This window comes from Pontibacillus sp. HN14 (assembly GCF_021129245.1).
Taxonomy (GTDB): domain Bacteria; phylum Bacillota; class Bacilli; order Bacillales; family BH030062; genus Pontibacillus.
This window is the reverse complement of sequence record NZ_JAJOLR010000009.1, coordinates 1-87,657: the sequence shown is the minus strand read 5'-3', so window position 1 is coordinate 87,657 and position 87,657 is coordinate 1. Positions and strand designations below refer to the sequence as shown.

Sequence of the window (87,657 nt, the reverse complement as noted above, 5' to 3'; positions counted from 1 at the left end):
TTAATTTTGTTCATATAAAGTCACTCACTTTTTGTTTGTTTTCTGTGGTAAGAAACATTTTAAAGTGAGTGACTTTTTTTGTCTAATTTTATTTACATAATTTGGTTAATCAACACCCGTGTGTCTGACACGCGTTCTCCCTTTACTGTGTGAAAGCAAGAGTGCGCGAATATTAAAAAGCCCGCCGTCATAGTAGACGGTGGGCTTTAGGGTTTTGCTTATTTTCCTGGGATTTCTTCTTTTTCTGTAATCAAGTAGTTCAGTTCTTTTCGTGGAATAGCGTTGTATTCTTTTTGTTTTACAAGATAGAAGAGAAGCCCAAGTCCTGCCCAAACCGCTAGCGCAATGTAAGATGGCTGGGATAGGGAAGAGTCTAGGAACCATAGTGTCAGTAGGAAGAAGAAGATAGCTGCACTAATTACTCCTAATCCTGCGAAAATCTTCTGCGCTTTAGATTTCGACATTTTGAACGCTGTTGCACAGCAATAGAAATAAGCAATCGTTACACCAATAGATGACATGTCTACGATCCATAACAGCACTTCGCGTCCGAACCATGGAGCGATTAAGCATAGAGCAGATGTAAACATAATTCCTACATATGGTGTATTGTATTTCGGGTGTAGTTTATGGAATACCTGTGGAAGCACGCGAGCGCGTCCCATCGCAAACATTAAGCGACTTGATGACAGGTAGAACCCGTTTAGTCCTGTGAAAATACCCATCACTAAAGCGACGGCAATAATGAATATTCCAAGACGGCCAAATAAGCTGTCGATGGCGTCTCCTGTAGCCCAAGCTGAAGCAGATCCTGCTAACTCCTGCCAAGGGGCTAGACTTGAAACAGTAAGTACCATAACAGAATACGCAAGTCCAGCAGCAAGTAAAGCATAAACGATTAATTTAAATGCTTTATTCGGAGGGAAATCAAATTCCTCTGCCGCTTGCGGTATATTGTCAAATCCGAGATAGGCCCATGGAGTAATCGCTAAGATGGCCAATATCGATGCAATCGCTGGTTTGCCTGGGGCAAATAGTGGTTGCATATTTGAAGTAGTAGCCTGGTCGCTGACAATCGCTCCAATGGCTAATAAAACAACTCCTGTTAATAAGATGATAGTAAAGATAAATTGAGAACGTCCAGAAAAACTGGCTCCTCGGATATTTAAGAATGCAAATACAATAAGCGTAACGGTAGATATGATAACTTCACCGAGGTAAACGTCCCAGCCTGCAATCGTATAAAGGGGAACGACCTTTACAACACTCGGGAATAAGAACTTACCTAGTAAGGCAAGAGCGGAGGAGTTTAAAGCAACAGTACATATGTAACCAAGCGTTAAAAACCAACCGGCGACGAAAGCGTGTGTTCTGCCAAAACCAATGTAAGCATAAGCAAATTCTCCCCCTGATACAGGGAATTGTTTAATGAGGAATCCGTAACTTACACCGATGACTGTCATCAATACGGCCCCTAATAAGAAACCGATGACTACAGCTAACGGTCCATTTCCTTGCAGCCAATCTGTTGGTAGTACAAAGGCACCCCACCCAACGGCGGAACCAAATGCAATTGCCCAGACCCAGTGGGGCTTTAAGGTTTTCTCTAATTTCTTCCTCTGTGGTTGTCCCATTTTTAAATAAAAGCCTCCTAATAAAATAGCGTGCTTAATATTATACTCGAATTATTCCGAAGTGTGTCAATCGTTGTATAGGCTCTTCTGCACGAAATACATTCAGTATAAGTCCCTCCCCTACCTTTAACCTAGTTTTTTCTTAAATAAACTAAAATATTTACAATTAACGTCCCTTTTTCAATTCAAAAATAGCGGGAAAGTTATTTTATAACAAAAGAAAAACCGGGGGAGCCCCGGCACAATCGTTTAATAGTAATCTTGTTTATAACGCTCAAGCGTTTGATCTATAAAAGATAAAAGTTCATCACGAAGTTCTTCTCTTTCTAGAGCAAGCTCGATCGTAGTCTCAATAAATCCAAGCTTCTCCCCAACGTCATACCGCCGACCATTAAATTCATACGCAAAGACCCGTTGAATTTCGTTTAACTTTTGGATGGCATCGGTAAGCTGAATTTCACCGCCAGCCCCAATTTCCTGCTGATCTAAAAACATCATAATCTCAGGAGTGAGAATGTACCGACCGATAATCGCTAAATTCGAAGGAGCCTGTCCTTGTTCAGGCTTCTCAATAAATGAACGAACGTGATACCGATCTCCGCCGTGGTGATCTGGATCAATAATCCCGTATCGGTGCGTTTCTTCATCAGGAACCCGTTGCACGCCCACGACCGATGTTCTCGTTTCTTCATATTGTTGAATGAGCTGTTTTAAGCAAGGAGTATCAGCGCGGACAATATCATCACCTAATAGGACGGCAAAAGGCTCGTCCCCAATAAATTTACGGGCACACCAAATCGCATGGCCCAGTCCCATCGGTTCCTTCTGGCGAATATAATGAATTTCAACTTTCGATGATTGCTTGACCTTTTCTAAAAGATCAAATTTCTCTTTCTTCATGAGGTTATCCTCAAGTTCCGGAGCGTGATCAAAGTGATCTTCAATTGCTCGTTTCCCTTTACCGGTAACGATGATGATATCCTCAATACCAGAATCAATGGCTTCCTCAACAATGTACTGAATCGTTGGTTTATCAACAATCGGAAGCATCTCTTTAGGCATCGCCTTTGTAGCCGGCAAAAACCTTGTCCCTAACCCAGCTGCTGGAATAATCGCCTTCTTAATCGCCAAACCACATCACAACCCTTCACCATTTTCATACCTACTCCCATTATAATCCCAGCCACCCCCAAAAATCCACTCCACCCACGTGCCAGACACCCTTTAGTGCTTTAAAGAGCAACCATGTGTCAGACACCCTTCACTGCTTTAGAGCGTAGCAGGGTGTCTGACACGCTTTATTGCGGTGGTGTGGTAAGATGGGCGGTGAGGGAGGTGTTGGTTGTGAGGTTTTGGTTATTGCCGATTTTGTGGATGGGGGTTATTTTTTATTCGTCTTCGACTCCATATGAGGAGCAGGATATAAAGCCGTTTATGAGTGATGTGTTGGATTTATCTTTTTTAGCACCGGTGCTTGATTGGATTCAATTTGCGTATCACCATTCAGAGGTTAGTGTGGAGGCGCTTGGTGTGAATGGCTTGATTGAATTCTTTATTCGTAAGGGCGCGCACGTGACCGTGTTTCTCCTATTATGTATGTTCTTTTATGTGGCTCTTCTGAGGTCGACTTCCCTTAAATGGGGAAGAAGCATGCTCTTAAGCATCCTCTTCACCTTTTTGTATGCGGTCATAGACGAGGTCCATCAGGGTTTCACCCCAAACCGAACACCATACGTTGGAGATGTCATGCTCGACACAGCAGGTGCTCTGATTGCCTGTGTCATTCTGTGGTTGCGGATCAGGATGAAGAGGCAAGCCTAATTTTCAAAAGGCGAAGGGCTTCTGTGTCAATCAAAGGGACCATGCGTATGATGTAAAAAGAGGTGGTTAGGTATGGATTCACTAAATCAGGACCATTTACGAAATATATTGCAAAATATTATAGATGATACAGAGAGAGCATCCATTTCAAATACAGATCAATTAATAAAGAAACTCATCAAGGAAATTACAACCTTACAAGATAAGCGGTAAAATGTCATATTGCTTCACATTTTTTGGTCGGACAAGCTCATGATTTGGAGAAATTACACGTCTTCTGTAACAGATCGCTTCCTTTATTCGTCAAAATCTATGAAAATCCTACATTAGTCTATTGAGAAAAGGTATGACTAAACTGTATAATTTTAGTAGTTTGTTTTTAGGCATATACATAAGGGGGAGACGAATGTTACATAAAGGTACAGTACAGCAGTGGTCTGTTCGCGTTCTTTCTTTAATGATGATCTTTACGATCGTTGGAACAGCGTACAATCTACCATTGCTAGACGGGACTTCGGAGCGAAGTGTGTCTGCTGCAAGTTATGAAGTGAAAGAAGACAACACAGTAGCTCCGGGCGTGACGCATAGAAAAGAACAAATGGATTCTGGTTATTTAGAAGAAACAGCGAATATTTTAGAAGTGGACGTATCAAGATCCTATAATACGGTTCAGATGAATTATCCAGTTCCGTTCCCATCACTCAGTCCTGTGACTACACAGGCGAAGAGTATTAGTAAGGAAGGGAATCGTGTGCTTGGTTCGATCAACGGATCTTTCTTCCACACAAATAATGCCTTACCAGCTTATTTAGTTTCAGAAAATCAGTCCATCTTTAACTTGGGTGCGATTTCTGAAGATGCAAATGGATATATGAGCATTCCAACAGCGTTCGGTATGGATGACAACGGGAACGCTCAAGTTGGGGAGTTTTATTTTAAAACGGAATTTGAACATGACGGAGATACTGTAAAGGTTGATTCTGTTAACAAAGATCGTGAAGAAGGCGAGATTATTGTCTACACCCCATCTTACCGCTTCGATTGGACCAAATCGAATAAATACGGCATTGAAGTTACGGTAGCTGGGTTAGACAAGCCGTTAGATAGTAAGGAAGTCGATTTCGGCGAGCAAGTAACAGGTAAAGTAACAGATATCCGTCCTTATGGTGAAGAAGGGCGTACAAGAGTTCCGGATGATGGTTTTGTCTTATCGATTCAGGGGGGCACATTATCTAAGCGCTATAGCGATATTAAAGTAGGGGACAAGCTTTCCTTAAGCATTGATATACCATCTGCTTGGAAGGATACTCAGTATATGCTTGGAAGCGGCCCGATGCTTGTACAAAATGGCCGGGTAGATATTTCGATGAACGAAGATAGCTATCGTGCCAATCAGCGCCATCCACGGACAGCTGTTGGAACAAATAAAGACGGCTCGAAAGTTTATTTTGTAACCGTTGATGGCCGTCAAAATGGGTACAGTGACGGGATGACTCTTACAGAATTTGCGAACTACCTTGATGACAAAGGAATCTATCAAGCTATGAATCTAGATGGCGGCGGTTCCACCACGATGGCTGTTCGTCAATTTGGAAACACATTACCGAGCGTAATAAACTCACCATCAGACGGTTGGCAACGTTCTGTATCAACGACTCTTCATGCCGTAAATACGGCAACTGACGGAGAGCCGACGCACCTTCGTGCCCATAAAGTGCAGGAAGGTAAAATCCTGGCTGGCTCATCCATTCAGGTTAAGGCGGATTCCCTGTTAGACCAGTATTACTATCCGATCTCGATTGATCAGGATAAGGTTACCTACTCAGTAGAAGGCAATATTGGTCAAATGAAAGGGAATACCTTTATCGCTGAGCAGGCAGGTAAAGGGGCTGTTGTGGTTGAATACGGCACAGCTACGAAAACACTGCCAGTTGAAGTGGTAGAAGAAGCGGATCGTTTCGATATCTCACCACAAGGTATTAAGCTTGGAACCGATAGAAAACAATCGTTTACAGCTGATGCTTATCTAGACAATGAAAAACTAATCTTTGACCCGACTACAGTAGAGTGGGCAACAGAAGGATCCATTGGCAAGATTAATCAAGATGGCGTACTTTCAACGAACGACGAGCCGGCTACAGGTTCTGTTGTTGCAAAACTGAACGGACGCAGTTACAAGTCCTCTGTAACAATAGGAGGAAATGAACAGATTTTAGATGGATTTACGAGCAACTCTGCGTGGTACTTTGACTCGATCCGAGCAAGAGGAACAAATCGTTTGAGTGAAGGTTTTGAGCCTGTTGCAGCAGGCGACCATTCCATGCGCTTTGAATACAATTTCGCAACAGGTGATGAAGGCATAGCGGCTTCTTATATCATCCGAAAAGATCCAATCGCCATTGATGGCCGTCCAAATCATATTGGAATGTGGGTTTATGGAGACGGAAAAGATCACTGGCTACGTGGTAAGCTCCAAGATGGGAATGGGGAAACGGTGACGATTAGCTTTACAGAAGAAGGAGAATTGGACTGGAACGGATGGAAATACGTCCAGGCTGAAGTTCCAGACTCTGCACCGCTGCCATTATCTCTGACCCGCATCTATGTTGCAGAGACCGATGAGAACAATAAAGACTGGGGAATGATCTTCTTAGACAGACTTCGTGCTGCTTATGACGACTCTGAGGATACAAGCGTTGAGGATCCAGTCGATTATGAATTTGTTCGAGATAGCAAAGAGTGGAAAGTAACATTTAATACAACCCTACTTTCTTCCTCTGTTTCTGAAGACACCGTATACGTTGTCGATCACAACGGAAACAAAGTAGAAGGCATAGAGGTTCGCCTGAGCAACGATCGTACGAAAGTGTACGTAGATGCTCCAGAAAGTGATTATAAAGGTAACCAGTTCTATAAATTGAAAGTAACCGATGGAGTGAAATCTTCCACAGGAACGAAGATGAAAGATCCGGTTGAAAAGATCTTTCAGGTAGATTAATGAAGTTGGTTTAGGGATGGCCCAGCGCTTATAGGCGCTGGGCTTTTTTGTTGTGGAGGGGGATGCTTCTTCCTGTAGGAGGCGGGGGAGGACGTCGAGAAAACTGTCTCTGATGTCTAGAAAATGAGAGAGCACGTCGAGAAAGCTGCCTCTGAAGTCTAGAAAACGAGAGAGCACGTCGAGAAAGCTGTCTCTGAAGTCTAGAAAACGAGAGAGCACGTCGAGAAAACTGTCTCTGATGTCTAGAAAACAAAAGACCATGACGAGAATGCAATCCAGAACGTCTAGAAAAAGAACCCAATAGCCAGAAAAAAAGCACCCCGGCAAGGGTGCTTTACGTCTATCGAGTTCATCTTATTCATTTTCCACTGTAATTGGCTGGATGACACCTTTTTCAGAAGTTTCACCTGAAGTACTTGTCCATCCTGGGTGGATCATGAGTGTGTATTCGCTGTCTACTTCAAGGTCTTCTTTAGGATCTAACATGAACGTATCTTCGTCTTCCGCCGTGATGGTAAACGGAAGATCACTGCCACCAAGTTTAAAGAAGTGAATCGATTCTTTGAACTCTTTTGGAGTTGCAGGGGCGTTTGTATGGATCACAAACGTCTTGTCTGAGGCTACGGTATCTTCATCAAATGTTTGGTACTTAAATTGTTCTAAAGCGTCTGTGTGGGCATCTTCTAGTGGAGTGGATGTTTCTACGTCTGGTGAGATGCCTTTACTGTTGATCACATTGTAATCAGGTGTGAAAAAGCGTGCTGTTGATAGTTTTACACCACTGCCATCAGCGAACTGCTTCACTTGTTGCATTAAGCCTTTTCCGTATGTGGTCGTACCATATAACGTGGCTGCGTTATAGTCTTGTAAGGAGCCGGCTACAATTTCAGATGCACTTGCGCTATTTTCATTGATTAAGAGTGAGGCAGGTTCCTCTAGCTTATAGAAAAGGTTCTGAGCTTTATACGTGAAATCCATGTCCCTAAATTCAGCATGCATGGCTGTTTTCACATCTGGAAAAACACCGAGCACCTGTTGAGCCGCGCTTAAGTAACCACCAGGGTTATTGCGAACGTCAAGGATCCAATGATTGACGTCATCCATTTCTTTGGAAACGGATCTGAGCTGTAAGAATGTTTGAGGACTGAAGGTGTTTAAACGGATATAACCAATATCGCCGCCGAGTTTCTCACCTGTAACAGCAGGAAGTTGGATCTTTTCTCGGGTAAGAGAAATGGTTTTTGTCTGCTCTTGTTGCTTGACCTCTAAGGAAACAGAGGTGCCGGCTGCTCCAGTAATATACGTTATAGCAGATTGAGAGTCTTTACCTTTTAGGGAGATGCCATCAGCTGATAGGATGATATCACCAGCTTCTATTCCTGCTTCTTCAGCTGGGCTCCCTGGGAAGACCAGAGTAATGAGAATTCCTTCATCATGTACTTCAACAGAGACCCCAATCCCTACGAACTTTTGATTGATACTATCGTTGAATCGTTCTAATTCTTCTTTCGTAAAATAAGTAGAATAAGGATCCAGACTTTCAAAAATAGTAGTAAGATCTTTTTCTAGTAATTCAGGTTCAATTTCATCGACGTATTCATTTTTTATGTAATCTTTAATTTCTTTCTCATTCTCAACAGCGTCGATGGTAGTTGGAAGCAGTGTGAAACTTGTGAACGATATAAGTAGCGCGATGATCATCCTGAAACTGTATTTCAAAACAAAAACTCCCTTTTCTATTTTTTTCTAGTATATCATGATTAGGAGGCTCAAGTAAGGAGAAATCAAGGGTTACGGGTCGGAATACACTTTACAACAGATACCCAGAAACTTATGATAATAGAAGGAGGTTGGTGTTATGAAGAAGAAAAAGATAAGTGTTTCTGTTGAAGAAGACTTGTTTCACAAAATAGATGAAAAAACACAAGAGCTTGGAATTAGTAAGAGTGCGTTTCTTTCTTTTTCTGCTAGCTTCTTTCTTCATCAGCTAGAAAGTACAGAACAGTCCGTTGGAAATCCAAACATAAGTGTTTACCAGTTAATCAAGAGCAACATTGAAGCTCTTGAAGAGGCGAAACAAATGAGTAAGGACCAACAAAAGTAAAGCTTCACCCTATACTTAGCACCACTAGTGAACCTGCGTTAGTAGGTTTGACGGCAAAAAAAGCTGCTTCTCTTATTTAGAGAAGCAGCTTTTTGACGTTACTGAACCGGATAAGCTTTCCACTTGCTTAAATCTAACTCTGAGGTTTGAATCATAGTTTTCGGGAAGATAAAGGTCCAAGGTTTACTAGTGTTCGCTGACACTTCAAAGTTTTCTAGCTTAAAGCCACCCTTGGCTACAACTTCGCCACTTGCATCCTCAAATTGAAGAGGTAGCTGTTGAAGGTGAATGCCTTTTTTACTTCCGTTTCGGATTAACATCGTGACGTGAAGATCTCCGCTATCGGTTTGGTGAGCTTTTAACCCCATAAAGTTCACTTCACCTGGCTTAGGCGGTTTGAGGGACTCTGTATAGTCTTTTAATTTCTCGAAATCTTCACTAGCCATGGATTTCTGCCAGCTTTCTTCTAGTTCAAGAGTATGCTTTTGAGAGCTTTTCTTCAATTCGAATGCTAACTTCCAGTCCTCTGTCGGTACTTCCTCAATCGGAACGAATAATTCCTTCTTGTCAAAGATAAATAAGTGAGGACGGCTAGAGCGAGCAGGAAGTTCGCCTACTTTAGATAAATCGAATTCTTTTCGTCCGAGTTTAGTTCCATCTGTCTTCATTAAAAGAATAGTCGTTTCATTAAATGTAATCTTCTTATTCAAAGAGTTACGAACAAAGGCACCGGCAGCAATCTCGTCGTCCATTTTCGTTAACTCAAATGCGCCTAATGAAAGTTGATTAGGCTTTAATGGCGGGTGTTCATTGTTCATAAAACGGTAGACATATACATCTTCTTCAGCAAGCTTCCAATCTGGATTGATAGATAGTTCCGTCTCTACTTCTTCCGATGAAGAGTCTGATTCTACCCCTTCAATTAAATCCTCCGCATCAACAGTCGAATCGTTGGAAGGCTTATGCTGATTGTCTGAATCTTTCTTGTTGCGCTTTAAAAAGTTTAGCATGACGGGTTCCTCCTTTATGATTTCGTTTGCTTTTTATTGCGAATTCCCTGGACAAAGCGGGAGAGTTGAAGAACCATTTCTCGTTTAACTTCAAACATTGTGTGATGGAACACATCAAGACCTTCATTCTGGTAAAGGCGAAGAGGGTCTTCTTGTTGATATTGGCGCATGCCAATTCCTTCACGCAGACGGTTCATCATCTCAAGGTGACGAATCCACTGTCGGTCAATAACCGCGATAGAAACTTGTTTTAAGCGATTTTGTAACATGATGTTTTTACTAAGGACTTCAATTTTTGTCGTATATTCGTCTGCGATTTTCTGAACGTAATCCTTCACATCATCGATGCTTTCGAAGGATTGTTCCGTTAAATTGGTCTCGATTAATGGTGCAGCACGATTAATTTCTGTTTCCAAATGACCAAGGTTCCATTTCTCAGGGACAATGGTTTCCGGACATTCTTTCTCGACGACATCAAGAAGGTAGTCCGTGATATAAGGAAGAACAAGTTCTAAAGAAGATTTAGATTCTAAGAACTGATTACGTAATGTATAAATGACTCCGCGCTGGTCGTTAATTACGTCGTCTAGTTTTAGGTTGAATTCGCGAATGTTAAAGTTGCTTCCTTCAGAAATGCGCTGTACTGTATCGATAAACTTATAGATATCTTTATTTAACACAAGACCCGTATCATCAGTTTTCAATGATTTCATCTTACGTTCGGTTTCTTCCTGTGCGAAACGATGCATCATATCATCTTCCATAGAAATGATAAACTGCGTAGAACCAGGATCACCCTGGCGACCGGAGCGCCCCTTTAGCTGATTATCAATACGACGAGATTCATGACGCTCAGTACCTAGGACGTGAAGACCGCCTGCCTCTGCAGCGCCCTCTCCAAGCATAATGTCTGTACCACGACCGGCCATGTTGGTGGCGATTGTGACTTGTCCTTTTTGACCTGCAAGAGAAATTAGGCGTACTTCTTGTTCCACACTCTTGGCATTCAATAGTTCATAAGGAATGTTCTCTTCATCAAGATAGTTTGCTACTGTCTCAGACTGAAGAATGGAGGTGGTACCAATTAAGATGGGTTGCCCATTGCTGTGACGTTCTTTCACATCATCAAGCATGGCTTTATATTTCTGCTCTTTGGTAGCATAAATATAATCTTCAAGATCCTGACGAATGATAGGCTTATTCGTAGGAATTTGAATAACATCCATGTTGTACGTATGCTGGAATTCCTTCTCTTCCGTTTTGGCTGTACCTGTCATACCTGAGAGGATCGGGTACATGCGGAAGTAGTTTTGGATTGTAATGTTGGCTTGTGTCTTGTTCTCTTCTGTAATTTCAAGGCCTTCCTTGGCTTCGATGGCCTGGTGTAATCCGTCTGAAAGGGTGCGCCCTTCCATCATACGTCCTGTGAACATATCGATCAGTTTAACCTGACCTTCATCAACAATGTAATCCACGTCGCGCTCGAACATGACGTGTGCACGAACGCCTTGGATCATATAGTGATAAAGCGTTTGGTGCTCTAATTCAAATAGATTATCTACACCAAAGGCACGTTCCACCTTCGTAATTCCATCTTCAGTCAGACTAGTAGCCTTTGTAGTAACGTCGAAGTTGTAATCTCGTTCTGCTTTAAATGATTTGGCGAGCTTTGCACAAACGCGGTGCAGTTGAGGGCTTGCCATTGTTTTACCGGCAATAATAAGCGGGGTTTTGGCTTCATCAACTAGCACACTATCAATTTCATCGACAATGGCATAATGATAGGGGCGCTGAACGCGTTGTGCCGGTTGTTGAGCCATGTTATCCCGAAGGTAATCAAAGCCAAACTCTGTTCCGATGCCGTAGGTGATGTCTGCCTGATAAGCTTGCTTTTTCTCTTCAGGTGACATCTGGGTAATATTTAAGCCAACCGTAAGGCCTAAAAATTCGTGGATCGGACCAATTAACTCCCGGTCACGTTGGGCTAAGTATTCGTTCACTGTAATAACGTGGACACCTTTGCCTTCTAGTGCTCGTAAATAACTTGGAAGGGAAGCAACGAGTGTTTTTCCTTCTCCCGTCATCATTTCAGCGATATTTCCTTCAAGCAAAACAAGTCCGCCGATTAACTGCACATCATAATGGCGCATGCCTAATTTACGTTTGGCAGCCTCACGTACTACAGCAAACGCTTCTTCTTTTATGGTATCAACGGTAGCTCCTTCTGCTATTCGTTCTTTAAATTCAACAGTTTTATGTTGAAGTTCTTCATCTGTTAAGGTTTCAATTTTATGTTCCCATTCATTAATGGTGTCGACATTCTTCTTATAGATTTTTAACTGACGCTCTGACTTCTTATCTCCGTAATATTGCTTTATCGTCTCAAGCATACTATACGCTCCTCAATGTCTGTAATTACCGATTATTAGTATATCACGAAATTTCAGGATATTCACCATGGTCTTACTAGATTTGGCAGGGATGGAAGAGGTTTTTCAGGGAAAAATGGTAGATTCCTAGGAGAATAAATGGATGGGGAGGGAGTGCTTTGTAGCTTTATAGAAACGTTAGGTTAAAAAAGCTTCAAGTTAAGTGAAAGACAATATGAAATTCAACAGGATTCGATAAAAGATTTGTAAAAAACGACACAAACGTGTAAAGAAGTCCATAAATTTTCCTAAATTTATCAATAAGGCTAGAATTTTCCCTCTTATTCGTGCTATCATCTATGCTAGATTAACCATGAATTGGAGGAACTTAGATGACAGCTAGACATTTCGTAGGGACCCTTCTAAGTTTATTTGTTTTGTTTTTAGCACCGGTAATAGCCCAAGCAGAGACAGAATGGGTAGAATTACCTGACGCATCAGACGTAGAACCAGATAAGACATGGACAATTGAATTCAACACATCAATTAATGAAGCAACGGTCAAAGATAACATTTCAGTTCGAACATTAAACAATGGACAGTACACTCCTTCATTTGACGTGAGTGCTGATGGGAAGAAGATTACCATTCACCCTCCTAAAGACGGATACAATAGTGAGGAGTACTATCAGCTTTCAGTGAAGAAGGAAATTTCATCTGCGCAAGGTAAAGAGATGGAAAAAGGGTACAAGAAGAAGTTCCGCATTAAACAGTACGAGGAAAAGCCACAAACAAAGCCAGATCCTGAACAACCAGAAGAACCAGAAGAAAAACCAATTGAAGAGAAAGAGATCTTATCAACTGGAACGGTCACAGCGGATATATTAAATGTACGTAGTGGACCGAGTGCAAATTATGAAAGAATGGGTTCGATTTCACGAGGCGAAAAAGTAAAAGTTTATGATTTTGACGGTTTCTGGGCAGAAATTGAGTATGGTGGAAAGACAGGTTATGTGCATAAGACCTATATGAAACTGCGTAAAGAAGGCGGTACAGCTATCGAAGGACAACGTGTTGTTATCGATGCTGGACATGGGGACCATGATCCAGGTGCACAAGACCGAGGCACACAAGAAAAGGAAATTAATTTAGATGTATCCCAGCGTGTAGCTGAGCGTTTGAAAGAGCTAGGTGCAACACCGATTATGACGCGTGACTCAGACAAGTTCGTGACGCTTCAAGGACGTGTGGACTATGCGCAAGAAGTAAATGGAGATCTCTTTGTAAGTATTCACACGAATGCAGCTTACCGCAGTGCGAAAGGTTCTGAAGTATTTTACGATACAAGGAAGTTAAGTAATGTGGAAGAAGGGCGTATTCTAGCTGATAAAATCCAAAGGCAACTGGTCGATGTTGTAGATATGTATGACCGTGGTGTGAAGGATAACAACTGGCACGTCATTCATTACAATACATTGCCAAGTGTTCTAGTTGAGCTTGGATTCGTTACAAACAGTGAAGATTACGAAAAGCTTACGTCAGATCATTACCGTGATCTTTACGCACAAGCGATTACTCAAGGGATTGTCGACTACTACGAAGAAGAAGTAAACTAAACTGACAAGGCATCCTTATACGTTAAGGGTGTCTTCTTTTTTTATGTTTAATTAGCTCTTAGTTAATTTAATACCCGCGACAGTCATAAATGAAACGATTCTAAACGAATTTTATACATAATTAAAAATGGTGAAACTTATAATGGTGAAGGATCGTCTAATAAAAAGATGGAATGTTTGCTACCGTTCGACAAAGGCTTTTACATACTTCTTTCGAGAAACGTCGTTTAGAGTCGACAAAAAAAGGTAAATAAAAGTGTAAATCCGATATTCTAGCCGCAGCCCCGTTATGTTATAATCCTATTGTTAGTTTGCACAGAAATGAAGAACCATATACATGAATTTGGAAAGTAATAACTGCTTCGTGATCACCAAAATTGGACATACTAGAACCGAGGAGGGTCTTTAAAATGGAGTTTAAGGCCTTATTATTATGTTTCATTGCTTCAATCCTCATCACACCTGTTGTGAAGAAGTTAGCTGTTAAAATTGGAGCGACGGATAAACCGAATGAACGAAAAGTACACCAAAAATTAATGCCACGTTTAGGTGGCTTAGCGATATTTCTTAGTTTTATCGCAGGCGTCCTTCTATTCTACCCTGATTCACCTTATACCTGGCCGCTAATCATCGGAAGCACGATCATTATCATAACGGGCGTGCTTGATGATATGAAGGAGCTATCGCCAAAGTGGAAGATGGCAGGTCAGCTTGCGGCTGCTCTTATTGTCGTTATAGCTGGAAATGTGAAAGTTGAGTACATCAACATTCCATTTGGAGATACTCTCCAGTTTGGTTGGTTTAGTATCCCCATTACGATTCTTTGGATTGTAGGGATTACAAACGCGATCAATTTAATTGATGGTCTTGATGGGTTAGCAGCTGGCGTATCGTCAATTGCTTTGTTAACCATCTCAGGTATGGCGATTTCAATGGGCGATATCTTTGTTTCCATGGTCGGTCTGATTACACTAGGAAGTACGTTAGGCTTTCTTGTTTACAACTTCTATCCGGCTAAGATCTTTATGGGAGACACAGGAGCTTTATTCTTAGGCTTCATTATTAGTGTTCTATCTCTCCTTGGCTTTAAGAACATTACGTTATTCTCGTTCATTATCCCGGTTATTATTCTAGGCGTTCCAATTTCTGATACGATTTTCGCGATTGTGAGAAGGTTTGTTCAACGCAAACCGCTATCGTCGCCAGATAAATCTCACTTGCACCATTGCTTGCTACGATTAGGATATACTCATCCTGAGACGGTTCTTATGATTTATGCAATGGCTGCGCTGTTTAGCTTAGCGGCGGTTATTTTCTCCCAGGCTACTATGTTTGGATCCGTATTTGTCCTGTTTACGCTGCTCATTTTAATCGAGCTTGTGGTTGAAGTGACAGGGTTAATTAGTCAAAATTACCGTCCAATCTTGAATTTAATACGTGATTATCGTACGAAGCGATAAATATTAGCACCAGCGCACTTTTGCGCTGGTGCTTTTTTGTGGGCTCGTTTTTGTTTGCTTTAGTGAGAGGAAGGTATGTTGGGGAAAACACTCGCTTTCCTGCGGACGTTCTCCCGAGCTTCCTCGTTCGCTACGCTCTCTGTGGGATCACGGAATCCCGTCTTTCCGCGGGAGTCTCGCCGTTACCTCGTCCACCCTTTGCGGTAAGATGGCTAAACAAAAAGCAATGCTAGAAAATCCCTCCTCAACAAGATCCAAGAAACATCCCGTAATTGAAGATAACTCCATGAAACTTATCCATGTGCCCATACACGTTTATATCCCTCTAATGGTGGTATGGTTATAGATCTTATTAAAGAAGAGCGAGGGGTGAGTGGATGGAGAATGTGGATGTGGTTGTGATTGGTAGTGGGCATAATGGGTTGGTTTCTGCCTTTATGTTGGCTGAGAAGGGCTTTCGGGTGTTGGTGCTTGAGAAGGCGGATTTGCCTGGGGGTGCTTCGAAGTCGGTGGAGGCTAATGGGTTTGTTCATGATTTGTATGCGATGAATATTGGGTTGTTTTTAGGATCTCAGTTTTATGAGGAGTATAAGGAGGAGCTTTTAGAGCATGGGTTTGAGCCGGTTGTGAGTGATCATCCTTATGCGAGTGTGTTTCCGGATGGGACGGGGCTTGGGATTTATCAGGATCGTGAGAAGACGTATCAAACCCTTTCTGCTTTTTCTCAAGGGGATGCTGACTCATGGGTTCGGTTAAACGATTACTTTGATCAGACCGCTCCTTATTTTATGCCGCTCATGCAAATGGAACTTCCTTCATTTGAGGCGGGGAAACAGTTTTGGAAGATGTACCGTCATTTTAAGATTAGCGGGCTGCTTCAGCTTGGAAGCCAGTTGCTTCAATCACCTCGAGAGTTTGTAGATCGTTGGTTTACGGAGAAGAAGATGAAATCTCTCATAGTTCCGTGGGGCTTTCATTTGGACTTTGCACCGGATGTGTCAAACGGTGCTGTCTTTCCGTTTCTTGAGTCGGTTTTAAATCAGCGCAATGGGATGGCTTTCTCCAGAGGTGGAATAGGACAGTTGATGAATAGCTTAATTAAAGGGATTGAAAAGAGGGGAGGAGTGGTTCGCACAGGGGCTGATGTGGATGAGATCCTTGTTGAGGACGGAAAAGCGGTTGGCGTTAAGCTTACTTCAGGTGAAATAGCTTATGCGAAGAAAGCGGTTATTGGGAATGTAACGCCGACCCAGCTTATTACCCGGTTGCTTGATCAGAAGAAAATCGATTCCTCTTATGTGGAGAAGGCAAAGAACTATCAGTATGGCCCAGGTACCATGATGGTTCACCTCGAATTAGACTCGCCTCTTGAGTGGAAAGCAGGTGAAGAATATGGAGATTTTGCTTACATTCATATTGGCCCTTATGTGGAAGATTTGTCTCGTACGTATACGCAAAGCCTGAACGGGGTGTTGCCAAATAGTCCGTTGCTCGTGGTTGGTCAACCTACAACCATTGATGCTTCAAGGGCGCCGGAGGGGAAGCATACCCTCTGGATTCAGGTTCGAGCGCTACCTGCGAGCGTTAAGGAAGATAGTCTGGGGGAAATTGCACCTGGGGGCTGGGAGGATATCAAGGAAGCTTACGCGGAACGGGTCCTGGATAAACTTGCACACTATGCTCCGAATGTCAGAGAAGTGTTATCTCATAAAATCGTTCTATCTCCTGGAGATTTAGAGGCGGATAACCCGAATTTAGTTGGGGGAGATAGTGTGAGCGGGAGTCATCATCTTCATCAGAATTATGCGTTCCGCCCTGTACCCGGGTATTCAAGATATCATACTCCGATTAAGAATTTATATATGGTAGGCGCAGCTACGTGGCCTGGTGGAGGATTGAATGCGACATCAGGGTACTTGTTGGCGCATAAATTGACTTAGATTTCCCTTTACCGTCGAAAAAACGCACAAAAGGTTTTCCCGGGAAATACTGTGTCAAAAAAGCAGTAATATTCCCTGGAATTTAGATGATTCTTTTCAAGTATTCTACAAAAAGCTCTCAAATTTTGCCTTAAATTCCAAAGCCCTCTATGAATCTACCTCTATTCTATTTATAATAGATGGTAGATTCTATGAAACGGGGAGGACATACGAGATGAGAAAGGCAATGGTTTGGGTGTTTAGTGTCGTTTTACTTGTTACGTTCTTTGGGATGACGGAAGTTGCGCAGGCGGCTAGTCAATCCTGGCAAGATTGGGGTAAAAGGATGAACGTACAGACGGATAAGGTGTGGACGATTCAATTGAATACACCAGTAAAACCTGAAAGTGTAAATAAGGATCAGGTTTATGTGGAGAATAGCTCAAGCGGGGAGCGCCACGCCGTAACGTTGCAACAAACAGAAGATAAGAAGGCGATCCGTGTCGTACCGAGTCAAGACTACACGGTGGGCCAAACTTATACGTTATACGTGAAACAAGGATTACGTTCTGAACAAGGAAATAAACCTATGGAATTCTCAGTAAAAAAATCGTTCAATGTATCGAGAGATTATCAAATTGCTAAGATGAGTGGGAAAGATTCTTATACATATGGAAGGTCGTTTGACACATTTGCTGAAGCAAAAGCTGATGCGTTGCAAGACGGAAGTGAAGTGATCTTCTATCGCAATGAGGTCGTATGGATTCCTGAGGGACTCGCGCGTACGAAGAAGTTTACGATTTTGTATGCCGATAAGAATTTAAATTCATCGGTTACGTATGTGAATAGCGATGCTGAACTAGAGTATATCGGATCTGAGGGAGGAAATTCACTGAAAGTACGGTTGGCAGGTGAGGTATTGTATGTAAAGCCAACTGATGTTTATTTGCTTCCTCCTCAGTTTATTGATGGACAGTCGTATTATACGAATCAAAACGGAGAACTTGTTCACCACCTATTTTATAACGGATATTATGTGAGCTATACCTACGGAGATGCACCGGAGTCCATGGCAGAAGGGGAAAAGGTATATACTCCAGATGGGATTGTTCACCTGAATGATACAGATACACCAATGTTTAACCAGTTATCATTAAAAACAAAAACGGATTATACTGCAGAAGATATCGATCAGTATATTAAAGAGAACGCCCCAAATAGCCCTCTTGTTGGGCAGGGAGAAGCGTTCATGAAAGCACAAGAGAAATACGGTGTGAACGCCCTTTATTTAATGGCACACGCGATCCACGAAAGTGCGTGGGGATTAAGTCGTATTGCGCAGGATAAGAACAACTTCTTTGGCTTGAATGCAAGTGACGATAACCCTTATGTGAATGCGGACAAATTCATTTCCGTTGAAGCGAATATCCTATATGCAGCTCAGTTTGTGTCTCAGAATTATCTGGGGGAAATTGGTACAGACTATAGATCCAATGGGGACTATCTTGGGAATAAAGCTGAAGGTATGAACGTAAAATATGCATCTGATCCGTATTGGGGTCAAAAGATCGCCGGTCATATGTACCGTGCTGATAATTGGTTAGGAAATAAAGACCGTAACTTGTTAACAGGGGAACCGGATCCGGTGGCAGATGCTGGAGAAAAGGAAGAGCCTCAAGCAGGTGAGAAGGACTTTAGTGATAAAGAGGAAGGCACAACAGATGTAGAAACTTCTTCAGAATCTAACTAATTCTACAGAAGAATAAGATATAAAAAATGGTAGCAAGGTTTTCCTTGCTACCATTCCTATTTTAAGACAGCTTTTGCTATTAATAATCTTTGTCTTCTTCTTTTTCTGAAGATGATTTTTTAGCATAGGAGCTATCCTTTTTATTTTTCTCATCTATGGTGTCATTGGGTTGGGTTAGATCAAGGTGTGTTTGTAACTCATTTTGAATGGAAGCGAGGCTGTCATCGTATACTTTGAAATAATAGAGATCGTTTATATAGGTACCTTCCCCGTCTAGCTGCATCGTTTCAAACGAGATATTACGGTTTAGTACGTAATTGTGAAGTGCGCTCATTTCATCAAAGCTCATGTTTGTCTTCATATTGTTACCGATCGAATCAATCAGAGAGCCGTATTTGGTAACGGATTTCATGTCTGACGCTTCGTCAAAGATCGATTGAAGAATCTCCATTTGTCGTTTACCGCGAGCCTGGTCACTGTCATACTGCCGGGAACGAGCAAGGGCTAGAGCTTCTTCCCCGGTAATATCTTGCTGCCCTTCTTCAAGCTGAATGGCGCCATGCTGGTCATCACTATTTTTCTCCGTCATATCAAACGGTACGTCAAACTCGATACCACCAAGGGTGTCCACTGTTTCAACGAATGCATTGAAGTTCAGGCGTACATAGTAATCGACAGGGACATCAAATAAGTTCTCAACAGTTGATACCGCGTAATCGACTCCTCCGTAGGCATGGGCGTGAGTGATTTTATCCATCTTGTCCATTTGTGGAATGTAGGCATAAGAGTCACGGGGTATGCTTACGAGTTTAATAGATTTCTCTTCCTCGTTTAATGTGGCGAGCACCATTGCATCTGAGCGAGCATTACTGTCATAGTCTCGCTTTTCACTATCGTCAACGCCGAGGAATAGAATCGAGATGTTGTCCTGGTATGGATCGACGATTTCATCACGTTTTTTCGACATATCGCCACGCTTTAGCTCAAGCTGAGAGCTTGTTGTCGCTTGTTTCGCTTTGTCGGTTAAGTAGGCTCCATATCCTGATACGATGCCTGCTCCTAATAAGAAAAGAACAATAAAGGACCAAAGAAAAACTTTTTTCTTCGATGTTCTTTTGCGTTTCATGAGTTTAGTCTCCTTTTTCAGCCGTGACATCCGTTTCCATGTAGGAAACTTCTTCTTGCGTAATCTTCGCCTGGTCACTGGTGAGATCGACCATCCAAGACGTAAACGAATCTTCTTCGCCTTCGACTACATATACTTCTATTTCCACATGTTCGAGGTATTCAATCCCTTTTATGGCATATTGGCTGTTCCTGAGCTCGTTCTCAAGCTTGCCAAGAAGTGTGTAGTCAGCTGTCACTTTCATCGTTCGCATTAATTGACGTCTTACAATACCAGTCGTTTCAAGACCTGCAGAGGTTGCACTTGAGTAGGCACGAATTAAACCTCCGGCACCAAGTTTAATCCCCCCAAAGTAACGGGTAACGACTACGGCGGTGTCTTTTAACCCTTTTTTCTTTAAGACATTTAAAATCGGCACACCGGCGGTTCCGCTTGGTTCCCCGTCATCGTGTGCTTTTTGTATTTGATCATGTTCTCCTACCATATAAGCGGAGCAGTTATGAGTGGCGTTATTGTGCTTCTTCTTAATCTCTTGTACAAATGCTTTTGCTTCTTCTTCTGTTTCTACACGTTTTACATATCCAATGAAACGAGACTTCTGAATAACAATTTCTTCAAAACCTTCACCATTTACTGTCAGATAATTGTTTAGCATCTTGCATTTAACCTCCTAAAACTTCATTATAAAGATGTAGATGTCGAACGGCAAATCATTTTGACTGTTCTTACCAAAATATAGATAAATTTCAACTTTTTTAAGAATTACCCCCAGAAATAGACATGGGTCGAACGAATGAGTATGTGAAATAGATGGAGGAGACGTTTTATGCCGGAGAGTAAAATTGGTGAAAAAGCACTTGATTCCATCATCCAAGAGATGATCGATACTGTGACAAATAGTAAAGACGAAATATTTCAAATCGGCGAGCAGTCCCGAAATGAGTTCGAACAACTTGATCGTGAATTGAAAGACACGAAAATGCAAGTTGTTGAAATTATAGATGCGGGAGATACGCTAGAACGACAAGTGCGTTTCTCCAGGATGCGATTATCTGAAGTTAGTAAGCATTTCGACCGTTACTCCGAGCAGGAGATTCGCGAAGTGTATGAGCAGACGCATCAACTCCAAATGCAACTTTCCGTCAAGCGTGAGCAGGAAAAACAACTCCGGGAACGAAGAGATGAATTAGAACGTCGCTTAAGAAAACTTGAAGATACGGTCGAACGTGCCGATGCATTAGGTGGGAAGATATCAGTTGTTCTTAACTACTTAAATGATGACTTCAGACAAGTGACAGAGGCACTGGAGGATGCGAAGGAAAAGCAGGCGTTTGGGCTTCAGATTATTGAGGCACAAGAGGAGGAACGTCGTCGTTTATCACGAGAGATCCACGATGGACCGGCGCAAATGCTCGCAAACGTGATGCTTCGTTCTGACTTAATCGACCGGACATTCAGGCAGCGGGGCGTTAATGAAGCGTTGAAAGAAATTAAGGAAGTGCGTGGCATGGTCCGATCGGCACTCTATGAAGTGCGTCGTATTATTTACGATTTAAGACCAATGGCCTTGGATGACCTTGGGCTTGTGCCAACGCTTAAGAAATACTTAGCGACTGTTGAAGAGTACAACAGTATTGAAATTCCGTTCACGCCGTATGGAGTAGAAAAACGTCTCGATCCAAAATACGAAGTAGCTTTATTCAGACTCGTTCAAGAAGCTGTGCAGAATGCTGTGAAGCACGCGGAAGCATCGCGAATTGAGGTAAAATTCGAACTGAAACGCTCGCTAGTGAACATTATTGTAAAAGATGATGGAAAAGGATTCGACACAAGCCAAAAGAAAGAAAAATCATTCGGACTTGTCGGTATGAGAGAGCGGGTAGAAATGCTTGATGGGGAGATCACCATTGATTCTCAGGTTGGTTCAGGTACGATCATCATGATTCAAGTGCCCCTGAACTAATCAGGCAAGACTATATTCTACCAATCTTTTATATTATAATAAAAATGTAATGGTTACGAATAAGTGATAAGTATTCCCACCCGAGACGATTGTGTAACAACATAATAGGTAATGTTTAGGGATCATTGTTTTATAGAATTGAAATTAGGATTGTAAAAATAAACGGAAAATGGACACGGGAGGCTCGAGCCATGAATACGAACATAGTATTAATTGACGACCATAAATTATTTCGTGAAGGCGTAAAGCGAATCTTAGAATTTGAACCATCCTTCAATGTAGTAGCAGAAGGGGACGACGGTGAATCAGCTTCGGCTTTAGTAGATGAACATCGCCCAGACGTCGTGCTTATGGATATCAACATGCCACAAATGAACGGGGTACAAGCAACAGCTGAGCTGATTGCAAAATATCCGGACATGAAGGTTATCATTCTATCGATTCACGATGATGAGAACTACGTGACACACGCTCTTAAGACAGGTGCTCAAGGATATCTATTAAAAGAAATGGATTCAGACGCCTTAATTGAAGCAATCAAAGTCGTAAGCGAAGGCGGCTCTTACTTGCATCCACGTGTCACCCATAATCTTGTAAAAGAATACCGTCGTCTATCAGAAGATGGTAGCCGAAGCGGCTCAAGCAGCCAGCAAGGCCGTACAATTGAGTACCGTAAACCACTTCACCTGCTAACACGCCGTGAGTGTGAAGTTCTTCAGTTACTTGCAGACGGGAAAAGCAACCGCGGGGTAGCGGAGTCCCTTTATATTAGTGAGAAGACGGTAAAGAACCATGTGAGTAATATCTTACAAAAAATGAACGTAAACGACCGTACGCAGGCTGTTGTGACAGCGATTAAGAACGGTTGGGTTGAAGTATTATAATGTGAGGAAGGCTCTGGAACCTGAATGGTTTCGGGGCTTTTTTTGTGGGTGTTTCCGTTTATTTAGGGGGAGTGTAAGGCGGGCTGGGAAACTACTCGCTTTCCGTGGGCGAGCTGTCGAGCCTCCTCGGGAAAACCACCCTGCGGGGTCTCGTCTAACTCTTCTTCCCACAGGAGTCTCGCAGTTTCCCAGCCCGCCTTTGCGGTGTTTGGATAACGGAAACTCTGGGGTTTGGTTAGGGAGGGAGACCATTCAAGTTACAAAGTACTTCCTAAAGGTCAAAAGACAATGAAATGATGTAGGATCTTTTAATTCTTTAGTGGGGTGCAGGGTGTCTGGCACGCTGTGGTTTGTTACTGTGATAAAGGGGTTTGAGGGATTGAATTTAGTGGGTGCAATGGGGTGGGAGTTGCGGTAAAATGAGAGTAGCTTTACCGATTTTTTCATAACGACTAGACAACCTTCATAGGTTATACATAATGGAAATTATTTTAATGAAAAGGGAGTACGATAAGATGAAAACAGCGATCTTAACGGATAGTACGGCTTACATCCCTCAGGAGCTTCGGGACCGCTGGAACATTCATATGGTTCCCCTGAGCGTGACGATTGGGGAAGAAACGTATCGTGAGGAAATGGATTTGTCCGCTTCGGATTTCTACGATATGGTGCGCGGTGCTCAGGAACTGCCGAAGACGTCTCAGCCTTCGATTGGCGTTGTAACGAATAAATTAGAAGAGCTTTCGGTTGAGTATGATGCCGTTGTGGCGATCACGCTTTCAAGTGGCATTAGCGGAACGTATCAGGCAATTGCGAGTGCGGATGATATGGTGGATTCGATTGACCTTCATGTGTTCGATTCTGAAATTAGCTGTATGGTTCAGGGCTTTTATGTGTTAGAAGCGGCTGAGATGGCTGATAATGGAGCGATGCCTGAACAGATTATGGCGCGCGTGAATGAGATGCAGTCTTCGATACGGGCTTACTTTATGGTAGATGATCTTTCTCATCTCCATCGTGGTGGACGTTTGAATGGTGCCCAGGCGCTTGTGGGGAGTTTGCTTCAGGTGAAGCCGGTTCTTCATTTTGTGGACAAGGTAATTGTTCCGTTTGAAAAGATTCGTACGCGCAAAAAGGCGCTTAAGCGTGTGAAAGGGTTGTTTGAAGAGGTTGCTGAAAAGGGGCAGCCGATGAAGGCGACGATTATTCATGCGAATCGTGAAGAGGATGCGCAGGAGATTTTGGATGAGCTTCAGGAGAAGTATCCGAATGTTGAGTTTGTGCTTAGTTATTTTGGGCCTGTTATTGGGACGCATTTAGGTGAGGGTGCGCTTGGTATTGGGTGGTTTGAGCGGTAGCTGGTAGGCCTTTGCTTTTGTGGAGTGCTTGGGGTGGCTGCGGGACTACTCGCTTTCCTGCGGGGAGCTGGCAAGCCTCCTCGTTCGCTTGCGCTCTCTGTGGGGTCTTGCCTAGGCTCCTTGCCCCGCGGGAGTCTCGCAGTCCCGCTGCCACCCCTGGCTTAATTTTGGTTAACGGCCGCTTTAAGATACTCCTTAAAACCTCCCATTTCCAACCTCTTAATGGTTTTGATACCTTTGTGAGAATCTACTTATTTATAATCATTCCCCCTCGTTTTCGTTTACATTTATTCCAACCTTAAAAACAAATTCTATTACTTCATTCTAGATTATTTTATTACCTCTATTTTCTATCCTGAATTTCTTTTTCTAAGAGCTTTATTAATTAAATAATAAAGGAGGAATCTTCTTGATCAAACGTTTGATCAATTGGTGGGATGGCCGATATGATAGGCAGTTTTTGGTTGTTTCGCCGTTATCCCCGAATGATTCTACTGATGAACAATCCCCTTATTCTCTTACCCTCTCTGGTAAACTTCTGCTTGAGCATCAGCTTCCTGTTGATAAGGATGAACTTATTCAGAAGAAGTATCTTACGAAAATTCCTGCTATTACGAAGAAACATTTTGACTATACGTGTCATCGTTGTGGGAACCGGGTGCAGCGTTTTTTTGGTTCTTGGCCTTGTCGGTGTGGTGATTGTGTGTATTGTCGGAAGTGTGTGGTGATGGGGCGGGTGAGTTTTTGTTCTTCTCTTTATATTTGGACGGGGCCGCGGGCTTCTTTTCCATGTTTGAGTAATGCTTGTGCTTGGGAGGGGGAGCTTTCGCGATATCAGCGTACTGCTTCGGGTCGGATTCGGGAGGCGGTTGATGAGCGGTCTCGTCTTTTGGTCTGGGCGGTTTGTGGTGCTGGGAAGACGGAGATGTTGTTTGCTGGGCTTGAGAAGGCTTTTGCGGAGGGGAAGCGGGTTTGTTTGGCTACGCCTCGGGCTGATGTGGTTCGGGAGTTGAGGCCTCGGTTTGCTCGTGCTTTCCCTGATATTAAGATTGTGGCTCGTTATGGGGGGAGTGAGGAGGTGGATGAGGGGGCTCAGTTCCTTTTGGCGACGACTCATCAGCTACTTTATTACGCAAGGGCTTTTGATGTGATGATTATTGATGAGGTGGATGCTTTTCCTTATCACTCTGATCCTATGCTTCCGTACTCTTCTGCCAGAGCGTTGAAAACAGATGGCTCTCTTATTTACCTCACGGCTACTCCTCGGTTAGACCTCAAAATTCGCTCTCACCTTAATATTCTTCCTACTGTTTTTGTACCTCAACGATTTCATGGTCATCCACTGCCTGTTCCGGTTTTTCGTTCTAGTTTTGATTTGAAGAGGCGTGTTGTGCCAAAAGGTTTGAAAGTGTGGCTGCAAGAAAAGAAGAAGGCAGGGCGTCGGGTTCTTTTGTTTGCTTCTACTATTGAAAAAGCTGAGAAGTTAACGATTGAGTTGCCTGGTAGTATAGCTGCTCACAGTGAAGATCCGGAACGGGAGACGAAGATTCAGCGCTTCCGTGAAAAAGAGGTGGACCTTTTGATTACGACGACGATTCTGGAGCGAGGGGTTACGTTTCCGTCTATTGATGTAGCGGTGCTTGATGCTGGGCATGATGTGTTTGATGAAGCGGCACTTGTTCAGATAGCGGGTCGTGCGGGGCGGAGCCCGGATGATCCTTCAGGGGATGTTGTGTTCTTTCATAATGGTGCTTCTGATGGAATGGTTAATGCACGAGATTCGATTCGCCGTATGAATAAGTTGGCTGAGAAGGGGGCGGAGTAGATGCATTGTTTATGGTGTGATGCTGAGATTATAAAAGAGGTGAATTGGAATAATCTGTTTAAGCTCCCGGAGGATGAGGTGATCTGTCAGGGCTGTAAGGAGCAGATGGTGCTCATTCAGGGGCCTACCTGTCCTCAGTGTTCTCGGGAGATGGATAGTGAAGATATATGTGAAGACTGTGTTCGATGGGGAGGGGCTGGTCTTGATTGGAATGTCTCTCTTTACAAGTATAACGATTTTCTGAAAGAGGTTGTGGCTAAGTGGAAGTACCGAGGGGATTATGTGTTAGTTGATTTGTTTATGGAAGATTTCAAGAAGCGGTTCGAGACTCTGAGAGTATCTGAAGAAACAATTCTTGTACCAGTTCCTCTTTCGGATGAGCGTATGGTAGAACGAGGGTTCAATCAATCTGAGGCTCTGGCGAACGCTTTGCCACTTCAAAGGGGAAATCTTTTAAGTAGAATCCATTCTGAGAAACAATCGAAAAAATCTCGTCGGGATCGGATGACCACAGAGAATCCATTTTCGCTTAACGCATCTATCTCAAAACCAGTTCTTCTTATCGATGACATCTACACAACAGGCAGAACGCTTCAACATGCAGCTCACCTCCTAAAAGAAGCGGGAGCATCAACTGTTTTTTCTTATACCCTAATCCGAGGATAACTGAAAAACTCATTCTTTCCCCCTTTTGATTCTCGCTATGTTGTCGATATAAGAAGTAGAGAGAAAAGGGAGGACTTTGGTTATGGGAGAGTTATCGAATTGCCCGCGCTGTAATGCGTTATTTGTGAAAAATGTAAAGGATATTTGCCCGAATTGCTATAAAGAAGAAGAAGCTGAGTTTGATAAAGTGTATAAATTTATTCGAAAGCAAAAGAACCGTGCAGCGACAATTGATCAGGTTTCTGAGGCGACTGGAGTAGATCGAGATTTGATTATGAAGTTTGTGAAGGAGCAGCGGTTACGGACATCTATGTTTCCGAATATGGCTTATCCTTGTGAACGGTGTCAATCACTTATCACAGATGGTAAAATATGTGGTGAGTGTTCAGAAGACATTCGAAGCGATCTTGAGCAGGAAGAGAAGGTTGAAAGTCTTAAAGGGAACGACAAAAAAGTTTCAACCTACTACAATTTTGAGAAATAAGACTCACTTAAGAAATCCGTTTCTATACCGATATAAAGGGTAGACTCTTTACACGGATCGAAATTAGAAAGAGGTGAGCGGAATGAGAATCAACGGACCAAATCATTCAAACTTTAACCCTTATAGGAAGAACATAAATACTCAACAACAAGCGGGAGAAACGTCCGCTAAAAAAGATAAAATAGAAATTTCGAATGAAGCTAAACAGATGCAAGAACACCAGAAAGCGAAAGAAACGAGAAAGCAGCACATTGAATCCTTAAAACAAAAGGTCGATTCAGGTGAATACCAGGTTGATGCGAAGCAGACAGCAGCGAGTATGGTCAACTTTTGGAAGAATCGCTAAAGGAGGGGCATGACGCGTGTCCGTACAACCTATTTTGGAAGTATTAAAGAAGCACTACGCTTTGCATGAGAGTTTGCTAACGCTCTCTAAAAAGAAAACAGAAGCGCTGAAATCAGATGATATCGATACAATCCAGACATTACTTGTTCAGGAACGAAAGCATGTGCAGGGAATTAATGGAATGGAGAGTAAGCGAGCGCAGCTGGTAGGAGAATGGTTTCGGTTCCATTCTCCCCAAACAGAAGAGTACACGGTCTCTGCTATGTTACGTGTGTTACCTGAGGGCGAAGAGAAACAAGCGTTAGCTGATTTGCTTGAGTCCTTTGTAATGGTTCTTGCACAGTTGAAAGAACAGGAACAGCTGAACACCGAGCTCACACAACAATCGCTTCAGTTTGTAGACCTCACACTTAATATGATTCAGCCTCAAACGAAGAATATGAATTACGGAAATCCGAAGGGACAGCAAGCGAAAAGCGAATCAAATCGTTCGATGTTTGATTCGAAAGCGTAAGGGGAGAGGAGAAAGGCAATGGGTTCGACTTTTAACGGTTTAGAAGTCGCGAAGCGCGCCATGTACGCGCAGCAGTCGGCTTTATATACAACAGGTCACAACATCTCAAACGCGAACACCCCTGGCTACTCCAGGCAGCGCGTGAACTTTGAACAAACAGCCCCGTATCCACCAGCATCTCGAAATCGTCCGGAAATTCCAGGTCAGGTTGGATCTGGTGTTGAAGCGGGTACGATCGAGCGTGTCAGAGAAAGTTTTCTGGACGCTCAGTACCGGGGAGAGAATACGAAAGCAGGCTACTGGTCAACGAAGGCTGAGGCACTTCAGAAGATGGAAGAGATTATGAACGAGCCTTCTGAGAATGGGTTATCGAAGACGATGGATCAGTTCTGGCAGTCGCTTCAGGATTTGTCTACGAATCCGAAAGATGAGGGGGCTCGTTCTGTCGTTAGGCAACGTGGGACAGCCGTAGCTGAGACTTTTAATTACTTATCAGACTCCTTACAGGGGATTCAAACCGATTTTAAAAATCAGATTGATATTACAGCGAAAGATATTAGTTCAATTGCTAAGCAGATTAAAGATATCAATGATCAAATTGGCGATGTCGAACCACACGGATACTTACCGAACGATCTCTATGACAAACGGGATCAACTGGTGGATGAATTATCTGAGCTTGTGGACATTAAAGTGAGTACAGTTGAAACGAGTGATTCTTCTCTTGAGATAGCGGAAGGGAAATATACAATCGAAATCATTGGCGCATCTGAGCCCCTGGTGGATGGAAAAAATAATTCGTACAGAGAACTTGATGTCGTTTATGCATCGGATGGAGCTGACGGTGAGGACGCAGACGGACCCGTAACTAAGCTTGCGATGATCGATCCTAAATCAAAGGATGATGCTGTTACCTCTTCTCTGTCAGGAGCGAGTTTAGATGCATTAGGTTCTGGTAAATTGAAAGGGCTAATGGAGTCCTATGGTTATAAAGCTGAGGGTGCAGAACAAGGCATCTATCCCGATATGCTAACTGAGCTAGATAAATTGGCAGCAGGCTTTGCCGATAGTTTCAACAGTATTCATAAGAGTGGATTGAGTCTCAATGAAATGAATGGCGTTGAAGACGAGGATTATGATGGAAACTTCTTCACTAAATCAGCGGAAACGGAAGGGTATGCCGGTTCCATGGCGGTAGCAAGTGGAATTAAAAACGATCTCTTCAATATTGCGGCTGAAGCGGATGGAAATGATCCTACGCTTGGCGGCGGAGAAAATGCTATAAAGCTTGGAGAAGCGTCTGATTCCATTGTCATTGATGGCAAAACGACCTCTTTTAATAGCTATTATGAAGGCATGATTGGCGAGATGGCAGTTGAGTCTCAAGAAGCCCGCCGGTTAGAAGGCAACTCTGAAACGTTGAAACAATCTGTTGAAGAACGCCGTCAATCAGTAAGCGGCGTGTCCCTTGATGAAGAGATGTCCAATATAATTAAGTACCAGCACGCGTATAACGCAGCAGCGCGAAATTTAACAACGATTGACGAGATGCTAGATAAAATAATCAACGGCATGGGCCGGGTTGGAAGGTAGGTGAGTGATCGATGGCTATTCGTGTAACGCAGAGCATGTTAACGAATAATATGCTGAGTAATATGAGTAAGAGCTATGAGCAAATGGGTAAGTATCAGGAGCAACTTTCTACTGGGAAGAAGATCAGCCGACCTTCCGATGATCCTGTTGTCGCTATGAAAGGTATGAACTATCGGAGCCAGTTAACAGAAATTGAGCAGTTTCAGCGTAATATTGGTGAAGTTCATAATTGGATGAATAACTCGGATGCGGCTCTTGATAAGACAACGAAAGCGTTGCAACGATTGCGGGAGCTAGCGGTTCAGGCTAGTAATGATACTTACGAGACCGGGCAACGTGAGAATATAGCTGAAGAAGTAAAGCAACTTAAGGCTCATTTAAAAGACCTTGCAAATACGAAAGTAAATAACAAGTATATCTTTAATGGAACCAACACGTCTGAGCCTCCTGTAACCGTTAATGTGGGGGACGGAAGTTTGAGTAAGAACTTTAACCAAGAGTTTGTTAACATGGAAGTTTCAGCTGGAACCAAATTAAATGTTAACGTAGACGGCAATAAGGTTTTCGGGAAGGATCTTTTCGCAAATGTTGATCAGTTTATTGATAACTTAAGCTCAGGAGAAGGCCTTGAGGAATCTATTGCTGCAATAGATCGTAATATTAATGATGTGGTGAATACCAGGGCAGACCTCGGGGCACGTATGAACCGAGTAGAGCTTGTAGAAGATCGCCTTTCAAGCCAAGAAGTTATGGCTAATCGAATTCTTTCTGATAATGAAGATGCAGAGTTAGAAAAAGTCATTACAAAATTAAAGACCCAGGAAAGTGTGCACCGAGCGGCACTTAGTGTAGGGGCGCGTATTATTCAGCCGACATTAATGGATTTTCTAAGATAAGCTATCTGTTCATCAGATAGCTTTTTTACTCTAATCAGAGGTGAACCAAATGAAGACTCCTCAAATTCAAATACAGACAACTCTAGCTAAGATTGGCTTAACCATACAAAATGCTAAACATACATATAAACAACGACCAGCAGAGCAACAGATTCAACAGCCAAAGGCAGACCTATCTATTAAGCAAGAATCCCCAAAGCTATCTATTAATCAAACAAAAGCATGGCAAAATATCGGGTTAAAAAGTGTTTTTGTCCGCGCAGAAGAATACGCCAGTCATGCCAAACAAAAAGGTTTAGAACATATAGCTACTATGGCGCAAGAAGGCGATGAACTAATGAGGATCGAAAATGGAGGTAATCCCATTGCATCTCAAGCCAAAAGAACAGTAGAAGGTCTTTGGGACTTCACTATTAACCCTGGTGGTCGTCCGGCTTATGAATTGGTAGACCTTTCATTTAATACTGGCAGAGCAACGATAGATGTGAAGCGCAACGAGCCGATTCTAAGAGCAACGAGAAATGAGCCACAGTTCCAATATGAGCGGGGACAAGTCACAGCAAGGATTGAGCAATATTCTGATGTGAATATAGATTTTAAGAACTTAACATTTAAGGGTTATCGATTTGAAACCAATATATAAGAAGTGGTGAGTTATGAATATAAACACAAAGTACTTTGGAGAAGTGGAAGTTAAAGAAGAAGAAGTGGTTATTTTCCCAAATGGGTTACCAGGTTTTGAAGAGGAGCTAGAGTTTGTGATTCTTCCGATTGATGAAGGAGGAATCTATCATTCTATGCAGTCCGTTCATAAAGAAGAGGTGTCATTGGTAATCGCGAACCCATATCTTTTCTTTAAGAATTATGAGTTTGAACTAGATGATCAAACGCTAGATACCTTACATATTGAGAGACCTGAGGATGTAGCCGTATTTTCTGTTCTTACACTGCGAGAACCATTTAGTGACACAACAGCAAACCTTCAGGCACCGATTATTGTGAATAAAAGTAACCAAAAAGGAAAGCAGCTCATTTTAACAAATACTCCTTACATGACAAGGCATCTTATAGCTGAAGGCGGTGACACGGATGCTCATACTGAATAGAAAGAAAGATGAATCAATTCAAATTGGCGATGATATTGAAATTAAAGTAGTTGCCGTTGAAGGGGATCAGATAAAAATTGGTATAGAAGCTCCTCGCTCTGTTGATGTGTACAGAAAGGAAATTTACATAAAGATCCAAGAAGAGAATCAGGAAGCAAGTAACGCGTCAGACGACCTTATTAATTTGCTAAAAAGTTTCAAAAAAGAGTAAACCTTTGTCAACTCCTGCCGATAAAAGATGTAGAAGGTTAAGGAATAAAGGCGGCCGACTTTAGACTTTAGCCAAAATACTTAGTTAGTTTCACAGGGACGTGAAACTTTACATTCAAGGAGGAAATTTTAAATGAGAATTAATCATAATATTGCGGCGTTGAATACTTATCGTCAGTTAAACAGTGCAAATAATGGTTCAGCTGCTTCTATGGAGAAACTATCTTCAGGTCTACGTATTAACAAGGCTGGAGACGACGCTGCCGGACTAGCAATTTCTGAGAAAATGAGAGGTCAAATTCGTGGATTAGATCAAGCTAATAGAAACTCACAAGATGCTATCTCTATGATTCAAACTGCAGAAGGTGCATTAAATGAAACTCACAGTATTTTACAACGTATGCGTGAATTGTCTGCACAGGCTTCTAACGGAACGCAAACTGATGATGATCGTGAATCATTACAAGCGGAAGTGGAGCAATTACAATCTGAGATTGACCGAATTGGTAATACTACCGAATTTAATACTAAGAGCTTATTGAATGGTGAGCAAAACCAATCCTCAGAATTATCTACACCTGGGACTGCAAATATCCAGGGTGTAAAAGTGAAGGAATTTATGGTAGAGGATACTTATTCATTAACTATAACATCAGCTGATGAAGTAGCAACTGATATTAATGATGGTGGTACGGGGCTTGACAATTCAACTAAGGTTAGTTTATCAACTACAACTAATGGTGACTTCAATATTGGTGACGCTTATTCACTGAAGGTTGAAGACGGATCAAGTCCAGGAACGAAAAAAGTTTCTCTATTAGATTCTACAGGTGCACTTGTAGGGAGTGCGGCTGATAATATTAATACATCATCTGGCAATACCACTTTTAGTGTAGGTAGCGATGAATTGACAATAGATAATACAGCAATTTCCTCCAATGGAACAGCTAGTTTTACAGTGGGTGAAACTGCTACTTATGCATTAGCCGACAGCAACTCAAATACAGTTGCCACTCTAACGGATGAAGTTACTACTGACGGTAAAGTGAAAATCGGTGGATTAGAATTATCGGTTGATAACACATTAACTAATAACAGTGGTGATACAGACATAGAGGTTTCTGGTGATGGTATTCGATTCCAAATTGGTGCTAACGAGAACCAAACCACCTCAATGACAATAGGTGATATGAGATCAGAAGCTTTAGGAATTAATGGAGTAGATATTTCTACACAATCAGGAGCAGAGTCTGCAATTACTACAATTGACAATGCTATTAAAAGTGTTTCAGAAGAACGTGCAAAACTAGGTGCAAATCAAAACCGTCTAGAACATACGATTAACAATTTAGGTACATCTTCTGAAAACTTAACAGCAGCGGAATCTCGAATCCGCGACGTAGATTATGCTTCGGTTGCATAAGCAGCTATGGAGCACAGTCGTCCTAACGGGTAACGGTTAGGATTACAATCGGGTGAATTGCTGGAAACCCCTTAGAGCCTTTTATGCGACAACGGAGCTGGAAACGGCAAACGTGAACGTGGAGAAATAAAAGGATTGGGCAATCAGCAGCCAAGCTCCTGTTCCGAAAGGATGGAGAAGGTTCAACGACTAGGATAAACCACCGTTTCAGGTGATGAAATCCGTAGGGAGGTTAACATCTTCCGAAGTGCCCGACCCCTACTAGTACAATAGAGGGTGAAGATATAGTCTGGTCAATCATGAGAGTGATTGTGGCACGATGGCCAAAGAAATGATGAACCAAACAAAAGAAAGTATTCTGGCTCAGGCTTCTCAAGCGATGCTTGCAAAAGCAAACCAACAGCCTCAAGGAGTACTTCAACTATTACGTTAATTTTAAAAGAAATGGTCGCCTCATATGAGGCGACCATTTTTGTTTAATTTACAAAGGTGGACCGCTTCACCATATTGGCGTCCTGTCTTTCGTTTGAACGCTTTTAATTCCTTCACGATGCAGCCTGTAAGGGTTACTTGGTAACTCTTTTGATCTGAGCTAGATTCATATTTTGCATTTTGTAACAAGGTATATGCCTTTTGATAAAAAGAAGAATTGCTTAAGGATCTATTAATCTCCTTTAAACTGTGCAATAAATCTCTGAGTTCTGAAGTAGGTTTCGTTAAGATGAATGTCTCAGGAAGGTAAATCGTAGTTCTAAGGGATTTTGTTTTATTAGTTTCAACAGCCTTCAAAAATATATCTTTTCTTCTCATACAAGAGGTTAAGTAGGGTCTTATAATTGTTAGGAAATAATAAATAGAGGGCTGGTCATATAAGAGTAAACGATTTTGTCCATCTTGGTGAAAGTTTAGAGAGTAGGTTTCTTTTAATAACTTTTGTAACTGTTCAACATCTCTTCTGGAGAAACAATCTGTGGATAAGATCAGCTTTTGAGGAGTGTTTTTACGTTTTTTTAAATGCCCATCATCCTGGTACCATGTCGCTAAGCAAAATGGTGAAATGTAGCGTTTCACAAATTGTATAGGAACAACCTTTTTATAATCTTGATACCATAGATCTTTTAAATCGTTCATCCCTTCAGAAGATTATGATTGCACGTAGTATTGTCTATAATACTTGTTCGTTCTTTTATCATATAGTTGTCTGAAAACAGGTGGAGGCGTTTCAATAGTTTGTTGGAGCATTTGATATCCTTTTACAGCCCATTCACGATCAGCCATAGTGTGAGCGAAGCGAAAACGGGGTGTTCTTTGATCTTGTATTACGATGTTTCCATCTCCTAAGAGCTTCCCAGTTATAAACTCTAAAAATTGTTCATTGTAATGAACATATAGTGTCAATACATTCACCTCACTTTTAACATATGGTTCTTAAATCCTTATTCTACTATACCCTCTATCAACCTCATTTTGATCCTTTATTCTTTTAATTATAAAACCTATTTATTTAACTTTTGACAGATCAAACCGATATAAAATATAAAGATGTGAAAAGGAGCTGGCTGACAGTGAAAGTGGGTAACATTGTACATGATTCCCTACTTCTGCAACGGGCTGAGCGCATCAATGTGAATACAACATCGTCAGAGGGTTTGGTTGAGGACAAAAAATCAAGCGTTCCCTATCAGGAAACAGAGAAACTATTAGACAAAGAAGAGGCTAAAGAAATTGTTCAGAGTATGAATGAATTTTTGGAGCCTGCGCAAACCGAACTTAAATTTGAATTTCATGATAAATTAGAAGAATATTACGTAACGTTAGTGAACCCTGAGACAGATGAAGTAATAAAGGAAATTCCTCCTAAGAAGCTGTTAGATATTTATGCATCTATGGCGGAATTTCTAGGCTTTCTTGTGGATCGAAAAGTATAAGGTGGTGACGTAAAGATGAGTGATATGCGAATTGGTGGTCTGGCGACAGGTATGGACATTGATAAAATTGTCGGTGACCTTATGAAGGCTGAGCGAATTCCTTTAAATAAAATGGAGCAAGAGAAAACATGGTTAACTTGGCAGCGGGATGCTTACCGGGATATGAATAAAAATTTTGATGAACTTGAAACAATGGCTTCTGATATGAAGTTCTCTGACGTTTATAATACGAAGACTACTTCTTCCACTATGTCTGATGCTGTTACGGCTACAGCTGATTCGGGAGCGAGTAATGGGAATTATAGTGTTCAAGTGAAGCAACTTGCTTCGGCTGCGATTAATACGAGTCGAGGGGCAATAACGAAAAACGGAGAAACACTTGATTTGAATGCTTCGCTTGAGAGTCAGCAGAATAAGTTTAAAAACGGAATTGATTTAACGAATCTAGATTTAACAATGAAGACTTATAACGAAGATGGATCTACTAACGATGTAACCATAGATATAACGAAAGACATGTCTATGAACGATATATTTAAAAAGATTAATAACTCCGATCTTGGTGTGAGAGCTTTCTACAATGAACAGGCTGACCAAGTTGTTCTTGAACGTACAAAGACTGGAGACTTCAATCAAACGGGAGAATTTCGTGGTGCTGAAATTGGCTTTCAGAGTGATAGCGCTAACCTTTTAACTCAAACTTTTGGGGTTTGGAATAGCAAACAAGACAAAGACGGGAACTGGGTTAAAACAGAAGTAGGGGGCAAAGATGCTGAATTCGTCTACAATAATGCTTTAACCATTACTTCTCACGACAATTCTTACAAATTAAATGGTGTGAACTTCCAATTTAAAGACGTAACAGATGGGAAGAATGCTTCTGTTACAGTAAACAACAATGTTGACCACGCCGTGGATAAAATCACAAAATTTGTAGCCAAATATAATGAAATCATTGAGAGCGCAAATAAGCAAGTTAGTGAACGGAAAAATCGCGATTACAAACCGCTTACTGATAAAGAAAAAGAAGCGATGGAAGAAAAAGAAATAGAGCTATGGGAAGAACAAGCAAAGAAAGGGCTTCTAAGTAACGACTCTGCTATTGAGGGAACCCTTTTCTCGATGCGTAACCAATGGTATGAATCAGTTGAAACAAGCGGCAATTTTAACACCATTACTGATATCGGTATTAAAACTTCTTCTAACTATCGTGATGGCGGAAAGCTTTTAATTACGGAAAGTGAACTAAGATCGGCACTAGAAAATGATCCGGAATCAGTATACAAGCTATTTTCCGGTGAGGGCGATAAGAAAGGGATTGCTGATAAATTAGAAGAATCCCTTAGAAATGGCATGAAACAGATTGAAGCGAAAGCTGGGAAATCAACAAGTGTCAGCAACAACTTCCGAATCGGAAAAGAATTAGATTCTATTAAAGATGAAATGAGAGATTTCGAAGATCGCTTAACTCAAATAGAAGATCGGTATTGGTCCCAATTTACTGCTATGGAAAAAGCTATTCAAAAGCTAAATTCACAATCGGCTCAGCTAATGAGTCAGTTTGGATAATAAAAGGAGTGTCTAACGATATGTCTATGCAGGCCTATCAAGCGTATCAAAATAACTCTGTAGAAACAGCATCACCAGGTGAACTAACGCTGATGCTGTATAACGGCTGCTTAAAGTTTATGAAACTGGCGAAAAAGGGCATTGAAGAGAAGAATATTGAGCTTCGTAATACCAACATTCAGAAGGCTCAAAAAATCGTTCAGGAGCTTATGATTACGATGAATCCAGATTACTCCATTACACAGGAAGTTATGCCGCTTTATGATTATGTGAACCGCCGCTTAATGGATGCGAATCTTAAGAATGATGCGACCATTTTAGATGAAGCATTTGGGATTATGACAGATTTCCGGGATACGTGGAAAGAAGTTGTAAAACAAACGCGTCAACAACAGTTTGGCGCAGGTGGGAACGCTTAATGAGTCAAGTTGATCAACTTCATGACATTACTTCAGAGCTATACGAACTATCTCAACAGCCGCCAAAAGCGACTGAGCGTGAAGAGTTTGTTGAGAAGCTTACTGGTTTACTAGAGCAAAGAGAAAGGCTTATAGAGGGTTTAGAAGGCCCTTATACAGATGAAGAACGGGAAAAAGGCCAAGAGGTCATTCGGATGAACAAAGTCGTGAATGAACGTGTTTCAATTCATATGAAGCAATTGAAAACAGAAATTGCTCACATGAAAAAACGAAAAACATCAAATCAGAAATACACTAACCCCTATCAAAGTGTGTCTTCATACGATGGGATGTTTCTAGACAAGAAGAAGTAGGTGAGCGTGTGGTAGAACTAACAGAAGAGAAAGTGCAATTCTTACAACAGTACGATCAGCTCCTTTACACAATGAGTGAGGGGTTCGATTACATAGAAGAAAATCTCGGAGAAGAAGCACCTGCAGAAGTGGACCAAGTCTTCAGTGACCTTGTACAGGCTATGCAACAGCTTCATCAAGGGAACCAGCAGCTAGCGGCTTTCATTGGAGATACGGAACAATTGAAGTATCAAATCGTTGATTTTCAGGAGATTGTCGAAATGATGTCTGAGTGGTTTGAGAAGCCAACTAATTTAGACAAGAAGTCTCTTATTAGTGGTAGAGTTGCGCCGAATTTTGAAAGTTGGCGGATGAGTATGCATCAGCTGTTAAAACCTTATATTCAACATTAGGATCCGTTACCTGCTTTGGATAGCGGGTTTCTTTTTGAAAATCACTTCGTGTCATAATATCTCCACAAAACGTTCACCAATTCGCCAAGCATAATACGTCTCTATATGAGTCGTTAAGGTGTATAATAAAAGTGAGGGAAGCCCTTACAAAAGCTGTTGTCGATTTTCTGGAGAAAAGTAAGAATAGGCGGTTTAATCAGCTCGGTTTAAGGGGAAGTATCCCTAATAAACCATCCTTATCCTATTTTCCAACAATTACTGACGCAAAGTATTCAAAAAACTCTAAAAATTCTAGCGGGTATTCTAGTAGTTGTGGTAGAATAGATTACACATAAGGATGAAAGGAGGACACTTTCTATGAAGTACAACATTCGTGGTGAAAATCTTGAGGTAACGGCGGCGATTAATGATTACGTCGAGAAGAAGATTGGTAAGTTAGGCCGTTACTTTGATGAGGAGCCTACATCAGAGGTACATGTCAATTTAAGTGTCTATAATGATGAGCAGCAAATTGAGGTTACAATTCCAATGAAAAATCTCTTACTCCGTGCTGAAGAACGGCACGTGGACTTATACGCTGCCATTGACCTTGTGGTAGGGAAGTTAGAACGCCAAATCCGCAAGCATAAAACAAAAATTAACCGTAAATTCCGTAACGAAGGCGCACCTAAGTACGTTTTCGCGGAAATGGAAAAGAGCTCACAGCAAGCTGATCCTTATGATGACGAAGATATTGAAATTGTTAAAAACAAGCGATTTGACCTGAAACCAATGGATTCTGAAGAAGCGGTATTACAAATGGATATGCTGGGCCATAGCTTCTTCGTCTTCACAAACAGCGACACGAACAACACAAACGTTGTATACCGTCGCCGCGACGGCAAATATGGTTTAATCGAACCAAATTAATAAAGTATGAGAAAGTTGCCTCCCATTAATGGGAGGCAACTTTTTTGATGTTATCTTTACCTCCTTTTTAGGGGAGGGATGTAGCGTTTCCGTTTTTCTTTTTAACATTAAGGAGGGCTGGGAAATTGCGAGACTCCTACGGGAGAAAGAGATAGACGAGACCCCGGAGGGCACGTTTTTTGCCCGAGGAGGCTCGGCAGCTCGCCCGTGGAAAGCGAGTGATTTCCCAGCCCTCCTTTCACTTACCAAGAGCAACGGAAACACTCCACCTATCACCCCCTAAAAATTTCCTCATAATTACTCGAAAAAGAACAGTTTTTAGCCCGCAGCCTACCAAAATTCAAAAACTGCAACAGAGAACCTTGATTTGCCGGGGTTCCCTGTTGCAGTTTTTCATTTTCTGTCGTTCGCTCATTACAAAGATCCCATGGTATAAATAATATAACGATGAAAGGAGGCGTGCTCATGAAAGAAAACGATCTTTCCTACCAGGAGCTGTACCATAAGCTGAAGAAGCAGGAAGAGTTCATCACGCAGCTCTTAGAAATCCTCGCTGTCACAAATCGCAAAGTGACGGAACTTGATCAACGGCAGCGTCGCGTCGAGCTTCATCACCTCTACACGTAAAACCCCCGTTTTTGCACCCTCACCTCACCTTCACGGGACCTCGCATCACCCCACCTCACCCAAAAGGGCGGCTCATCCTCGAGTTGTCCTTTTCTCATTGTAGCTCATGGTAGATGTTAAGCGACATCCAGCTCCGGCGCCTACCACCTCGAGGTCTTAAGGCAAAACGGGCTATGAGTAAAAGGCAACTCATAGCCCGTTTTGCCTTAAGCTTATCGGTGGTTAACAAGGCGCCTTGAGCTTTTGTGATAAGTTGTCACTTCCTACCTAAAAGTGTTATGATAATTGGCAGATGTATCAAATATTTAAGTAACGGATTTCTATAAATAGGGGAGCGTTATACATGCGTGCTTTGCTGAAAAAAGTATTTGGAGACGATAATTCACGCCAGCTTAAGAAGATGCAGCGTGTCGTCGATCAAATTGAATCTTTAGAACCTCAATATGAGAAGTACTCTGATGAGGATCTTCGTGCGAAAACAGAAGAATTTAAAGAACGTTATCAAAAAGGTGAAGATCTGAATGATATTCTTCCAGATGCCTACGCGGTCGTTCGTGAAGGAGCGAAACGTGTACTAGGATTGCGCCCTTACCCGGTTCAGCTATCAGGTGCAGTGGCCCTTCATGAAGGGGATATTGCCGAGATGAAAACGGGTGAAGGTAAAACGCTAGCCTCAGCACTACCAGCCTATTTAAACGCCATTACAGGTAAAGGGGTTCACATTATCACCGTCAACGATTACTTGGCGACTCGTGACTCCAGTGAAATGGGACAATTACACGAATTCCTTGGACTGACTGTTGGATTAAACTTAAACGGCATGTCGAAGGAAGAGAAGAAAGAAGCTTACGACGCTGATATTACGTATGGTACGAACAACGAATTCGGGTTCGATTACCTGCGTGACAATATGGTGTTATATAAAGAACAAATGGTACAGCGCCCGCTTCATTTTGCCATCATTGATGAAGTTGACTCGATCTTAATTGACGAGGCGCGTACACCGCTAATTATTTCAGGTTCTGCACAGAAGTCAGCAAACCTGTATCACCAGGCAGACCAATACGTGCGTACACTGAAGGAAGAAGACGACTACACGTACGATGAGAAGACAAAAGGCGTTCAGCTTACAGAACAAGGGATTAATAAAGCCGAACGTTTCTTCAATATTGAGAACTTGTATGATCTTTCTAACGTATCGATCACACACCACATTAACCAGGCGCTAAAAGCACACACGTCTATGCTTCGCGACCAGGATTACGTTGTGCAGGAAGGCGAAGTGGTCATCGTTGACCAATTTACCGGTCGTCTAATGAAAGGTCGTAGCTACAGCGACGGCTTACATCAGGCGATTGAGGCGAAAGAAGGCCTTCAGATTCGTAACGAAAGCCAGACGCTTGCCACAATTACATTCCAGAACTACTTCCGTATGTACGAGAAGATCTCTGGTATGACTGGTACAGCGAAAACGGAAGAAGAAGAGTTCCGTAACATTTATAATATGAACGTTGTGGTCATTCCGACGAACAAACCAATCGCTCGTGATGACAAGGCGGACATGATTTATAAATCAACGGATGCCAAATTCCTTGCCGTTGTAGAAGACATTAAAGAACGTTATAAAAATGGACAGCCCGTTCTTGTTGGTACGGTAGCCGTTGAAACCTCTGAGCTTATTTCAAAATACTTGGATAAAGCGAAAGTACCGCACAATGTGCTAAACGCGAAGAACCACTTCCGTGAAGCCGAAATTATCGAAAACGCTGGTCAAAAAGGCGCTGTGACGATTGCCACGAACATGGCCGGTCGTGGTACGGATATCAAGCTTGGCGATGGTGTTCGTGAACTTGGTGGACTAGCCGTAATCGGTACAGAGCGCCACGAATCACGCCGTATCGATAACCAGTTGCGCGGTCGTTCCGGACGTCAGGGTGACCCTGGTGTGTCTCAGTTCTATCTTGCGATGGAAGACGAATTAATGCGTCGCTTCGGTTCTGACAACATGCGCAACATGATGGACCGCCTTGGTATGGATGACTCTCAACCGATCGAGAGTAAAATGGTATCTCGTGCCGTTGAATCTGCGCAAAAACGCGTTGAGGGGAATAACTTTGATGCTCGTAAAACGCTTCTTGCGTATGACGACGTTCTTCGTCAGCAGCGTGAGGTCATTTACAAGCAACGTTTTGATGTTTTAACCTCTGACAACCTGCGTGAAATCATTGAGGAAATGATGAAATCCACCGTTGAGCGTCAAGTTGGTCTTCACACCGAAGATGAGATGGACGAGAACTGGGATCTTGATGCTTTAGTCGCTTATCTGAAAGCGAATGTCCTTGAAGAAGGCGATATTGAAGCTTCAGAATTGAAAGGGAAAGACCCTGAAGAGATGATCGAACTGATCATGGACAAAGTGAAAGAACGCTATGACAAGAAGGAAGAAGAACTAACGCCTGAACAGATGCGTGAGTTCGAGAAAGTTATCCTCCTTCGTACAGTTGATTCGAAGTGGATGGATCACATTGATCAGATGGACCAATTGCGCCAGGGTATTCACCTTCGTGCGTATGGCCAGAACGATCCACTGCGTGAGTATCAGTTCGAAGGTTTCGCGATGTTTGAGAAGATGATTGCAGCTATTGAAGAAGAAGTTTCTAAATATGTGATGAAAGCTCAAATTCGTGAGAACCTGCAGCGCCAGGAAGTTGCTAAAGGAGCACAGGCAGTTTCTGGTGGCGGAGAGAGTCAGCAAAAAGAGAAGAAACGTAAACCTGTTGTGAAAACTGACCACGTAAAGCGCAATGACCCTTGTCCTTGCGGTAGCGGTAAGAAATACAAGAACTGTCACGGTCAATAACAGGCGAGGGCACGCTCTTAAATAAAGAGGGTGTCTTCCCTATTTTGGCTTAAAATTTGATGAGGTGATGTCATGGAACTAGTAGATATTAAGCAAGAGATTGACAAAATGGCTAATCGTTTAGCGGACTTTAGGGGGTCTCTTTGACCTCGATCAAAAGAAAGAGCGCATTGCTGAATTAGAAGAGCAAATGGCGGACCCAAGCTTCTGGGATGACCAGGATACAGCTCAAAAAGTAATTGGCGAAGTAAACGGGCTTAAAGGCTACGTGCACACGTTTGAAGAACACGTGGAGTCATTAGAGAACCTTGAGGTTTCCTATGAGCTTGTAAAAGAAGAAGGCGATGAAGAGCTCGCTGAAGAACTAGAGGAAGACCTTAAGAAGCTGAGCGAAGCCCTCAATGAATTTGAACTTCAAATGCTTCTAAGTGAACCTTATGATAAGAACAACGCGATCTTAGAATTACACCCAGGTGCTGGTGGTACCGAGTCTCAGGACTGGGCGAGCATGCTGCTTCGTATGTATACACGCTGGGCAGAAGAGCGTGGATTCAAGGTCGAAACCATGGACTATCTTCCAGGTGAAGAAGCTGGTGTGAAAAGCGTTACGCTAAACATTCAGGGCCATAATGCCTACGGCTATCTGAAAGCGGAAAAAGGGGTTCACCGTTTAGTCCGTATTTCACCGTTTGACTCAGGAGGCCGTCGCCACACGTCCTTCACATCTTGTGAAGTCATGCCTGAGTTTAATGATGACATTGATATTGAAGTTCGTTCAGAAGACCTGAAAGTGGATACGTACCGTGCAAGTGGTGCCGGCGGTCAGCACGTTAACACGACAGACTCTGCTGTTCGTATTACGCATATCCCAACAAACACGATTGTAACGTGTCAGTCTGAACGTTCTCAGATCAAAAACCGTGAGCAAGCCATGAAAATGCTGAAATCGAAGCTATACCAACTAGAAATCGAACGTCAGCAGCGCGAGCTTGATGAGATCCGCGGTGAACAGAAAGAAATCGGCTGGGGAAGCCAGATTCGTTCCTACGTCTTCCATCCATATTCAATGGTGAAAGACCACCGTACAAACAAAGAAGTCGGAAACGTACAAGGAGTCATGGACGGCGATCTCGACCCATTCATCGACGCCTACCTACGCTCCCTAATCAACTAAATACCAAAAGCCTGCCACCCCGGCAGGCTTTTTTTCGTGCACTAAAGTACAGAAGCGTGTCAGACACCTGGTAGCGAACTAAAGCAAGAAAGCGTCTCAGACACCAAGCAGTACTCTAAAGCGCAAAAGCGTACCTGACACCCTGCATTCCTTTACCGCGCTAATGCGTTATTTCGGTGTCGTTTACACCTACAGGGTTTGGTGCTATACTCCATAACGGACTTTTATGAAAATACGTACATAGGCGAGTGAACAGGTCCTGAAATGCACACAATCAAAGAAAGGACGTTCATGGCGCTTTTAAGCTTTACCGTAACAGCGAGTGTCAGACACCCTTTACTCCAGTAAAGGGTGTCTGACACTCTGTAGTGTGCTAAAGGAAAGGGGTTTTTGGGGATGATGAAGAAGTATCGGAGGGAGCCGATGCCGGCTTGGCTCAAGAATTTGATTGAGTATACGTTGGTTATTGTGGGGTCTGCTTTTGTGGCGACCGCATTTAATATTTTCCTTTTACCGAATGAGATCGCCTCTGGCGGTGTGGCTGGAATCAGTACCATAACGAAAGGGTTATTCGGTTGGGATCCGGCTTATGTGCAGTGGGCGTTAAATATTCCGCTCTTTATACTTGGAGTGATTATTCTTGGGAAGAACTTTGGGGCGAAATCCCTTGTTGGAACGCTTGCGTTACCGTTTTTCGTTAAGCTGACAAGTGGAATTGAGCCAGCGACCGACAATGCACTTTTGGCAGCGATTTTCGGAGGAATGGGCGTTGGAATTGGACTTGGGATCGTATTCAGAGGCCGTGCTTCAACGGGTGGCATTGATTTAATTGCTCAGGTCATTCACAAGTATACGCACATTCCATTAGGTCTTTGTGTGGCGATGGTCGATGGGATGATTGTCACAACAGCGGCGATTGTGTTTGATATTGAGAAGGGACTTTTTGCTCTTATTGGATTATTTGCAACGTCTAGAACCATTGATCTTGTACAGGTCGGATTAAATCGTTCAAAAAATGTCATGATTATTTCGAATGAATTAGAAGAAGTGAGGCAAGCTATCATCAAGGAAATTGATCGTGGTGTAACCGTGTTAAACGGGAAGGGCGGCTATACGAACGAAGATCGCCATATCATCATGGTCGTGGTGGAGCAGAGTGAATTCACCAAATTGACACAAACCGTCAAGAGTATTGACCCCACAGCTTTCGTCATTGCAATGGACGCAGCTGAGGTACTTGGGGAGGGTTTTAAAACTTCCTGAATTGGTTATAATATCCTTGATGGAAACTACACTACTTCGTTAGGGGGAAGTAACATGAAAAGCAAATTGTTAGCCCTGTTATTCGGATCCGCTCTTGTACTTAGTGCATGTGGTGGCGGTGGCGATGATGGTGGAGAAGACGCCACTAAAGACAATGGCGAAGACACGCAAACAGAAGAAGGAACAAACGGTGACACAGGTACAGACGGTGGCGAAAGCACAGAAGGCGAAGGCGGCGGTGAAGTCGATACTGCAGCTGCTGAGAAGATTTACAAGCAAACTTGTGCAGGTTGCCATGCAAACGACTTATCTGGTCAAGTAGGTCCATCTCTTCAAACAATCGGCTCTAAGTATGACAAGGGCAAGATTGTAGACATTATCAAGAATGGTCAAGGCGGTATGCCAGCTCAGAATCTTAGTGATGAAGAAGCAGATACCGTTGCATCTTGGTTAGCGTCTAAGAAATAAGGACTTATTTTAATTGAACTTACGTATTGAAGAAGCCCTCGGTACTCCGTACTTTGGGCTTTTTTCGTGTGTATTTTCCAATCCTTTGAGACCTTTCTTACCATTCGCTAGGAGATTTCAAATTATGACAACATTTGAAATGAAAATGTAATAAAATTATGTCTAAAAAAACAGAAAATAGATGTTATAATAAGTAGGACGAAAAACGAAATGAAATTTAGATATGAAGACAGACTTTGACAACTGACAACCAAGATTAATCATACATGTACAGGTGGTTTGCTTATGATCGAAATGAAAGATGTGTCGAAAACATACTCGAATGGCGTTTCCGCTTTAAATGGAGTGAATCTTTCTATTGAGCAAGGGGAATTCGTCTATGTCGTGGGGCCTAGTGGTGCAGGTAAATCCACCCTTGTCGGCATGATGTATCGTGAGGAAAAAGCTACAAACGGCTCCATTTCAATTAATGGAGTTTATTTAAATAAACTGAAAGAACGCAAGATTCCGTATTTAAGAAGAGAGATTGGCGTTGTGTATCAGGACTTTAAGTTGCTTCCGAGGCTAACAGTCTATGAAAATATCGCTTTCGCACTGGAAGTTATTGAAGAATCTCCAAAGAATATTCGCCGCAGAGTTATGGAAGTCCTCGATCTCGTTAACCTCAAACACAAAGCTCGTCATATTCCGGATGAATTATCCGGCGGGGAACAACAGCGTGTCTCGATTGCACGAGCGATTGTGAATCATCCGAAAACGGTGATTGCAGATGAACCAACAGGAAACTTAGATCCAGAAACATCATGGGATATTATGCGTATCTTTGAGGAGATCAACGCAAAAGGAACTACCGTGATTATGGCAACACACAGCAAAGACATCGTAAATACGATCAAGAAACGCGTAATAGCAGTCGAAAATGGTCGAATTGTACGCGATGAGCATCGAGGTGATTACGGTTATGAAGCTTAGAACAGTCGGGCGCCATATACGTGAAGGTGGTAAGAACATCTACCGGAACGGTTGGATGACAATAGCCTCTATTGGTGCCGTAACAACAACTCTTTTACTCGTTGGAATCTTTATTGCCCTAATGTTGAACTTAAACCAGATGGCGACCAACGTAGAAGACGATGTAGAAATCAGGGTTTTAGTAGATTTAACAGCTCAAGATGAAGACATTGAAACAATCGAATCCAAAATAAGAGATATTTCTGAAGTATCAAGTGTCGAGTTTTCCTCAAAAGAAGAAGAACTCGAAAGTTTAATGCAGGATATGGGAGAAGAAGGCGAGCAATGGGAGTTATTCGAACAGGACAACCCACTGAATGATGCGTTCGTCGTTAAAACTGAGAATCCAATTGACACTTTTGATGTAGCGGATGAGATTGCCGAGTTTGATAACATTGATGAAGTTACATACGGGCAACAAGTAGTAGAGAAATTACTGAAATTTACGAAGTACTCACGCTACGTCGGAGCTGGGCTTATTGCTGGATTAGTCTTTACAGCTATATTCCTCATTTCCAACACGATTAAACTGACGATCACGGCACGTAGTAAAGAAATTGGCATTATGAAACTTGTCGGAGCAACTAACAGCTTTATTCGCTGGCCATTCTTTATTGAAGGCATGTTACTTGGAATCCTTGGTGCTCTCATTCCGATTGGAGTAACCGTAGGGGCCTATTACTATGTCTACAACAACTTAAGAGAGAAGATTAACTTCTCATTTGTTGAGATCATACCATTTGATCCACTAGCATGGCAGTTAGCATTAATATTACTTGCAATTGGCGCCTTCATCGGTGTATGGGGAAGCGTTATGAGCGTTCGCAAGTTCCTGAAAGTATAAATAGAAGCATTTAGATAGGGAAGGGGAAAAGGTGGAATATGAGAAAGTTAATGGGCTTTTTTTCGATCTTTGCACTTATGTTAGCCGGGACGTTCGCAGGTCCTACTGAACACGTATCAGCGGCTAAGTCTTCTAAAGAATTACAACAAGAGATTGAAGAATTGAAGCAGAAACAGTCAGAACTAGACGCGAAACGAGAAGACGCACTTGAGAACAAAAGTGAAACAGAATCAGAACTTAGTAGCAATATTGCAAAGCAAGAAAAAATCGATGCACAAATGAAAGAGTTAGACCAGAAGGTATCTAAGACATCAAGTGATATCCGTGCAAAAGAAGAACAAATTGCTAAAACGAACGACGAAATTGAGCAAACAGAAAAAGAGATCGCACAGCTTAAGAAAGAAATCAAAGAACTAATCGAAAGCATCGCCAAGCGTGAGCAGCTTTTGAAAGACCGCCTTCGTACCCTTCAGAAAAACGGCGGAGATATTAGCTATCTAGAAGTTATTATGGAGTCTAAAGACTTTGGTGATTTCTTAAACCGCACATCAGCTGTTAACAAGATTATGGGACAGGATCAAAAGATCTTAGAAACTCATCAATCTGAGAAGAAAGCGTTAGAAGAAAAGAAAATCGAAGTAGAAGAGAAAAAGAAAAATCTTGAAACGAAAAAAGCGAACTTAGAAGAGCAAAAGCAACAATTAGAATCTCTAAAAGCACAGCTTGATAAGCAGTTAGATCAAAAGCGCGACCTAATGGCCGAGCTTGAGCACCAAGAACAAGAACTTCACGATAAGAAAATGGAATTCGCAGAGCAAGCTGAAGTCCTTCAAGGTCAAGCGGCAGCTATGAAAGCTGAACAACGCCGTACGGAACAAGCGAAGTCAGCTGCAGAACAACGTGAAGCAGAAGCTCTTGCCGCTAAAAGAGCAGCAGAGCAAGCTAGGAAGAACAATAATAGTAGTAGCAATAACGGTAGTAGCAATAGCAGTAGTAACAGCGGAGGCTCCGTAAGCACTCCGGCGCCGGCGCCAAGCGTAAGCGGGTTTATTCGCCCGGCAGCAGGCCCTGTTACATCTACATTCGGTGCTCGTTGGGGAACGACACACCCTGGAATCGACTTAGGACGTTCTGGTTCTTCTAACCCAATTAAAGCAGCAGCATCAGGAACGGTTATCAAGTCCTATTATTCTTCAAGCTATGGTAACGTAGTATTCCTTACTCACTCTATTGGCGGACAAGTTTACACAACGGTGTATGCACACATGTCAAGCCGTAACGTTTCTGACGGTCAGTCCGTATCTCAAGGACAAGTTCTTGGTCAAATGGGATCCACTGGTTATTCCACTGGACCACACTTACACTTTGAACTACACAAAGGCCCATGGAACGCTTCAAAGAGTAACGCTGTGAACCCAGCTAGCTACATTAACTTTTAATCTATGACTCTATCACTAGGAGCTCTACCTTTCGAGGTGGGGCTCTTTTTTGTGATGGTGGAGGGGGCAAAGGAGAAGATCACGTCCGTTTACTACCTATTTCCGCGCATCTGATAAGATTATAGAACTTGAAAAAGGGTAAAGTCATGAACAAGTTATGTTTGGAGGAATGGATACGATGGCACCGATTAAAGCTTTTATATTTGATGTGTATGGCACGCTTTTTGACGTTCATACCGTAAAGGAGAAATGTGAGGAGTTTTTCCCGGAAAAAGGGGAGGCTATTAGCCAGTCCTGGCGGGAGAAACAGCTCGAGTATTTCTTTTTATACCAGGTGATGGGGAAATATCGACGATTCCCTGTCGTGACCACTAATGCGCTTCATTATGCAGTGAAAAAGCACGGGGAGGAGATCACGCAGGAACAAAGCGATGCGTTGATGGAGGCGTATTTGCACCTTACCCATTATGATGAAGTGGAAGAGGTTCTCGGAAAACTTGAAGGGTACCAGCGCGTTGTTTTCTCAAATGGCACACCTGAAACGCTCCACCCCCTTCTCGAGAATGCGGGTCTTACGGATTACGTGGATAAAGTGTTAAGCGTAGATGGTATTAAGCAGTTTAAGCCTTCTCAGGATTCCTACCTTTATGCGTTAGATCAACTTGGTGTGAAAAGAGAAGAAGTACTCTTTATGTCTTCAAATGGATGGGATATATCAGGAGCGAAGAATTTTGGGTTCCAAACGGCTTGGATTAACCGAAATGGTTTACCAGTTGAAGAGCTGAACCTTGAGCCTGATACCATCTACGATGACTTAAATGGCATACTAGAATGGATTAAAGAATAACGATTACCCGGCACTGATCGAGAGAGATTAGTGCCGGCTTTATTATGGTCAAAAAGTGCTCAGAAGGGCAATATCTTATGTTTATATCTTTTGTGACTCCAAAAAATGGTGTACACTAGTAGGTAAGGATTTAGTAGAAAGCATTTCTTTTTTATCGTGGACATGTCGGAATTGTTTCTGGCATATAGTAGAAATATAAGGCATCTCACAAGGCAGTGTGATGCCCATTTGTGCAGTATTTTCGGTAGAGAAAATCGATTTATTCGAGGTGAAAAGGTATGAACCTAAGAAAACGGTATCTGGCCGTCCTGCTCGTTGCCTCCATGGTGATCGGAGCGATTATTACGTACGCAGGCGTCCAACTCGTTGGCCCTGGAGAAGGACAGGCTAAGAGCGAGGTCACAAACAGCGAAAGTCAGGCTTCCGCAGATGAAAGTGAAGGTTCAAAAAAATCAATTGGGGATATCCTCGATGGATTGAAAGAAGATAACGGTGGCGAGCTTTCAAAAGTGGATCGAGCCTATTCTCTTATTAAAGAGAAATACGTACAGGACGTTGAGTCACAGGAGTTAGTTGAAGGCGCGATTCAAGGAATGCTCGAAACGTTAGAGGATCCGTACAGTGTGTACATGGATCAAGAAACGATGGAGCAGTTTAACAATTCCATTTCTTCATCATTTGAGGGGATTGGAACAGAAGTGAGCATGGTCGATGGAAAAGTGACGATCGTTTCTCCGTTTAAGGGTTCACCGGCTGAGAAGGCGGGCTTGAAGCCTAAGGATCAGATTATCAGTGTCGATGGGGAAAACATCGAAGGCTTAGATTTATATGACGCGGTTCTTAAGATCCGTGGTGAAAAAGGGACGACCGTAACGTTAGAGATTGATCGTCCAGGTGTACAAGAACCGCTTAAGATCGATGTCGTACGAGACACGATTCCAATTGAAACGGTCTACTCAAGCGTTAAAGAAGTAGATGGCAAGAAAGCGGGCGTTATTGAGATTACCTCTTTCTCTGAAAACACAGCGAAAGATTTTAATACGCAACTAAAAGAACTAGAGGACAAAGGCATTGAAGGTCTTGTGATTGATGTGCGAGGTAACCCGGGTGGTTTGTTCACATCCGTTCAAGAGATCTTGAAGAACTTTATCCCGAAAGATAAACCAATGGTTCAGGTAGAAAATAGTGAAGGTCAGAAAGAGCGTTACTTCACGGAGCGGGATGGCAAGAAAGAGTACCCGATTACTGTTCTAATCGATGAGGGTAGTGCTTCCGCATCTGAAATTCTAGCAGGCGCTATGAAAGAAGCGGGTGACTATGACCTTGTTGGGAATAAATCGTTTGGTAAAGGTACGGTGCAACAGCCTCTTCCAATGGGCGACGGCAGCAGTATGAAGCTAACGGTTTACAAGTGGCTTACACCAGATGGCAACTGGATTCACAAAAAAGGAATCGAGCCAACTGTAAAAGCGGATTTACCTGATTACTTCTATACGAATCCGGTTCAAATTGAAGACAAACCATTAACCTATGATCAAAATAGTGAAAAGATCGCAAACGTTCAAAAAATGCTAGAAGGCATTGGCTACAAACCTGGCCGAAAAGATGGGTACTTCAGCAAAGAAACGACGCAAGCGGTTAAGGCTTTCCAACAAGCCAATGATCTTAAAGCGACGGGTGAAGTGAACAAAGACACGGCTTCTGAAATTCAAGCTCAAGTCATTGAAAAAGTTCAAAACAAAGAAAACGACACCCAAATGAAAAAAGCACTGGACGTATTGTTTAGTGAATAAGGTAGCAGGAATTTAACGATTTCTATCGAATTAAATCCGTAGCATATCGCTGCGGATTTTTTTCGTGAATGGGGGGCCGAACACGAGGTGGGAGCGTTCGAGGTTGTCACAGGACGTGGCGAATTTAATCGAACTTCCTCTAATGTTTTTAACCCGCCTGCGCATTTCTAGTGTCCAGCTTCGGGCCGCAGACACTCTGTACATAAGTCAAACAACTTCGTGAGGAAAGAGCACCTCACTGCGTTGTTTGTCTTATGACTGCCGTGTCTAAACGCGGCCCTCAGCATTTCAGTTTAGGAGGTATACATCATGATTTCTGATTGGTTTTTTGAACTTATGAAAGGGTTCGGGCGGTTGTTTATGCAGCCGGTTACGTATTGGACTGTGTTGCTTTTGATGATGGCTTCGGTGAAGCGGATTAAGCGAGAGCGGCGGGATTTTGGGAGTAAGATCTTTCATATCTTTGCCGAGTGGCGTAAGACGATTGGGATAAGCTTGCTTTTTGGACTTATTTTATCCATTGTTTCCATAGCAGTTGGTTTTTCTCTTCCTTACCCAGTCGTTCTCCTATACTCAGCGGTGGTCATTCTTCTGACGCTTTCGCTTCGGTTTAGTTGGATATCTCCAGCGTACACGTTAGCTCTCACGGCTGTGCTTCTATTATGGCTGCCTGAGCTGAATACATCTTTTCTTCCTGATTCGTGGGTGACGGCTTTTGAGAATACCAGTTTTACAGCCCTTGGGCTCTTAATGGGTGTCTTTCTTATCCTGGAAGCGATCCTGTTCCACCGTTTTCGTAATAACGACTCGTTCCCACAGTATGTAAAGGGAAGCCGCGGGAAGTTAATTGGGCAGCATCGCTTGAAGCGTCTAGGCTTTCTGCCGGTCTTTTTCTTAATTCCAGGTGGGGCGATTGAGCCTTTTGCAGGTTGGTGGCCGATCTTTGAGATCGGGGATGGAACGTACGGACTTATGGCAGCGCCTATTTTGCTAGGGTTTGAGCATGTCGTACGTGGCGTTTCTCCAAGGAGTGCTGCTTTAACAATGAGATCTTCTCTGGTTGTTCTTGCAATTCTTGTACTGGGCTTATCTGTAGCCAGTTTTTATGTACCGATTCTTGCTCTTGTGGCGATTGTTCTTGCTCCAGTAGGTCGTGAGATTAGTTCCTTCTTATTAAGATGGCGCGACCATGGCAAGAATCCATACTTTACCCCGAGGTATGACGGGTTGCCGATCCTGGGTGTAATACCAGGGTCTCCAGCAGATCAGATGAATCTCGTCGTCGGGGAAACGATCGAAAAAGTCAATGGTCTAAACGTGACGAACGAACAGGACTTTTACTATGCTGTCCAATCGAATCTTGCTTATTGCAAGATTGCTGTGAAGGATACCGCTGGTGAGATTCGTTTTGCTAAACGGGCGATGTATGAGAACGATCATTATGAATTAGGTCTTGTGTTTGTTAAAGATCAGTACGCGAAGCAGAAAAAGGCAAAATAGATTGGATCGAAGAAGAAGAGCTAAAAAAGCTCTTCTTTTTTTGTAAGAATTTTTGTAATACAATAGAATTATTAGAATATTTTGGAAGGTGTGACTGGGATGTTTTCTTCAAAAACGAAAGATGCTCATGGATATAATTTGTTTATGACGATTTTAGCGGTTGGTCTTGCTCAATTTGTCATTTACCTGGTTTTGCTGGATGGTCCTACTAGTAACTGGACTTACTTCGGGGTGGTCCTTGCGTATGTGTATTTCGCCGTTATGATTGTGTACCGAGCGAAACGGTATGTGAAATATCGGTTACACAGGAAGGGAGAGTTATCTTGAAGAAATGGATTCTAGCCGTTTTAATGATTTTTACAATTATGATGAGTGTGGGTTGCCAAAGCCAACCTGATCAATCGACAATTCGTGCATATGGCGATTCGAAGTATCAAGACACATTTAAAGAGCTGGGAATAGGAAAGCTATTCGATTTTTCCTATCAATTGCCAGAGGCTAATAATCGATGGGTGAACGTATGGGTGGATCGATATAGGGATGGGAAGAAAGATGAGAATCCTTTAATTGAACTATCTTATGGAAACAATCCGGAAAACTATGAAGAAGGGTCACTTGGACTTGGGATTCTTCGGACGAATTCGGATGATGCGTCGATGTTTCTTTATGCGGAAGACATGAAATTAGAGCCTGTCAGTGTAGGGCGGCTGTTTGAGGAAGGCTATCCTACTTCTTATGGTTTTACAATAGAGGAAGACGAAGATGTAACGTTACAGCTGGGTGAAACTAAAGCACTGGCGGTGTATTTCCAAGCTCCTCAAAAAGATGTAGTCAAGATTAGAGATTCTAGGGATGAGGAAGAGTTACTTGAGATTATTGAAGAAAGTGCCGTTGTGCTGGTGTTACATATGAAGATTGAGGAACGTATGGAACCTTAAATGAAAAATAGATTGACTACAGCAAGGGCAGTTTTGAAACTGCTCTTTTTATTTTGGTTGGATGGAGTGCCCGAACAGACGTGGAAAGCGTCGGGATACGTGGGGAGAGTGTCCGAATCTAAGCTAATAGTGCCCGGACGGCTCGTAAAAGTGTCGAGACCACAGGCTAAAGTGACGAGACCACCGTTAAAAGTGTCGGGACGACAGCCTGAAGTGCCAGAACGCCCCGCCTAAGTGTCAGGACGACAGCCTGAAGCGCCAGAACGCTTCACCCAAGTGTCAGGACGACAGCCTGAAGCGCCAGAACGCTCCACCCAAGTGTCAGGACGACAGCCTGAAGTGCCAGAACGCTCCACCCAAGTGTCAGGACGACAGCCTGAAGCGCCAGAACGCTCCACCCAAGTGTCAGAACATCCGCCCAAAGCGCTAGAACGCCCCACCCAAGTGTCAGGACGACAACCTGAAGCGCCAGAACACCCCATAAAAGCCCCCCAACCTAACCCCGCCCAAAGCACCCAGAAAAACAATTTCCCTCCACAACCGCCCCAACCAACGACCCACTCACCGAACACACTATATAGTCCCATTCCATCAAATCTATAACTGGTATAGACAACTAGATACCTGAGTGGTATGGTAGATGTATGAAAAAGCGTTTTCATTTTATTATGTTCTTGAGGAGGGAGCTTATGCTCAACTTTTTGCAACGCATTGGGAAGTCTTTAATGTTTCCGATTGCGACTCTTCCTGCGGCTGCGCTTCTTGTGCGCCTGGGGAAAGAAGATATGCTCGATATTCCGTTCATTACAGCAGCGGGGAACGGGATTCTAGGTAACCTTGCGATTATATTTGCGATTGGTATTGCAATGGGGTTATCCCACGATGGGAGTGGGGGAGCAGCCCTTGCTGGTGCCATTGGGTACCTTGTTTTAACAGAAGGGGCTCAATCGATTGACCCTGATATAGATATGAAAGTGTTTGGCGGGGTGATTGCTGGTATAGCCGGTGGTTTGCTCTATAACAAGTACTATAATGTGAAGTTTCCGGACTGGCTCGCCTTCTTTGGCGGGAAGCGGTTTGTCCCCATTATCACATCGCTGACGATGGTTGTGGTGGCCTTTCTATTAGGATTTGTTTGGCCGCCGGTACAAGATGGACTTGATTCACTTGGGAACTGGATTTTAAATGCAGGTACAGCGGGTGTTGGCATTTATGGCGTGTTAAACCGTCTGTTGATTCCGGTTGGATTACACCACGTGATGAACGCGGTGATCTGGTTTGATTTTGGTTCATTTACAACGGCTTCAGGTGAGGTCTTCCACGGGGAGATTAATCGTTTCTTAAACGGTGACCCGGAAGCTGGGTATTTCCTTGCTGGCTTCTTCCCGGTTATGATGTTTGGCTTACCGGCAGCTTGTGCGGCAATGTATATGGCCGCGAAGAAAGAGCGTAAAGCGGCTGTAGGTGGCATGTTATTCTCGATCGCGTTTACATCTTTCTTAACGGGTGTGACAGAACCTATTGAATTCTCCTTTATGTTCTTATCCCCATTATTATACGTCGTTCACGCGCTGTTAACGGGCGTGTCGATGGTAGCAGCATACTTATTAGATACCCGACATGGATTTGGATTCTCGGCAGGTTTAATTGATTACCTATTGAACTTTACATTAGCTCAGAATCCACTGTTACTGGCTGGTCTTGGAATTGTTATGGGAGTCATCTACTTTGTCGTCTTCTACTTCCTAATTATTAAATTGGATCTGAAAACGCCTGGGCGTGAGGATGAAGATGAGGAAGAGGACATGGTTGAAACAGAGAAAGGTGACTATGACGCGAAAGCTTATCACTATATTGAAGCCCTTGGTGGTCTGAACAATATTGAAAGCCTTGATTATTGTACGACGCGCCTGCGTATGCAGGTGACCGATCAGGAGCAGGTCGATGAGAAGAAACTGAAGCGACTGGGTGCTCGTGGTGTTATGAAAATGAAGGGGAAAAACCTTCAAGTAATCGTCGGTACAACGGTTGAATTTGTGGCTGATGCAATACGAAAGCGCATGGACCGTGGAGATACTTCGGCTCCGGATCAGCCTGAGGAAGTGGAATCTAAAGAAGAACAGACAGATGCCGGAAAAGCGATGAGCGGTGAAGCTTTTGCCTTGCCGATTGCAGGTCGTGTGATGGAACTTTCGGAAGTACCAGATGAAGTCTTTGCACAAGGTATGATGGGTCCTGGTTTCGCCGTAGATCCAAAAGGTGATACGTTTACGTCCCCAGTTGACGGGAAAGTCGTTAACGTCTTCCCGACGAAACATGCGATTGGTCTTGAAACAGAGAATGGAGTAGAGATCCTGATTCATATTGGACTCGACACGGTGAAGCTTCAAGGTGAAGGGTTTGAGCTTCTTGTTGAAGACGGACAGACCGTTTCACAAGGAACGCCTCTTATTAAAGTGGACTTTGACGCCATTCGTGACCAGGTTCCATCTGTTGTGACACCAATTGTGTTTACAAACCTGGATGGTGAGACGCTGAAACTTGAGAAAACTGGCGACCAGGATGCGCAAACGACTAATATCGTACACGTACAAAAGTAAATCAATACAAGGGAGAGTGGCTGCTCTCCCTTTCTTATGAGGAGGTCTCATATGTATGTTATTCAGAACGTAGACCTTGTCTTAGAAGACGGGACGGTTGAGAACGGGAACGTCTTCATTCAAGACGGGAAGATACAAAAGATTGGAACAGACGAGATCGGTGATGCTGTTGTTCTATTTGATGGTACCGATCAGGGGTTAACCCTTTATCCTGGTTTTATTGATGTTCATATCCATGGTGCTAACGGCTGTGACGTCATGGACGGAACGGAAGAAGCGCTAGAGGAAATGAGTCGGGTTCTGCCAAACGAGGGGACAACAAGTTTTCTGGCGACAACGATGACGCAGTCCCATGAGCGAATCGAACGAGCGGTTGAAAATGCAGGACACTATATTGCTAGGCAACAAGCAGATGGCAGAGCAGAAGCGCTCGGTATTCATTTAGAAGGACCGTTTATTTCAACAGATAAAGCAGGGGCACAGCCTCATGAGCACATTGTGCCACCGAACAAAGAGCTTTTTCAAAAGTGGCAGAAGAAGAGTGGCGACCACATTAAGCTTGTCACGCTTGCTCCGGAATCAGATGGCGCTCTTGATTTTATTGCCTATCTTTCACAGAGTGGTGTTGTGCCATCGATCGGTCACTCGAATGCGACCTTTCAGCAGGTAAAAGAAGCGGTGGATTGCGGTGCGAAGCATGTTACTCATCTGTTTAATCAAATGAGCGGGCTGCATCACCGGGAACCTGGTGTTGTAGGGGGAGCTCTTTTGCATCCTGAGCTGAAGACCGAAATGATTGTAGATGGCATTCATGTTCATCTTGATGCGATTCGACTTGCCTATGCGCAAAAGGGGTCTGAGCATACGATTCTAATTACCGATGCAATGCGTGCGAAATGCCTGCCAGAAGGTGTGTATGATCTCGGTGGCCAGGATGTGCACGTGAAGAATGGTGAAGCGAGACTTGAGGATGGGACATTAGCTGGTAGTATTTTAACCCTTCAGGAAGCGGCGAAGCGGATGCGCTCGATTAACGATCTGACAAAGCGTGAGATTGTTCAAGTGACGTCAGAGAACGCAGCTAAGCAGCTCGGGGTTTTTGACAGGAAAGGAAGCATTTCAGCCGGAAAAGATGCTGATCTCGTCTTGATGGATGAGTCGATGAACCTCGTTGCGACATTCTGTAAAGGGGTTATCAGTTATCAGAAAGGAGGGGAGCTTTCATGAATATCATTGTAACGAAAGACGAGCAGGAAATGAGCCAAAAAGCTGCGGACCTGCTGCAGCAAAGGAACAAGCCTGAGTCTGAGTGTGTCCTTGGACTGGCGACTGGAGGTACGCCTCTTGGGACTTATCAAGAACTGATCAGGCGTTATGAATCTGGGGAAATGGACTTCTCTAATGTGACGACATTGAACCTTGATGAATATGTAGGTGTCCCGAAAAGTCATCCTCAAAGTTACCGCTCGTTTATGCAGGAAAACCTTTTCAAGCATGTTAATATGGATACGAGAAAGGCTCATATTCCAGATGGTCAGGCAGTGGATTTGAAAGAAGAATGCGCTCGCTATGAAGCATTGATAGAAGAGGTTGGTCCCCCTGATATTCAGTTATTAGGGATTGGGCATAACGGTCATATCGGATTTAATGAGCCTGGGAGTTCCTTTGAGAGTGAGACGCATGTCGTGGAGCTGGCGGATTCTACTCGTGAAGCGAATGCGCGTTTCTTCACATCCATTGAGGAAGTTCCGACAAAGGCCATAACAATGGGTATCCAATCCATCATGAAAGCGAAGAAGATTGTGCTGATCGCAAGCGGAGAGAAGAAAGCGGACGCGATTCAGAAGCTTCTGTCTCAGGACGTAAGCGAAGATTTCCCAGCGTCAGCCCTTCACCGTCATCCAGATGTCACGCTTATTGTAGACCTGGCTGCTTATCAAACTGTGCAAAATTAAGAGGAGGCGTTTTTCATGTTGGATAAACGATCCCCCCTGCCGATGTACTACCAGATTGAAGAACATATTAAACAACAAATTCAAAAGGGTGCGTTTCTACCGGGGGAAATGATTCCGTCTGAGCGAGAGCTCTCTGAAACCTATGATGTGAGTCGCATGACGGTTCGCCAGTCGATTACGAATATGGTGAACGACGGAATCCTGTATCGGGAAAAAGGTCGCGGCACGTTTGTGGCCGAGCAAAAGATTGAACAAACGTTACAAGGAATGACGAGTTTCACGGAGGATATGAAAGCACGCGGCCTCGTCCCGAGCAGTCGCTTGCTCCATTTCGATGTGGTTCCAGCTCAGCCAGAGATGGCAGAGAAGCTGGGTCTTCAGGAAGAGGAGGAGCTTTTCCTGATCCAACGTATCCGCTTCGCAGACGGGGAACCGATGGCTGTGGAGACTACGTTCATTCCGGCAAAATTAGTTCCTGGTTTAAGCAAGGACATTGTGCAAGGATCGCTCTATGAATATATGGAAGCCAAGCATGGCTACAAAATCGGAAGAGCCACACAGGTCATTGAAGCGACCATCGTAGATCAGCAGGAAGCAGAACTCCTTCAAGTCCCACTTTCGTCCCCAGTGCTCGTCATCGAACGGAATTCTTTCTTAACAGATGGGACTCCTTTCGAGGTCGTGAAGTCAGCTTACCGAGCGGATCGTTATAAATTCAGCAGTGACATCATTCGGAAATAGAGGTGATGGGATGTCGTACTTGAAACAGCTCATAGACAATCTTTCTTATATTGAAGAAAAAGATCGGGATCATTTGCTTCATTTAGCGGGACAAATAGCCGACCGCCTAGAGCGAGGAGGTATTATTCAGCTATTCGGAAGTGGCCACTCGAGTCTGCTAGCCCAGGAACCGTATTACCGGGCAGGCGGGCTTGTGCCGGTCAAACCGGTTTTAGTGGATGAACTTCTGCTTCATAATGGTGCCCTTCAGTCGTCAGAGCGGGAGCGGGATCCGGCTTTTGGAGATACGTTCATTAAGGATTTGGATATACGAGAAGAGGACGTCGTTATCGTGATCTCAACGTCCGGACGTAATCCTGTTCCGATCGAAGTCACGTTGGAAGCAAACCGTCGCGGTGCTTTCACAATAGGGCTTCAATCCCTCTCTTATCAAGAAACTCAGAGTTCCCGTCATGAGAGTGGCAAGCGCCTCGAGGAAGTAGTGGATGCGGTTCTCGACACCCGTGTCCCTGTCGGCGATGCGATATTACAAGAAGAGGGCATCGACCAGCCCTTTGGCCCAACGTCAACCGCCGTCGGTGCAGCGCTCATTCATGAAGTGTTTACAAGAGTCGTTGTAGAGATGAAAAAACGAGGCAACACCCCGCCTATTTTCAAGAGTGGGAATGTAGAAGGGGCAAGTGATCATAATGAGCGTCTGATTGAGGTCTATCGGGAACGAATTGATTTTTAGTAATGGGAGAGACCAGCATCTGAATTGGGTGCTGGTTTTATGTGTAGTTCGGGGTGGGGAGAGGATGAGAGGGCGGACGTCGAGAATGGGCGCCGTGATGTCTAGAATTAGGGATGGGACGTCGAGAAAGGTGAGGGTGATGGCTAGAAAAGAAAGACGGACATCGAGAAAAAGGTTCTTGATGTCTAGAAAGTGCAGGAGGACGTCGAGAAAGAGCCCTCTGATGTCTATAAAAGAAAGGCTGACGTCGAAAATCCAATGGGTAACGTCTAGAAAAGAGTGGTTTATGTCTAGAACCAGAGCTCTACCGTCGAAAAACTTCTAGATCACTGAGTTACTTCCCCCACTGATGTGCCATCAGTAAGCTGGATTTTTGTATTCTTCCCTGGGCTGGTGATACGCTAAAAAAGCTGAGCCAGAGAGCTCAAAATCGATTCGAGGAGAGTAATAATCATGAACAGTTTACAAGATACGATCAAGCTTAATAATGGTGTAGACATGCCTCGGTTAGGATTAGGCGTATTTAAAGTAGAAGATGGCGATGAAGTCATCAATTCAGTTAAGTGGGCCTTAGAACACGGCTATCGCAGCATTGATACAGCAGCTGCCTACAAGAATGAGGAAGGCGTAGGAAAAGCGCTGAAAGAATCCGGACTAAGCCGTGATGAGATTTTTGTAACGTCTAAGCTTTGGAACTCTGACCAAGGTTATGAGGAAACGTTGCAAGCATTTGAAACAAGCCTCGAGAAGCTAGGCCTTGAGTATTTAGATCTTTATTTAATTCACTGGCCAGTTGAAGGCAAATATAAAGAATCTTGGAAAGCGATGGAGAAGCTTTACCATGACGGTAAAATCCGTGCGATTGGTGTAAGTAACTTCCATCCTCATCACTTAGATGATTTATTAAAAGATGCAGAAGTGACACCGGTGATCGACCAGGTAGAACTTCATCCGAAACTTTCTCAACAGGAAGTTCGTGACTACTGTGCCAAGCATGATATTGTAGTGGAAGCATGGAGTCCCCTTATGCAAGGGCAAATCTTAGAAGAACCTGTAATTAAAGAGTTAGCTGATAAATATAATAAAACAGCTGCTCAAATCGTGATTCGTTGGGATCTTCAAATTGGTATTGTTACCATTCCAAAATCAACGAAACAACATCGCATTCAAGAAAACGCCGATGTGTTCGATTTTGAATTAACAGATGAAGAAGTCGTGAAGATCAGCGCGTTAAACGAAAATCACCGCGTCGGTCCAGACCCGGACAACTTCGATTTCTAAACCATGTCTCAAACAAAAGGTATCTGCCTCCGCATAAGGAGCAGGTACCTTTTTTACGTTAAAGGATTGCAGGGTGTCAGACACGCGTCAGTGCACTAAAGGGCTAAACGGTGTCTGGCACCCTTTCGTGCTTTAGTGCGCTAATCTGCTGTTTCTTAGTCGTAGTAGAGATTCTCGTAGTAGGTTTCTACTTCTTCTTTGTTCTGATTGTGAAGGTAGTGAATGGTTCCCCATTCGAATAGGGTTAGGAAAAGGAGGGTTAGGATTCCTGTGAACATGATCAATCTTCCTTTCTTTTTGTTCTTGTTAAATTTACTATAGGGTATGAAACGCGTTTCAGAACAAGAGTTTTTTTACATAACGTTTGAGGTGAGGGTATGGCGAATATACGAGATGTGGCGAAACAGGCTGAAGTGTCGGTAACGACGGTGTCCCGGGTATTGAATCAGCACCCCTACGTCACAGAGGAGAAGCGGGTGGCGGTGGAGAGGGCCATGGAGGAACTTGGCTATTTCCAAAACATTAATGCCATTCATTTATCTACTGGTGAAACGAGACTGATTGGGGTTGTGATTCCATACATTAATCATTCTTATTTCTCCACGCTGCTGAAGGGGATTGCGGATCAGGCGCTTGTACAGGGGTATAATCTCGTTTTTTATCAGACGAACTACATGAAGGAAGAAGAGCATAAGGCTTTTGAAGCGTTAAAGCAGAAGCAAGTGGATGCGTTACTCATTCTTTCTCGCGCGAGTGAATGGGAAGCGATCGAATCCTATCAATCTTTTGGATCTATTGTTGTATGTGAAACAGCTTCTCATGAGACGATTCCATGTGTCTCAGTTGATCACTATGAAGCCTTTCGCTTTGGTATGCGCTACATGGTGGATCAGGGTCATCAGAAAATCGGGTATTGTATTGGACGTAGAAATGGAACAAATAGTAAGCTAAGAGAGAAAGCTTATTGTGAGGAACTGGAAAGGATCGGACAGCCTTTTCGTGAAGAGTGGATTTTTAATGGTTGTTTAACGATTGAAGATGGGAAGCGGGTCGTGAGTGAATATGCGGCGCTTAACGAGAAACCATCCGCCTTACTTATTACAAGTGATCAGGTGGCTGCTGGATTTATGATGGAGGCCCAGAAGCAGCAAATTCAGATTCCTAATAATGTGGCTATTCTTGGATTTGACAACCATCCTATTGCGGAAGCGCTTGACCTGACTACGATTCATTTGCCCCTTCATGAGGTTGGGGTGAATCTTGTTGAGAAAGTCGTGAAGAAAGACAAGACGTCAACGATCTATCCATTTGAACTGGTCGAACGGGGAAGTGTGTAAAGTTCTAACTATTGAATCCATATACTGCAAGGAAGTTTACCATTTAAGGGGGGACCTATTATTCATGACTATAACGCTTGCCTGGGTGGCGCTTTTTGTAATCTTACTTGCGCTATTGTTAACAGGCTTACTCTTGTTCCTTCTCGCCCAAAAGGGAAGAACGATACGGTACGAAGAGAGGAAAAAAGAGTATAAGAGAAAATTAAAGCCGGTTGTTCAACAAGTGGTCATCTCAGGGGAAGAAGGCCATTCGAGTCTCATTCAACATGACCGGATCGTGTATGAAGCCCTATCTGAATTACTAGAAGAAATCACGACAACGCTTAAAGATTCCTCTGTCAAAATGCGTGTGAACTCATTTGCTCAATGGACAATGACGGACTATTATAAACGTTTGCTTGCTCATCGACGCTTCAGTTTACGAATGAATGCTCTTTACCAAATAGAAGATTTTAAAATTCAAAGCTTTCACGAAGAGTTGTGGCAACGGTATAAACAAAAGCGTTATAAAAACACGGCTGAACATTATCAGATTGTCCGAACGCTTAGTGCTCTTCATTCAGATGAATTGGTTTATGATCTTCTCGGGGAGCATCATCCATATCCGAAGTTCCTGTATAAAGAGATCTTCAGGAGGCTTCTACAAGTTGATTTCGAGCGCTTTTTAGATCAATTTGATTCTCTCCCTGTTCCTCTTCAGCAAGCTGTTGTGGAGTGGATTGGAGAGATGAAGGATTACAGTCGAATTCCATTTTTGGAAGTGCGCCTGTCAGAGGCCTCATTTGAACTTCGGATGAGTCTGTTAAAAGTTCTTGAATCGTTTGGTTACGTCTCGAATCATGATGTGATCCTTGCGTTGAAAACCTCAGACCATTTTCAGGAGCGTATGATGGTTGCGCGGATTGCAAGAGTGACCGAGAAAGAACGGTATAAGTCCGTCCTTGTGGATCTGTTGTCTGATTCTAACTGGTTTGTTCGACAAGCTGCGGGGGAGGCACTTACCGTTTATAATGACGGGGATATGATTTTGTCCCATGTGTTTGAAACGAGTGTTGATCCATACGCCCGGGATATGGCTCATCAGTGGTTAGAAAGTGAGGGAGCTGCATGGAAATCATAGCGTTAGTCCTACAAGGTCTATTTCAACTTTTTACACTCTTATTCATCTTATATATGGTTGTTGTAATTGGATTTTATACCGTCATGCTCGTGATCTCCTCAAGACAACTGAGGGAACAATATGGATTGAATCAAAAAGAGCCGTATGAGGACTACCTGGACAACATTGATGCTAAGCCTGTCTCTGTAATCGTTCCGGCCTACAACGAAGAGCTTGGTATTTATAGCAGTGTGCGGGCGCTCCTCAGTATGAACTATAGTGAATTTGAAATTATTGTTGTGAACGATGGATCTAAAGATCGAACGGTCGATATCATGATTGAAGCATTCGATATGAAAAGAATCCCACACGTTGTACGAAAACAAATTGATACAGAGTCCATACGCGGAATCTATCAATCATCTATTCATAGCAATGTGTATATGATCGACAAAGAAAACGGCGGGAAAGCGGATGCTTTAAATGCCGGCATCAATATTTCTCATTATCCTTACGTGTGTTCGTTAGACGGAGATTCTGTTTTAGAGCGAGATGCCTTCTTAAAAGTGATGAAGCCGATTATAGAATCAGATGGCGAAGTGATCGCAGCGGGTGGAAGCATTCGAATCGCGAACGGTTGCCGCATTGAACGGGGTGAGGTCATGGAGATTGGGCTAGCAAAATCTCCACTCGTAGTCATGCAGGTAATCGAGTATTTAAGAGCCTTCTTAATGGGGCGTATTGGTCTGAGTCAGAATAACTTGTTGCTGATCATATCAGGTGCCTTTGGGATTTTTCATAAGGAATCGGTCATACGCGCCGGTGGCTATCGCCGGGATACGGTGGGTGAAGATATGGAGCTTGTCGTAAGGCTCCACCGTTTCATGAAAGAAGAGAAGGAGTCTAGCAAAATCGTCTATGTTCCAGATCCCGTGTGCTGGACAGAAGCCCCTGAAGATACAACGATCTTAAAACGTCAGCGAAGTCGCTGGCACCGTGGGTTGTTTGAGTCACTTTGGCACCATAAACGGATGTTGTTTAATCCGCGTTACGGAAGCATCGGACTCATCTCTGTTCCCTATTTTGTATTTATTGAACTGCTTGGCCCTATTATAGAGGTCTTAGGTTATATCCTTGTTCCGATTGGTGTTTTGACAGGAATCATCAACGTACAAGTAGCCATCCTTATGTTTCTCCTTGCCCTTTTATATGGATCGATTCTTTCCATGGGTGCTGTTCTACTCGAGGAGTGGAGCCTCCGTCGGTATCCAAAAGAACGCCACGTGATCCGCTTATTCTTATACGCTTTATCTGAGACCTTCTGGTATCGCCCGCTGACTGTATTCTGGCGCCTCCTTGGCCTTGTGCAGGTTGCTCGGAAGCAGCAGGGTTGGGGAGAGATGAAGCGGAAGGGGATTTCGCAGTGAGTGTTGGGGGAGGATGTCTAGAAAGCGAGTGGGGATGACGAGAAAAGCTGCTCTTACGTCCAGAAAGCGATCTGGGATGACTAGAAAAGCCCACCTAACGTCTAAATCCCCACGCCAACATCCAGTAATAAAAAAGCTGCCTACTCCGCTAGAGGAGAAGGCAGCTTTTTTTATTATTCGGCTTGTTCATAAGCTTCTTTCATAATGTCATAGGATTTCTTCAGACGTTCTTCTGATTTCGGTTCATTCCAGTTTTTCCAACTGTAAGAAAGGAAGTCGGTTGAGGAACGAACTGTATCGTTGTCTTCGGTGAATGCCTTAAGGGAGATGTCTTTAAAGCTTTGAGATCCTTTTAAGCCTTCTTTCCACAGATCAGCCATTTGCTCTTTTTGACTTGGATCTTTGATATTAAGAAGGAGCCAAGGGATGCGTACTTCAATGACTTTACCTTTTTCTCCAATGGAATAATCCGTTAATGCATTATAGTCTTCTGATTCTGGATCTGCATTTCCGTGTTGGAGCTTGCCAGTTTCATAGGATGAGAACGGGATGACTTCACCAGTTGAAGGAACCGTTAGCTGCTGGTTAAGCGCTAATCGGATTGGGTGGAAGTTTCCGTTATTCTTCTCGCTCGCATAGGGTTGCTTCTCGATCATCGACAACGTATCTCCGTACTGATAGTAGAACGGATCGTAATAGCTATCAACGAGAAGTTCAGCCTTATCTTTTCCGTCCATTTTCAGAAGAAAATCAATGCCCTCGTCTGTCTCTAGTCCGTCCGCAATGGACTTGATTCCCTGGTTCTGAATCGTATCGAATGCAACGTTCAGGGATTGGTCTTCGAACTGGAAGCTCTCACTCATCTCAAGACGAAGGTACAAGTATCGTTCATCATGGTCAGCGGCAATGGACTGGATGTCTCCGTTTTCTGTTGAAGCCGTTTTTGTATCTTTCCAGGACTCACCTTTACCGTCAATTGTTCGCTTCAAGCGATCAAAGGATAAGAGTCCAAATTGTTGCTCGTTGGTCTGTGCGTTGGACCAGAATGGACGTCTGTTCGGGTTATCGAGTTCCATGGTGTTCCACGTTCTCTTGAACCATTCGTCCTGCCATGTGAAGACGAGACCGCCGAGCGTGTCTTCTGCTACAATATCTTCAAATAAGCGTTTATTAATGTTTCCTTGCTGCTTTTCTGAATGATGTCCTTGATCCCAACCGAATGGGTTGCCATGTGTCTTCCCTCGAGATCCAGGTACACCGAATTCAGCAACGAGGATTGGCATATCATGCTTTGAGACCAGGTCATGTAAATACCCTGCATAGCTATTGTTCTCGCCGCGCTGGTCTTTATAAGAAAGGTACTCTTCGTCATGATTCAAGAAGTCCGGGTAGTACGGGTACACGTGGTAACTTGCGAACATGCCTGGCTTGAACGTGTCTTCGTTCGTGTGAATGACATTTGGATTTACCCCGACCAAGTCTTCCTCCTCAAGTGGTTCAGAAGGGTGGTCAAGAAAGTCCGTTGTCGGCCAGTTTGTGAAACTGATCGGACGTTGCCACTTATACTGATCCATTTCATATTGAATCGTGTAATCCATCATCGACGCTAGCCAATGTTCAAATGGCTTCGCATTTTCCGTATAAATATAGTCACCTTCGTAATCACCCTTGTCTTGATGATTCTCGTTTGTCTTCTCGACCATTTGAGGATACCACTCAATTCCGATGATCCAGCCGATGACGTATTCTGAGATATCAGCGTTGTAGACCCCGCTCGCATGACCAGGTTTCTCTTCCACCGTGGCATTTCCGTGGATCACATCAACGAGAGTAGAGATTTCGTTTTTAAACGACTCTGTATTCTCTTCATGGAAACTGTCTAAATGGCGTTCAAGAGGTTCTTCATCCACCCAGGCCCCGTGAAAGACGTAGATCGGTTCATCAGCTTCTTCATTATAATTCTTCAGGGCTCGGTAAAAGCCGGGCGGATGAAGGGTGTAGACGCGTATAGCATTGGCGTTCATCTCGCCAATTTGCTCAAACCAGCGGGCATATTCACGCTCTGTGATCGCTGCTTCCCCTGGGAACGCTCCTGGTTTCCCCATGCCGATGTTGACGCCTTTCATAAGCGTCGGCTTCCATTCCCCGTCTTGGTAGATTTCAAGGCGTTCTTTCCCAACTCTAGTCGGATAGGCGATGCCATCTTCGTTTGCGACCTGTTTCTTAGGGTTAGCGCTCTCTGATTTTGCAGGCGTCTCTGCCTCTTCTAATATGTCCCTGAGCATCGGAATATAAGTTTTCCAGTAAAAAGGCTCAGGATTTGATTGATCTCCAAAGGAGAACCATTTTCGGAATGAAGCCAACCCTTTGTACTGATGAATGGGAGGGAGCGTCTCCATATCTGCAAAATCCCCTGCGAAATAATAAGCTGGATAATCATTCTTCGTCGTTCGCGTTACGGCAGGGAATTGAAGGGGGATATTATGCGCGTTAAGCTTTTCTTCTCCCTCCTTCGTTAACTCCCAGTCGTAATTGGCGATGACGTTTTCTTTATTATATGGTTTGACGATATCGAACCAGTAGGCATAATGAGGGCTCTTCTTCAGTCCGAACTGTTCCACACCCTGATCTGTGAAAGTAGCACGAATGCCTTCATCAGAGACGTCTTTTCCTTCTTCAAGTACGACGATCGTGTTGTCGTTGTGAACGAGCACATAACCCGCTCCATCAAATGACCACTTCTGATCCTTCTGTTCTTCATAATCGCGAATGGCCCATTTTGGTACCTCCCCTCCTGAGTCCTTTGCAAGGTCATCAAAATAACGACCAGACCAGCCTGTTGCTTTTATATCTAATAGATTTGTAATGGTTCTTCGCGCTTCTTCCCTAGTGGGGCTTGAAAACGTGTTAAATTCTGCGATGAATGTCGCCGGGTTCTCGTAGAGTGAAGCTTCTATTTGCTTTGCTTCTTCTGCAGTTAAACCGCCCTCGATTTTGGCAGATTTCTCTCCGTCTTCATTCTCACCTTCGAGATCGGCGTTATAGACACCGTATGTATCGGCGAGATAAATCATTTTGTACTCACTTAAGTCTTCTGGCAAAGCGGTTGCTTGTTTCTTGTCAGGATGATACCCGATATAATCTTCTTCAAGATTATAGGGATCCCCGTTTGCTTTCGTATATTTTTCATAATTTAATAGCCAGGTTAGTCCTTTATGCTCTCTATATGACTCATCTGGAACGGTCTTATCCACGATGAGTGTTTGGAGTGGCTCTTTTGGCTCTAGAAGCCACCATATAAACGGAAAGGCCAGTAGAAGCAGAAATCCTCCTAGTACAAATGGCCACTTTTTCATCCAAACTCCCCCTCTTTAATTTCCATTACTTGTATTATCTCATACCTTTTTATATGACACAGTATTCTCAATTTCTGGTTCATTTTGTGAGTGGGTCGAAGCGATTAATCTTCGGAATGAGTCGAATGGACTAACAAAAACATGTCGACAGCTGTCGATAAAACCGTCCAAAACGCTCATTTTCCCTTTATATCGAGATAAAGTGTTGTCTAACGCTAAGATTCCAGTTTATAGTAATGATAGTTCAGAAAAAACAAAAAAATCAGACATTTAGGGGGATGACGAATGAAGAAGGGGAAATTAATCACATCCGCTTTGGCGCTAACGTTAGCGCTCGGCCCAGTGGCGAGCGTAAATGCTTCAGTGCCATCGCCAAGTGAGGTAAGTAAAAGCAAGCATGTTCATCAAGAAGGTGGATCACCATTTGACCTGGCGATCGCAAATGATGAGCGATTGATTCAAATGTTGAAAGAGAATGGAACGATTTCTAAAAATGCATCAGCGGAACAAGCTCAGGAGAAGTTGAACCAATTCTTACAGGCTAAGCAGGAATCGGCTGCTAGTATGAAAGAAGAAGGTGAACTTCAGGATGCAGAGCAAACGACTAAAGAAAAGCTGCAAAAAGAGATCAATAAAAATAGCCTTACAAACGGCAAGGGAAATAAACTTGGACAAGCCAAGAAAAATGCTCCAGATGGGGTCGAGGAAGAAGCTTATAATGGGGAGATGCGTACCGATAAAGTACTAGTATTATTAGTAGATTATCCGGACAAGCCTCATAATACTTTAACAGCTGATGAAACAGACATGTATTATGATGGAGAAGATGCTTATTCTAGAGAGCACTACCAAGACATGTTGTTTGGCGAAGGTGGCTGGACAGGCCCAGATGGTAATACCTATGACTCTATGAAACAATACTATGAGCAACAATCTGGTGGAAGCTACTCTGTTGAAGGGGAAGTAGCAGGATGGTATACGGCTAGTCAACCCGCTGCTGCATATGGTGGAAACTACCCGACAGAGGAAGATAGTGATGTGAACGCTCGTGGGCTTGTAAAAGAAGCACTAGAAGCAGCTAGCGCTGATCCAAATGTTGATATCTCTGACTACGATCAATGGGACCGCTACGACTTAGACGGTGACGGCGACTACTTAGAGCCAGACGGCTTAGTTGACCATCTAATGGTTATTCATTCTGGTGTTGGTGAAGAAGCAGGCGGCGGAAGCTTAGGTTCAGACGCAATCTGGTCTCACCGCTGGAATCTTGGCGACATAACTCCTATTTCTAACACGGAAGCATCTGTTGGATACTGGGGCGGCTCAATGGCAGCATATGACTACACAATCGAACCAGAAGACGGTGCGGTTGGGGTAATGGCTCACGAATTCGGTCATGACTTAGGTCTTCCGGATGAGTATGACACGCAGTATACAGGTGAAGGTGAACCGGTTAGCTACTGGTCAATCATGTCTAGTGGTAGCTGGGCAGGAGATATTCCGGGGACAATGCCTACTGGCTTTAGTCCATACATGAAGGAAATGCTTCAAGCTTCTGCCGTTGTCGATAATGAAGGGACAAAAGGGAATTGGCAAACTGGAACAGAGGTTAATCTAGAAGATGTGAATGGACAAGGAATAGAATTCTTATTGGATGAGGCTGCAACGAAAGGGACAAACAATGACGTTGTAAAAGTCAATCTTCCTCAAAAAGAAACGGTTATTACCACGCCTGCTAGCGGTGAGAATGCCTACTTTAGTGGGAGCGGTGATGACTTAAATAATTCCTTAACGACAACAGTTGATCTGACAAATGCTACTTCAGCAGAATTCAACTTTAAAACGTGGTATGATATTGAGAAAGACTGGGATTATGCGTATGTAACGGTGAATGGTGAGACCGTTAAATCAGATATTACAACTGACGCCAATCCGTATGATGCTAATGAAGGGAACGGTATCACTGGTTCTTCTAATGGTTGGATCGACGCATCCTTCGACCTTTCTGCTTACGCTGGTCAGGAAGTAGAAGTGGCGATTGAATATGTAACAGATGGGGCGGTTAGCCAACCAGGTTTATATGCTGATGACCTATCTGTAGTCGTGGACGGAGAAGAAGTCGTATTTGACGATGCAGAAGGCGATGCTAAATTTGGTTTAGATGGCTTCACAAAATCAGACGGTATCAAGAGAAGTGAACACTACTACCTTCTTGAATGGAGAAGTCATAATGGCGTTGATGAAGGTTTAGCAAACATCCGTCGTGGAGATAGTTTAATGACCTTCGATGACGGCCTAGTGGTCTGGTATGTAGATAAGAAGTATAGTGACAACTGGACAGGAAATCATCCTGGTGAAGGGTTTGTTGGTGTAGTAGATGCGGACCAAAAGACGCTTAAGTGGAGTGATAAATCTGTAGCTTCTACTCGCTACCAGGTACATGACGCTGCCTTTAGTCTGGATAAGTCCGAGAAGCTCTATCTTGATTACAAAGATTTACTTGGTATTACCTTAAAAGACAACTATACCAAACGTAATCCGCTATTCAGTGATTCTGAAGACTACTCCAACCCTGGATTAGTTGACGCCGGACGTAATGTTCCTGAATATGGACTGAACTTCCGCGTTACGGGTGAAAGTAAAGACGGTACGGTTGGTAAGGTTATGATTTTCAAAAAGTAATGATGAAAAGAGAAGCTGCACTCACTAACGTGAGTGCAGTTTTTTTGTTGTCTGGAAGGTACTTTTTCTATAGACAACTTCTTCCTTTTTATCGTTGTGTATAAGATAATAGATAGTAAGAATTATAGATGGAAAAGGAGAGAGCATTGTGCAAAAGTATCAGACATTATTTCTGAAGCGGACCCGTTCTACTCTCCAAAGCTGGTCAGAGCATCAACGTATAACAAATGAGGCGATGTATCAGTTTTTGCATTCTTTAAAGGGAACGGCTTCTTCTATTGGTTTACCTTCTATTACGGAGGTGGCGGCGAGGCTCATGCAGCAGTTGCCATCACCTGACGGGTATGAATGGGAGAAAGAAAGGTGGATTTCATTCTTAACTCCGCTTACAGAAGAGTTGAAAAAGCATTCGTCGGTTGAAATCGAAGCGGAGCCATTGGTTGAGAGTGTGGCACAAGAAACTTCTTCGAAGGGGTCGCTCGTTTTGGTTGTTGGTGATCAAATTGACCGTATTTCGAATTTGAAAGATATGCTTGAAGAACACTATGCCGTTATGGTGGCAGCGAACGAGACGAAGGCGGTTGAAGTATTTTATAGTCAAAAACCTGATTACGTTATTATCGATTTGCACCGGAAAGAAGATCATGGATTTAACGTGCTTGCAAGCATTGCCAATAAAGCCAGACATAGTTTTGTGCCGACATTGCTTGTAGAAGAAGAGCCTCATTCGATGCTCCGGAAGAAAGCCTATGAAGCGGGCGCTTTCGATATTGTACATTCGCCGTTTGAGAATGCGGAAGTTTTAGCTCTGATTCAAAATCGTCTGGAGTTAAAACGTCTCCTGCAAGCTCAGATTCTGTTGGACGAATTAACTGGGGCCTATAATCGTAAATTTTTACAAGAGGAATTACAGCGCCAATGGGCGGAGTATGAACGCCATGAGACGACCTTTTCTGTTGCCCTTCTGGATTTAGATCGGTTCAAGAATATTAACGATACATACGGTCACGATACAGGGGATCAAGTGCTAAAACAGTTTGCTACCACCATTATGACGAATAAGCGCCAGGGGGATTTCTTTATCCGCTATGGCGGGGAAGAGTTCATGCTGGTGATGCCGAAGACAAGTCAGGAGCAGGCCAGTCTTATTGTGGATCGTCTTTTACAAGCGTTTGTTGCCCAGACGTTTGAGAAAGAAGAAGCTACGTTTAGCTGTTCTTTTTCATCCGGTGTGGCTGCTGTTCAAGATGAGATCAAGCACGGAGATGAGTTGATTTCAAAAGCAGATCAGGCTCTTTATATGGCAAAGCGGAACGGTCGGAATCAGGTTCGCGTGTACGATGAGAACGAAGGAGAATTGGGGCAGAAACTTGATGTCTTGCGGATCGGAATTATAGATGATGATCCAATTATCCATGAATTGTTGCAAGATCATCTAAGGAAATTAACATTCAAAGGTCACAGGGTTGAGCTCAGAACGTTCCGTGAAGGGGAAGAGTTCTTTGAATCCAAGTGGTATCAGCAGGACGGCAAATTCGTGCTGCTGTTAGATGGCGTGATGCCAAGGATGGATGGTCTTGAAGTATTGAGGAAGTTAAGGTCAGAATGCTCGGTTGATCAGTTCGTCATCATTATGCTGACGGGAAGAAAAAAAGATCAGGATATCGTAAAGGCATTGGACCTTGGAGCCGATGATTATATTACGAAGCCATTTAGCGTTTCAGAACTAGAAGCACGAGTAAAACGACTTGCTCAACGGTTGCTCTTTTAGGAGGAATAGATGTGAAGCGAATTTTGATCGCGGATGATGAAGAAGTATTACGTATGTTAATTGTCGATACATTAGAGGAAGAAGGGTACGAACTCGAAGAAGCGGAAGATGGGAATGAAGCTTTTCAGAAAGTGCAAAACGATGACTATGATCTTCTTATACTAGATTATATGATGCCTGGAATGACAGGAATTGAAGTGGCGGAGAAGATTAAAGATTTACAAGGGAAAGAAAACATGAAGATTATGATGCTAACGGCTAAGAACCAGCAAAAGGATGTTGATGCGTCTAAGGCTGCTGGTATTCAATATTACATGGCTAAACCGTTCAGCCCTCTTCAATTAATTGAACTTGTGGAGGATATTCTGGATGCGTGATTTCTTTAAGAAAAGCATCAGAAGACAATTTCAGTTCATTATGATGGCTATCTTTGTGCTCGCCCTTGTTGGGATTTCTATTATTCTCGCAATTCAAGCACAGGTGAAAGAGAAGTATGTGAACGAGAGAGAGTCCCTTGTGAATCAAACGGAGATCGCAGAGGAAATCGCCCAATCCTATAATGAAATGATTATGAGGGCGAGAGGGTATTTAGCTTTTTTGAATAACAATGAATGGGAGCTCACACAAGAGGCTCATGCCAATCTGGTCGGCCTTTTAGAAGAATTACAAGAGTATGATTTAAGCGAGGAAGAACAGGAGGTCTATCAGAATCTTTCTCAGTACGTCGATAAATACTGGACTACTCTTTTGCCAACAGCTAAGGAATTCGCAGACAATGGGGATTACGAAGAGCTTGTCAGTATATCACAAGAGGAAGATGGAACCTCTCAAATTAACCGTTACCTATCTCAGAATAAGGAAATCGTGGCTACAAATGAACGAGAGCTTGAAGAGGCGCACGAAGCCTTTTTGGACAACACAAATCGGATTACCTATGCGCTCGGTTTGTTGATTGTGCTCTTGTTTATCATTATTAGTCTTGCCACGAAGCGGATGTCTAAAAGTATTGGCCAGCCGCTACAGGAGTTATCGGAAGCCTCTGAACAACTTGCCCTTGGAGAAGATGTATCATTCCCGTCCACTAAGCGTAGGGATGAGCTTGGAACGTTAGCCAATGCGCTTTCTTCTATGGCTTTTGTGATTAAAGAACGGGAAGAAGATTTGCAGGCTCATAATGAAGAGTTACAGGCTCAACAGGATGAACTCACCGAGCAACAAGAAAGGCTAGAGGATTCCGTAGTAGAAATTAAGAATTTAAATATGGCGATTAATGAAGCTACGATTCTTTCCGTTACGGATACCCAAGGAGTCATTACAGATGTGAATGATAAGTTTTGTGAGGTTTCAGGTTATAGCCCGAAAGACATTATTGGCCAGCCTCATACTGCTATGTATTCTGAGCACCGTCCAGAGTTCTATGAAAGCATGATCCAGACGTTACGACAAGGTCGAATCTGGAAGGGTGAAGTGAAGAACCGAGCGAAAGATGGCTCATTTTATTGGGTGGATTCTACGATTGTTCCTTATAAGAATGAGCGTCAAGGGGTCGAGCAGTATTATGTGATTCAGTTTGACATTACAAATATGGTGGAAGCCGAGCAAGAATTAAAAGAGCTTTTAGAAGAAACGAATCGAACGAAGCTTACGCTTGAACACTATAATGAGTTAAACCATGCATTATCCATCACGCTCAACATGGATGAATTGCTTGAGACGGTATTGTTCCAGCTTCAGCAGATCTTCTCGTTTGATAAAGGGATGTTGACGGTGCTTGGTAGTTCTGAATATGCAAGTATTAGCGTGTCAGAAGAAGCGGCTAAGCGGATGCGTGCCTTTATTCAAGAACAGGTTTACGTGCGGCTAGAAGAAACGGAAGCTCCTTATGTGGTGAAGAGGGAAGCGCTTGAAGGGGAACGTGGGTATCATGAGGGAACGCTCTATAGTTATGACGTCTTCGCTCCTGTTTTTGACGCGAGGGGTGAACTTCAGGCCGTGTTTGGCGGAACCCGTGTAGGATTGCCATTTAATGAAGAAGAATTACTGGAGCTTGAAGGCATATTGAGTCGTGTCTCCTTATCATTTGAGAAGTTGTTCTTATATGAAGAAACGGAACAAAGTCGTCAATTGAACCAGGACATTATCGATAATGTGAATGAAGGGATCCAGTTTATTGATGAAGAAGGGGCGCTCATTCAGTATAACAATCAGCTGTGTAGCTTCATGGAGGCAGGGGATTGTGAGAAATGCCTCAATCAACCGTTCTCCTATTGGCTGACGTTTTTCAACGATCGGGTTGAAGAGCCTGATGCAATGAAGGCCTTTTTTGAAAAAGCGATCTTCCAATCTACCGGAAGTTCTCAATACAGATACGAGGTTGCAGGATTAGATCGAAGAATTATAGAAGTGTACGCAGAACCGATCTATCGTCGTGAAGAGCGCCTCGGGACGTTGTTTGTTCATCGCGACATTACGTCTCAATATGAAGTGGATCAAATGAAGTCAGAACTTGTGAGCACGGTGAGTCATGAACTACGCACGCCCCTTGCGAGTGTACTTGGATATACAGAGCTAATGCTCAATCGTGATTTGAAACCTGAGAAACAAAAGAGGTATTTGACTACGATTGAGAAAGAGGCGAAACGCTTAACGAATTTAATTAACGATTTCCTCGACTTGCAGCGGATGGAGTCAGGGAGACAAGTATATGAGAAAGAATTGGTGAACGTTGAAGAAGTCGCTCAGGAAGTGATTGACTCCTTCCCTTATTCCGCACAACACGAAGTTTATCTTAACAACCATTCTTCTAAGCTGCCTGTGATGGCCGATAGGGAAAAATTGATTCAGGTGTTTACGAATTTAATCAGTAATGCCATTAAGTTCTCTCCGAATGGAGGGAAAGTGGTCGTGACGATGAACGGAAACGAGCAGGAACTCTTTATCCACGTTGCGGATGATGGACTTGGCATACCGGATCCGGAACTGCCAAAGTTGTTTAAGAAGTTTCACCGTATTGATAATTCAGAGCGTCGAAAGATTGGTGGAACAGGTCTTGGACTTTCCATTGTTAAGGAAATCATCGAAGCCCACGGTGGCTCCATTTCTGTTCGTTCAGAGGTCGGAAAAGGAAGCGTCTTTACGATCATCCTTCCTCTTGCTCAGCCGAATGCGGAGGGGGATGGCAGTGTGCTTACCCCTGATTTGCCGCTTATTATGGTGATCGAAGATGATCATAGCCTAGCGATGTTGATCCGGGAGGAGTTAAAAGGGACCGGATTCAATGTGCTTCATTACGCAAGTGGTGAAGCGGCGGTTCGTGAGCTCGATACGTATGAGCCAGACGGATTTGTAATTGATCTGATGCTTGCGGATGAATTAGATGGCTGGGATGTGATTAAGGAAATTAAAAAGCGACCGGCATTAGAGAATATCCCGATCTTTATCTCGACAGCTCTCGATGATAAAACGAAAGGCGAGGAATGGGGCATTGAGCATTATTTAACGAAACCCTACCCTCCGAATAAGCTATCGACAACCATCCTCAGAACGTTATTACAACAAGAGAAGAATGGTCAGATCTTAGTTGCAAAGGATGAAGAGTGAAATTGACTTGTCTACTTTATCGTGCTATGTTTGATAAAATTAAGATGACGTAAATGGATAGGCCGCTCCATTTGATCTCTGGATCAAGGTGTGGCCTCTATTATGTGAAAAAAGAGAAGTTCATCATGTGATGGGAGAATGAACAATGAGTGTACAAAACGAAATGAAAAAGCGCCGGACGTTTGCGATTATCTCGCACCCGGATGCTGGTAAAACAACGTTAACAGAGAAATTCTTATTATTTGGTAACCTGATTCGTGAGTCAGGTACCGTTAAAGGGAAAAAGACGGGCAAATTCGCAACATCTGACTGGATGGATATTGAGAAGCAGCGTGGTATTTCTGTCACGTCTTCTGTTATGAATTTTCCTTATAAAGATTACCAGGTCAATATCTTAGATACCCCTGGTCACGAAGATTTCAGTGAGGATACGTATCGTACTCTGACTGCCGTGGATAGTGTTGTCATGATTATTGACGGAACAAAGGGGATTGAGGCGCAAACGCTTAAGCTCTTTAAAGTTTGTAAGATGCGCGGAATTCCGATCTTTACGTTTATTAACAAGTTAGACCGTGAAGGCCGAGATCCTTTCGATCTATTAGATGAAATTGAATCAGAGCTTGGCATTGAGACGTATGCCATGAACTGGCCTGTTGGAATGGGCAAACGTTTCAGAGGAATTCTTGACCGTCAGAACGACCAATTTGTTCAGTTCACAGGGAATGAAACGGAAACGTCTATTCCGTATAACGAGATTAACGATCATCCTGAATTGGCTGAAGATGAGACATTTGCCGGTGCATTCGAAGAGCTTGAGCTGCTTGAAGGAGCTGGTGTTGAGTTTTCTATGGATGCGGTCCAGAATGGAGAGCAAACGCCTGTATTCTTCGGTAGTGCGCTTGCGCCATTTGGCGTTCGTACGTTCTTTGAAGAATTTATCTCAATGGCCCCTCAACCTGCACCACGTAAGGCTTCAGGTGAAATGATTTCACCGGATAAAGAAGAGTTCTCAGGCTTTATCTTTAAGATTCAAGCCAATATGAACCCGGCTCACCGTGACCGTGTGGCATTTGTACGCGTTTGTTCCGGTAAGTTTGAAAGAGGAATGAACGTTACGTTAGACCGAACGGGTAAGAGTATTAAATTAGCTCAGACGCAGCAGTTTGTTGCCTCTTCTCGGGAAACGATTCAGGAAGCTTATGCGGGTGACATTATCGGAATTTATGACCCGAACGTTTACCGAATTGGTGATACGCTTGTAGAAGGGAAAGATACGTTCCACTTTGAAGAACTGCCACAGTTCCCACCTGAAGTATTTAAGAAAGTTGTAGTGGAGAACGTTATGAAGTCGAAGCAGTTCAAGAAAGGACTTGAGCAGCTTGTCCAAGAAGGGGCTATTCAGTTGTTCCGAAGCCTTCGCAGTGACGAGTATATTATCGGGGCAGTCGGACAACTTCAGTATGATGTATTTGAATATCGTATGAAGAACGAATATAACGTAGGCGTCCGCTTTGAAGATATCGGAGAACGGATTCCTCGTTGGCTGAACTCAGAACAAGTCGATCGTTCGAAGTTCGACGACCGCAGCCTACTTGTAAAAGACCGTGAAGACAACTATCTTGCTCTATTTAAAAACGACTTCTCCTTACGTTGGTTCCAGGATAAAAATCCAGACATTGAACTCATCGACCTGTTTGAAGTCAACCAATATAGCCAATAATAATAGTAGAAACAAAAGCTGGTGGCCCCCACCAGCTTTTTCTTATACTTTAGAGAGTGAAAGCGTGTCAGACACCCGTTCCCCCTTTAAAGCAGTGCAGCGTGTCAGACACCGTTTAATGCTTTAGCGGATAGCAGGGTGTCTGACACCCTGCGGTGCTTTAATAGGGTGAAGGATAAGCCTTCTGAACATAATAGTCGAATGTTTGTTCGCGTCTATGTTAGAATAGTGAGAGATTGTGGTAAACTACGGTTATAAAAGTGAATGTAGGAATGGAGGTTGCATCTTGGAGAAAAAATTTGAATTAGTATCTCAATATGAACCACAAGGAGATCAGCCAGCAGCGATAGAGAAGATCAAGCAAGGCATTGAAGAAGGGAAGGTGCATCAAACCTTACTTGGAGCTACCGGTACCGGTAAAACGTTTACGATGTCGAACGTTATTAAAGAGATTAACAAACCAACTCTTGTTATAGCTCACAACAAAACATTGGCCGGCCAACTGTACAGCGAATTTAAGGAGTTCTTCCCTGAGAATGCTGTGGAGTACTTCGTTAGTTACTATGACTACTATCAGCCAGAAGCGTATGTTCCTTCCACAGATACGTTCATTGAGAAGGATGCTAATATTAATGATGAGATTGATAAACTACGCCACTCGGCGACATCGGCACTATTCGAACGCCAGGATGTCTTGATTGTTGCCAGTGTCTCGTGTATCTACGGGTTAGGTTCACCAGAAGAATACCGCAACTTGGTGCTCTCTATTCGTGCAGGCATGGAGAAAGATCGTGATGAACTCCTTCGTGACCTTGTCGATATCCAGTACGCCCGTAATGATATTGACTTCCAGCGTGGTACATTCCGCGTGCGAGGCGACTCTGTCGAAATCATACCAGCTTCCCGTGAAGAGCATTGTATACGAGTTGAATTTTTCGGTGACGAAATTGACCGCATTAGGGAAGTGGATGCACTCACAGGCGAAATCGTCGGTGACCGAGAACACGTAGCGATCTTCCCGGCTTCTCACTTCGTTACCCGTGAAGAGAAAATGAAAGTAGCCATTAAAAACATAGAACGTGAACTTCAAGAACGATTGAAAGAATTGAAGGATCAAAATAAATTACTAGAAGCCCAGCGCTTAGAACAGCGCACAAACTATGATTTAGAAATGATGAAAGAGATGGGCTTCTGTTCAGGTATTGAAAACTACTCCAGGCATTTAACGTTAAGAGATAAAGGTGCGACACCCTATACATTAATAGATTACTTCCCGGACGACTTTCTAGTCATTGCGGATGAGTCCCATGTGACGATTCCACAAATTCGAGGGATGTACAACGGAGACCAGGCGCGTAAACAAGTCCTTGTGGACCACGGCTTCCGCTTGCCTTCAGCTCTTGATAACCGCCCTCTTCGTTTTGAAGAGTTTGAGAAGAAACTGAATCAAATTGTTTACGTATCAGCAACACCTGGACCATACGAACAAGAACATTCTCCTGAAATGGTCGAGCAAATTATTCGTCCTACAGGTCTTCTGGATCCGAAAATTGAAGTTCGTCCGATTCAGGGTCAAATTGATGACCTCATCGGGGAAATCAATATGCGTAAAGAGCGAAATGAGCGTGTCCTTGTTACAACCTTAACGAAGAAAATGTCAGAGGATCTCACTGATTATCTGAAGGATATCGGTATAAAAGTAGCTTACCTTCACTCAGAAATTAAGACGCTTGAGCGTATTGAGATCATTCGGGAGCTACGAAAAGGAAAATACGATGTGCTCGTGGGAATCAACCTGCTTCGTGAAGGGTTAGACATACCGGAAGTTTCCCTTGTAACCATTTTAGACGCAGATAAAGAAGGATTCCTTCGTTCCCAGCGTTCGCTAATCCAGACGATCGGACGTGCTGCTCGTAATGAAAACGGACAGGTCATTATGTATGCTGATAAGATGACAGATTCTATGAATATTGCGATCGATGAAACGAATCGCCGTCGTGAGAAGCAAATGGCTTATAACGAAGAACATGGCGTTACACCGACAACGATTAAGAAAGAAATTCGTGATGTTATCCGTGCTACTGTTGAATCTGAGGAAACACAAGAGACAGACGACCGTCCAAATGTTTCAAAAATGAGCAAGAAGGAAAAAGACAAGATGATCGAAAATATGGAGAAAGAGATGAAGCAGGCAGCAAGAGACTTGAACTTCGAACGAGCTGCTGAACTACGAGATCTTCTCTTGGAACTTAAAGCGGAAGGATGATCTAGTACATGAGCCAGAAATCAATCAGTATTAAAGGGGCTCGTGCCCACAACTTAAAAAATGTTGATATTGATATACCGAAGAATAAATTAGTCGTATTAACAGGGCTATCAGGGTCAGGAAAGTCTTCATTAGCTTTTGATACGATTTATGCAGAGGGACAGCGTCGCTACGTTGAATCTCTCTCTGCCTATGCCCGTCAGTTTTTAGGACAAATGGATAAACCGGATGTAGACTCAATCGAGGGACTTTCACCGGCTATTTCAATTGACCAGAAAACGACGAGTAAAAACCCCAGGTCAACTGTTGGGACAGTAACGGAGATCTATGACTATCTTCGTCTCCTCTATGCGCGTGTGGGGCACCCGACTTGTCCGAACCATGGGATTGAAATTACATCTCAAACAGTTCAGCAAATGGTGGATCAGCTCTTAGAGTACCCTGAACGAACAAAGATGCAAATCTTAGCACCCGTTGTATCAGGACGTAAAGGGCAGCACGTAAAAGTTCTTGAGAATTTGAAGAAAGAAGGGTACGTGCGCATCCGCGTGGACGGAGAAATGCGAGAAGTAACAGAAGATATTTCTCTTGAGAAGAATAAAAAGCACTCGATCGAAGTCGTCATCGACCGCGTGGCCATTAAAGACGGTGTTTCAGGACGCCTGTCTGACTCAATTGAAACGGCTCTCCGTTTAGGGGAAGGGCATCTTATTGTAGACGTTATTGATGATGAGGAGCTGCAGTTTAGCGAGCATCACGCTTGTCCGATCTGTGGGTTCTCCATCGGAGAGTTAGAGCCTCGTATGTTCTCCTTCAACAGTCCTTATGGGGCTTGTACACGATGTGATGGTCTTGGGACACAGCTTGAGGTCGATTTGGAACTTGTAATTCCTGATTGGAGTTTAACGTTAAATGAACATGCGATTGCTCCTTGGGAACCGAATAGCTCTCAATATTATCCGCAGCTGTTAAAGAGCGTTTGTGATCATTACGGGATTGATATGAATGTGCCGGTAAAAGATATTCCAGAATACCAGATGGACCGTATTCTTAATGGAAGTGGAGATGAAAAAGTTTACTTCCGCTATGAGAATGATTTCGGCAAAGTGCGAGAGAACGAAATTTATTTTGAAGGTGTTATCTCAAACGTAGAAAGAAGATACCGTGAAACGACTTCTGACTATATCCGTGAACAAATGGAGAAGTATATGGCTCAGAAGAAGTGCCCGAAATGTAAAGGATACCGTCTGGATGAAAAACCGTTAGCGGTTCTTGTTAACGGAAACCATATTGGTGAAGTTACTGATCTTTCTGTCCATGAAGCTTATACCTTCTTTGATAACGTAGAGCTATCAGAAAAAGAAGAAACGATCGCGCGTATGATCTTGAAAGAGATTTGTGATCGATTAAGCTTCCTGATTAACGTTGGTTTAGATTATTTAACATTATCTCGGTCTGGAGGTACCCTGTCTGGTGGGGAAGCCCAGCGTATCCGATTAGCTACGCAGATTGGGGCAGCGCTGACTGGAGTCCTTTACGTTCTTGATGAGCCTTCAATCGGTCTTCACCAACGAGACAACGATCGTCTAATCTCTACGCTTCAAAATATGCGCGATCTAGATAATACGCTCATCGTAGTAGAGCATGATGAAGATACGATGCTTGCCGCTGATCACTTAATCGATATAGGCCCTGGCGCAGGAGCCCATGGGGGGCAGATTGTTTCAAGTGGTACCCCTGAAGAAGTAATGAAAGACAATGGGTCACTGACAGGGCAATATTTATCAGGTGAGAAGTTCATTCCACTCCCGCAGGAGCGTCGTAAACCGGATGGTCGCTATGTTGAAATCGTTGGAGCAGAAGAGAATAACTTGAAGAAAGTAAATGCCAAATTACCGCTTGGCGTTCTTTCAGCAGTAACAGGTGTCTCTGGTTCTGGTAAGAGTACGCTCGTAAACGAAATCTTACACAAAAGCCTTGCTCAACGACTTCACAAGAGTAAAGTAAAGCCTGGTAAACATAAAGAAGTGAAAGGCATTGACCATTTAGAAAAAGTCATTGATATTGACCAATCACCTATTGGTCGTACGCCGCGCTCAAACCCTGCAACGTACACAGGCGTCTTTGATGACATCCGTGATGTGTTTGCCCAGACGAATGAAGCTAAAATTCGAGGATACAAAAAAGGACGCTTTAGCTTTAACGTAAAAGGTGGACGTTGTGAAGCTTGTCGCGGGGATGGCATTATCAAAATTGAAATGCACTTCTTGCCAGACGTTTATGTTCCTTGTGAAGTGTGTGACGGGAAGCGATATAATCGTGAAACGTTAGAAGTGAAATATAAAGGCAAGAGTATTGCAGAAGTTCTGGCAATGACAATTGAAGAAGCGTATGACTTCTTTGAAGCGATTCCTAAGATTAAACGCAAGCTGTCTACCATTTTCGATGTAGGGCTTGGATATATCAAATTGGGGCAACCGGCCACAACATTATCAGGTGGTGAAGCCCAACGTGTTAAACTAGCAAGCGAACTTCATCGTCGTTCGACAGGTCGCTCTCTGTACATTTTAGACGAGCCGACGACAGGCTTACATGTTGATGATATTTCTAGGTTGTTAATGGTGTTACAGCGCCTTGTAGATAATGGAGACACGGTTCTTATTATCGAGCACAATTTAGACGTAATTAAAGCAGCAGATCATTTGATTGATTTGGGACCTGAAGGCGGAGATAATGGTGGCGAAATTATTGCAACAGGTACACCAGAAGAAGTTGCTGAACAAACACAATCCTACACAGGTTATTATTTAGGACCCATACTAGAACGAGATCGTAAGCGCATGGAAGAGAAGATTAAACAGCGCGAAAAAGTTTCAAAATCCTAATAAAAAAGAGGCAAAGACCACTACCATGGTTTTTGCCTCTTTTTTGTAGGCAAGCTCAGTGTTTTTGGAGAAGTTCCTTGATTTGGTTGTTTGACTCAAGGCATGCACCCTTACACATTCCGGTTAATCCCATACATTAACGTATAAATGAATAAGGAGTGAACATGCATATGTCATTTGATAAAGATCTTCACTTAATCAAATTAGAAGCAGAGCTTGAAAAACTCAAAAAGCAAATTCAGAAGCAAATGCAAGAACAAGAAAATGAGTTAGATAATGAAATAGAAAATAGTAATGAGCAAGAGCAGGAACAAGATCAAGATCAAGATCAAGACCAGGAGCAAGATCAGGATCAAGATCAGGATCAAGATCAGGAATTAGAAAATGATCAAGAATTTGATTTAGACCAAGACCAGGATCAAGACCAAGAGCAAGACCAAGATCAGGACCAGGACCAAGACCAAGATCAGGACCAAGATCAAGATCAGGATCAAGACCAGGACCAAGACCAAGACCAAGATCAGGATCAAGACCAGGACCAAGACCAAGATCAGGATCAAGATCAGGACCAAGAGCAAGACCAGGACCAAGATCAGGATCAAGACCAAGATCAAGATCAGGATCAAGACCAGGATCAAGATCAAGACCAAGATCAGGACCAAGACCAGAAACAAAAGCAGATTCAAGATCAAGATCAGGATCAGGATCAAGATCAAGACCAAGACCAAGATCAGGATCAGGATCAAGACCAAGATCAGGATCAGGATCAAGACCAGGATCAAGACCAAGATCAAGACCAGGATCAAGACCAAGATCAAGATCAGCATCAAGATCAAGATCAGGACCAAGATCAGGACCAAGATCAGGATCAAGATCAAGATCAAGACCAGGATCAAGATCAAGATCAGGATCAGCATCAAGATCAAGATCAGGACCAAGATCAGGACCAAGATCAGGATCAGGATCAAGATCAAGACCAGGATCAAGATCAGCATCAAGATCAAGATCAGGACCAAGATCAGGATCAAGATCAGGATCAGGATCAAGATCAAGATCAGGATCAAGACCAAGACCAGGATCAAGACCAAGACCAAGACCAAGATCAAGATCAGGATCAGCATCAAGATCAAGATCAGGATCAAGATCAAGACCAAGATCAAGATCAAGACCAGGACCAAGAATTAGACAATGATCAGGACTTCGAACAAGATCAAGAAAACGATCAGGATTTTGATCAGGATCAGGATCAAGATGTAGATAATGATCAAGACTTTGATCAAGATCAAGAAAACGATCAGGACCAAGACCAGGATAATGAGCAAGATAACGACCAGGACGTAGACCAAGAAAACGACCAAGATCAAGACAATGAGCAAGACCAGGACAACGATCAAGATCAAGAAAATAATCAAGACAATGAGCAAGACCAGGACAACGATCAAGATCAAGAAAATGATCAAGACAATGAGCAAGACCAGGACAACGATCAAGATCAAGAAAATGATCAAGACAATGAGCAAGACCAGGACAACGATCAAGATCAAGAAAACGACCAGGACAATGAACAAGATCAGGAACAGGATCAAGAACAAGACCAACGAAACCGCCAATACAACCAAGATGACTTAACGCTTGAGAATATCGGAAATCCAAACATTCGCATTTATAATGACAATAATCTGTTTCTTATCCTAGCTATCTTAGCTTTTATGTTTAATGGAAATGGGAACGGAACTGGAAATGCTGGCGGTGGATCGACTTGTCAAAATGGCGAAGGGTTAGCTGGTTTGAGAGGTTTAATCGATCTATTACGTGATCTGAAGTCTGAGCTATAAGGCGATAAGAGGTGGGGAGATTTTCTCCTCTCTCTATACATAAAGTAGATTCTTTGACGATTGTGCACTATTTTGGGTATGGTATAGAAAGACACAAGTTCTAGAGAGGGGTCCGTCGTATGGAAACGATCCAAATCGATCACGTCCAAAAAGCGCTTGAGAATTTAGCGCATAAAGATGTTTACATTCATTTAGAAACTACGAACGGTGCTTACGCGCGCCACTTTGACTCAAACGCATATAATGTAGGAGCATTTATTCGGAATGCTCAAGTTCGATATACGCAAGCGAAAATTATTGGTCATGAATCCTTCCGTGTTGGCTTGAAGACTCAACTTGGCTGGATTTATGCAGAAGGCTTAACAGACTGGGAGCTCGATGATCAAGGTCGTTTGCTTATGGCCGGTCACGATAACGAAGGTCGTTTAATGGTTGCTTTAGAAATCAGCGAGAAGCCGTTTAATTAATAGATGAAAGAGAGGAAGCTAAACATGGATCAACATGTCGCTATTATTTTACCTCATCCAGACGATGAAGCATTCGGTTGTTCAGGTACGATCCTTGAATTTCGTGGACAGGATATTCCTGTAACGTATTTTTGTGGAACGTTAGGAGAAATGGGCCGCAACATGGGGAGCCCTTTTTTCGCTAATCGCGAAACTCTCCCGGAAATTCGTAAGAAAGAACTTCAGGATGCGTGTAAGGAATTAGATATTAACTTAGAAATGCTTGGTTACCGCGATAAGACGTTAGAATTTGAAGATCGTGATGAAGTAGCGAAAGATTTAAAACAACGTCTTGAAGAGATTAACCCAAGCCTTGTTATTACATTTTACCCTGGTCATGCTGTTCACCCTGACCACGATGCTATGGGAGCTGCTGCCATTAAGGCTGTTGAAATGATGGATGAGTCCAAGCGTCCAGAGGTATGGGCCAAGGCGATTACGCATAATCGTCGTGAGCTTCTAGGTGAGCCGGATATTGTTAGAGACGTAGAAGATTATTTCGAAGGCAAGATGAGAGCCATTGAAGCTCACCGTTCTCAAGCGGAAGGAATGATGAAACAATTCCGTGATAGCCCGAACTTAAAAGAGATTAATTCCGAGGGCCGTAAGTTATTGAAATACGAAGAATTTTATAAATGGACGTTTTAAGTGTAACCCCTGCTTCTTTTAGAAGTAGGGGTTTTTACATAACGTAACGGAAACATGCACTCACCATGAAGGATGTTTCTATTTAACCGAGAAAGAGAATAAGAATATGAAACAGAGTGGTTAGGTTATGCGTAGAAGGAAAGAGTATCATAAAGGAGAGATGGATTGTGAAAGAGGAGCGAAAACGGATTTTGACGATGCTTCAAGAAGGGAAAATTTCCACTGAAGAAGCGGAAGAATTAATCGACGCATTAGACTATGCTAGTGAAGTAGAAGAGGATCAGGATGAACCTGTATCCCTCTCTAAGAAAGTAGATTGGAATGCTAACCAAGGGCAAAAGGCTTATGATTCCGGATCTACAAAGCAGCGTTTTAAAAGTTTGGTTGGAGAGGCATTTAAGAAAATTAAAAACGTTGATCTCGATTTTAATTTCGGCTCTTACCAAAGCGTTCACCATATCTTTCAACATCAGGGAGTCGATTTTCAAAACATTTATATTGATGTAGCAAATGGAAACGTCACGATGAAACCATGGAAAGAAGCGGATCTGCGTCTTGAATGCCAAGCTAAGGTGTACCAAGTGAACAATCAAGATGAGGCCAGAGAGCGCTTTATGGATTTGAAGAATTTCATAGTCGATGAGAAGAACCTGCGTTTTGAGGTGAAATCGAAGAAAATGAAGACAGATGTCACCCTCTGGGTTCCGGAGAAGGCATATGAAGACGTTTCGCTTCGGGTTTTTAACGGGAAAATAGAAGCAGAAGGCCTTCCGGCTCAAGATTTAGATATGAAAACCTCTAATGGGGACCTCGTTGTTCGTAATATGAGTGGGCGAGAGTGGGAACTATCCACTTCAAATGGTTCTATCACAGCAGAGCAAGTAACCTGTGATGACCTCGAGACAGAGATGATGAACGGTTCTGTTACATTAAAAGGTGATTTTGGAAAAGTGGATTCTCAAGTCATCAATGGAAATATTCAATGTGTGTGGGAAGGTCAACGGGGACATACCGGTTTCTTTAAGACCACGACCGGGAATGTGGACCTTACTGTTGAGCCATCCTTACGATTGAATGGCAAAATGTTCACCAACTTAGGAAGCCTTCATTGTCATTTGCCTAACTTTAAAACGATCTCAGAACAGAAAGAAACGCTAAAGAAAGAACTAAAATTTGAAACGAACCCTCATTTGGATCATATATTACATGTGGAGGCTGAAACGAAAACGGGCTCTGTGAAGATTTATCCGAATGAAGGGTAAGTATCCAAAGGAGTGAAAGGATTGTGAATTGGCTTTTTAGTATTATTTTAAATGCGGTTGCGATTATAGCTGTCGATCAATTGTTTGATTCCATATACTTAGAAGGGTTTGGAACGGCGATATTGGCAAGTTTCATTCTGTCGATTCTGAATGTCATTGTGCGTCCAATTCTAGTCGTCTTAACCTTACCGATAACAGTCCTGTCGCTTGGTTTATTCTTATTTGTGATCAATGCGATTACGCTTATGATCACGCAAAGCGTACTGGGACAGAGTTTCGAGATTGAAGGATTTGGAATGGCCATTCTAGCGGCCATCATACTATCCATCTTAAACCTAATTCTGAACCAACTATTCAAAGACGCTAAGAACTAAAACTGACCCTTAAAAGGGTCAGTTTTTTTATGCGCTATAGTAGAGGACTAAAGCGTGTCAGACACCCTTTAGTTCTGTGAAGCAAAGAAGGGTGTCTGGCATACGGGTGTTGATTAGCTATATTTTACCAGTTGAATTGGATACACTTCGCCAATTTTTGAGAAGCAACC

The 87,657-nt window shown here is 43.2% G+C and carries 75 protein-coding genes; 63 read left to right on the top strand and 12 right to left on the bottom strand.

The features are described 5' to 3' along the window. Positions 1 to 218: 218 nt before the first annotated feature. Complete coding sequence (locus tag LQ226_RS19600) at positions 219 to 1,634, bottom strand: APC family permease (protein ID WP_231419730.1); 1,416 nt, start codon at positions 1,632 to 1,634, stop codon at positions 219 to 221. A gap of 249 nt (positions 1,635 to 1,883) precedes the next feature. Further along, positions 1,884 to 2,765 carry a UTP--glucose-1-phosphate uridylyltransferase GalU gene (gene galU / locus LQ226_RS19595; RefSeq protein ID WP_231419729.1) on the bottom strand — a complete coding sequence of 294 codons (882 nt, stop codon included), beginning with the start codon at positions 2,763 to 2,765 and terminating at the stop codon, positions 1,884 to 1,886. Between the two features lie 213 nt (positions 2,766 to 2,978). Here galU and LQ226_RS19590 point away from each other — a divergent pair, with 213 nt between their 5' ends. The 3 genes from LQ226_RS19590 (at position 2,979) to LQ226_RS19580 (ending at position 6,453) form a co-directional block, all read left to right on the top strand. Beyond that, on the top strand, positions 2,979 to 3,455 hold the full coding sequence (locus tag LQ226_RS19590) for a VanZ family protein (RefSeq protein WP_231419728.1): 477 nt from the start codon (positions 2,979 to 2,981) through the stop codon (positions 3,453 to 3,455). A gap of 72 nt (positions 3,456 to 3,527) precedes the next feature. Continuing rightward, positions 3,528 to 3,668 carry a hypothetical protein gene (locus LQ226_RS19585; protein WP_231419727.1) on the top strand — a complete coding sequence of 47 codons (141 nt, stop codon included), beginning with the start codon at positions 3,528 to 3,530 and terminating at the stop codon, positions 3,666 to 3,668. Between the two features lie 193 nt (positions 3,669 to 3,861). After that, the gene (locus LQ226_RS19580; protein ID WP_231419726.1) at positions 3,862 to 6,453 is read left to right on the top strand and encodes a phosphodiester glycosidase family protein; all 2,592 of its coding nucleotides are present in this window, start codon (positions 3,862 to 3,864) and stop codon (positions 6,451 to 6,453) included. A gap of 354 nt (positions 6,454 to 6,807) precedes the next feature. Here LQ226_RS19580 and LQ226_RS19575 read toward each other — a convergent pair whose 3' ends face one another. Then, positions 6,808 to 8,154, bottom strand: a complete 1,347-nt coding sequence (locus LQ226_RS19575; RefSeq protein ID WP_231419725.1) for a S41 family peptidase — start codon at positions 8,152 to 8,154, stop codon at positions 6,808 to 6,810. A 157-nt stretch (positions 8,155 to 8,311) separates the two neighbouring features. Here LQ226_RS19575 and LQ226_RS19570 point away from each other — a divergent pair, with 157 nt between their 5' ends. Further along, the gene (locus tag LQ226_RS19570; RefSeq protein WP_231419724.1) at positions 8,312 to 8,557 is read left to right on the top strand and encodes a ribbon-helix-helix protein, CopG family; all 246 of its coding nucleotides are present in this window, start codon (positions 8,312 to 8,314) and stop codon (positions 8,555 to 8,557) included. 98 nt (positions 8,558 to 8,655) lie between these two features. Here LQ226_RS19570 and LQ226_RS19565 read toward each other — a convergent pair whose 3' ends face one another. Continuing rightward, positions 8,656 to 9,567, bottom strand: a complete 912-nt coding sequence (locus LQ226_RS19565; protein ID WP_231419723.1) for an accessory Sec system S-layer assembly protein — start codon at positions 9,565 to 9,567, stop codon at positions 8,656 to 8,658. A gap of 14 nt (positions 9,568 to 9,581) precedes the next feature. Continuing rightward, entirely contained in the window at positions 9,582 to 11,957 is a 2,376-nt protein-coding gene (gene secA2, locus LQ226_RS19560; RefSeq protein ID WP_231419722.1) for an accessory Sec system translocase SecA2, read from the bottom strand. 371 nt (positions 11,958 to 12,328) lie between these two features. Here secA2 and LQ226_RS19555 point away from each other — a divergent pair, with 371 nt between their 5' ends. From LQ226_RS19555 to LQ226_RS19540, 4 genes are all read left to right on the top strand, one after another. Continuing rightward, the gene (locus tag LQ226_RS19555) at positions 12,329 to 13,552 is read left to right on the top strand and encodes an N-acetylmuramoyl-L-alanine amidase (protein ID WP_231419721.1); all 1,224 of its coding nucleotides are present in this window, start codon (positions 12,329 to 12,331) and stop codon (positions 13,550 to 13,552) included. Between the two features lie 410 nt (positions 13,553 to 13,962). Next, complete coding sequence (locus LQ226_RS19550) at positions 13,963 to 15,012, top strand: glycosyltransferase family 4 protein (RefSeq protein WP_231419720.1); 1,050 nt, start codon at positions 13,963 to 13,965, stop codon at positions 15,010 to 15,012. A 377-nt stretch (positions 15,013 to 15,389) separates the two neighbouring features. Then, the gene (locus LQ226_RS19545) at positions 15,390 to 16,952 is read left to right on the top strand and encodes a phytoene desaturase family protein (protein ID WP_231419719.1); all 1,563 of its coding nucleotides are present in this window, start codon (positions 15,390 to 15,392) and stop codon (positions 16,950 to 16,952) included. Between the two features lie 214 nt (positions 16,953 to 17,166). Then, the gene (locus LQ226_RS19540; protein ID WP_231419718.1) at positions 17,167 to 18,681 is read left to right on the top strand and encodes a glucosaminidase domain-containing protein; all 1,515 of its coding nucleotides are present in this window, start codon (positions 17,167 to 17,169) and stop codon (positions 18,679 to 18,681) included. 79 nt (positions 18,682 to 18,760) lie between these two features. Here the strand turns inward: LQ226_RS19540 and LQ226_RS19535 are convergent, their stop codons facing one another. Continuing rightward, on the bottom strand, positions 18,761 to 19,807 hold the full coding sequence (locus LQ226_RS19535; RefSeq protein WP_231419717.1) for an LCP family protein: 1,047 nt from the start codon (positions 19,805 to 19,807) through the stop codon (positions 18,761 to 18,763). Between the two features lie 4 nt (positions 19,808 to 19,811). Next, positions 19,812 to 20,462, bottom strand: coding sequence for a YigZ family protein (locus LQ226_RS19530; RefSeq protein WP_231419716.1), 651 nt, complete (start codon positions 20,460 to 20,462; stop codon positions 19,812 to 19,814). Between the two features lie 171 nt (positions 20,463 to 20,633). Here LQ226_RS19530 and LQ226_RS19525 point away from each other — a divergent pair, with 171 nt between their 5' ends. The 15 genes from LQ226_RS19525 to LQ226_RS19450 all read left to right on the top strand — a co-directional run bounded on the left by LQ226_RS19525 (position 20,634) and on the right by LQ226_RS19450 (position 33,508). Next, the gene (locus LQ226_RS19525) at positions 20,634 to 21,770 is read left to right on the top strand and encodes a sensor histidine kinase (RefSeq protein WP_231419715.1); all 1,137 of its coding nucleotides are present in this window, start codon (positions 20,634 to 20,636) and stop codon (positions 21,768 to 21,770) included. Between the two features lie 191 nt (positions 21,771 to 21,961). Then, the gene (locus tag LQ226_RS19520) at positions 21,962 to 22,654 is read left to right on the top strand and encodes a response regulator (protein ID WP_231419714.1); all 693 of its coding nucleotides are present in this window, start codon (positions 21,962 to 21,964) and stop codon (positions 22,652 to 22,654) included. Between the two features lie 515 nt (positions 22,655 to 23,169). Next, positions 23,170 to 24,012, top strand: coding sequence for a DegV family protein (locus LQ226_RS19515; protein ID WP_231419713.1), 843 nt, complete (start codon positions 23,170 to 23,172; stop codon positions 24,010 to 24,012). 409 nt (positions 24,013 to 24,421) lie between these two features. Beyond that, a complete protein-coding gene (locus tag LQ226_RS19510) occupies positions 24,422 to 25,837 on the top strand; it encodes an ATP-dependent helicase ComFA (RefSeq protein WP_231419712.1) in 1,416 nt (471 codons plus the stop codon). Further along, positions 25,838 to 26,503 (top strand): ComFC family protein, encoded by a 666-nt coding sequence (locus LQ226_RS19505; RefSeq protein WP_231419711.1) that lies wholly within the window; start codon positions 25,838 to 25,840, stop codon positions 26,501 to 26,503. An 82-nt stretch (positions 26,504 to 26,585) separates the two neighbouring features. Next, positions 26,586 to 26,987 carry a TIGR03826 family flagellar region protein gene (locus LQ226_RS19500; RefSeq protein ID WP_231419710.1) on the top strand — a complete coding sequence of 134 codons (402 nt, stop codon included), beginning with the start codon at positions 26,586 to 26,588 and terminating at the stop codon, positions 26,985 to 26,987. Between the two features lie 82 nt (positions 26,988 to 27,069). Then, a complete protein-coding gene (gene flgM / locus LQ226_RS19495) occupies positions 27,070 to 27,333 on the top strand; it encodes a flagellar biosynthesis anti-sigma factor FlgM (protein ID WP_231419709.1) in 264 nt (87 codons plus the stop codon). A gap of 16 nt (positions 27,334 to 27,349) precedes the next feature. Beyond that, the gene (locus LQ226_RS19490; protein ID WP_231419708.1) at positions 27,350 to 27,847 is read left to right on the top strand and encodes a flagellar protein FlgN; all 498 of its coding nucleotides are present in this window, start codon (positions 27,350 to 27,352) and stop codon (positions 27,845 to 27,847) included. 18 nt (positions 27,848 to 27,865) lie between these two features. Next, positions 27,866 to 29,440: a flagellar hook-associated protein FlgK gene (gene flgK, locus LQ226_RS19485; RefSeq protein WP_231419707.1), complete on the top strand. Its 1,575-nt coding sequence runs from the start codon at positions 27,866 to 27,868 to the stop codon at positions 29,438 to 29,440. 17 nt (positions 29,441 to 29,457) lie between these two features. Then, a complete protein-coding gene (gene flgL / locus LQ226_RS19480) occupies positions 29,458 to 30,336 on the top strand; it encodes a flagellar hook-associated protein FlgL (RefSeq protein WP_231419734.1) in 879 nt (292 codons plus the stop codon). A 49-nt stretch (positions 30,337 to 30,385) separates the two neighbouring features. Next, the gene (locus LQ226_RS19475; RefSeq protein WP_231419706.1) at positions 30,386 to 30,979 is read left to right on the top strand and encodes a DUF6470 family protein; all 594 of its coding nucleotides are present in this window, start codon (positions 30,386 to 30,388) and stop codon (positions 30,977 to 30,979) included. Between the two features lie 13 nt (positions 30,980 to 30,992). Further along, entirely contained in the window at positions 30,993 to 31,442 is a 450-nt protein-coding gene (gene fliW, locus LQ226_RS19470) for a flagellar assembly protein FliW (protein ID WP_231419705.1), read from the top strand. Beyond that, positions 31,426 to 31,653 carry a carbon storage regulator CsrA gene (csrA, locus tag LQ226_RS19465; RefSeq protein WP_231419704.1) on the top strand — a complete coding sequence of 76 codons (228 nt, stop codon included), beginning with the start codon at positions 31,426 to 31,428 and terminating at the stop codon, positions 31,651 to 31,653. Before fliW ends, csrA begins: the two co-directional genes overlap by 17 nt. 132 nt (positions 31,654 to 31,785) lie before the next feature. Further along, positions 31,786 to 33,075: a flagellin N-terminal helical domain-containing protein gene (locus LQ226_RS21075; protein ID WP_284526581.1), complete on the top strand. Its 1,290-nt coding sequence runs from the start codon at positions 31,786 to 31,788 to the stop codon at positions 33,073 to 33,075. Positions 33,076 to 33,394: 319 nt separating this feature from the next. Further along, positions 33,395 to 33,508, top strand: coding sequence for a flagellin (locus tag LQ226_RS19450; RefSeq protein WP_370635544.1), 114 nt, complete (start codon positions 33,395 to 33,397; stop codon positions 33,506 to 33,508). 20 nt (positions 33,509 to 33,528) lie between these two features. Here LQ226_RS19450 and LQ226_RS19445 read toward each other — a convergent pair whose 3' ends face one another. After that, entirely contained in the window at positions 33,529 to 34,206 is a 678-nt protein-coding gene (locus LQ226_RS19445; protein WP_231419703.1) for a hypothetical protein, read from the bottom strand. A gap of 12 nt (positions 34,207 to 34,218) precedes the next feature. Then, complete coding sequence (locus LQ226_RS19440) at positions 34,219 to 34,473, bottom strand: hypothetical protein (RefSeq protein WP_231419702.1); 255 nt, start codon at positions 34,471 to 34,473, stop codon at positions 34,219 to 34,221. Between the two features lie 173 nt (positions 34,474 to 34,646). Here LQ226_RS19440 and flaG point away from each other — a divergent pair, with 173 nt between their 5' ends. From flaG to LQ226_RS19345, 19 genes are all read left to right on the top strand, one after another. Then, on the top strand, positions 34,647 to 35,003 hold the full coding sequence (gene flaG, locus LQ226_RS19435) for a flagellar protein FlaG (RefSeq protein ID WP_231419701.1): 357 nt from the start codon (positions 34,647 to 34,649) through the stop codon (positions 35,001 to 35,003). 15 nt (positions 35,004 to 35,018) lie between these two features. After that, on the top strand, positions 35,019 to 36,572 hold the full coding sequence (locus LQ226_RS19430) for a flagellar hook-associated protein 2 (protein ID WP_231419700.1): 1,554 nt from the start codon (positions 35,019 to 35,021) through the stop codon (positions 36,570 to 36,572). A 20-nt stretch (positions 36,573 to 36,592) separates the two neighbouring features. After that, the gene (gene fliS / locus LQ226_RS19425; RefSeq protein WP_231419699.1) at positions 36,593 to 36,991 is read left to right on the top strand and encodes a flagellar export chaperone FliS; all 399 of its coding nucleotides are present in this window, start codon (positions 36,593 to 36,595) and stop codon (positions 36,989 to 36,991) included. Beyond that, positions 36,991 to 37,344: a flagellar protein FliT gene (gene fliT / locus LQ226_RS19420; RefSeq protein WP_231419698.1), complete on the top strand. Its 354-nt coding sequence runs from the start codon at positions 36,991 to 36,993 to the stop codon at positions 37,342 to 37,344. Before fliS ends, fliT begins: the two co-directional genes overlap by 1 nt. Before the next feature lie 8 nt (positions 37,345 to 37,352). Beyond that, positions 37,353 to 37,736 (top strand): DUF8042 domain-containing protein, encoded by a 384-nt coding sequence (locus tag LQ226_RS19415; protein WP_231419697.1) that lies wholly within the window; start codon positions 37,353 to 37,355, stop codon positions 37,734 to 37,736. A 357-nt stretch (positions 37,737 to 38,093) separates the two neighbouring features. Beyond that, on the top strand, positions 38,094 to 38,645 hold the full coding sequence (gene hpf, locus LQ226_RS19410; protein ID WP_231419696.1) for a ribosome hibernation-promoting factor, HPF/YfiA family: 552 nt from the start codon (positions 38,094 to 38,096) through the stop codon (positions 38,643 to 38,645). A gap of 465 nt (positions 38,646 to 39,110) precedes the next feature. Beyond that, positions 39,111 to 39,272, top strand: coding sequence for a hypothetical protein (locus LQ226_RS19405; RefSeq protein ID WP_231419695.1), 162 nt, complete (start codon positions 39,111 to 39,113; stop codon positions 39,270 to 39,272). Positions 39,273 to 39,615: 343 nt separating this feature from the next. Next, positions 39,616 to 42,132, top strand: a complete 2,517-nt coding sequence (secA, locus tag LQ226_RS19400; RefSeq protein ID WP_231419694.1) for a preprotein translocase subunit SecA — start codon at positions 39,616 to 39,618, stop codon at positions 42,130 to 42,132. 72 nt (positions 42,133 to 42,204) lie between these two features. Beyond that, a protein-coding gene (gene prfB / locus LQ226_RS19395; RefSeq protein ID WP_231419693.1) for a peptide chain release factor 2 occupies positions 42,205 to 43,306 on the top strand; the annotation gives its coding sequence in 2 pieces (ribosomal slippage) (positions 42,205 to 42,276 and positions 42,278 to 43,306; 1,101 coding nt in all). A gap of 399 nt (positions 43,307 to 43,705) precedes the next feature. Further along, positions 43,706 to 44,569 carry a YitT family protein gene (locus LQ226_RS19390; RefSeq protein ID WP_231419733.1) on the top strand — a complete coding sequence of 288 codons (864 nt, stop codon included), beginning with the start codon at positions 43,706 to 43,708 and terminating at the stop codon, positions 44,567 to 44,569. Between the two features lie 54 nt (positions 44,570 to 44,623). After that, positions 44,624 to 45,037: a cytochrome c551 gene (gene cccB / locus LQ226_RS19385; protein WP_231419692.1), complete on the top strand. Its 414-nt coding sequence runs from the start codon at positions 44,624 to 44,626 to the stop codon at positions 45,035 to 45,037. 285 nt (positions 45,038 to 45,322) lie between these two features. Then, a complete protein-coding gene (gene ftsE / locus LQ226_RS19380; protein WP_231419691.1) occupies positions 45,323 to 46,009 on the top strand; it encodes a cell division ATP-binding protein FtsE in 687 nt (228 codons plus the stop codon). Then, positions 45,999 to 46,892 (top strand): permease-like cell division protein FtsX, encoded by an 894-nt coding sequence (gene ftsX / locus LQ226_RS19375; protein ID WP_231419690.1) that lies wholly within the window; start codon positions 45,999 to 46,001, stop codon positions 46,890 to 46,892. The genes ftsE and ftsX overlap by 11 nt, the downstream gene beginning before the upstream one ends. A gap of 38 nt (positions 46,893 to 46,930) precedes the next feature. Next, positions 46,931 to 48,331 carry a murein hydrolase activator EnvC family protein gene (locus LQ226_RS19370; protein WP_231419689.1) on the top strand — a complete coding sequence of 467 codons (1,401 nt, stop codon included), beginning with the start codon at positions 46,931 to 46,933 and terminating at the stop codon, positions 48,329 to 48,331. Between the two features lie 178 nt (positions 48,332 to 48,509). Continuing rightward, positions 48,510 to 49,178, top strand: a complete 669-nt coding sequence (locus LQ226_RS19365) for a haloacid dehalogenase type II (RefSeq protein WP_231419688.1) — start codon at positions 48,510 to 48,512, stop codon at positions 49,176 to 49,178. Positions 49,179 to 49,456: 278 nt separating this feature from the next. Beyond that, positions 49,457 to 50,971 carry a S41 family peptidase gene (locus LQ226_RS19360; protein WP_231419687.1) on the top strand — a complete coding sequence of 505 codons (1,515 nt, stop codon included), beginning with the start codon at positions 49,457 to 49,459 and terminating at the stop codon, positions 50,969 to 50,971. Positions 50,972 to 51,280: 309 nt separating this feature from the next. Further along, positions 51,281 to 52,471, top strand: a complete 1,191-nt coding sequence (locus tag LQ226_RS19355) for a PDZ domain-containing protein (RefSeq protein ID WP_231419686.1) — start codon at positions 51,281 to 51,283, stop codon at positions 52,469 to 52,471. A gap of 99 nt (positions 52,472 to 52,570) precedes the next feature. Next, positions 52,571 to 52,798 carry a hypothetical protein gene (locus LQ226_RS19350; protein WP_231419685.1) on the top strand — a complete coding sequence of 76 codons (228 nt, stop codon included), beginning with the start codon at positions 52,571 to 52,573 and terminating at the stop codon, positions 52,796 to 52,798. Next, the gene (locus tag LQ226_RS19345) at positions 52,795 to 53,409 is read left to right on the top strand and encodes a hypothetical protein (RefSeq protein ID WP_231419684.1); all 615 of its coding nucleotides are present in this window, start codon (positions 52,795 to 52,797) and stop codon (positions 53,407 to 53,409) included. The genes LQ226_RS19350 and LQ226_RS19345 overlap by 4 nt, the downstream gene beginning before the upstream one ends. A gap of 230 nt (positions 53,410 to 53,639) precedes the next feature. Here LQ226_RS19345 and LQ226_RS19340 read toward each other — a convergent pair whose 3' ends face one another. Continuing rightward, on the bottom strand, positions 53,640 to 54,071 hold the full coding sequence (locus tag LQ226_RS19340; protein ID WP_231419683.1) for a hypothetical protein: 432 nt from the start codon (positions 54,069 to 54,071) through the stop codon (positions 53,640 to 53,642). A 27-nt stretch (positions 54,072 to 54,098) separates the two neighbouring features. On the opposite strand from LQ226_RS19340, the gene nagE reads away from it, so the two are divergent. From nagE to LQ226_RS19310, 6 genes are all read left to right on the top strand, one after another. After that, complete coding sequence (gene nagE, locus LQ226_RS19335) at positions 54,099 to 56,009, top strand: N-acetylglucosamine-specific PTS transporter subunit IIBC (protein WP_231419682.1); 1,911 nt, start codon at positions 54,099 to 54,101, stop codon at positions 56,007 to 56,009. Between the two features lie 51 nt (positions 56,010 to 56,060). Further along, a complete protein-coding gene (gene nagA, locus LQ226_RS19330; protein ID WP_231419681.1) occupies positions 56,061 to 57,236 on the top strand; it encodes an N-acetylglucosamine-6-phosphate deacetylase in 1,176 nt (391 codons plus the stop codon). Continuing rightward, positions 57,233 to 57,964 (top strand): glucosamine-6-phosphate deaminase, encoded by a 732-nt coding sequence (nagB, locus tag LQ226_RS19325; RefSeq protein WP_231419680.1) that lies wholly within the window; start codon positions 57,233 to 57,235, stop codon positions 57,962 to 57,964. Before nagA ends, nagB begins: the two co-directional genes overlap by 4 nt. Before the next feature lie 15 nt (positions 57,965 to 57,979). Further along, positions 57,980 to 58,705 carry a phosphonate metabolism transcriptional regulator PhnF gene (phnF, locus tag LQ226_RS19320; protein WP_231419679.1) on the top strand — a complete coding sequence of 242 codons (726 nt, stop codon included), beginning with the start codon at positions 57,980 to 57,982 and terminating at the stop codon, positions 58,703 to 58,705. Positions 58,706 to 58,715: 10 nt separating this feature from the next. Further along, a complete protein-coding gene (locus LQ226_RS19315) occupies positions 58,716 to 59,438 on the top strand; it encodes a sugar isomerase domain-containing protein (RefSeq protein ID WP_231419678.1) in 723 nt (240 codons plus the stop codon). Between the two features lie 447 nt (positions 59,439 to 59,885). Further along, positions 59,886 to 60,719, top strand: a complete 834-nt coding sequence (locus tag LQ226_RS19310) for an aldo/keto reductase (RefSeq protein ID WP_370635547.1) — start codon at positions 59,886 to 59,888, stop codon at positions 60,717 to 60,719. A 155-nt stretch (positions 60,720 to 60,874) separates the two neighbouring features. On the opposite strand, the gene LQ226_RS21065 is transcribed toward LQ226_RS19310, so the two are convergent. Continuing rightward, a complete protein-coding gene (locus tag LQ226_RS21065; RefSeq protein ID WP_255688860.1) occupies positions 60,875 to 60,997 on the bottom strand; it encodes a hypothetical protein in 123 nt (40 codons plus the stop codon). Positions 60,998 to 61,096: 99 nt separating this feature from the next. Between LQ226_RS21065 and LQ226_RS19305 the strand changes: the two genes are divergently transcribed. The 3 genes from LQ226_RS19305 to LQ226_RS19295 all read left to right on the top strand — a co-directional run bounded on the left by LQ226_RS19305 (position 61,097) and on the right by LQ226_RS19295 (position 64,582). After that, complete coding sequence (locus LQ226_RS19305) at positions 61,097 to 62,056, top strand: LacI family DNA-binding transcriptional regulator (RefSeq protein WP_231419676.1); 960 nt, start codon at positions 61,097 to 61,099, stop codon at positions 62,054 to 62,056. Between the two features lie 64 nt (positions 62,057 to 62,120). Continuing rightward, positions 62,121 to 63,176 carry a HEAT repeat domain-containing protein gene (locus LQ226_RS19300; RefSeq protein ID WP_231419675.1) on the top strand — a complete coding sequence of 352 codons (1,056 nt, stop codon included), beginning with the start codon at positions 62,121 to 62,123 and terminating at the stop codon, positions 63,174 to 63,176. Next, positions 63,164 to 64,582 carry a glycosyltransferase family 2 protein gene (locus LQ226_RS19295; RefSeq protein ID WP_370635541.1) on the top strand — a complete coding sequence of 473 codons (1,419 nt, stop codon included), beginning with the start codon at positions 63,164 to 63,166 and terminating at the stop codon, positions 64,580 to 64,582. Before LQ226_RS19300 ends, LQ226_RS19295 begins: the two co-directional genes overlap by 13 nt. Positions 64,583 to 64,755: 173 nt before the next feature. Here LQ226_RS19295 and LQ226_RS19290 read toward each other — a convergent pair whose 3' ends face one another. Then, positions 64,756 to 67,938, bottom strand: a complete 3,183-nt coding sequence (locus LQ226_RS19290; RefSeq protein ID WP_231419674.1) for a hypothetical protein — start codon at positions 67,936 to 67,938, stop codon at positions 64,756 to 64,758. A 285-nt stretch (positions 67,939 to 68,223) separates the two neighbouring features. On the opposite strand from LQ226_RS19290, the gene LQ226_RS19285 reads away from it, so the two are divergent. The 12 genes from LQ226_RS19285 (at position 68,224) to LQ226_RS19230 (ending at position 87,487) form a co-directional block, all read left to right on the top strand. Continuing rightward, the gene (locus tag LQ226_RS19285) at positions 68,224 to 70,620 is read left to right on the top strand and encodes an immune inhibitor A domain-containing protein (protein WP_231419673.1); all 2,397 of its coding nucleotides are present in this window, start codon (positions 68,224 to 68,226) and stop codon (positions 70,618 to 70,620) included. 148 nt (positions 70,621 to 70,768) lie between these two features. Next, positions 70,769 to 72,391, top strand: coding sequence for a diguanylate cyclase (locus LQ226_RS19280; protein ID WP_231419672.1), 1,623 nt, complete (start codon positions 70,769 to 70,771; stop codon positions 72,389 to 72,391). An 11-nt stretch (positions 72,392 to 72,402) separates the two neighbouring features. Further along, on the top strand, positions 72,403 to 72,768 hold the full coding sequence (locus LQ226_RS19275; protein WP_231419671.1) for a response regulator: 366 nt from the start codon (positions 72,403 to 72,405) through the stop codon (positions 72,766 to 72,768). Further along, complete coding sequence (locus tag LQ226_RS19270) at positions 72,761 to 75,991, top strand: ATP-binding protein (protein ID WP_231419670.1); 3,231 nt, start codon at positions 72,761 to 72,763, stop codon at positions 75,989 to 75,991. The genes LQ226_RS19275 and LQ226_RS19270 overlap by 8 nt, the downstream gene beginning before the upstream one ends. Before the next feature lie 145 nt (positions 75,992 to 76,136). Continuing rightward, complete coding sequence (locus LQ226_RS19265) at positions 76,137 to 77,711, top strand: peptide chain release factor 3 (protein ID WP_231419669.1); 1,575 nt, start codon at positions 76,137 to 76,139, stop codon at positions 77,709 to 77,711. A 286-nt stretch (positions 77,712 to 77,997) separates the two neighbouring features. Then, a complete protein-coding gene (gene uvrB, locus LQ226_RS19260; RefSeq protein ID WP_231419668.1) occupies positions 77,998 to 79,977 on the top strand; it encodes an excinuclease ABC subunit UvrB in 1,980 nt (659 codons plus the stop codon). An 8-nt stretch (positions 79,978 to 79,985) separates the two neighbouring features. After that, the gene (gene uvrA, locus LQ226_RS19255; RefSeq protein ID WP_231419667.1) at positions 79,986 to 82,862 is read left to right on the top strand and encodes an excinuclease ABC subunit UvrA; all 2,877 of its coding nucleotides are present in this window, start codon (positions 79,986 to 79,988) and stop codon (positions 82,860 to 82,862) included. Positions 82,863 to 83,032: 170 nt separating this feature from the next. After that, positions 83,033 to 84,697, top strand: coding sequence for a hypothetical protein (locus LQ226_RS19250; protein WP_231419666.1), 1,665 nt, complete (start codon positions 83,033 to 83,035; stop codon positions 84,695 to 84,697). A gap of 119 nt (positions 84,698 to 84,816) precedes the next feature. After that, the gene (locus LQ226_RS19245) at positions 84,817 to 85,164 is read left to right on the top strand and encodes a YojF family protein (protein ID WP_231419665.1); all 348 of its coding nucleotides are present in this window, start codon (positions 84,817 to 84,819) and stop codon (positions 85,162 to 85,164) included. Positions 85,165 to 85,188: 24 nt separating this feature from the next. After that, complete coding sequence (gene bshB2 / locus LQ226_RS19240) at positions 85,189 to 85,851, top strand: bacillithiol biosynthesis deacetylase BshB2 (RefSeq protein ID WP_231419664.1); 663 nt, start codon at positions 85,189 to 85,191, stop codon at positions 85,849 to 85,851. Between the two features lie 167 nt (positions 85,852 to 86,018). Beyond that, positions 86,019 to 87,113, top strand: a complete 1,095-nt coding sequence (locus LQ226_RS19235; protein ID WP_231419663.1) for a DUF4097 family beta strand repeat-containing protein — start codon at positions 86,019 to 86,021, stop codon at positions 87,111 to 87,113. A gap of 20 nt (positions 87,114 to 87,133) precedes the next feature. Next, the gene (locus LQ226_RS19230; RefSeq protein ID WP_231419731.1) at positions 87,134 to 87,487 is read left to right on the top strand and encodes a phage holin family protein; all 354 of its coding nucleotides are present in this window, start codon (positions 87,134 to 87,136) and stop codon (positions 87,485 to 87,487) included. The last annotated feature ends 170 nt before the right edge of the window (positions 87,488 to 87,657 follow it).

Excerpts from the sequence above, each read along its gene's own strand:
- LQ226_RS19300 (WP_231419675.1), top strand. The coding sequence starts at position 62,121 with ATGACTATAACGCTTGCCTGGGTGGCGCTTTTTGTAATCTTACTTGCG.
- bshB2 (WP_231419664.1), top strand. The coding sequence starts at position 85,189 with ATGGATCAACATGTCGCTATTATTTTACCTCATCCAGACGATGAAGCA.
- LQ226_RS19600 (WP_231419730.1), bottom strand. The coding sequence starts at position 1,634 with ATGGGACAACCACAGAGGAAGAAATTAGAGAAAACCTTAAAGCCCCAC.
- LQ226_RS19360 (WP_231419687.1), top strand. The coding sequence starts at position 49,457 with ATGAACCTAAGAAAACGGTATCTGGCCGTCCTGCTCGTTGCCTCCATG.
- ftsX (WP_231419690.1), top strand. The coding sequence starts at position 45,999 with ATGAAGCTTAGAACAGTCGGGCGCCATATACGTGAAGGTGGTAAGAAC.
- LQ226_RS19550 (WP_231419720.1), top strand. The coding sequence starts at position 13,963 with ATGGAGTTTAAGGCCTTATTATTATGTTTCATTGCTTCAATCCTCATC.
- LQ226_RS19545 (WP_231419719.1), top strand. The coding sequence starts at position 15,390 with ATGGAGAATGTGGATGTGGTTGTGATTGGTAGTGGGCATAATGGGTTG.
- LQ226_RS19505 (WP_231419711.1), top strand. The coding sequence starts at position 25,838 with ATGCATTGTTTATGGTGTGATGCTGAGATTATAAAAGAGGTGAATTGG.
- phnF (WP_231419679.1), top strand. The coding sequence starts at position 57,980 with ATGTTGGATAAACGATCCCCCCTGCCGATGTACTACCAGATTGAAGAA.
- LQ226_RS19570 (WP_231419724.1), top strand. The coding sequence starts at position 8,312 with ATGAAGAAGAAAAAGATAAGTGTTTCTGTTGAAGAAGACTTGTTTCAC.
- LQ226_RS21075 (WP_284526581.1), top strand. The coding sequence starts at position 31,786 with ATGAGAATTAATCATAATATTGCGGCGTTGAATACTTATCGTCAGTTA.
- fliT (WP_231419698.1), top strand. The coding sequence starts at position 36,991 with ATGAGTCAAGTTGATCAACTTCATGACATTACTTCAGAGCTATACGAA.
- csrA (WP_231419704.1), top strand. The coding sequence starts at position 31,426 with ATGCTCATACTGAATAGAAAGAAAGATGAATCAATTCAAATTGGCGAT.
- LQ226_RS19390 (WP_231419733.1), top strand. The coding sequence starts at position 43,706 with ATGAAGAAGTATCGGAGGGAGCCGATGCCGGCTTGGCTCAAGAATTTG.
- LQ226_RS19250 (WP_231419666.1), top strand. The coding sequence starts at position 83,033 with ATGTCATTTGATAAAGATCTTCACTTAATCAAATTAGAAGCAGAGCTT.
- LQ226_RS19520 (WP_231419714.1), top strand. The coding sequence starts at position 21,962 with ATGAATACGAACATAGTATTAATTGACGACCATAAATTATTTCGTGAA.
- LQ226_RS19365 (WP_231419688.1), top strand. The coding sequence starts at position 48,510 with ATGGCACCGATTAAAGCTTTTATATTTGATGTGTATGGCACGCTTTTT.
- nagA (WP_231419681.1), top strand. The coding sequence starts at position 56,061 with ATGTATGTTATTCAGAACGTAGACCTTGTCTTAGAAGACGGGACGGTT.
- cccB (WP_231419692.1), top strand. The coding sequence starts at position 44,624 with ATGAAAAGCAAATTGTTAGCCCTGTTATTCGGATCCGCTCTTGTACTT.
- flgM (WP_231419709.1), top strand. The coding sequence starts at position 27,070 with ATGAGAATCAACGGACCAAATCATTCAAACTTTAACCCTTATAGGAAG.
- LQ226_RS19500 (WP_231419710.1), top strand. The coding sequence starts at position 26,586 with ATGGGAGAGTTATCGAATTGCCCGCGCTGTAATGCGTTATTTGTGAAA.
- LQ226_RS19575 (WP_231419725.1), bottom strand. The coding sequence starts at position 8,154 with ATGATCATCGCGCTACTTATATCGTTCACAAGTTTCACACTGCTTCCA.
- LQ226_RS19350 (WP_231419685.1), top strand. The coding sequence starts at position 52,571 with ATGTTTTCTTCAAAAACGAAAGATGCTCATGGATATAATTTGTTTATG.
- secA2 (WP_231419722.1), bottom strand. The coding sequence starts at position 11,957 with ATGCTTGAGACGATAAAGCAATATTACGGAGATAAGAAGTCAGAGCGT.
- LQ226_RS19355 (WP_231419686.1), top strand. The coding sequence starts at position 51,281 with ATGATTTCTGATTGGTTTTTTGAACTTATGAAAGGGTTCGGGCGGTTG.
- fliS (WP_231419699.1), top strand. The coding sequence starts at position 36,593 with ATGTCTATGCAGGCCTATCAAGCGTATCAAAATAACTCTGTAGAAACA.
- nagE (WP_231419682.1), top strand. The coding sequence starts at position 54,099 with ATGCTCAACTTTTTGCAACGCATTGGGAAGTCTTTAATGTTTCCGATT.
- LQ226_RS19245 (WP_231419665.1), top strand. The coding sequence starts at position 84,817 with ATGGAAACGATCCAAATCGATCACGTCCAAAAAGCGCTTGAGAATTTA.
- LQ226_RS19530 (WP_231419716.1), bottom strand. The coding sequence starts at position 20,462 with ATGCTAAACAATTATCTGACAGTAAATGGTGAAGGTTTTGAAGAAATT.
- LQ226_RS19585 (WP_231419727.1), top strand. The coding sequence starts at position 3,528 with ATGGATTCACTAAATCAGGACCATTTACGAAATATATTGCAAAATATT.
- LQ226_RS19445 (WP_231419703.1), bottom strand. The coding sequence starts at position 34,206 with ATGAACGATTTAAAAGATCTATGGTATCAAGATTATAAAAAGGTTGTT.
- LQ226_RS19285 (WP_231419673.1), top strand. The coding sequence starts at position 68,224 with ATGAAGAAGGGGAAATTAATCACATCCGCTTTGGCGCTAACGTTAGCG.
- LQ226_RS19295 (WP_370635541.1), top strand. The coding sequence starts at position 63,164 with ATGGAAATCATAGCGTTAGTCCTACAAGGTCTATTTCAACTTTTTACA.
- LQ226_RS19540 (WP_231419718.1), top strand. The coding sequence starts at position 17,167 with ATGAGAAAGGCAATGGTTTGGGTGTTTAGTGTCGTTTTACTTGTTACG.
- LQ226_RS19265 (WP_231419669.1), top strand. The coding sequence starts at position 76,137 with ATGAGTGTACAAAACGAAATGAAAAAGCGCCGGACGTTTGCGATTATC.
- LQ226_RS19340 (WP_231419683.1), bottom strand. The coding sequence starts at position 54,071 with ATGAAAACGCTTTTTCATACATCTACCATACCACTCAGGTATCTAGTT.
- LQ226_RS19315 (WP_231419678.1), top strand. The coding sequence starts at position 58,716 with ATGTCGTACTTGAAACAGCTCATAGACAATCTTTCTTATATTGAAGAA.
- uvrA (WP_231419667.1), top strand. The coding sequence starts at position 79,986 with ATGAGCCAGAAATCAATCAGTATTAAAGGGGCTCGTGCCCACAACTTA.
- LQ226_RS19370 (WP_231419689.1), top strand. The coding sequence starts at position 46,931 with ATGAGAAAGTTAATGGGCTTTTTTTCGATCTTTGCACTTATGTTAGCC.
- ftsE (WP_231419691.1), top strand. The coding sequence starts at position 45,323 with ATGATCGAAATGAAAGATGTGTCGAAAACATACTCGAATGGCGTTTCC.
- fliW (WP_231419705.1), top strand. The coding sequence starts at position 30,993 with ATGAATATAAACACAAAGTACTTTGGAGAAGTGGAAGTTAAAGAAGAA.
- secA (WP_231419694.1), top strand. The coding sequence starts at position 39,616 with ATGCGTGCTTTGCTGAAAAAAGTATTTGGAGACGATAATTCACGCCAG.
- LQ226_RS19430 (WP_231419700.1), top strand. The coding sequence starts at position 35,019 with ATGAGTGATATGCGAATTGGTGGTCTGGCGACAGGTATGGACATTGAT.
- LQ226_RS19450 (WP_370635544.1), top strand. The coding sequence starts at position 33,395 with ATGGCCAAAGAAATGATGAACCAAACAAAAGAAAGTATTCTGGCTCAG.
- LQ226_RS19580 (WP_231419726.1), top strand. The coding sequence starts at position 3,862 with ATGTTACATAAAGGTACAGTACAGCAGTGGTCTGTTCGCGTTCTTTCT.
- LQ226_RS19290 (WP_231419674.1), bottom strand. The coding sequence starts at position 67,938 with ATGAAAAAGTGGCCATTTGTACTAGGAGGATTTCTGCTTCTACTGGCC.
- flgK (WP_231419707.1), top strand. The coding sequence starts at position 27,866 with ATGGGTTCGACTTTTAACGGTTTAGAAGTCGCGAAGCGCGCCATGTAC.
- LQ226_RS19405 (WP_231419695.1), top strand. The coding sequence starts at position 39,111 with ATGAAAGAAAACGATCTTTCCTACCAGGAGCTGTACCATAAGCTGAAG.
- LQ226_RS19555 (WP_231419721.1), top strand. The coding sequence starts at position 12,329 with ATGACAGCTAGACATTTCGTAGGGACCCTTCTAAGTTTATTTGTTTTG.
- LQ226_RS19475 (WP_231419706.1), top strand. The coding sequence starts at position 30,386 with ATGAAGACTCCTCAAATTCAAATACAGACAACTCTAGCTAAGATTGGC.
- LQ226_RS19525 (WP_231419715.1), top strand. The coding sequence starts at position 20,634 with ATGCCGGAGAGTAAAATTGGTGAAAAAGCACTTGATTCCATCATCCAA.
- LQ226_RS19270 (WP_231419670.1), top strand. The coding sequence starts at position 72,761 with ATGCGTGATTTCTTTAAGAAAAGCATCAGAAGACAATTTCAGTTCATT.
- LQ226_RS19565 (WP_231419723.1), bottom strand. The coding sequence starts at position 9,567 with ATGCTAAACTTTTTAAAGCGCAACAAGAAAGATTCAGACAATCAGCAT.
- LQ226_RS19515 (WP_231419713.1), top strand. The coding sequence starts at position 23,170 with ATGAAAACAGCGATCTTAACGGATAGTACGGCTTACATCCCTCAGGAG.
- hpf (WP_231419696.1), top strand. The coding sequence starts at position 38,094 with ATGAAGTACAACATTCGTGGTGAAAATCTTGAGGTAACGGCGGCGATT.
- LQ226_RS21065 (WP_255688860.1), bottom strand. The coding sequence starts at position 60,997 with ATGTTCACAGGAATCCTAACCCTCCTTTTCCTAACCCTATTCGAATGG.
- LQ226_RS19535 (WP_231419717.1), bottom strand. The coding sequence starts at position 19,807 with ATGAAACGCAAAAGAACATCGAAGAAAAAAGTTTTTCTTTGGTCCTTT.
- nagB (WP_231419680.1), top strand. The coding sequence starts at position 57,233 with ATGAATATCATTGTAACGAAAGACGAGCAGGAAATGAGCCAAAAAGCT.
- LQ226_RS19305 (WP_231419676.1), top strand. The coding sequence starts at position 61,097 with ATGGCGAATATACGAGATGTGGCGAAACAGGCTGAAGTGTCGGTAACG.